Genomic DNA, 90,390 nt, shown 5'->3' with positions numbered 1-90,390 from the left:
GGATGCGTTCTGAGGGTCAGCAGACACCAACGACCGATTACAAGACAAAGGAACGGCCGGCTCGCTGAGCGAGCCGGCCGTTCCTTTGTCTTACTACTGGGTCGGGGTGACAGGATTTGAACCTGCGGCCTCTTCGTCCCGAACGAAGCGCGCTACCAAGCTGCGCCACACCCCGGTGGCCCGAAGGCCTCATCTAGGATACACGAGCGCGAGGGGTGCAAATGACCATCCGCCGCGCTGTCGGAGTGGTGGACTACTCCGACGCCGTCAACGTCACCAGCGTCGCCTCCGGCCGGCAGGCGAACCGCACCGGCGCGTAGATCGACGTGCCGAGACCGGCCGAGACGTTGAGGTAGGCCGCGCGGAACGCGTGCCTCCAGATGCTCAGCCCCTTGACCTGCTTACGCGGGATGTCGCAGTTGGTGACCAGCGCTCCGAAGCCGGGGACGCACACCTGGCCGCCGTGCGTGTGGCCCGCGAAGATCATCGAGGCGCCGTAGGTGACGAATGCGTCGAGCACACGCCGGTACGGCGCGTGGACGACGCCCAGCGTCACCGTCGGGCGCTCGCTGCGCGGCTCGTCGTCCGGCCACATCGCGTCGTCGGAGTAAGGGTCGTTCTCGCGCAGTTCGTCCAGCGCTCCCGGGATGGCCTCCAGCCGGTCGGCCTGGATGTGCGGGTCGTTGACGCCGAACAGCTCGAGGTGCGTTCCCTTGATGTCGAGAGCACCGGCGGCGTTGTTGAGGTTCAGCCAGCCGAGGCTGTCGAAGTAGTCGGTGAGCGCCTTGTCATCGAGTCGCGGCGCGGTCGTCGTGTGGCGCTTCGACGGGCCCCGGAAGTACTTCAGCGGGTTCTTCAGCTGCGGGCCGAAGTAGTCGTTCGAGCCGTGGACGAACACCCCAGGCACACCGCGGAAGGCGTCGAACGCGGCGCGGATGCCCTCCAGGCCGTTCTCGTGGCTGAGGTTGTCGCCGGTGTCGACGATCAGGTCCGGTTGAAACCGCGCGAGCTCCCGCACCCACTGCTGCTTGTCGCGCTGCCACGGCGCCATGTGCAGGTCGGACAGGTGCAGCACCCGGATCGGCTGCGCGCCGGCCGGGAGCACCGGAACGCTCAGCTCCCGCAGGGTGAACGCGCGACGCTCGACGAGCGACCCGAACGCGAACGCGGCCGCGCCGGCACCGGCGAGCACCGCGAGCGCGGTGCCCACCGGATGGAAGCCCGACGGGCGCGGCACTAGCCGCCCGCTCCCGGACCGGGAGCGGCAGTGCTCTTCTGGAGCGTGAGGGTGACCTGGGTGCCGGCCTTCGCGGCCGTTCCCGCGCCCGGGTCCATCGCCTGGACGATGTCGTCAGGGGAGGCACCTCCGCCGTTGACCTTGGCGCTGAACCCGGCGGCAGCCAAGGCCTGCTGGGCCTCGGAGAGCTTTTGGCCGACCACGTTGGGGATGGCGACGAGCGAGCCGTTGCTGGTGTAGAGCGTGACGACGGTGCCCTTGCCCACGGACGCGCCCGCGGCGGGGTTGCTCGATGCGACCGTACCGGCCGGGGCTGCCGAGTCCTGGGGGCCGCCGTCGGCGCTGTCGAGGCCGAGCCCGGTCAGGATCGACTTCGCCTCGTCCGTGGACTTGCCGGTGAGATCGGGGACGGTCACCTGGACGCCCTGCACGAGCTTGCTGCTCGGCGCGGGGAATGGGTCGCCGCCGTACTTGCCGACGGCGGCGCCCATCATGGCGCGCTGGACAGCCGTTCGGGCGCTCGCCGGGGAGATTCCGTGGGTCGGGTACGTCTTCCGCATGTCCTGGTGGCCGCTCACGTTGCCGACCCAGTACGCGCCGGCGACCTTCGTCGTGGCGGCCACGAGCCAGAGCTGCTCGTTGCCGTCCGTCGTGCCGGTCTTGGCGAGCATGTCCTTGCCGGTGTTGTTCACGGTCGCCGCGGTTCCACCGCTCTGCGTGACCTTCTGCATCGCGAAGGCCATGCCGGCCGCGATGGCGGGGTCGACGGACTGCTGGCACTTCGTCGCCGGAGGCTTGACCTCTTTGCCGCCGCCGTCGACGATCTTGTCGATCGCGATGGGGGAGCAGGTGACACCGCCGTTCGCGATGCCGGCGAACGCGGTGGCCATGGTCAGGGGCGCGATCTCGTTGGTGCCGAGGACGCTGGCGGGGTTGGTGCCGAGCTCCTCGCCCTTGGCGGTGTGCACGTCGAACGCCTGCGCGGTGTCGCGGATCTTGCACATATCGAGCTGGGACGCCATCGAGACGAAAGCGGTATTGATGGACATCGCAGTGGCCTGGATGGCGCTACGGGTGCCCTCCTCGCCCGAGCTGTCGTTCGTGGGCCAGCGGACGCCCGTCGGGCCGTAGGAGCCTCCGGGGTAGCAATAGCCCTTGAACGTCCCGCTGGGGTACGTGCGGACGTTCGCGTTCACCGTCTCGTAGAGCGAGTGGCCTTCCTTGAGCCACTCCGCCAGAGTGAACGTCTTGTACGTCGATCCCACCTGGAAGCCGCCCGAGCCGCCGTACTGGTAGTCGGTCGCGTAGTTGATGCTCGTGTAGTTCGGGCCGGTGTTCTCCGGGTCCTGGCTGTAATCCTTGTTCTGGGCCATGTAGAGCACGCGGCCGGTCCCCGGCTGCACTCCGACGAGCACGCCGCCGATGTCGAACTTGTACGCCTTGGGCACGTAGGAGTCGAGTGTGTCTTCCGCGACCTTCTGCAGGTCGAGGTCGAGGGACGTGTAGATCTTGTAGCCGCCACGGTTGAAGTTGGCGGCGCGGGTGTCCTCGTCTTTGCCGAACGACTCGTCGTTGAGGATGATCCGCTGCACATAGTCGCAGAAGTAGGCCGCACCGCCCGCTGTCTGGCAGCCTCGCGTCGACGGGGTGATCACCGGAGTGATCGGGGTCTTGATCGCCTCGTCGTACTGCGTCTTCGTCAGTTTCTTGTATTCGTACATCTTGGCGAGGATGTAGTCGCGCCGATCCTTGTTCGCGGCGTAGCCATTGGCAGCGCCGTTGGTCGTCGAGTCGGGGTTGTCGAGCTTGAGGCGCGTCGGGTTGTTGACGATCGCGACCAGGCTCGCGGCCTGTGCGGGAGTCAGCGCCGCGGCGGTCGTGTTGAAGTAGTACCGGGCTGCGGCCTCGATGCCGTAGACCGAGCCGCCGAAGCCGACGATGTTGAGGTAGCCCTCGAGGATCTGGTCCTTCGTGTACTTCTTCTCCAGACCGATGGCGTACTTCATCTCCTTGACCTTGCGGTCGGGGGTGACGCCCGTCGAGTCGTCGACGCAGGTGTTGTACTTGCTCTTCTGCTCCTTGGTCTTGACCGGCATGGCCTCGCACTTCTGCAGCAGGACGTTCTTCACGTACTGCTGGGTGATCGAGGACCCGCCCTGCACGCCGCCGCCGGAGACCGTGGACAGCACACCGCGTACGGTGCCCTGGATGTCGACGCCGCCGTGGCTGTAGAAGCGAGGGTCCTCACCGGCGACCAGTGCGTCCCTCGCCGCCTGCGACATCTGCTCGAAGCCGACGGGCAGGCGGTTCTGGGAGTAGAAGGTGGCGAGGGCGACGTCCGAGCCGTCGGACGCCTTCGCGTAGATGGTGGTCGGCTGGGCGAGCTGGCCGATCTGGAGGTACTCGGGAAGACCCTCGAATACGCCGATACCGTTGTTGGCGGCCATGCCTGTCACGGCGATGGCGGGAGTGACGGCAGCGGTGACCAGAAGACCGGCCACGGCACTCATGCCGACGAAAGCGCCGACAGCTCCGAGCACACCTCTAGCCTGTGGTTTTTGCGCAGACATAGGATCAGGGTAGGCGATGAACCTGTTAAACCCCCCGAATGAAAAGAGCACCATGCTGCGCTGGGAATACCTTACGACTCCTCTCATGATCCATAACACGGCCGCCATCCTCAACAACTGGGGCTCGGAGGGGTGGGAACTGGTGCAGGTCGTGACCGGCCCGGAGGGCGGCCTGGTGGCCTACCTCAAGCGCCCTGTGCAGAGCGAGGAGGCCGCCTGATGGCCGCGGTCGAAGCGCGTCTCGCCGAGCTCGGCATCGAGCTCCCGGCCGTCGTCCCGCCGGTCGCCGCCTACACTCCGGCGGTCGTCGACGCCGGGCACGTGTACACCTCCGGCCAGCTCCCGATGGTGTCCGGGGCGCTTCCCGCGACCGGTAAGGTCGGCGACGGTCACGGGCTCGTGCCGGCCGACGACGCCAAGGAGTATGCCCGGATCTGCGCGCTCAACGCCCTCGCCGCGGTCAAGAGCGTCATCGGATCGCTCGACCGGGTGACGCGCGTGGTGAAGGTCGTCGGCTTCGTCTCCTCCGACCCGTCGTTCACCGGACAGCCCGGCGTGATCAACGGCGCCTCCGAGGTCCTCGGCGAGATATTCGGCGACGCCGGCGTCCACGCCCGCTCGGCCGTGGGCGTCGCGGTCCTCCCGCTCGACGCGCCCGTCGAGGTCGAACTCATCGTCGCCTACGAGTAGGCCGCGAGCAGAGCCACCGAACGCAGGAAAACCGTCGCGAACCCACTGGATTCGCGACGGTTTTCCTGTGTTGGGCGGCTGGCGCCCTGACGGCCCCGGCGGGCGTCAGGTGAGCTTGGCCTGGATGGAGCTCATCACGGCGGTGTCGGCGAGCGTGGTCGTGTCGCCGACCTCGCGGCCCTCGGCGACGTCCTTGAGCAGGCGCCGCATGATCTTGCCGGATCGCGTCTTCGGCAGCTCGGTGACGATGAAGATGTCACGAGGCCGCGCGATGGCGCCGATCTGCTGGGAGACATGCTTGCGCAGCTCGGCGGCGACGTCGATCGACTCCGCGGTCTCGAGCTGGTTCTGCTTGATGATGACGAACGCGACCACGGCCTGTCCGGTCGTCTCGTCTGCGGCTCCCACGACCGCGGCCTCCGCCGTCAGAGGATGCGCGACGAGCGCCGACTCGATCTCTGCGGTCGAGAGGCGGTGGCCCGAGACGTTCATGACGTCGTCGACACGGCCCATCAGCCAGATCTCGCCGTCCATGTCGTAGCGGGCGCCATCGCCGGCGAAGTACTTGTCGCCGAACTTCGACCAGTACGTCTCCACGAACCGGTCGGGGTCGCCCCAGATGCCGCGCAACATGCTCGGCCACGGCTCGGTGACCACGAGCAGCCCGCCCTGGTCCTTGCCGACGGGAACGCCGGCCTCGTCGAGGATGTCGATGGAGATGCCGGGCAGCGGCACCTGGGCGCTGCCGGGCTTCAGCGTCGTCACGCCGGGCAGGGCGGAGATCATGATGGCGCCGGTCTCGGTCTGCCACCAGGTGTCCACGATCGGGGTGTCGCCCCCTCCGATGACGTCGCGGTACCACATCCACGCCTCGGGGTTGATGGGCTCGCCGACCGAGCCGAGCACACGAAGGCTCGACAGGTCGAACTTCTGGGGGTGCTGACGTCCGATCTTCATGAACGAGCGGATGGCCGTCGGCGCCGTGTAGAAGATCGAGACCTTGTACTTCTCGATGATCTCCCACCAACGGCCGGGGTGCGGAGTCTCTGGCGTGCCCTCGTACAGCACCTGGGTGGCGCCGTTGGCGAGCGGCCCGTAGACGACATAGGTGTGGCCGGTGATCCAGCCCACGTCCGCGCTGCACCAGTAGACGTCCGACTCGGGGTGGAGGTCGAAGACGTTCTTGTGGGTGAACGCCGCCTGGGTCAGGTAGCCGCCGGAGGTGTGCAGGATGCCCTTCGGCTTGCCGGTGGTGCCCGACGTGTAGAGGATGAACAGCGGGTTCTCGGCGGGGAACGCCTTGGCGACGTGGTCGGCGTCGACGAGTGCGATCTCGTCCTGCCACCACAGGTCGCGGCCGGCCGTCCAGGCCACCTCGTTCTCGCCGCGCTTGACCACGAGCACATGCTCCACGGTGGATTCGCCGTTCGCGAGAGCGGCGTCCACCGCGTCCTTGAGCGGGAACACCCGGCCCTTGCGCCAGCCGCCGTCGGCGGTGATGACCAGCTTGGCCTCGGCGTCGTCGATGCGGGAGCGCAGGCTCTCGGCGCTGAACCCGCCGAAGACCACGGAGTGCACGGCGCCGATGCGGGCCACCGCGAGCATGGCGATGACGGCTTCGGGGATCATCGGCAGGTAGATGGCGACCCGGTCGCCGGCCTGGATGCCCAGGCTGGTGAGCAGATTGGCGGCCTTCTTGACCTCTGCGGTCAGCTCCGCGTACGTGATGGAGCGCGAGTCGCCCGGCTCGCCCTCCCAGTGGATCGCGACCCGGTCGCCGTTGCCGGCGAGCACGTGACGGTCGAGACAGTTGTATGCGACGTTGAGCTCGCCGTCGTCGAACCACTTCGCGAACGGCGGGTTCGACCAGTCGAGCGTTCGGGTGAAGGGCGTGTGCCAGTGCACCAGGTCGCGGGACTGGTCGGCCCAGAACCCCAGACGGTCTGCGGAGGCGCGTTCGTAGAGGTCGGCCGTCGCGATCGCGTTCGCGGCGAACTCCTCTGACGGCGCGAACCGCCGGGCTTCGTGGAGCAGGTTGTCGATTGTGTTGCTCATGGGGAGTCTTTTCGCTCCTTTGCGATGCTGATGTTCGAGTCGTGGCGCGACAATGCCTGACTCTACAGCGTGACGGTGACGTGCTCCGATCAGACTTGCGTTTGCATTGATTGTGCGTAAACTAGTCACCGGCCGAATGATAATTCTGGCGTGCGGCGCAATCGATTCCCCCCAATCCTGCGCCGCAGTGGCCGCACCTGTTCCCCCCAATAGGTGCGGCCCCCCTTTTTTAACCGGCAGTGGTGTTTCTTTTTAACCGGCAGTGGTGTTTCGACCGGGAGTGTTGCGTTCTGTGTCGGCCGGGCCGGGAACCGCTCTCCGCCGCCGAGTGTGGATGAGTCGGTCTTTCCACAGATTCGCGCGACGACGGCCGCGCTGCTTGCGCACTTCATAGCGTCGAGGGCATGACGATTCCTCGCGCCCTTCCGACCGCACTGCAACCCGACGCGACCGCTCGCGGCGAGCCCGGACCGTGGGAGACCTTCGGCCCGCTGACGCCGTACCTGATGCGCGAGGGGGTCACCGACCTCTTCCTCACGGGCGACGGAGAGCTGTGGTCCGATGGGGGCTCTCGCGGCCTCCACCGTGTCGACGGCTGGCGCTCGGATGCGCAGGGCGCCCGGCGTCTCGCCACGCGCCTGATCGCCAGCGGCGGTCGTCACCTCGATGAAGCGACCCCGTTCGCCGACGTGCGGCTCGCGGGCGGCGTGCGCGTACACGCCGTCCTCTCACCGATCTCGACGTCGGGAGCGGTGATCTCGATCCGCGTGCCGTCCGCCGTCGTGCCACGGCTCGATGATCTGGTGCGCGGCGGATCCGTGACGGAGGCCGACGCTGCGCGCCTGCGAGCGGCCGTGGCGGCGCGAACCAACCTCCTCGTCACCGGTGCGGGAGGGGCGGGCAAGACCACGCTCCTGGGAGCGATCCTGGCGCTGGCGCCGCCCGACGAGCGGATCGTCCTCATCGAGGACGTGGCGGAGCTCCGCGTCGCGCATCCGCACGTGGTGGGGCTGCAGACCCGGCAGCCGAACCTCGAAGGGGCCGGAGGAGTAGGTCTGCGTCGGCTGGTGCGCGAAGCGCTGCGCATGCGACCGGACCGCCTCGTCCTCGGCGAGTGCAGGGGGGAAGAGGTCGTCGACCTGCTCTCCGCACTGAACACGGGGCACGACGGTGGTGCGGGCACGCTGCACGCGAACTCGATAGCGGACGTGCCGGCGCGACTGGAGGCTCTCGGCGCGCTGGCGGGGATGAGCGAGATCGCGGTTGCGCGCCAGACGACCTCGGCGATCGGCCTGATCGTCCACGTCGAGCGCTCGGCTGAGGGCCGCCGGATCCGCGGATTCGGTCGCTTCGCGACGACTCCTCACGGCCGGCTCGCGGTGGTGGGCGGTGACTGAGGCGGCGGGTCGTGGAGATTCCGAGGACGACCTCCTGGCGCGATCGGTGGAGGCGCTTGCGGTGCTTCTCGACGCAGGGATCTCCCCGGCGTCGGTCTGGTCGTATGTCGCCGAGGACGCTCGGCACCCGGCGATGCGGAGCGCTGCGGCGCGGATCGCGGCAGGGGCGGCGCCGGCGGAGGCGCTCGCCGACGCGGCGCGGAGGCGGACGGTCGACGGGGTGGGGGAGCGGTCGGTGCGCGAGTGGGCGCTGATCGGGCGGACGTCGAGGTGGTGGTCGCGCGGGCCGCGGGCGCCCGCGTCGCCGATGGGGAGGAGACGAGCAGGACCGTGGACGCGGGGGATGCGCGCGCCGGGTCCCTGGGCGAGCGCACCGGTGGCCGGGACGCCGGGGGAAGGTCCGCGGGCGATGGCTCCTTGGGAGAGGGGTACGCGCGCGGCGCGGGATGTGGCCGCGCGGCCGGCGTGGGCACGGGTGGCGGCCCGGGCGGCGGCACGATCGGCGGCGCGTGTTCGGGCGTCGGTGAGGGAGCCGACGGGCGCTCGCGCCTCACCGCCCCGGGCGACTGACGGGATCGATCACGGTGCCGCGACCGTTGCGGCCGCGTGGACGGTCGCCGAGCACTCGGGCGCACCGTTGTCACCCGCACTGCGCGGCGCGGCGACCGCGCTGCGCGACCGTGCGGAGACCGCACGTGACGTACGCACGGCTCTCGCCGGACCGCGTGCGACGGCGCGGCTGATGGCGTGGCTGCCGCTGGTGGGCGTCGCGATGGCGTACCTGATCGGCGTGGATGTCGTCGGTGCGCTGGTGGGCGGCCCACTCGGGTGGGGAGTGGCAGTCGCCGGCGCGACGCTCACGGCCACCGGCCGCGCCTGGACGGCGCGCTTGGTCCGTGAAGCATCCCGGACCGGACCGGTCGCCGGTGCCGAGCACGAGCTGGTGGCGATCGCCCTGACCGGCGGCATGTCGCCGACACGTGCGCGGCAGCTCGTCGCGGAGGTCCGCTCGCGGATCGGATCCGCCGGGGCGGAGCACGACGACGACTCCATCCAGCGGGTGCTGCACATCGCGGAGCGGGCGGGCGCTCCGGCAGTCGAGTTGCTCTCGGCCGAAGCGCGGCAGCAACGCCGCCTTGCACGTGCGGAGGGGCGTACGAGGGTGGAACTCCTCGCCGTTCGGCTGCTCCTTCCGTTAGGGCTCTGTGTGCTGCCCGCCTTCGTGCTGCTCGGTGTGGTCCCAGTCATCCTCGCGATGATGTCCTCCACATTCACGGGGTTGACATGAGCTGTCCACAGATTCGGCCGCGAGAGCCCGGCCACGGCCGACGCCAGGCACGATCGGAACATGAGCCACGAACGTCGTGGCCGATAGCGAAGAAGGGGGAGATCGTGGGCGAAGACATTCAGGGACTGCGGCCGGTCCTGCAGCGGCTGCGCCGGGAGGACCGCGGTGCGAGCACAGCGGAGTACGCCGTCACGACCATGGCGGCAGTCGGGTTCGCCGGAGCGCTGCTGATGCTGTTGCGCGGCGACGAGGTCCGGTCGGTGCTCGCCGACCTGGTACGCCGGGCGTTGACGGTCGATGGCTGAGCGGAGACGCGGCGGGCGGGTGACGAGCACGCCGGCGGGGCTCCGAATCGGGGTGATCGACGTTCGGGGTCACGGCACGGGGCACCTGATGAACCGGGCGATGATCGAATCCGCGGTGCTGGACGGCGGGCGGCAGAGCGGCCGGCAGAGCGGGCGGGAGCGCGGCAGCGTGACGGCGGAGTTCGCCACGGCACTTCCGACCGTCCTGCTCTGTCTGGCGCTGTGCGTGAGCGCGGTGCAGGCAATCGCGCAGCAGGCTCGGCTGCTCGATCACGCGGCATCGGCAGCGCGGCTCATCGGGCGTGGCGATGCGGCTCCTGCGCCGCCGGCCGGAGCGACCAGGGCAGTGGGAGCCGACGGCGGGTTGGTGTGCGTCACCGTCTCGGCGCCCAGCGGCTCCGCCGGGCTGGGCGCGCTCGGCGTCACTGTCTCGGCGCGTTCGTGCGTGCTCGACGATGTGGGTCAAGGGTGAGCGGCCGTCCACACTCGCCGCGGGCGGTCGAGCGGGGTTCGGGAACCGTCCTGGCGCTCGCCACCGTTGCGGTCCTCGCAGCGGTGACGGCGGCGGTGGTGCTGGTCTGCGGAGCATGGGTGGCACGGCAGAGGGCGGGCATCGCCGCGGACGCGGCAGCGCTGGCGGGCGCGGACGTCGCCGTCGGCCGGGCCGCCGGGGACCCGTGTACACAGGCGCGACTCGTGGCTCGTGCCAACGGCGCCCCGCTCGCCGAGTGTGCTGTCGCCGGAGTGGTGGTGACTGTCACGGCCGTAGTGCCCTATGCGGGCTGGCGAGCAGAAGCCCCGGCCCGCGCGGGACCTCCGGGTACGCCGTGACCGGTGGGCCGTGGGCAGCACCGGGCGGCTGGCGGTGGCTGACGGCCGGTGGCTGGGACGCCATGGCCGGCGGGCGGCGACTGGCGCGCCACGGGCGGCAGCGGGCGGCGGCCGGTGGCCGGGACACCGTGGTCGGCGGCCGGCGGCCGGCGACCAGCGACCCGGCGCGCCATGGTCGGCGCCGAGCGGCTGGCGGGGCTGTGACGGACGCGTCACGACGGGCGGCCGGCGACTGACACCCCTGGCCGGCCCGCGCAGCGACCATTGCCGAGGTCCGCCCGGCCGGGCTCAGGCGGTGCCCGGCGTTCTCATCCGGTGAACCACCTCAGCACCCGCGAGACGTCGCGCTGCGTCGCCTGGTTCGTCCGGCCTGGCGTCGGCGGCGGTCGCCTCAGTCGAAGACGGTCTCCACGTAGCGGTAGGCCACCGCGCTGGGGAGCGATGCGCTCGGGTCGTCCGAGGCGTACTCGGTCTCGGAAGCCGAGCCGCGCACGTACAGGTAGTGCTTTCCGCCGGACGGCGCGGCCAGCTCCAGCCGCGGCTGGGGGTCGCCGGAGTCGAGGAAGGAGGTCGCGATGGTCTTGCCCTCCATGGGACCGTCGATGAGCTTGGCGGTGTACGTCGTCATTGATGTCGTTGCCATGACGCCATTGTCCTCCCGGGCACCGCACCGCAACAGGGCCGACGGCCGCGGAAGGTGCGCCCACGGCGAACGACCGGGGGCAAGCGGGGCAGCGATTAGGCACACAACCGGCCTAGGTGTGTATGGTTTGCCTGTTGGGCCGCTCGGCTCACGCTCGCCGCTCTCTGTGCGGCGCTCGGGGGAGCGATTTCGGGCCGGCGAGGTCCGTGTGAACACAGCAGCTATATAAGAGGAGTCAAGTGCCTGGCACGAAGAAGCTCGTCATCGTCGAGTCTCCGAACAAGGTGAAGTCCATCGCCCAGTACCTCGGCGACGGCTACCAGGTGATGGCATCCGTCGGACACATCCGCGACCTGATCGAGCCCAAGAACCTGCCTCCGGAGCTGAAGAAAGGGTCGCTCGGCAAGTTCTCCGTCGACGTCGAGAACCAGTTCGCGCCCTACTACGTGGTGTCCGACCAGAAGAAGAAGACGGTCGCCGACCTGAAGCGCGCGCTCAAGGACGCCGACGAGCTCCTGCTCGCGACGGATGAAGACCGCGAAGGCGAGGCCATCGCCTGGCACCTGGTCGAGGTCCTCAAGCCCAAGGTCCCGGTCAAGCGCATGGTGTTCCACGAGATCACCAAGGAGGCGATCGAGAAGGCACGCGACAACACGCGTGAGATCGACATCGCCCTGGTCGACGCGCAGGAGACCCGCCGCATCCTCGACCGTCTCTACGGCTACGAGGTCTCGCCCGTGCTGTGGCGCAAGGTCGGCCCCGGGCTCTCAGCAGGCCGCGTCCAGTCCGCGGCGACGCGCCTCGTGGTAGACCGCGAGCGCGAGCGCCTCGCGTTCGTCGCCGCCTCGTACTGGGGACTCACCGCTCAGCTCGCCCCGGAGGAGGCCACCGCGTTCGAGGCCCGCCTCGCCCGCCTGAACGGCGAGCGGGTGGCCACCGGGCGCGACTTCGACGACCACGGAAAGCTGACCTCCGGTGCGACCACCCTCGACGAGGAGTCCGCTCAGGCGCTCGCCGACGCCGTCCGGCTGCAGAGCACGGTGGTCACGGTCGCCAAGGTCGACTCGAAGCCCTACTCCCGTCGCCCCGCGGCGCCGTTCACCACCTCCACGATGCAGCAGGAGGCGGCGCGCAAGCTGCGTTTCTCCGCCCGCCAGACGATGAGCGTCGCCCAGACCCTCTACGAGAACGGGTACATCACCTATATGCGCACCGACTCCGCGTCGCTGTCGCAGCAGGCGACCAACGCGGCGCGCACCCAGGCCGCCAAGCTCTACGGTGCCGACACCGTGCCGGAGAAGCCACGCGTCTACGCGTCCAAGAGCAAGAACGCGCAGGAGGCCCACGAGGCGATCCGGCCCGCAGGTGAGGTCTTCCGCACGCCCGCGGAGCTGGAGAAGTCGCTGCGCGGACCGGAGCTGCGGCTGTACGACCTGATCTGGAAGCGCACCGTCGCCTCGCAGATGGCCGACGCCAAGGGCCAGACAGCCTCCGTGACGGTCGAGGCGAAGATCGCGGAGGGGCCGCTCGACGGCACCGTCGCCGAGTTCACCGCGAGCGGAACCGTCATCACTTTCCGCGGCTTCCTCAACGCCTACGAAGAGGGCCGCGACGAGGAGCGGAACGCCGACGCGAGCGGAGACGCCAAGCTGCCCCCGCTGACGCAGGGCCAGCCGCTCAGCGTCGAGGATGTCGCCGCGGACGGCCACGAGACCACTCCGCCGCCGCGCTACACGGAGGCCAGTCTCGTGAAGACCCTGGAGGAGCTCGGCATCGGGCGTCCCTCGACCTTCGCGAGCATCATCTCCACGATCATCGACCGCGGGTACGTCACGCAGCGCGGCCAGGCGCTGGTCCCGAGCTGGGTCGCGTTCTCGGTGGTCCGTCTGCTGGAGGACTACTTCGCCGACCTGGTGGAGTACGACTTCACCGCCGAGATGGAGGACGACCTCGACCGCATCGCCGACGGCGAAGCCGAGCGCGTCGACTGGCTGAACAGCTTCTACTTCGGCAGCGACAAGCACAAGGGACTCCGCCGGGTGATCGACAACCTCGGCGAGATCGACGCACGCAGCATCAACTCGATCGCGATCGACGAGGGCGTGACACTGCGCATCGGAAAGTACGGTCCTTACCTGGAGGTCCAGGAGGAGGGAGCGGCGGAGGACGCCCCGCCCCGCCGCGTCAATCTGCCGCCGGAGCTCGCGCCGGACGAACTGACGCCCGCAAAGGCGAAGGAACTCATCGAAGCGCCGGTGCAGACCGACCGCGTGCTGGGGTCCGACCCGGCGACCGGCAAGCTCGTGCTGGCGAAGGACGGCCGGTTCGGCCCGTACGTCACCGAGGCCGACCCCGAGGAGGAGCCGGCGGTCGACGCGAAGACCGGCGAGGTCGTCGAGGTCAAGAAGACGGCGAAGAAGGCTGCGGCCAAGCCGCGCACCGCGTCCCTCTTCAAGTCGATGGACCTCTCGACGATCGATCTCGAGACCGCGCTGCGGCTGCTGGACCTCCCGCGCACGGTCGGAACGGACCCGGAGAGCGGAGCCGACATCCAGGCCGCGAACGGTCGCTACGGCCCCTACCTGAAGAAGGGTACGGACACGCGGTCGCTGCCGAGCGAGGACGACATCTTCGGGATCGACCTCGCCGGAGCGCTCGAGCTCTTCGCGCAGCCCAAGTACGGCAACCGCCGCGCCTCCAGCGCGCTCAAGGAGTTCGATGCCGATCCGGTCAGCGGCAAGCCGATCAAGATCAAGGACGGCCGGTTCGGCGCCTACGTCACCGACGGCGAGACCAACGCGACCATCCCGCGAGGCGAGACGGTGGACGAGGTCGACTTCGACCGGGCGGTGCAGCTGCTGGCCGACAAGCGGGCGAAGGGCCCCGCGAAGAAGCCGGCGGCCAAGCGCACATCCACACGATCGACGGCCGCCAAATCGACGGCCGCCAAATCGACGGCTGCCAAATCGACGGCTGCGAAGACGACCGCGGCCAAGACGGCGACGGCCAAGACGACCGCGGCCAAGACGACGAAGACTGCGGCCAAGCCGAAGACGACCTCGACGCGCGCCGCCGCGAAGAAGACCGCCGAGTGACGGCCGACGGCGTCGGGGCGCGCCAGCGTGGAGAAGAGCGTGGAGAAGAACGGCGGGTGACGGGCGGCGACGTCGAGGCGCGCCAGCGCGAAGACGACCGCCGCCCGGCCGGTGACGCGCGTCCCGGCCTGTTCATCACGCTCGAGGGCGGGGACGGCGTCGGCAAGTCGACGCAGGCCGCCCTCCTCGAGCAGTGGTTGCGCGGGCGTGGGCGCACGGTCGTGCGCACTCGGGAGCCCGGTGGCACCGACGCCGGTGTGGAAATCCGGGAGATCGTGCTGCATCACCGCGGCGACATCGCACCGCGCGCTGAAGCGCTCCTCTACGCGGCCGACCGCGCTCACCACGTCGCGACCGTCGTGCGTCCCGCACTCGAGCGCGGCGACGTCGTCCTGCAGGACCGCTACATCGACTCGTCCGTCGCCTATCAGGGCGCGGGCAGGGTCCTCGACGCCGACCAGGTGCGCGAGCTGTCGTTGTGGGCCGCAGAGGGGCTTCTTCCCGACCTGACCATCCTCCTCGACCTCGACGAGTCGTCGGCGCGCGCCCGCCTCGACTCGTCCCGCACCCGCTACGACCGGCTGGAGGCGGAACGCTCCGACTTCCACGCCCGCGTGCGCGCCGCCTACCTGGCGCTCGCCGAAGCGGAGCCCGAGCGGTTCCTGGTCGTCGACGCGTCGCAACCCGTCGACGACATCGCAGCGGACATCCGCCACCGCCTCGAGGCCAGGGTCTGACTCCCGTGGCCCCGGCCTCACCCGCGACACCCCCGGCCCCGCCCGCACCCGCAACACCCCCGCCCGCTGCCGAGCCGCCTGCCGCGGCCCGCGCCGTGTCCGCCGTCCCCGCTAGCCTGGAGCACATGGCGGTGTGGGACGAGCTGACGGGTCAGGACGACGCCATCGCCGTCGTGCGCTCCGCGGCCGAGTCGGCCACCGCGTCCGGCCCGGCAGCCGTCGCCGCGCGCGGTATGACCCACTCCTGGCTCATCACCGGGCCTCCCGGTTCGGGCAGGTCCAACCTCGCGTACGCGTTCGCGACCGCGCTGCTCAGCCCGGGAACGCCCGACGGCGACCGCGCCACGCAGCGCCAGGTGGAGGCACGCACCCACCCCGACCTCGCCGTGCTCAGCACCGAGCGTGTCATCATCTCGATCGACGAAGTGCGGTCGCTTGTCTCCAGCTCGCAGTTCGCGCCGTCCGTCGGCCGGTACCGGGTCATGGTCATCGAGGACGCCGACCGCATGACGGAGCGCACCTCCAACGTCCTCCTGAAGGCCCTCGAGGAGCCGCCGGAGCGCACGGTGTGGATCCTCTGCGCGCCCAGCGACGCCGACCTGCTTCCCACCATCCGCTCCCGCGTCCGCACCGTGCGGCTCAAGGTTCCCGACGTCTCCGACGTCGCGCAGCTCATCGAGCGCCGCGACGGTGTCGACCGCGCGACCGCCGAACGCGCGGCCCGCCACGCCCAGAGCCACATCGGGATGGCGCACCGGCTGGCGACGAACGAGGAGGCCCGGCGTCGGCGCGACCAGACGCTCGAGCTCGCGCTTGGCATCCGTTCGGTCTCGGACGCGGTGCTGGCGGCCGCGACGCTCTTGGAGGTCGCCGGCGCCGACGCGAAGGCGATCACGGAGGAGCGCGACGCGGAGGAGCGCGAGCACGCTCTGCGTTCGCTCGGCATCGAACCGGGCGGAGCGATCCCGCCCGCTCTGCGCGGCCAGCTGCGGCAGCTCGAAGAAGACCAGAAGCGCCGCGCGACCCGGAGCCTCCGTGACGGGATCGACCGGATCCTCACCGACCTGCTGTCCCTGTACCGCGACGTGATGATGCTCCAGCTCGGCAGCGGCAGCGAACTGGTGAACGCCGAGCTGCAGGAACGCCTGTCGGCTCTCAGCGCGCACACGACTCCCGCCGCTACGCTCGCCGCGATGGATGCGATCGCGACCGCCCGTGAGCGGATCGACGGCAACGTCGCACCCGCCCTGGCCCTGGAGGCCATGCTCATCACCATCCTTCGCGGCACCGCCGCGCGAAAGGGGACCGACCTGTGACCACCCGACTGAGCCGTCCGGCTCGCCGGCGGGCCGCTCGCACCGCCTTCGCCGCGATCGTGGCCGTCACCGCCCTCACGCTGACCGGCTGCGTCACGTGGTTCCTGCCGGCGAAGACGTCCAGCACCTCCACCCCGGCGCCCGAGAAGGTCGCCGCGGCACTCACGCCGTTCTACACGCAGAAGCTCGTCTGGACCGACTGCGCGCAGGGCAAGCAGTGTGCGACGGCCTCGGCCCCGCTCGACTGGAACACCCCGTCGGCCGGCGAGGTCAAGCTGGCCCTCATCCGTCAGCAGGCCACGGGTACGAAGCAGGGCTCGCTGCTGGTGAACCCCGGCGGCCCGGGAGGCTCCGGCTACGACTTCGTCAAAGACTCGGTCAACTACGCCACCGACAAGACGCTTCAGAGCCACTTCGACGTCGTCGGGTTCGACCCGCGGGGCGTCGGGCGCTCGACGGCCGTGAAGTGCTACGACGCCGCGCAGATGGACGACTACCTCTACGGCATCACGCCCGGTCAGCGCGGCTCCGACGCCTGGATCGCGAACAGCGTCACGCAGTCGAAGGACTTCGGCTCGGCCTGCGCGAAGAACACCGGAGCCCTGCTCGATCACGTCGACACCGTGAGCGCTGCGCGCGACCTCGACCTCCTGCGCGCCGTGCTCGGTGACACGAAGCTCAACTACCTCGGCTACTCCTACGGCACGTACCTGGGCGCCGTGTACGCGGGTCTCTACCCGGGCAAGACCGGCCGGCTGGTGCTCGACGGCGCCCTCGATCCCGCGGCCTCCAACTTCGACGTCACCAAGGTGCAGGCGGGGGGATTCGAGAGCGCACTGCGCGCCTACCTCAAGAAGTGCCTGACCGAGAAGGACTGCCCGTTCAGCGGGACGGTCGACGACGGGATGGCGACCATCTCGCAGCTGCTCGCCGCTGTCGAGGCCAGCCCCATCCGCAACTCCGACGGCCGGGAGCTCGGCGCCAACACCCTGGTCACCGCGATCATCTACCCGCTGTACGACGCGACGGCATGGTCGTACCTGAGCAGCATGTTCGCCGATGTGATGAAGGGCAGCGCGCGGATCGCGTTCACGCTCGCCGACGGCTACAACAGCCGCAACAGCGACGGCACGTACAGCGACAACTCCACCGAGGCGTTCATGGCGATCAACTGCCTCGACTACAGCTACGACGACAGCCCGGCGACCATGCGCGCCCAGGCTCAGCAGCTGGCCGCGGCAGCTCCGGTGATCGGGCCATACATGGCCTACGGTGACATCGGCTGCGCCAACTGGCCGTACAAGACGACGGTCGAGCGGGGGCCGATCGCCGCAGCAGGGTCGGCGCCCATCCTCGTCGTCGGCACTACCAACGATCCGGCGACGCCCTACGTGTGGGCCAAGAACATGGCGTCCGAGCTCGAGAACGGGCACCTCCTCACCTACAAGGGCGAGGGGCACACCGCATACAACAAGTCGAACTCGTGCGTGAACGACACGGTCGACTCGTTCCTGGTCGACGGGACGATCCCGCCGAAGGGCAAGACCTGCTGACCGATCGCCCGTGCGACGTGACGTCTCATTCCGTGTGGTGAGTGGTGCAATTTTGCAGACGGTGAAATAATACGAGTCGTGACTGTGGTGACCGGGATGGCGGACGGCGAGCTGGGCCTCCGCGAGCGCAAGCGCATCGCGACCAGGCGTGCCATCCAGTTGGCGGCGCTGGAGCTGGCGAGCGAGCGCGGTTTCGACAGGGTGACGGTCGATGAGATCAGTCACGCCGCGAACGTGTCGCCGCGCACGTTCTTCAACTACTTCCCGTCGAAGGAGTCCGCCATCATCGGCGAGCTGCCGGAACTGCCGGACGAGGAGAGCATCGAGCGCTTCATCCAGGCCGGCCCGGCCGAGCCCATCCTCGACGGGATGGGACGCTTGCTCATCGCAGCGATCGAGACGGGAGACCTCGACGGCGACCTGGGAGGAGGCCTCCCCGACGAACGCACGGCCAGCGCGCAAGAGCTGCACGTGCTCCGCCGCTCCCTGCTGAAGGACAATCCGGAGCTGTTCGCGCAGAGGATGGCCAGCATGCACAAGTTCGAGGACGCGCTGAGCGCCGTCGTGCAGCGCCGCCTCGCCCATGACGATCCGGAACTCGCGGCCGACGAGGAGGCCCTGCATCAGCGCGCGCGTCTCGTCACCTACGTCGCGTTCGCGGGGATGCGGCACGCCTGGTCGTGCTGGGCCGACCACGGCGGAGTCGAGCCCCTCGCCGACCGTCTCCGGAGCTCGTTCGCCCAGCTGCAGGAACTCGGCGCGCAGCAGAGCTGACCGGGGACCGATCGTGCGAAGCCACGAGCTGGGCTGTCGAAGTCGACGCGAGGGAAGGATCAGGTGGAGCCGCCCAAGGGAATCGAACCCTTGACCTTCTCATTACGAGTGAGATGCTCTGCCGACTGAGCTAGGGCGGCGTGGCCGGACTCGCGCCCGGGCACAGTCAGATAGCTTACCCGATTCAGGAGGGTGCTCACGACCACGCTGATCGAGGCCGCTGCCGTCTTCGGCGAGACGTTTCCGTGCATCCGCCTCCCATCCGGCGTAGACTCGTCCTCGATTTGAGGATTGTTCAGTATGGCCGGGGGTCGGGGGAGGGTTGAGCCTCGGTGGAGCCGCGTCCGCCGACACCATGCCCGTCGATCCCACGAATCCGGCGACGCCTCCGACCTCGACGGCAGTGTTCTGCCCACCACGCAGATGGACGGCGTGGCCTGGGCGCAGGCGGTCGTCGGCAACACCGTGTACGTGGCGGGCACGTTCACGGCGGCGCGGCCGTCCGGGTCGCCCGCGGCGTCCAACACGACGCCGCGAAGCACCTTCCTCGCCTACGACATCACCACCGGCGTCCTGAACTCCAGCCTCGACGTCCCGCTGAACGGCCAGGCGCTGGCCGTCGCCGCCTCCCCGACGGGTCGCGGGTCCATCTCGGCGGCGACTTCACCACGGCGGGCGGCGGCAACTACTACCGGATCGCCAACTGGCAGGTGAGCACGACCGACTCCACGGCGGCGCTGCAAGCCGCGGGGAACGTGGGACTGAAGGCGTACCTGTCGGGGACGGCCAGCCCGTCGCCGGTGACCGTGAAGTTCGCGAACTACGGGGTGGTCGCCGTTCCGTGATCCGGGACGTCCGGAGTGGCGCTCTCAGGGAACGTGGGTAATATACCCGGATGCGCGAATCGGACCAGCGCGACTCCGGCCTGCCCGACGGGCCCGAGTCTGAATCGACGAACACTTTCCCCCTCGTTCCCCCGACCGGTGACTCCTCTGCGACGAGCGAGCCCGGTGCAGCGCCGACCCGTTCCGGCCGCAGGGCGGCTGCGAACCCGGCATCGGCCCACGGCGGAGCAGCCGGCGCCGTCTCAGGTGCGGCCGCGGGAATCCTCTCCGCGATCCGGACCCACCCCAAGGCCTGGATCGCCGCGGGAGCCGCCGTCGCCTTCGTGATCCTCGGCACCGGCACCGTCGCGCTCGGCGCGACCTTGGGCGCGGCGCCCGCGGGTGCGGCGGGGGCTCCCTCGCCGACGCGCTCGGCCACGAGCACGCCCACCCCGACCCCCACGCCGACTGTCGACCCGGCCCGGCCGGTCCCGGCCACCCAGCCGGCCGCCAGTCGCATCCGCACCTGTTCGGTCGCCTCGCTCGCGCAGGACGGCCGCCTCGGCAACCTCGAAGCCCAGGTGGTCAACGCCAAGACCGGCGAAGTGCTGTTCGACCGCAACGGCGGAAAACCCGGCCCGACGGCCTCCGTGCTCAAGACCCTCACCTCGGCCGCCGCGCTCGCCACGCTCGGCCCCGACTATCGCGTGCAGACGACGGTCGTCGCCGGCAGCGTCCCCGGTCAGGTCGTGATCGTCGGCGGCGGCGACGTCACGCTGTCGCGGCTCCCGGGCGGCCAGGGCGCGTTCTACACGGGCGCGCCGTCCATCCAGGATCTCGCGACGCAGACCAAGCAGGCGCTCGGCGGCCAGCCGGTGACCTCCATCGTGGTCGACACATCGCTGTTCGGCGGTCCGCTGTGGCAGCCCAGCTGGGATGAGCACGAGGAGCGCGTGGTCGAGGGCTCAACGCCGTACATGTCCGCGCTGATGGTGGACGGCGATCGCAACGATCCGGGAGCGGTGGAGTCGCCGCGCAGCACCGACCCCGTCGGCCGGGCCGTGCAGTACTTCCAGCAGTACCTCGGCACGAACGTCGCGGTGACCTCGGGAAGCGCCCCCGCCGGCGCACGCCAGCTCGCCGCCGTGCAGTCGCAGCCGGTGACCACGCTGATCGACCAGGCGATGACGTACTCCGACAATACGATCATGGAGGAGCTCGCGCGCCTGGTTGCGATCAAGGCGGGCGCCGGCAACACCTTCGACGCCGAGAACGCGGGCGTGCTGGCCGGGCTGAAGGCCTACGGGATCGACACGACCGGCATCCACATCGCCGACGGCTCGGGACTCAGCGCCGACAATGCGGTGCCCCCCGCGTACCTGACGCAGCTGTTCATCAAGGTGCTCAACCGCCAGAACGGCCTGGGCGTCGTCTACGACGGCCTCCCGGTCTCGGGCCAGTCCGGCACGCTCGGCCCCGGCTACAACCGCTTCACCGGCGCGAACTCGGTCGCTCGCGGTGCCGTCCACGCCAAGACCGGATGGATCAACAACGGCTACACGCTGTCGGGGATCGTCACGGGAGCAGACGGCACCCCGCTCACCTTCGCTGTGTTCGCACTCGGGCCGGTGAGCGACAATGCCAAACAGGCGATCGACACGCTCGTCACCGGCTTCTACAAGTGCGGCGACAACCTCATGAACGGCTGAGCGGAGGAAGCGGCCATGGGCAAGGCCCTGTTCATCATCGACGTGCAGAACGACTTCACCGAGGGCGGAGCTCTCGGGGTCGACGGCGGAGCGGCGGTCGCAGCGGGGATCACCGAGTACCTGCGTGCACACGGCGACGAGTACACGATCGTGCTCGCGAGCCGCGACTGGCACGACGCCGACAACGACAACGGCGGCCACTTCGCCACCGATGCCGAACCCGACTTCGTCACCACCTGGCCTGTGCACTGCGTCGCGGGCACGACCGGTGCCGAGTACCACCCGGCGCTCGACACCTCCCGCGTCGGCTACCACATCCGCAAGGGCCAGGGCGTGCCGGCATACTCGATCTTCGAGGGGCGGACGGATGCCGGTTCCTCCGTCCACAACCTCCTGGACGAGCACGGGATCGACACGGTCGATGTGGCAGGGATCGCGACCGACTACTGCGTGCGGGCGTCCGCACTCGACGCTCTGGAGCATGGGCAGCGCGTGCGGGTGCTCACCTCGCTCGTCGCGGGCGTGGCGCCGGGATCGTCGGACGCCGCCCTTGCCGAACTGGCCCACGCCGGTGCGGAGCTCATCGCCACGGAGTAGAGCGCCGTGCAGCTAGACAGTATGCTGATTGCTAACTTGGCTAGCTAATTGGAGGCGTGATGTCGGGCAAACCGTCGCTGTGGCTGCGGATCGTGGTGCCGACGGCACTCATCCTGATCTGGCTGGTGCTGGCCGGCCTCGGCGGGCCGACGTTCGGCAAGCTCTCCGGGGTGTCCAGCAACGACCAGGCCGCCTTCCTGCCCGCGAGCGCGGAGTCGACGGAGGTGCAGGCGTGGCAGAAGCGTTTCACCGACTCGGAGGCGGTGCCCGCCATCGTCGTCGTGCAGTCCGACACCGCGATCCCGAGGAGCGGACTGGCCGCCTATTCCGAGCTGGCGACCGCACTCGGTGCCGTGGAGGGCGTCCAGCCTCCGGAGTCCGGCGCGACCACCAGCGTGGCCGGTCCCATCCCGTCGACGGACGGCCGCGCCGTGCAGTTCATCGTGCCGGTCGCCGACACCAACCACGTCAAGACTGTCGTCGCCGACCTGCGCAGCGTCGTGAAGAGCGAGCTGCCCGCCGGAACACGGGGCTGGGTCACCGGGCCGGCGGGCCTCACGGCCGACCTCGTCAACGCGTTCGGCGGAATCGACGGGATCCTCCTTCTCGTCGCGGTGGGCGCGGTGTTCGTCATCCTGCTGCTCGTCTACCGGGCGCTGCTGCTGCCGTTCCTGGTGCTGCTGACTTCGGTCTTCGCGCTGTGCGCCGCCATCCTGGTGGTCTACCTCTTCGCGCTGTGGGGCTGGATCAAACTCAGCGGGCAGAGCCAGGGCATCCTCTCGATCCTCGTGATCGGGGCGGCCACCGACTACTCCCTGCTGCTCGTCGCCCGCTACCGGGAGGCCCTGGAGCACGAGGAGTCGCGGTGGACGGCGATCCTGACGGCGTGGAAGGCCGCCTTCGAGCCGATCCTCGCCTCCGGGGCGACGGTCATCCTGGCGCTGCTGTGCCTGCTGTTCTCCGATCTCAACTCCAACAAGAGCCTCGGCCCGATCGCCGCCATCGGCATCGTGTTCTCGCTGCTGTCGGCGCTCACGCTGCTGCCGACGCTCCTCGCGGTCTGCGGGCGCGCGGCGTTCTGGCCGTTCCGCCCGGTCTACGCCGGCGATCACCCGCACGAGCACAAGCACAGTGACGAGGAGCGGGTCGCCGGACTCGACGGCATCCGTGGCGTGTGGCGGCGCGTCGGGGCGCTCATCGCCCACCGGCCTCGGATCACCTGGATCGTGTCGTTCGTGCTGCTCGCCGCGTGCGCACTCGGGCTCACCCAGCTCAAGGCGAACGGCGTCGAGCAGACCGACCTGGTGCTGTCGCAGTCGGATGCCGTCGACGGTCAGAAGATCCTCGCGAAGCACTTCGACGCCGGGTCGGGTGCGCCGGTGCTCATCGTGGCGAAGGAGGCCGACGGGGAGGCCGTGCGCGCGGCGGCCGAGAAGAACGACGGCATCGCGACCGCGACGATCTACTCGGGAGGAGGCCGACCCGCGTCGGCGGGCGGCGCCGCGGCTCCCGCGGTGGTGAAGGACGGCCGGGTGCTCATCCAGGCGACCCTGAAGGCGCAGCCCGACTCGGCCGCGGCCGAGCAGGTGGTCCGCGAGCTGCGCAGCGACCTCCCGGCAACGAGCTCCGGCGTGCTCGTCGGCGGGGTGACGGCCATCGCACTGGACACCAACGACACCGCCCAGAGCGACCTGATGAAGATCATCCCGATCGTGCTGCTCGTCATCCTGGTGGTCCTGATGCTGCTGCTGCGCTCGATCCTCGCTCCCGTGCTCCTGATCGCCAGCGTCGTGCTGTCGTACGCCGCCGCTCTCGGCGTGTCGGCCCTCGTCTTCGACCACCTGTTCCACTTCCCGGGGGCGGACGCGAGCGTGCCCCTCTTCGGATTCGTGTTCCTGGTGGCGCTGGGCGTGGACTACAACATCTTCCTGATGACGCGCGTGCGCGAGGAGTCGCTGCGGATCGGGACCCGGCCGGGCATCCTGCGCGGCCTCGGGATGACGGGCAGCGTCATCACCTCGGCGGGCGTCGTGCTGGCGGCGACCTTCGCCGCCCTCGCCGTCATCCCGATCCTGTTCCTGGTGCAGATCGCCTTCATCGTCGCGTTCGGCGTGCTGCTCGACACCGTGCTGGTCCGTTCGCTGCTCGTTCCGGCGCTGTCGTACGACATCGGGCGCGCGATCTGGTGGCCGTCGAAGCTCGGCCGTCGGCTCCCGTCGTCCTGACCGGCCGGAGGCTGCGCACTGTGTAGTCCCGATCGTCGTCGGCACCACCGGTCGCTGCACAGGATGCGCGCCGGTCGCCGCGCTCGTTGCCGCCGGGCACGCGGGTTGGAGAGAGTGGAATCCATGACCTCCACGATCCTCGAGCCGGTCATCGGAGCGCACGCCGACGTCGCCGCGCTGCTCCGCCGGCTCTACCGGACGATGGCCACCGTTCGCAGACTCGACCGTGAAGCGGTCGTCCTGCGCGGGCGCGGCGTCCTCCCCGCACACGTCGACTCCCGCGGCCGCGAGGCCGTGCAGGTCGGTGCCGCCTCTGCTCTCGACCCGGCACGCGACCGCGCATTCCCTGCGGCCCATGAGCCGGGTGTCGCGATCGCGCTCGGCGCGGACCCGGCCGCCGTGCTCAGCGCGCGAAGCGGCCCGCTCGGCGCCGCACTCGACGGATCGGTGACTCACGCCGTCGGCTGGGCGCTCGGCGCCAAGCTGGACCGCACCGGCGCGTGCGCCCTCGTTCCCGTCGGCACAGGGGGCGGGGCCCCCGCCGAGCTGCGCAGCGCCGTCGGCACCGCGCGCGCGGCTGCGCTTCCCGTGGTATTCCTCTCGAGCTCCGGACGCTCCGGCAGCGCTTCGATGCCCGTGCTGCTGGTCGACGGTTCCGATGCGCTCGCCGTGCACGACGCCACCCAGGAGGCCTTGGCACACGCGCGTTCCGGGTCCGGGCCCATCCTCATCGACGCCGTGCTGCCCGAACCGTCGGCGTGGCCCGCCCGCGACCCGCTCGTCGTCTGCGAGCAGCGCCTCCGTGCGACGGGAACCGTCGACGACGACTACTTCGCTGAGATCGCCGACACCGCTGACGCCCTCGCCGACCGGTTGCGCGCCCGCCTGGCCGGCAGGCTCTGAGGCGGCCTCGACCGAGCCTCGCCACGCAGACATCGGGCAGGATGGAGCCATGCGCCTGCACGTCGAACGACATCCCGGGGCCGACCCCGTGCTGCTGGTGCACGGCTTCGCCACGACCGGCGAGCTGACCTGGGAGGCGACGGGCTGGGTGGCGGCGCTCGCCGAGGCCGGGCGCGGGGCGGTCGTCCCCGACCTGCGCGGCCACGGTGCGAGCGATGCGCCGCACGATCCCGCGGGGTACTCGCCGGACCTCCTCGCGGCCGATCTCCTCGCCGTCCTGGACGAGCAGCGCCTCGGCCGCGTCGACGTCATCGGATACTCGATGGGCAGCTGGGTGGCGCTCGCCCTCGCCGCACGGGCGCCGGAACGCGTTCGGCGGCTCGTCGTCGGCGGGGTCGGCACGGTCGAGCAGTTCGGGCGGTGGGGTGTGGAGGCCGTGCGGCGCGCGATCCTGGACGGCGCCGACACTCTTCCTGCCGACAATCCGCTCGCGCCGCTGCTCTCGTCGCTGCGCGAGGCGCCCGGCGTCGACCGCGAGGCGCTCGCCGCGTGCGCGGAGGGGATGGCACAGCACCCGCTCCCGCTGCCGCCGTCGACGCCGGCGCCGTCCGGGCCGACGCTCGTCGTGGTCGGTGAGGCGGACCCCGTCGCCGACGGCGCCGACGAGGTCGCCCGCCGGCTCGCCGCCGAGCTGGTCGTGGTCCCGCGCCGCAACCACATCACGACGTTGAGTGCTCGCGCGTTCAAGCAGGCTGCCCTCCCGTTCCTGGGAGCTTCGGTCAGGCTGTAGGAGCGGTGCCGGCGCGGTCGTACGATGTGCGAGGAGCGAAGGAGTGTGCATGATCGACAGGCTGGACGCCGACCTCATCGCGCTGCTCACGGAGGAGCCGAGGCTCGGGGTGTTCGAGGCCTCCCGGCGCCTGGGGGTGGCGCGTGGCACCGTGCAGGCTCGGCTCGACCGCTTGCAGCGCACCGGCGTGGTGAAGGACTTCGCGCCGACGATCGACAACCATCGGCTCGGGTTTCCGGTGACGGCTTTCGTGACCGCGGAGATCACTCAGAGCGACCTCTCGGTCGTGGAGCACCTGCGCGGCATCCCCGAGGTGCTGGAGGTGCACACGGTGACCGGGTCGGGTGACCTCCTGATCCGGGTCGTCGCCCGCTCCAACGCCGACCTGCAGCGCGTGATCAGCGGCATCCTCGGCGACCCGGCGATCAGCCGCACCTCCACGGTCATCGCGCTCGAGACCAAGATCGAGAGCCGCAGCGTGCCGCTGGTGCAGGCGGCCGTCGAAGACTGAGCCACCATCCATCCGGAGCAGTACGAGCCAGAGCAGAACCGAGCCAGTTAGGAGTCATCATGGACGAGAGGGCCTTGCTCGAGCGCGTGCCCGACCGCCTCTTCATCGGCGGCGAGTGGGTGGCGGGAGCCAACGGGACGCTGAAGGTCTACGACCCGGCGACCGGAGACCCGATCCGCGAGATCGCGAACGCCTCGGTGGAGGACGGTGCCCGCGCGCTGGACGCCGCGGTCGGAGCGGCCGACGCCTGGGCGGCGACCCCGCCGCGCACGCGGGGCGAGATTCTGCGCCGGGCGTTCGACCTGCTGCAGGAGCGCCGTGACGAGTTCGCGCTGCTGATGACACTGGAGATGGGCAAGCCGCTGGCGGAGGCCAACGGCGAAGTGACTTACGGCGGCGAGTTCCTGCGCTGGTTCTCCGAGGAGGCCGTGCGCATCGCCGGCCGCTACGGGACGAATCCCGAGGGCACCGGACGGATGATCGTGTCGCAGCACCCCGTCGGCCCGTGCTTCCTCATCACGCCGTGGAACTTCCCGCTGGCGATGGCGACGCGCAAGATCGCGCCGGCCCTGGCCGCGGGCTGCACGGTCGTCGTCAAGCCGGCCGAGCTGACCCCGCTGACGACCCTGTACTTCGCCCGGCTGCTCGAAGACGCCGGGCTGCCGGCCGGCGTGCTCAACGTGATCACGACCTCCACCTCCGGAAAGGTGTCCGCCCCGATCATCGCCGACCCGCGGCTGCGGAAGCTCTCGTTCACCGGCTCGACCGAAGTGGGCAGGAAGCTGCTGCAGCAGGCGTCGGAGAACGTGCTCCGCACCTCCATGGAGCTGGGTGGCAACGCGCCCTTCGTCGTGTTCGACGACGCGGACCTCGACCGTGCGGTCGATGGCGCGATGCTGGCGAAGTTCCGCAACATCGGCGAGGCCTGCACCGCGGCCAACCGGTTCATCGTGCACGAGGACGTCGCTGACGAGTTCGCCCGCCGGGTGACCGCCAAGGTCTCCGCGATGAAGATCGGTCGCGGAACAGACGAGGGCGTCACGATCGGACCGCTGATCAACGAGGACGCTGTCGACAAGGCCGCCGAACTGGTGGAGGACGCGGTCGCCAGGGGAGCGTCGGTGCTGACCGGAGGCTCTCGCGTCGCCGGGCCGGGTACCTTCTACGAGCCGACCGTCGTCACCGACGTTCGGGCGGGCAGCGAGATCCTCCGCCAGGAGATCTTCGGGCCCGTGCTGTCGATCGTGCGCTTCCGCGACGAGGACGAAGCCGTGCGCATCGCCAACGACACCGAGTTCGGCCTGGTCTCGTACGTGTTCACGAAAGACCTCGCGCGCGGCCAGCGGATGATCGAGCGACTGCAGACCGGGATGATGGGCCTGAACGTCGGCGTCATCTCGAACGCCGCCGCCCCCTTCGGCGGAGTGAAGCAGTCGGGTCTGGGACGCGAGGGCGGACTCGAGGGCATCCACGAGTACCTGAGCACGAAGTACACCCTGACACCCGACCCGTTCGCGGTCTGAGCCGGCGCCACCGCCCGAACCGAGGAGCACCATCATGCCGACCGAAGCCGTCATCGTCGACGTCGTCCGCACCGCGTCCGGCCGCGGCAAACCGGGAGGGGAGCTGTCGGACATCCACCCGGCCGACCTGCTCGCCGGCGTGCTCGCCGAGCTGGTCCACCGCAACGGGCTCGACCCGGCACTCGTCGACGACGTGATCGGCGGCTGCGTCACGCAGACCGGCGAGCAGGCGGGCAACATCACGCGGACCGCGGTGCTCAGCGCGGGCTTCCCGGAGAGCGTCCCCGCCGTCACGATCGACCGCCAGTGCGGATCCAGCCAGCAGGCGGCGGCCTTCGCCGCACAGGGCGTGATCGCCGGAGCCTACGACATCGTCATCGCCTGCGGTGTGGAGTCGATGAGCCGTGAGCCCCTGGGCTCGAACGAGGCGGGAGCCTCCCTCGGCGGCGAGCTGCTGCACTCGCGCTACCCCGACGGCCTCGTGAACCAGGGTGTGGCCGCTGAGCTGATCGCCGAGCGTTGGGGGATCCCGCGCGACGAGCTGGATGCCTTCGCGGCGGAATCGCACCGGCGTGCGGCGGAGGCCGCCGCCTCCGGAGCCTTCGGGGGCGAGCTCGTGCCGGTGCCGACGCCGGACAGCGGAAGCGTGGATGCGGACGAGACCATCCGGCCGGGCACGACCGTGGAGAAGCTGGCGGCGCTGGCGCCGTCGTTCCGTACGGACGCGCTGGCTGCGCGCTTCCCGCAGCTGGACTGGCGGATCACCCCGGGCAACTCCTCGCCGCTCACCGACGGCGCCTCCGCGGCCCTGATCATGAGTGCGGAGGCGGCGAAGCGGCTCGGACTGAAGCCGCGCGCACGGTTCCACTCGTTCGCGGTCGCCGGCAGCGACCCGCTCTTCATGCTCACGGGGATCCTCCCGGCGACACGTAAGCTGCTCGACCGCAGCGGTGTGAAGCTCGACGACATCCAGGCCTACGAGGTGAACGAGGCCTTCGCTCCCGTGCCGCTCCTCTGGCAGCGCGAGTTCGGCGCGGACCCGGCCCGGCTGAACCCGCGCGGCGGCGCCATCGCGCTGGGCCACGCGCTCGGCTCATCGGGGACGCGACTGCTCGCGACCCTCCTGAACGAACTCGAGGCGGTCGGCGGCCGCTACGGCCTGCAGACCATGTGCGAGGGTGGGGGCACCGCCAACGCCACCCTCATCGAGCTCCTCTGACCCCCACACGGAACCTTCGGACGAAAGGACACTCATGCAGATCGACGGATGTTCGGCCCTCGTGACCGGCGGCGCGAGCGGCCTCGGCAACGCCACAGCCCGGGCACTGACGGAGGCGGGCGCGCGCGTCGTGATCGTCGACCTCCCCAGCTCGGAGGGCGAGAAGGCCGCGGTCGCCCTCGGTCCGCACGCACGGTTCGTCGCGGCCGACGTCACCGACGTCGAGCAGGTGCAGGAGGCCGTCCAGACCGCGAGCGCGCTCGCTCCGCTGCGGATCGTGGTCAACTGCGCGGGCATCGCGACGGCTCAGAAAGTGCTGGGCCGAGACGGCGTCCTCCCGCTGGAGAGCTTCGAACGGGTGATCAAGGTCAACCTGATCGGAACCTTCAACGTGGTGAGACTGGCCGCTGCGGCCATGGTCGAGACCGAGCCGGTGGGGGAGGACGTGCCGGGAGGCCGAGAGCGCGGCGTCATCGTGAACACCGCCTCCGTCGCCGCGTTCGACGGCCAGATCGGCCAGCCGGCGTACTCGGCGTCGAAGGGCGGCGTCGCGGCGATGACGCTTCCGCTGGCCCGGGAGTTCGCGCGCAGCCTGATCCGGGTGGTCACCATCGCGCCCGGCATCTTCGAGACGCCGATGATGGCGGGGCTGCCGCAGGCGGCGCAGGACTCGCTCGCCGCGCAGGTGCCGCACCCGTCGCGGCTCGGCCGGCCGGCCGAGTACGCGCAGCTCGTGCGTGCGATCGTCGAGAACCCGATGCTCAACGGCGAGACGATCCGCCTCGACGGCGCCATCCGCATGCAGCCCAAGTAACCCCAGCCCGCCGCCCCCCGCCCCCCGACATTCGTCACGAATGTCGACATTCGTGCCACGATTCTCGACATTCGTGACGAATCGCCCCGGCTCCCGCGGCGCCGGGGAAGGCGACATTCGTGACGAATGTGCACATTCGTGCCACGAATGTCGAGATTCGTGACGAATCTCAGACGCCGGAGTGGGCCTCCAGGAACGTGTATACGTCGGAGTCGTCGACGCCGGGGAACGATCCCGACGGCAGGGGCGAGAGGATGTGCGCGTGCAGGCGCGCGCTGGGCCACGCCTTGCCCGCCCAGTGCCCGGTCAGCGCGGCAGGGGCGCGCTTGCAGCACGACTCGTCCGGGCAGCGCGACTCCGCCCGCTCCGTCGTCTCCCGGCCGCGGAACCACTTGGCCTGGTCGAACGGCACGCCGACGCTGATCGAGAACCCGCCGTCCGCGGTGCTGCCCGTCTGCGTCGAGCACCAGAACGTGCCGGCGGGAGTGTCGGTGTACTGGTAGAACTCCGTCGTGCGGTTGGTGCGCGCGAAGGCGTTGCGGGCGCCCCACTTGCGGCACACCACCTGTCCCTCGATCGAGCCGGTCACATCGGTCGGCAACGGCAGGCTGTCGTTCTCGTAGCCCTTGTAGAGCGTGCCGTCGTCGCCGACGCGCAGGAAGTGCAGGGGCATGTCCAGATGCCGCGTCGCCAGGTTGGTCAGGCGCAGCGCCGCGGCCTCGTGCGTCACCCCGAAGGCGTCGCGGAAATCCTCCACGGCGAGGTCCTTCTCCTTCTTCGCCTGCTGCAGGAAGGCGACGGCCGCCTCCTCGGGCATCAGGCAGCAGGCCGCGAAGTAGTTGATCTCCAGCCGCTGCCGGAGGAAGTCCGCGTAGCTGGCCGGCCGCTCGTGCCCCAGCAGCCGGTGCGCCATCGCCTGCAGCGCCATCGACCGGAGGCCGTGGCCGCCGGGGATCGAGGCAGGAGGCAGGTAGATCCGCCCGTTCTCGAGGTCGGTGATCGAGCGCGTCGACCGTGGCAGATCGTCCACGTAGATGAGCTCGAAGCCCAGCTGCTCCGCCATCACGCTCACCTCGCGGTGGGTGAGGGCCCCGCGGACGTGTCCGGAGGCGCGCACGCGCTCCTCGGCGAGCCGCTCGATGTCCGGGATGTAGTTGTCCTGTCCGCGCATCCGCTCCCGCAGCTCCGTGTTCGCCCTGCGTGCCTCCTCGGGCGTCGCGATCGCCTCGGTGGCCCGGCGGGCGAGCTCGCGGTGGAGGCCGACGAGGGCCTCCAGCGTCTCGGTCGGCGTGCCCTTCGTCGGTTTGACCGTCGGGAGGCCGAGGGAGCCGTAGAGCGTGCCGCGCTGGGCGCGCGAGAGCTCGATCTCCAGGGCGGCACGCTCGTCCGGCGGCTCGGCGGAGAGCAGGTCGGCCAGCTGCACCCCCAGCGCGGACGCCAGGGTGCCGAGGAGGGAGATGCGCGGCTCGCGCTTGCCGTTCTCGATCAACGAGAGCTGGCTGGCGGCCACCCCTGCGGCGGTGCCGAGCTCGTCGAGCGTCAGACCGCGCTGCGTGCGGAAATACCGGATGCGGTGGCCGAGGGTGGCGACGTCGGCGGTCACCGGCTCGGAGGCGAGGGAGTCCATGCCTTCACGATAGCGAAAGAATCCTGATTCTTTAGCTGTGGTTTTCGGTTCGAAGCGGTGAATCCTGCTCGATGCTGGATTCAGACCCCGATCTTTCCGAACGAGAGGACCTCCGGAATGAGCATCGCCGAGCTTCCCCGGACCGCGCACACCCCGTCCGACGACGACCGGTCCGACGACGACCGCGCCCACCGCGAGCAGACCGCCTACCCGGAAGGCATCGCCGGTCTGACCGGCCTCGACGGCCTCCGGGCCTGGGTCGCCGGCATCGCCGACCTGACCCAGCCCGAGTCGATCGTCTGGTGCGACGGAACCCCCGGCGAGGAGGACCGCCTCACCAAGCTGCTCGTCGCCGAGGGCAAGCTCATCCGGTTGAACCCGGAATGGCGTCCGAACAGCTTCCTCGCCCGCACCGACCCCGGTGATGTCGCCCGCGTGGAGGATCGCACCTTCATCTGCTCCCTCGACGAGCAGGATGCCGGCCCGACGAACAACTGGCGTGAGCCGGAGGCCATGCGCGCCGAGCTGCGCGACGTCTTCGCCGGCAGCATGCGCGGCCGCACGATGTACGTCGTCCCGTTCTCGATGGGTCCGGTCGGCGGCCCGATCTCGCAGGTGGGCGTCGAGCTGACCGACTCCGCCTACGTCGCCGTGAGCATGGCGAAGATGACGCGCGTGACGAGCGCCGTGCTCGACCTGATCGACGCCGGGCAGCCGTGGGTGCCGACCGTGCACAGCGTGGGCGCTCCGCTGATCGACGACGCCGGCGTGCGGCACGACGACGTGGCCTGGCCGTGCAACGAGACCAAGTACATCGTCCAGTTCCCCGAGACGCGGGAGGTCTGGTCGTACGGCTCGGGCTACGGCGGCAACGCCATCCTCGCCAAGAAGGCCTTCGCGCTGCGGATCGCCTCGGCCATGGCGCGCGACGAGGGCTGGCTCGCCGAGCACATGCTGCTCATCAAGGTCACCTCGCCGGAGGGCCGCGCCTTCCACTTCGCGGCGGCGTTCCCGTCGGCGTGCGGCAAGACGAACCTCGCGATGCTGCGCCCGACCATCCCGGGCTGGACCGTCGAGACCATCGGCGACGACATCGCCTGGCTGCGTCAGGGGCCAGACGGCCGCCTGCGCGCCATCAACCCGGAGGCCGGCTTCTTCGGCGTCGCCCCTGGAACCGGCGAGCTGACCAACAAGACGGCGGTCGAGACGCTCTGGGGCAACACGATCTTCACCAACGTGGCGCTGCGCGACGACGGCGACGTGTGGTGGGAGGGCCTGACCGAGGAGCCTCCCGCGCACCTCATCGACTGGGAGGGCAACGACTGGACGCCGGCGAGTGGACGCCCGGCCGCGCACCCGAACTCCCGGTTCACCGTGTCCGCCGCGCAGTGCCCGTCCATCGCAGACGACTGGGACGCGTTCGACGGCGTGCCGATCGACGCGATCCTGTTCGGTGGCCGTCGCGCGACCAACGTGCCCCTGGTGGCGCAGGCGCGCGACTGGAAGCACGGCGTCTTCATCGGTGCGACGGTCTCGTCCGAGAAGACCGCCGCCGCCGAGGGCACCGTGGGCGAGCTGCGGCGTGACCCGTTCGCGATGCTCCCGTTCTGCGGGTACAACATGGCCGACTACTGGGGCCACTGGCTGGAGGTCGGCGAGCAGCTCGGCGAGAACGCCCCCGCGGTGTTCCAGGTCAACTGGTTCCGCAAGGGTGACGACGGGCGCTTCCTGTGGCCGGGCTTCGGCGAGAACTCGCGCGTGATCGAGTGGATCGCCCGTCGGGTGGAGGGTTCGGCCGATGCCGTCTCGACGCCCATCGGCCGGCTCCCGCGGCTCGAGCAGCTCGATCTCGACGGCCTCGACCTCCCGGAGGCCGACGTCGCCGAGCTGTTCGAGGTCGACCGCGACAGCTGGCTCGCCGAGTGCGACCTCACCGAGGAGTACTTCGAGCAGTTCGGCACCCGCGTCCCCGCCGCACTGCGGGCCGAGCTCGCGTCCCTCCGCTACCAGCTCCGCGCCTGACCGCGGACACCGGCTATCGCTTCCTCACTTCCTCCCGCCCACGCACGGCGTGTTGCGGGAAGAAGTGAGGAAGCGATGGCTGCTCAGACGAGGAGTTGGTGCTTGGCGAGGTCGCGGTAGAGGGGAGTGCTCGCGACGAGCTCGGAGTGGGTTCCCACACCGACGACGCGGCCGTGGTCGAGCACGACGATCTGATCGCTGTCGACGACGGTGGACAGCCGGTGAGCGATCACCAGCATGGTGCGGTCCTCCGCCACCGCGTCGATCGCCTCCCGCATCAGCTGCTCGTTGCGCCCGTCGAGGCTCGACGTCGACTCGTCGAGCAGCAGCACGGGCGGTGCCGCGAGCAATGCGCGAGCGATCGCGAGCCGCTGGCGCTCGCCGCCGGAGAGCATGATGCCGTCTTCGCCGACCGGGGCGTCGAGCCCGAGGTCGCTGCGCTCCAACACCTCGGTGAGGTTGACCGCGTGGAGGACGTCGATGCACTCCTGGTCCGTCGCGTCCGGCGTGGCGAGGCGCAGGTTGTCGCGCAGCGAGCCCGCGAGCACCGGGGCGTCCTGCTCCACGTAGCCGATGTTCGAGCGGAGGGCGACGCGGTCGAGCGTGCGGACGTCCATCCCGCCGAAGCGCACCTGGCCCGCCTCGGGGTCGTAGAAGCGCTCGATCAAGGCCAGGATGGTCGACTTGCCCGCGCCGGACGGCCCGACCAGCGCGGTCCGCTTGCCGCGGGGGACGCTGAAGCTGACACCGTGCAGGACGCCGCCGGGGGAAGCCTCGGGAGCGTCTGATCCAAGCCCTGCTGCGGCCTCCGCCTCGGCCACGACATCGACGCCGCCGAGGGCCTCGAACGCGATGGCCTCGGTGTCCGTCGGCGCCGGACGGTCTTGCGGAGCCGGCTCCCCGGCCGTCGACGGATACGCGAACTCCACATCGACGAACTCGATCGCGGGCGCGCCGGGCGCGAGTCCCTCGTTCGCCACGCCGACGGTCAGCGCCAGCGGGGCGATCTCGCGGTCGTGCTGGTCCTCGGTGGGCAGGTCGAGGATCTCCTGGATGCGGCCGAGCGCTCCGAGGGCCGAGTTGACGGCGGTGATGGCTCCGAACGCCTGGCCGAGCGGCAGGATCATCATGAACAGGAAGAGGATGAACGCCACCAGGTTGGCGACGGTGATCGCCCCGCTGGCTACGCGGAAGCCGCCGACGCCGAGAACCACCAGGAACGACACCTGCATCGCGATGCCGGCGACCGGAACGACGAGCGCCGAGATCTTCGCGACCCGGATGCCCATCCGCCACGCGCCGGTCGCATCGTCGTCCACCGCCGCGATCTCACGCTCGGTGGCGTTGGCCGCGCGGATGGTGCGTACCGAGCTGATCGCCCGCTCCACCGCGGCGGCCAGATCGCCGACCTTCGTCTGCGCCTTCTGGCTGGCGACGCGGATGCGGCCGGAGAGCAGCGTGACGACGACGATCGAGACGGCCACCACCAGCACGGTGAGGCCCAGGAGCACCGGGTCGATGATGAGCATCGCGATGAGCGCCCCGATGAACGTGAGAGCGCCGCCGATGGCTTCCACGAGCCCCTGCGTGAGCACCGCGCGCAGCAGTGTGGTGTCGGAGCCGACGCGCGACACGAGGTCGCCGGTGCGGCGCGTGTCGAACTCGCTGATCGGCAGCCGCAGCAGGCGGGCGACCAGCTTGCGCCGCGACGACAGCACGACGCCCTCTCCGGTGCGCTGCAGGAGGTAGTGCTGGTAACCCGAGATGAGCGCGGAGACGACGACAAGGGCCACGAGCCCCCAGACGATGCCGTTCAGCGGCTCGCCCTTGCCGACCAGGGTGATCACCTGACTGACCAGCAGCGGTTGCGCGAGGCTCGCCGCCGCACCCAGCACGCTCAGCACCACGACGACCGAGAGCACCGCGCGGTGCTCGAGGAGGTAGGGGAGGAGCTGGCTGAACCGTGCGCGTGGACCGCTGTCCGCCTCCCGCCGGGCGAAGGGCGAACGTCGACGCGGGGGAGCGCTGGGCGCGGAGCGAGCGCTGGTCTCGGAGCTCATGGGGGTTCCTTCGAAGAGGGATCGGGATGCTGCTTCGACCGTACTTGCTGTGGACTGCCTGTTTGCTGAAACTCCGGGGATGTCGGACGACCGGGATACAGTGCTGAACTATGCCGACGTCTGTCATCACCGCCACCGATCTGGTCAAGAAGTACAAGGACTTCGCGGCCGTGGACGGCATCAGCTTCGAGGTCGAGGCGGGGGAGTCGTTCGGCCTGCTCGGACCGAACGGCGCAGGCAAGTCGACGACGATGCGCATGATCGGTGCCGTCTCCACGCGCACGGCCGGCGAGCTGAGCATCCTCGGGCTCGACCCCGACCGGTACGGGCCGGAGATCCGGTCGCAGCTCGGCGTGGTGCCGCAGTCCGACAACCTCGACACCGAGCTGCGCGTGCGCGACAACCTCATCGTCTACGGGCGCTACTTCGGCCTCCCATCGGCACACGTGCGCAGGCGCGCCGACGAGCTGCTGGCGTTCGCCCAGCTCGAAGACAAGGCCAAGGCGAAGGTCGACGACCTCTCCGGCGGCATGAAGCGCCGGCTGACCATCGCGCGGGCGCTCATCAACGACCCGCGCATCCTGCTGCTCGACGAACCGACGACCGGGCTCGATCCCCAGGCCAGGCACATCCTCTGGGACCGGCTGTTCCGGCTCAAAGAATCCGGCACCACCCTTCTCCTCACCACGCACTACATGGACGAGGCCGAGCAGCTCTGCGATCGCCTGGTCGTCGTCGACAAGGGCACGATCATGGCGGAGGGCACTCCGGCCTCGCTCATCCGCGAGTACTCGACCCGCGAGGTGCTGGAAGTGCGGTTCGGCTCCGACCGCAACGCGGAGGTCGCCCCACGTCTCGAGGGCATCGGCGAGCGGATCGAGGTGCTTCCCGACCGCATCCTGGTCTACAGCGACGACGGGGAGGCCGAGCTCGCGCGGCTGACCGAGCGCGGGCTGCACCCGATCACCAGCCTCGTGCGCCGCTCGAGCCTCGAAGACGTGTTCCTGCGGCTCACCGGTCGGAGCCTGATCGAATGAGCGCGACCGCATCGGTGGACGAAGGCGCACGCGCGGCTCTCGCCGGCGCGGGCAGACCGCGCCGGTTCGGCGCCTGGTACGTGGCGGAGCACCGCTTCCGGGTGATGCGCGCCTACCTGCAGACACTGCTAGTCACGGGCTTCGGCAACCCGTTCCTCTACCTGTTCGCGATGGGCGTCGGCCTGGGGAGCCTGGTCAGCGCCAACCTGGGCCCGACCGCGGTGAACGGCGTGAGCTACCTGGCCTTCGTCGCGCCCGCGCTGCTGTGCACGGCGGCCGTCACGGTCGCGAGCGAGGAGTTCACCTACCCGGTGATGCTGGGCTTCAAATGGAACCCGACGTTCCTCGGGATCAGCGCCTCCCCGATCTCTGCGGGCCAGATCATCGACGGCGTGGTCATCTCCGTGGTGGCGCGGCTGCTGGGCACGAGCATCGTCTACTACGCGTTCATGCTGCTGTTCGGGGCCGTGCCTAGCCCGTGGGGCTGGCTCGCGATCCTGGTCGCGACCCTGGGCGGCCTCGCGTTCGGCGCACCGGTCATGGCGTACGTCGCCACACTGGAGCAGGACACCGGCCAGATCGCGATGCTCATGCGCTTCGTGCTGCTGCCGATGACGCTGTTCTCCGGCACGTTCTTCCCCCTGTCGACGATGCCGCCGTACCTCCAGTGGATCGGGTGGATCTCCCCGCTCTGGCACTCCACCGAGCTGTCGCGCGTGTTCGCGTACGGGTATGCGGAGCCGCTGTGGCTGACCCTCGTCCACGTCGTCTATCTGGTCGGTCTCTTCGTCGTCTTCTGGCTGTGGGCCAGGCGCATCGCCGCGAGGAGGCTGAACAAGTGACCACCACGCGCGATCCTTTCGTCGCCGCCGTGACGCGGGCGCGCCCACTGCGCGCGCTCTACGCCGGCAACGCCCGCTCCGTGATGCAGCGTGGCTGGTCGGCCACCCGCAGCACGAACTGGCTGGTGATCGTCTCCGGCTTCTTCGAGCCGATCTTCTACCTGCTGTCGCTCGGCGTCGGCTTCGGTGCGCTGGTCGGCACGGTCACGACGGCGGGAGGTGAGCACGTGCCCTACGCCGCGTTCATCGCTCCGGCCCTGCTGGCCACCGCCGCCATGAACGGCGCGGTCTACGACTCCACCTGGAACGTCTTCTTCAAGATGCACTTCGCCAAGCTGTACGAGGGGATGCTGTCCACCTCCCTCGGCCCGCTCGATGTCGCGCTGGGGGAGATCCTGCTCGCCCTGCTGCGCGGCGCCCTGTACGCGGCCGGGTTCATGGTCGTGATGCAGGTGCTCGGGCTGAACCTGTCGTGGTGGGCGCTGCTCGCCCTCCCGGCCGTGCTGCTGATCGCGTTCGGCTTCGCCAGCTTCGGGATGGGTGTCACCAGCTACATGAAGACGTTCCAGCAGATGGACTGGATCAACTTCATCCTGCTGCCGATGTTCCTGCTGTCGGCGACGTTCTACCCGATCACGGTCTACCCGGACTGGATCCAGAAGATCATCATGGCGCTGCCGCTCTGGCACGGTGTCGAGCTGGTCCGCGGTCTCACGACGGGCGCCGTCGATCCCGGGATGCTCTGGCACGTGCTGTACTTCACGGTGATGATCGCGCTCGGACTGGTGCTCACCACGCGCCGACTGCGTGCGCTCTTCCTCGACTGAGGGGGCCGAGGTCGTCGACTGAGGAGTCGGGGTCGTCGGCTCAGTTCATGCCGATCGGTAGGCTGACGGTATGGAAACCCTTTTCGCCGTGCTGCATGTCGTGTCCGCCGTCTTCATCGTCGGACCGATGGCCATCCTCCCGATGACGGCCATGCGCGCTGTCCGAGCGGGCAACGCCGATCAGGTGCAGGTCCTCGCCAAGTCGACCAACCTGATCTCGCTGCTGTCGCTGCTGGTGGTCTTCTTCGGCTTCGGGGTCATGGGACTGGCCGACAAGAAGTACGACCTGAGCATCGGCACGCCGTGGATCCTGTGGTCGATCATCCTCTACGTGGTCGCCCTCGGGCTGACGCTCTTCCTCGTGGTGCCGACCATGCGCCGGGCGGCGGATGCGATTCGCGGCGGAGAGACGTCGAAATACCCGGCCATCGCCGCGGGCTCCGGCGTCGCCAGCCTGCTCCTGGTCGCGGTCGTGGTGCTGATGGTCTGGAAGCCGTAGCCTCCAGACCACCCGACACCACGCTTAGCGGCGCAGCTCCCGCAGAGCGACCGCGGTGGCGAGCGCCGCGTGCGCGGCCTCCTCGCCCTTGTCTTCCCGCGAGCCCGGGAGGCCGGCGCGATCGATGCCCTGGGCCTCGTCGTCGAGCGTGAGCACCCCGAAGCCGACCGGCTTGCCGGTGTCGAGCGCGACCCGGGTCAGACCGTCGGTCGCGGCGGACGACACGTACTCGAAGTGCGGGGTTCCGCCGCGGATGATCACGCCGAGGGCGACGACCGCGTCGGCGCCCGCGTCGAGCGCAGCCTTGCTGACGACGGGGAGCTCGAAGCTGCCGGGGACGCGCACGAGGGAGTAGTCCGCGCCTGCGGCCTGCAGCGTCCTGGTCGCCCCGGCAATGAGGCCGTCGGTGATCAGCTCGTGCCAGGTGCCCGCGACGATCACGACCTCCAGCCCGCTGCCGTCGACGGCCTCCGTCGTCTTCGGGGCTCCGGCTCCGCTCATCGTGCTGTCCTCTCCGCCGCCACCGCGGCCGTTCCGTCGGACCCGTCCTCCGGGTCGATCTCGTCGATCACGTGACCCATGCGGTCGCGCTTGGTCTCCAGGTACCCCTCGTTGAAGACGCCGACGCCCACGACGAGCGGGACGCGCTCCTCGACGGCGATGCCGTGCTCCTCCAGCTGGCGCACTTTCTCGGGGTTGTTGGTCAGCAGTCGCACCGACTCGATCCCGAGGTCGTTCAGGATCGCCGTCGCCGCGCCGTAGTCGCGCGCGTCGATCGGCAGGCCCAGCGCCAGGTTGGCGTCGAGCGTGTCGAGGCCGTCCTCCTGCAGCTTGTAGGCGCGCAGCTTGTTGATCAGGCCGATGCCGCGCCCTTCGTGGCCGCGCAGGTAGACGACGACCCCGCCCTCCCGCTGGATGGTGGCGAGCGCCGCGTCGAGCTGCGGCCCGCACTCGCACTTCAGCGAGCCGAACGCCTCGCCGGTCAGGCACTCCGAGTGCACGCGCACCAGGGTCCCCTCCGCGCTCGGGTGGCCGGAGACGATCGCGACGTGGTCGGCGCCGGTCATCCGGTCGCGGTAGGCGCGCATCCGGAACGACCCGTTCACGGTCGGCACCGTCGTCTCCACCTCGAAGATGACGCGCGACGACTCGGGGATCGGCGTGGGGGAGGCCAGCTGCTGGTCGCAGTGGAACTCCTGCAGGTACGCGATGAGCGCCTCGATCGTGATCACCAGCACGCCCTCGCGCTCGCCGAGCTCGAGGAGGCCGGGGAGTCGCATCATCTCGCCGTCGTCTGCGACGATCTCGGCGATCGCGGCGACCGGGGTGAGACCGGCGAGCTTCAGGAGGTCGACCGACGCCTCGGTGTGGCCGTCGCGCTCGCGCACGCCGCCGTCCACCGCGCGCAGCGGAAGGATGTGGCCGGGGCGGTGCAGGCTGGCGGGGGTCGAGTCGGCGTCCGCGAGCACCCGCAGGGTGTGCGAGCGGTCGGCCGCGCTGATGCCTGTCGACAGCCGGTCGGCGGCGTCGACGCTCACCGTGTAGTTGGTGCCGCGGGCGTCCTCGTTGTTCGCGACCATCACGGGGAGCTCGAGCCGGTCGGCGATCTCGTTCGTCATCGGGGCGCAGATGAAGCCGGACGAGTTCTTGACCGTCCAGGCGATCCACTCCTGGCTGGCGAGCTCGGCGGCGATCACCACGTCGCCCTCGTTCTCGCGGCTCTCGTTGTCGACCACGATCACGGGTCGCCCCGCTCGCAGCTCCGTGAGGGCCTCTGGGATGGTGGCGAGGGTCATGACGCACTCCGTTCTGTCAGCGTCTGCCGTTCGGTCAGCGACGGCTCCAGGGCGAGCATCCGCTCGACGTGCCGTGCCAGGATGTCGGTTTCGATGTTCACGCGGTCGCCGGGCACGCGGTCGCCCAGCGTCGTGGCGGTCAGGGTCTCCGGGATCAGGGACACCTCGAACCAGCCGTCCTCGCGCCCGCCGCCGACGTCGCTCACGGTGAGCGAGACGCCGTCGATCGCGATGGAGCCCTTGCGAGCGACCAGTGGAGCGTGCTCCGGGTCGAGGCTCAACCGGACGACGCGCCACGCGCTGCCGTCCTCGACGGACTGCACCGTGGCGGTGCCGTCGATGTGGCCCTGGACGATGTGGCCGCCGAGGCGGTCGCCGACCTGGGCGGCGCGTTCGAGGTTGACCCTGCGTCCCGGCTGCACGTCGTCGAGCGTGCTCATCGCGAGTGTCTCCGCCATCACGTCGGCGGTGAAGGACTCGGCGTCCTGGCCGATCACCGTGAGGCAGACGCCGCTGACCGAGATGGAGTCGCCGTGGGCGGCGTCGCTGACCGCGAGCGGCCCGCGGACCGTGATCCTGGCCGCGTCGGCGACTCGCTCGACAGCGGTGATCTCGCCCAGCTCTTCGATGATTCCGGTGAACACGCTCAGCCCTCCTGGTGGGTGATGCCGCCCTGGTCGGCGGTCGTGGGTGTGGCGACGGGCACGGCCCGCAGGTAGAGGTCGCCGCCGAGACGCTCGACGTCGAGGATGCGCAGCCGTCGCTGGTCGGCGATGGTGGCGACGCCGATGTCGCCCAGTGCGAACCGCGGTCCGCCGAGGAGCGAGGGCGCCAGGTAGATCGCGAACTCGTCGACCAGGCCGGCCTCCACGAACGCGCTGGCCAGCGTCGGGCCGCCCTCGACGTACACGCGGCGGAAACCGCGCTGGCGGAGGTCGGCGACCACCTGGTGGAGGTCGTGGGTGCCCTCGAAGATCACGGGGTTCGGGTGGCGGAAGACCGCCGCGTCGTTGGGCACGGCGCGTGTGCCGACCACGACGGGGGTCGGCTGCTTGGCGAGCAGTTCGCCGGCGTCGCCGCGGGCGGTGAGGCTCGGGTCGTCGGCGAGAACGGTGCCCGTCCCGACCACGATCGCGTCGGAGGCCTCGCGCTGCTCGTGCACGCGCTGGCGGGCGGCGGCACCCGTGATCCACTTGCTGGTGCCGTCGCTCGCTGCGGCGCGGCCGTCGAGCGTGCTGGCCCACTTCACGGTGATGTACGGGCGGCCCAGTCGCGCGGCGGTCAGCCAATCGTCGAGGAAGGCCTCCGCCTCGTCGGCGAGCACGCCCCCCACCACATCGACGCCGGCCTCCCTGAGCCGCTGGGCGCCTCCGCTCGATTGGCGGCCGGGGTCTGCGACCGCATAGACGACGCGGGACACCCCCGCAGCGATGAGCGCTTCGGAGCAGGGACCGGTGAGTCCCCAGTGGTTGCACGGTTCGAGCGTCACGACGGCGGTCGCGCCGCGGGCGCCGCCTTCGGGCAGCGAGCCGAGCGCGTCGACCTCGGCGTGCGCCGTGCCGGCCCCGCGGTGGAAGCCCTCCGCGATGGTGCGCCCCTCGGCGTCGAGGATGACGCACCCGACGCGCGGGTTCACGCCGGTGGCGGGGCCGCCTTCGGCGAGCCGCAGCGCGGTGCGCATCGCCGCATCCCATTCTCCACTCGGGGTCATCCGGGCGTCGTCCTGTCTCTCGTACCGTCGAGACGTGATGCCGGGGTCGCTGGAGCGGAATGCTCGCGTTCGCCCACGGTCGTCGACCGCGGGACGTGCGCCTCCCATCCGGACTGAGCGCCCAGGCTCTCGCCTGCACGCATTACCGTCGGTGCCGGAATTCCACCGGCTCAGCAGGAGGCTGCACCTCCCGCTCGCGGACTGTCACCGCCGGTTCGGACTCTCACCGACCCCGGAGCACGTTTTTCTGTTGTCGAGTCTAGATCAACGCGCGCGCCGGCGGTCTATTCCCGACGCTCTGTGACGTCGAGGGGCACGTCGTTGTCCCTTTCGGCGCCCGAGGGGGACAACGACGTGCCCCTCGGGCGTCACGCGGCGTCGGCGACAGGCTCGCGCGGCTCCGCCAGGTCGACCAGCGCGCGGGCCGTGCCCTCGTCGACGATCAGGTCGGTGATGAGGCCGGCGGCCAGCGCGCCGCGGAGGCTGTGCACCTTCGACGGGCCGGACACGATGCAGACGCGGCGCGGCACCCGCTTGATCAGGTCGATGTCGGGGCCGCTGGCCCGCTCGTTCAGCGGGATGCCGTGGTGGCTGCCGTCCTCCCGGAAGAACACGGTCGCGACGTCGCCGACCACCCCAGACTCGTCGAGGGAGGCGTAGTCGGCGGCGTCGAGGTAGCCGCCGGCGTAGACGTGCGACCGCACCTCGGAGAACGGCGAGCCGAGGCCGAAGATGGCGACGTCCATCCGCTCCTGGATGTCGAGGATGCGGCGCGTGCTGCGCTCGCGCCACATCGCCACCTTGGTCTGCGGGTCGTCGAAGAGCGCGGGAACGGGGAACTCCTGGATGGTGCCCGAGTAGGTGTCGCCGAACCGGCGCAGGATCTCGGAGGCGTAGAGCACGCCGGTCGTGTACGTGTTGCCCGCCCCGTTGAGCTGCACGAACTCGACGTTGTGGAGGTCCTTGGGGATGAGGTGCCGGCTCAGCGCGCTCATGGTCGAGCCCCACGCGATGCCGACGGTGGTGTTGGAGTCGACGAAGCGGTCGAGAATCCGTGCAGCCGAGATGGCGACGCGCTCCAGGCGGTCGACGTCGCTGATCGCGCTGGGCATGGGCACGATGTGCGCTCCGATGCCGTAGCGGGAGTGCAGCTCCTGCTGCACACGGGTCGCCGCTTCGTGCGGCTGCGCGATCTGGATCGTGACCAGTCCCGAGGCGCGCGCATAGGAGAGGAGCCGGGAGACGCTGGAGCGCGAGGTGTGCATCTCGTGGGCGATGGCCTCCATCGTCAGGTCCTGCATGTAATACAGGTGCCCGGCCTTGAGCGCGTCGCGGACCTTCTCTGGGAGGTTCTGGGTTTCTGGTTCGGCCATCTCGGGTGCTCGCCTTCACGGGTGAGGAGCGTTGCACGTATGTGCATCCGGCTTGATCGAAGTTGTGCCGGCATCGAAGACTATAGCTGCACCCACTGCCGTACAGAAGAAAGCCAGGAGTCCGAAGTGACGACGAAGTCGAATACCCGCGCCGAGATCCAGCTGCTGCGCGAGCGCCCCAACGCCCAGGTCGTCATCGTCGGTGGCGGCATCAACGGGCTCGGAACCTTCCGCGACCTCGCCCTGCAGGGCGTCGACGTCGTGCTCGTCGAGCGCAACGACTTCGTCTCCGGTGCGTCGGCCGCCTCCAGCCACATGATCCACGGCGGCATCCGCTACCTCGAGAACGGCGAGTTCCGCCTGGTGAAGGAGTCGGTGACCGAGCGCAACGGGCTGCTGAAGATCGCGCCGCACTACGTCAAGCCGCTGCAGACCACCATCCCGATCTACTCGACCTTCTCCGGCATCCTCGCCGCTCCGCTCCGCTTCCTCACGCACAAGCAGGGAAAGCCGAAGGAGCGCGGCGCGTTCCTCATCAAGACCGGCCTCACCATCTACGACGCGTTCTCGCGCGACGGGGGCACGGTCCCGCGGCACAGCTTCCACGGCCGCACGCGCTCCCTCCAGGAGCTGCCGAAGCTCAACCCCGGCCTCAAGTACACCGCCACCTACTTCGACGCCTCGGTGCACGACCCCGAGCGGCTCGCGCTCGACGTGCTCGCCGACGGCCTGGCGGCGGGCCCGCACGCCCGTGCGGCCAACTATCTGGAGGCCGTCGGCGCCCACGATGGCGGCGTGCTGGTGCGCGACCGCGAGACCGGCGAGGAGTTCACCATCACCGCCGACGTCGTGGTCAACGCCTCCGGTCCGTGGACGGACCTCACCAACGCCGCCCTCGGCGAGACCACCCGCTTCATGGGCGGCACCAAGGGCTCGCACATCGTGGTCGACAACCCCGAACTGCTGGAGGCCTGCCGAGGCCGCGAGATGTTCTTCGAGAACAACGACGGCCGCATCGTGCTCATCTACCCGCTCAAGGGTCGCGTCATGATCGGCACGACGGACCTCGAGGCCGACATGTCGGTGCCCGCGGTCATCACCGAGGACGAGATCGACTACTTCATCGAACTGGCCTCGCACGTTTTCCCAACGATCCCGGTGACCCGCGAGCAGATCGTCTACAGCTTCTCGGGAGTGCGTCCGCTGCCGCACCACGACGACACCGCTCCCGGATTCGTGTCGCGCGACTACCGCATCGTGCCCGGCACGGTTCCCGGCCTCGGCAGCACGACCGTGCTCAGCCTGGTCGGCGGCAAGTGGACGACGTTCCGCGCACTGAGCGAGCACCTCGCCAACGAGACCCTGGCGGCGCTCGGGATGCCCCGCACGGTGCAGACGCTGGGCCTCCCGATCGGCGGCGGCGCCGGCTTCCCGACCACGCCGCAGGCCGAGCGCGACTGGGTCGCCCGCTACGGCGCAGACGTCGGCGCCGAGCGCGCGGCGGTGCTGCTGGGCCGCTACGGCACCAAGGCGACGTTCGTGATCGACGCCATCGCCGGCTGGGACGGCGACGACGTTCCGCTGGCCGCCGCGCCCTCCTACTCCCGCGCCGAGATCGACCACCTCGTGCGCACCGAGCACGTGGCCCACCTGTCCGACGTCTTCCTGCGCCGCACCAGCCTCGCGTTCACCGGTTCGATCTCCGTCGCCCTGATCCGCGAGGTCGGCGAAATCGTCGCAAACGCCCTCGGATGGTCGCCAAACCGCCGGTCGGAGGAGGAAGATGCGTTCCAAGCGGAACTGGCGACCGCCCACCGGGTGAACCTGGAGTCGGGGGACGGGAGCGAAGCCGCGGCGCTCCGATAATGCACGAACGTGCATAAGACGGTCCTTGCCCGGGTCGACCTGACGGCAATAGCGTTCAAAGGCCCACCCTGCGAGGACACTCAACGCACAACAGGGTGCGGGTCAACTGAACAACTGGAAGGTCAACGTGGACAATATCGGTATTGATTTCCTGTCTGAGCTGGTGGGAACCGCCATGCTGGTACTCCTCGGTACCGGTGTGGTCGCGAACGTCGCTCTCGCCAAGAACAAAGGCTTCAACGGCGGGTTCCTGATGGTGAACATCGGCTGGGGCATCGCGGTGTTCTCGGGTGTCGTCGTCGCCTACAACTCGGGCGCGCACCTGAACCCGGCTGTGACGCTCGGTCTGGTCGCGAACGGCGCGCCGACGTTCGGCAACGCGGCCGCCCACACCCTGGTGCCGGTCAACTTCATCACGGTGCTCCTGTACATCCTGGCTCAGCTGATCGGTGCCATCATCGGCGCCGTGCTGACGTTCCTGGCGTACAAGAAGCACTTCGACGAGGAGCCGGACCCGGGCAGCAAGCTCGGCGTCTTCTCGACCGGTCCTGCCATCCGCAGCTACGCCTGGAACCTGGTCACGGAGATCATCGGCACCTTCGTGCTGGTCTTCGTGGTGATCGCCTTCGGCCACCAGCCGGGAACGGCCGCCGGACTCGCCGCCCTCGGCGCTCTGCCCGTCGCCCTCCTGGTGATCGGCATCGGCGCCAGCCTCGGTGGTCCGACCGGCTACGCGATCAACCCGGCCCGTGACCTCGGCCCGCGCATCGCGCACGCCTTCCTGCCGATCAAGGGCAAAGGCACCAGCGACTGGTCCTACTCCTGGGTCCCCGTCGTCGGGCCGATCATCGGCGGTGTGGTGGCCGGCTGGCTCGCGCACCTGCTGCTCCCGATCCTCACCAAGTAACACCCGGGGGCCGGCCGGGGGAGACCCCGACCGGCCCTCTTCAGTCCCACCCCCAAAGAACAAAGGAGTCACCTTATGGCCGACTACGTCGTCGCTATCGACCAGGGCACAACGAGCACCAGGGCGATCATCTTCGACAAGTCCGGGTCGATCGTCTCGACTGGACAGCTGGAGCACGAGCAGATCTTCCCGAAGGCCGGGTGGGTCGAGCACGACCCGAAGGAGATCTGGAACAACACCCGCGAGGTGATCGGCCAGGCGCTGTCGAAGGCGGACCTGACCCGTCACGACATCGCGGCGGTCGGTATCACCAACCAGCGCGAGACCGCGGTGGTCTGGGACAAGAACACCGGCGAGCCGGTGTACAACGCCATCGTCTGGCAGGACACCCGCACGCAGCCGATCGTCGACCGCCTCGCCGCCGACGGCGGCGTCGAGCGCTTCAAGCAGATCGTCGGCCTCCCGCTGGCGACCTACTTCTCGGGCACCAAGATCGCGTGGATCCTCGAGAACGTGGAGGGCGCACGCGAGCGCGCCGAGCGCGGTGAGCTGCTCTTCGGCAACACCGACGCATGGGTGCTCTGGAACCTGACCGGCGGCCCCGACGGCGGCGTGCACGCCACCGACGTGACCAACGCGTCGCGCACCATGTTCATGGATCTGGAGACGCTCACCTGGCGCGACGACATCCTCGAGGCGTTCGGCGTCCCGAAGTCGATGCTCCCGGAGATCAAGAGCTCCTCCGAGGTCTACGGCACGGTCGAGTCGTCCAGCCTGCTGCGCGAGGTGCCCGTCGCCGGCATCCTCGGCGACCAGCAGGCCGCCACGTTCGGCCAGGCCGCGTTCGACCCGGGCGAGTCCAAGAACACCTACGGCACCGGCAACTTCCTCATCTTCAACACGGGTGAGGAGATCGTCCACTCCAAGAACGGCCTCCTGACGACGCTCGGCTACAAGCTGGGCGACGAGAAGTCGCACTACGCCCTGGAGGGCTCGATCGCCGTCACCGGTTCGCTGGTGCAGTGGCTGCGCGACAACCTCGGTATCATCTCCAGCGCCCCCGAGATCGAGGACCTGGCGAAGACCGTCGAGGACAACGGAGGCGCGTACTTCGTGCCCGCGTTCTCCGGACTGTTCGCGCCGTACTGGCGGGCGGACGCGCGCGGTGCCCTCGTCGGCCTCACGCGCTACGTCAACAAGGGTCACATCGCCCGCGCGGTGCTGGAGGCCACCGCCTTCCAGACCCGCGAGGTGCTGGACGCGGTCAACGCCGACTCCGGTGTCGAGCTGCAGGAGCTCAAGGTGGACGGCGGCATGATCGCCAACAACACGCTCATGCAGTTCCAGGCGGACATCCTCGGCGTGCCGGTCGTGCGACCGGTCGTCGCGGAGACGACGGCGCTGGGCGCCGCCTACGCCGCGGGTCTCGCTGTCGGCTTCTGGAGCGACCTGGACGACCTGCGCAAGAACTGGCAGGAGGACCGTCGCTGGACGCCGGACATGGAGCCAGCCGAGCGCGACCGCCAGCTGCGCCTGTGGAAGAAGGCCGTCACGAAGACGTTCGACTGGGTCGACGACGACGTGAAGTAACCTCCACGCTGTTCCACCGAACGCCGCCCGGCTCCCGTCGGGCGGCGTTCGCGCGTGCGGTCGTCGACCCGCCGTCTGTCGGTTTCCTCATCCGTGCGAGAGGTTTCCCGCAGACTGGTCGCCTACTGTGCTCGCATGAGGCATTCTTCCGTCGTGCGCCCGCTCCCTGTGCGCCACGGCCGGCTCCCCGTGCGCCGCGCGCGCGGGCCGCTGGCGCGGTTGCTCGCCTCCGGCGTCGCCGTCGTGCTGCTCGCCGTCGGCGGCATCGCCGCGTATGCGGTGCAGGACACCGTGCGCTCGCTCAAACCGTCCATCCACCTCGTGTCCGCGTCCGGCAAGTCGGTCACCCCGCCCAGCGTCGGCGCCGAGTCGGGGGCGGTCAACATCCTGCTCGCCGGCACGGACACACGCACGGGCCAGGGCGGCCAGTTCTCGTCCGCGGACGAGCTCGCCGGCAGTTCGGGCGCAGGCAACAACGACGTCACGATGGTGCTGCACCTCTCCGCCGACCACAAGCACGCGACGGTCATCAGCATCCCCCGCGACCTGATGGCGCCCATCCCGTCGTGCCCGACCTCGGGTGGCGGCTCGACGTCGCCGCAGGAAAGCGCGCAGTTCAACACCACGCTGTCGACGGGCGGGCTCTCCTGCGTCGTGCTGACGGCGGAGGCGCTCACCGGTCTCACCATCCCGTACGCCGCCGAGATCAGCTTCGACGGCGTCATCGCGATGTCCAACGCCGTGGGAGGCGTTCCCGTGTGCTTGGCGACGCCGCTCACCGACCCGTACGTGGGTTTGAAACTCCCCGCGGGGCAGCAGACCCTCGTCGGACAGGAGGCGCTCGCCTTCGTGCGCAGCCGGCACGGCGTCGGCGACGGCAGCGACCTCGGCAGGATCAGCAACCAGCAGCTCTTCCTGTCCTCCCTGCTGCGCACGATGACCAGCGCAGGAGTGCTGACGAACCCGCTGACGCTCTACACGCTGGCGAAGGCGGCGACGTCCAACCTGACCCTCTCGGACACGCTCGACTCGCCGACCACGATCGTCTCGATCGGCCTGGCGCTCAAGAGCGTTCCACTGAGCGACTTCGTGTTCCTGCAGTACCCGTCGATGACCGACCCCGACAACACCAACCGGGTCGTGCCGGAACCCTCCGGCGTTCGCGCGCTCAAGCAGGCGCTGACCACGGACACCCCCGTCGTGCTCACGGGGACGACCGGCTCCGGCACCGAGTCGGCGACGCCGGCACCGTCGGCGACGCCCAGCGCGACCCCCTCGCCCGCGCCCAGCGCCACCGCGGCGGCAGGCTCCGCTCCCACCCCGAGCCCCACCTCCGTCAGCCTCCCCTCGAACGTGACGGGCCAGACGGCGGCCCAGCAGACCTGCACCAAGGGCAACTGAGCGCGGGGCGGCGCATCGACCGTGCTCAGGCGGAGGTCGGCGCCTCCAGGCCGAGCGCGTCGGGCAGCGCGTCGAGTGAGGTGAGCTCGATCACGCCGACGGCGGCCGCCTCGGCAGCGTCCTCGGCCGGCGGAACGTCGCCGCGGCGGTTCAGCCAGACCCCGGTCAGGCCGGCGCGTGCTGCGCCGATCGCGTCCGTGCGCAGCCGGTCTCCGACGTAGACCGCCTGCTCGGGCCGCACGCCGAACTCCGAGCAGGCTTCCTCGAAGATGCGGGCGTCGGGCTTGGCGACACCCACCTCGCCGGACGCGATGAGGTGATCCATCCGGACGTCGAGGCCCACCGCCTCGACCTTGCGGCGCTGGAACGCGAGGTCGCCGTTGGTGATGAGTCCGAACCGGACACCGGGGATCGTCGCCTCGAGTGCGTCGAGACAGCGGAGGGCGTCGTGGTGGAGCGACCAGGCGGCGACGTAGTGCTCGAAGTAGTCGGCGAACCACGCGCTGGCCTCTGCGGCCCCGAGCTCGATGCCGTGCCGGGCCGCGAAGTCGCGCGCCCGCGCCTGGCGCTGGCCCTCGAAGTCGAGACGGCCGGCGAGGTAGGAGTGGTAGTGCTGCTCCTCCAGGTCGTGCCAGAGCGCCACCAGGTCGACAGCGTCCATCGTGCCGTACGGTTCGCCCAGTGTCGCGGCGTAGCGCTGGATGCCGCTCGAGACGGCCGCGCGGTGCGCGAACAGCGTGTCGTCGAGGTCGAAGAGTACGACGCGGATGCGGCTCACGCGGGCGCCTGGATGTAGGTGTACTCCGGCCAGCCGCTCGACGACTCACGCGGGTCGGTCGCCAACAGGCCGGCCTGCCAGTCGTCGCGTCGCACCCCGCGGTGGGCGACGCCGAGCCGGGCGACGCCCTCCCACTGGAAGCCGGCCCGACGCGCGACCGCCGCGCTCGCCGCGTTGCCGGCGTAGGCGTGCCACACGACGCGCTGGAGCCCCAGGCCGTCGGGCGCCTCGGCGAACGCGAAGTCGAGCACGACCTGAACGGCGCGCGCCATCCAGCCGCGTCCTCGCGCCTCTTCGGCGAGCCAGTAGCCGATCTCGCCCTCGCCCTCGTCGATGTGGTGCAGCCCGATCATCCCGTGCAGCACGTGCGTCGTCGCCTCGCGGATCGCCCACGTGCACTCGCGGCCGCTGGTCCACCCGTCGGGGACGACGCGCGTGACGAAGCCCTCGGCGTGCGTCCGCTCGTACGGCGTGGGCACGGTGGTCCACGCGGCGATGCGCGGGTCGCGGCAGAGGTCCGCGATCCTGTCGATGTCGTCGGAGCCGGGCGCCGACAGGATCAGCGGCCCGCCGGCCAACTCCCTCGGCGCCCGCACCATCAGCGTGCCCGCCGGAGCAGCCCGACCGCGTTGTACGCCTTGGCCAGCGTGCGCTCGGCGACCTCGCTCGCGCGCTCGGCGTTGCCGGCGAGGATGCGGTCGAGCTCGGCCGGGTCGCCGAGCAGGTCGAGCGCGCGCTCGCGCACCGGGCCGAACGTCTCGACCACGACCTCCACGAGCCCCTTCTTGAAGTCGCCGTAGCCTTTGCCGTCGTAGTCGAGCTCGATGTCGGCCACCGCGCGGCCGCTGAGCGCCGAATAGATGTTCAGCAGATTCGAGATGCCCGGCTTGCCCGCGCGGTCGAACGACACGACGCCGTCGGTGTCGGTGACGGCCCGCATGATCTTCTTGCGGGTCACGTCGGGCTCGTCGAGCAGCCAGATGATCCCGGCGCCCGAGTCGGCCGACTTGGACATCTTCGACTCCGGGTTCTGGAGGTCGTAGATGCGCGCACCGTCCTTCAGGATCATCGCCTGCGGCACCACGAAGGTCTCGCCGAAGCGCTTGTTGAACCGCTCGGCCAGGTCGCGCGTCAACTCGACGTGCTGGCGCTGGTCGTCGCCGACCGGGACGACCTCGGTGTCGTAGAGCAGGATGTCCGCGGCCATCAGCACCGGGTAGGCGAAGAGGCCGACGGAGGTGGCGTCGGCACCCTGCTTGGCCGACTTGTCTTTGAACTGCGTCATCCGCGACGCCTCGCCGAACCCGGTGATCGTGTTGAGCACCCAGGCCAGCTGCGCGTGCGCCGGCACGTGCGACTGCACGTACAGCGTGGAGGCGGAGGGGTCGATGCCCGCTGCGATGTACTGCGCCGCCGTGCGGCGGGTCTTCTCGCGCAGCTCCGCGGGGTCCTGCGCCACGGTGATCGCGTGCAGGTCGACGACGGAGAAGAACGCGTCGTGGGTGCTCTGCAGGTCTTTCCACTGCAGGAGCGCGCCGATGTAGTTGCCGAGGTGGAGGGAGTCCGCCGACGGCTGCATGCCGGAGTAGAGGCGGGGGAGTGTGCTCATGTCTGTGCCTTCGAAGTCGATGCCCGCTGTCGGGCTCGGGTCTGGATGGGAGTGCGGGTGCGTCTGCGGCCCTGCTGCGCTCAGATGGCGTAGTCGACGACCACGGGGGTGTGGTCGGACCATCGCTCGTCGTAGGCCGCTGCCCGGTCGACCGCGTAGTTCTTCACCGTCGCCGCGAGGGCGGGGGAGGCCAGCTGGTAGTCGATGCGCCACCCGGTGTCGTTGTCGAACGCCTGACCGCGCCACGACCACCAGGTGTACGGGCCGTCGACTTCTCCTGCGGCCTTGCGCCCGACGTCGACCCAGCCGAGCCCGGCGCCGTCGTTGTACCGCGGGTCGCCCTCCGCACCGAGGATCCGGTCGAAGTAGGCACGCTCCTCCGGGAGGAAGCCGGCCCGCTTGACGTTGCCCTTCCAGTTGCGGATGTCGAGCGTGCGGTGGCCGACATTGAGGTCGCCCATGACGACGGCGAGCGGGTTGTGCTTCTGCAGCTCGGGAAGCCGTGCCTCCATCGCGTCGAGGAAGGTGTACTTGGCGTCCTGCTTCTCGGTTCCGGCCTCGCCGGAGTGCACGTACGCGCTCACCACCGTGACGACCTTCGAGCCGATCTCGTAGTCGGCCTCGAGCCAGCGGCCCGCGCTGTCGAACTCGGCCGCGCCGAGCTCGACCCGGTGGATGTGCGCGCGGTGCCTGCTGGCGATCGCGACGCCGGCACGTCCCTTGGCCGTGGCGGGGTCGTGCACGATGTCCCACGCGTCGCCGAGGAGACCCTGGAGGTCTTCGGTGGACGCGCGCACCTCCTGCAGTGCGAGGATGTCGACGTCGCGCGCGTCGAGCCACGAGCCCATGCCCTTGCGGAAGGCGGCACGGATGCCGTTGACGTTGACCGTCGCGATGCGCAGGGGTTTCGAGGGCATGCTCCCAGCCTAGCGGCGTGCGCTGACGCTGCTCTCGTCGAGCAGATCGTTGAGCCGGTGCTCGGCCTTCTCCACCCTGCGTTGCGCGCCGAGGCGCGCGAGGAACCGTGCCGTGCCGAGGTCGTCCTTCGCGTTCTGGAGCTCCGCTCTGGCCACGAGCACGCGCGCCTCGTACTCGGCCGCTGCGCGCTCGGCGGCCGCCTGCTCCGGGGTGACCATCCGCGGCGAGAGCCCGGAGTCGAACATGCCGACGGCGATCCAGGACGCCGACAGCAGGATGACCCGCGAGACGAGGTTGAACCAGAGCAGGAGTCCGACGAAGACGGCGAAGGACGCCAGCAGCGGGTTCTTCGTCGCGGCGCCGAGGAAGTAGCCGCCGAGCGCGCTCAGTGCGGCGAGGATCACGGCGCCGAGCAGCACCCCGAAGAAGAGGTTCTTCCAGGGGATCGAGACGCGCGCCATGACGCGGAACATCGCGCCGAGCGTGAAGATGTTGAGGATGACGGACACCAGAAGACCGGAGAACTGGGCGGCGGCCGTCGCCCAGAACGAATCCGAGCCGATCCCGATCAGGTCGAGGATGAACGCGAGCGCCTGCGTGCTGAGGATGGTGAGCAGCGCAGAGACGATCAGCACCAGACCGAACCCGAGCGCCAGGAACAGATCCCGGATCTTCTGCAGCACGTAGTTCGTCGTGTCGCGGCTGAGCCCGAAGACCGCCCGGACGGCCTGGCGGGTGTAGTAGAGCCAGCCGATGGCCGTCCAGAGGAGGCCGATGGCCGCGATGGCGCCGTACCAGCCGAACCCGGTTGCCGATTGCAGCTGCTCGACATTGATGGCGCCCTCCGACGTCGGCGTCGAGATCAGCCCGGGGACGGCGCGGTTGATGATCGCGACGAGAGCGTTGAAGACCTGCTCGTTGCCGCTGAGCCAGATACCGGCGACGGAGAACCCCAGCCAGACGGCGGCGAAGATCGCGAACAGCGACTGGAAGCCCATCCCGGCTGCTCGGAGGTTGCCGTCCGAGTGCGAGTAGTTGATGTAGACGCGGTAGGGGCGCAGGCTCTGCACCCACTTGGCCCAACGGGAGACGCGGGCCACCGGCTTCTCCAAACGCTCCTTGAGCGGCTCGGCTGCGTCGAGGATGCGCTCCTTGAGCGACTCTTCGGGTTCCACCGTCCCTTCGGCGCGCTGGACCGACGGGTCCGGCTGCACCGACGCGCCAGGCTGGGCGCGCTCGGCTACGGGTGATCGGGACTTCTTGGCCACGCCGCAAGGATATCGAGCGATCCCCCCGGCGGGGCGCCACCGCCGAGCGGTCGGAGTCGCGCGGGCTTCGAATTGAAGCTAGAGTAGCTGAAGTCTAAAATAACAAGGCAGCATGTAGCATTTTTCAATTGAGGAGAATTCTTGTGACCCCCGAACCACATGTCCCCCCGTCTCTGGTCTCTCGTCGTACTGTGGCGCGTACGGCCGCGTGGGCAGCGCCCGCGATCGTGATGTCGGCAGGGTCCCCTGCCTTCGCAGCGTCCCCCGTACTGGCGGCGACGATCGTGTTGGACCATGAAAGCTACGACGTCCTGGCGGGGCAGTCGTTGACGATCACGGGGGTGGTCGTGCCGCCCGACGGTAAGACGTTGCCCGCCGATTTCCAACTGTCGGCGACGGTGACCGCGGGCTTCACGGTGGTGGCGCAGCCGAAGCTGAACGGGCTCGCCTTCTCGCTCACCGTCAAGGCGCCGATCGCTACGACCGACGGGGTGCTGACGGTGTCCAGCCCGACCCAGCCGCTCTACACGCCGGGGTCGGCGTCGCTGTCCTCGCTGCCGGTCGGTACGGTCGAGCGCGGCTACCGTCTGCTTCCACTGGCCAATACGTGGCGTGAGATGTCGGTCTCCGGGTCCGACACCCGGTGGTTCACGCACGCGGCTGGAATCGTCGCGCTCACGGCAGTGGGACCGACCAGGCCTCTGCTCGATCTGCGGTTCTCCACCGACAACGGGGTGAAACTCCCCGACAACTTCGGCAATGTGCCGTACGGCACGATCACGAAAACAGGAGGGTTCAGAAGCAGTTGGGGAACCCTCGCGTTGATGGTCGACTCGATGGTCGTCAGCATCACCAGCAGCGGAAGGCCAGGTAACCCGGACCAGGGGGTCGGGCTCAATATCGGCACACGGGTCATCACCGGGCCGACCACAATGGGCCTTACCCACAACTTCGCCGGCGCGACTGCGACCACCATGCCGAACATCGACCCGAACCGAACCCCGATCACCGCGAACAACAAGACCTACGCGTTCATGCCTGGCGACTTCCCCAAGGGCAGCTCAGCACAGTTCGAGGTCGTCTTCACCGTCTACATGCCGGGCGACCAAAAGGCGAAGATCGGCTTCGTGTCCCCGACATACCGGTACTAGCTCCCGCCGACATCCCCCGACGTGGTGCGACATCCAGTTACCACGTCGATCCCGCTCCATGACCAGGGCGCCCCCGAGACCGGGGGCGCCTTTGTCGTTCCCATTCAGCTGCCGCCGCAGCCCGTGGGTGGTGGATTCCTTCTTCTCTGTATAGAATGAAAAACATAAATCCAATATCTGAGTAACCCGTAGGAGAATTCTCGTGACCCCCGAACCGCATGTCCCCCCGTCTCTGGTCTCTCGTCGTACTGTCGCGCGTACGGCTGCGTGGGCGGCGCCCGCGATCGTGATGTCGGTGGGGTCACCGGCTTTTGCGGTGTCCCCGGGCGTATCCGCAATGATCGTGTTGGATCGTGAGAGCTATGACCTCCTGGCGGGGCAGTCGTTGACGATCACGGGGGTGGTCGTGCCGCCCGACGGTAAGACGTTGCCCGCCGATTTCCAACTGTCGGCGACGGTGACCGCGGGCTTCACGGTGGTGGCGCAGCCGAAGCTGAACGGGCTCGCCTTCTCGCTCACCGTCAAGGCGCCGATCGCTACGACCGACGGGGTGCTGACGGTGTCCAGCCCGACCCAGCCGCTCTACACCCCGGGGTCGGCGTCGCTGTCCTCGCTCCCGGTCGGTTCCGTCGAGCGTGGCTACCGTCTGCTTCCGCTGGCCAATACGTGGCGTGAGATATCGGTTTCCGGATCCGACACCCGATGGTTCACGCACACGGCCGGAATCGTCGCGCTCACGGCAGTGGGACCGACCAGGCCTCTGCTCGATCTGCGATTCTCCACCGACGACGGGGTGAAGCTCACCAACAACTTCGGCAACGTGCCGTACGGCGCGATCATGAAGTCAGGAGGGTTCAAGAGCGGCTGGGGGACCGTCCGGATCGGGATGGACGTATCGGTTGTCAGCATCGTCACCAATGGCGCACCGGGTAACCCGTACCAGGGAGTCGGGCTCAATATCGGCACACGGATCCTCACCGGGCCGACCAACTCGATCTACGCCCAGCACAGCTTCGCGGGCGCGACAGCGGGAATCATCCCGAACATCGACCCCGGTGAAAACCCGATCATCGCGAACAACAAGACCTACGCTTTCATGCCCAGCAATTTCCCCAAAGGCAGCGTGGTCCAGTTCGAGGTCGTCTTCGCCGTCCACATGCCAAGCGGTCAAGCGGCGAGAATCGGCTTCGTATCCCCGACGTACCGGTACTGACTCGTGCAACGACGATGGCGCCCTCGGCTTCCGAGGGCGCCATCACTGCATATTCAGCGGTTGCCGCGCATTCAGCGGTTGCCGCGCATTCAGCGGTTGCCGCGCATTCAGCGCTTGCCGCGCATGATGGCCTGCTTGACCTCCGCGATCGCCTGCGTCACCTGGATGCCGCGCGGGCACGCGTCGGTGCAGTTGAAGGTCGTCCGGCAGCGCCAGACGCCCTCCTTGTCGTTGAGGATGTCGAGGCGCACCTGCGAGTTGTCGTCGCGGGAGTCGAAGATGAAGCGGTGCGCGTTGACGATGGCCGCCGGTCCGAAGTACTGGCCGTCGGTCCAGAACACCGGGCAGGACGACGTGCACGCGGCGCAGAGGATGCACTTGGTGGTGTCGTCGAAGCGGGCGCGATCGGCGACCGACTGGATGCGCTCCTTGTCCTTCGGCGGCGTGCTGTTCGCCACCAGGAACGGCTGCACCTCGCGGTAGGAGGCGAAGAACGGCTCCATGTCGACGATCAGGTCCTTCTCGAGCGGCAGACCCTTGATCGCCTCGACGTAGATCGGCTTGGAGATGTCCAGGTCTTTGATCAGCGTCTTGCAGGCGAGGCGGTTGCGGCCGTTGATGCGCATGGCGTCGGAGCCGCAGATGCCGTGGGCGCACGAGCGGCGGAAGGTCAGCGAGCCGTCCTGCTCCCACTTGATCTTGTGCAACGCATCGAGGATGCGGTCGGTCGGGAACATCTCGACGTCGAAGTCCTGCCAGCGCGGCTCGGTGTCGACGTCCGGGTCGAACCGGCGGATGATGAGCGTCACGGTGAACGACTGGACCGGGGCCTCGGGGGCCGGGGGAGTCTCGAGCACGGCGGTCGACATCAGTACTTCCTCTCCATCGGCTGGTAGCGGGTCACGACGACCGGCTTCCAATCCAGCGTGATGTGGTCTGCCGCGTCGGCGGAGTGCGGGTCGCCGGTGAGGTAGGCCATCGTGTGCTTCATGTAGTTCTCGTCGTCGCGCTTCGGGAAGTCGTCGCGCATGTGGCCGCCGCGCGACTCCTTGCGGTTGCGGGCCGAGTAGACGACGACCTCGGCGAGGTCGAGCAGGAAGCCCAGCTCGACGGCCTCGAGCAGGTCGGTGTTGAAGCGCTTGCCCTTGTCTTGCACGACGATGTTCTTGTAGCGCTCGCGCAGGGCGTGGATCGTGCCCGTCACCTTCTCGAGCGACTCGTCGGTGCGGAACACCTGGGCGTTCTTGTCCATCTCGTCCTGCAATTCCTTGCGGATCGCGGCGATCCGCTCGGTGCCGGTGCCGCTGCGGAGGCCCTCGATCAGGCCGCGGACGAACGCCGCCGGGTCGTCGGGGAGCGGGACTGCCGTGGCCGTCTTGACGTACTCGACCGCGTTGTTGCCCGCCCGCTTGCCGAACACGTTGATGTCGAGCAGCGAGTTGGTGCCGAGGCGGTTGGAGCCGTGCACGGACACGCACGCGCACTCGCCGGCGGCGTACAGGCCGGGGACGACGGTCGTGTTGTCGCGCAGCACCTCTGCGTTGTTGTTGGTGGGGATGCCGCCCATCGCGTAGTGTGCGGTCGGCATGACCGGCACGGGCTCTACGACCGGGTCGACGCCCAGGTAGGTGCGGGCGAACTCGGTGATGTCGGGGAGCTTGGTCTCCAGGACCTCCGCACCCAGGTGGGTGCAGTCGAGGAGCACGTAGTCCTTGTGCGGGCCGGCTCCGCGGCCCTCCGCGACCTCCTGGACCATGCAGCGGGCGACGATGTCGCGCGGCGCGAGGTCTTTGATCGTGGGGGCGTAGCGCTCCATGAACCGCTCGCCCGAGGCGTTGCGGAGGATGGCGCCCTCGCCTCGCGCGCCCTCGGTGAGGAGGATGCCGAGGCCGGCGAGGCCGGTCGGGTGGAACTGGAAGAACTCCATGTCCTCCAGCGGCAGGCGCTTGCGCCAGATGATGCCGACGCCGTCGCCGGTGAGGGTGTGCGCGTTGGAGGTCGTCTTGAAGATCTTGCCGAAGCCGCCGGTGGCGAAGATGATCGCCTTCGAGTGGAAGACGTGCAGTTCGCCGGTCGCGAGCTCGTAGGCCACGACTCCCGCGGGCTGCTCGACGCCGTCGACCTCGTTCATGATCACGTCGAGGACGTAGAACTCGTTGAAGAAGTTGATGCCGAGCTTGACGCAGTTCTGGAACAGCGTCTGCAGGATCATGTGGCCGGTGCGGTCTGCCGCGTAGCAGGCGCGGCGCACGGGCGCCTTGCCGTGGTCGCGGGTGTGACCGCCGAAGCGGCGCTGGTCGATCTTGCCCTCGGGCGTGCGGTTGAACGGCAGACCCATGTTCTCGAGGTCGATGACCGCGTCGATGGCCTCCTTGGCGAGGATCTCTGCGGCGTCCTGGTCGACGAGGTAGTCGCCGCCCTTGACGGTGTCGAAGGTGTGCCACTCCCAGCTGTCCTCCTCGACGTTCGCGAGCGCCGCGGCCATGCCGCCCTGCGCCGCGCCCGTGTGCGAGCGGGTGGGGTAGAGCTTCGAGATCACCGCGGTCTTCGCGTGCGGGCCGGCCTCGATGGCGGCACGCATGCCGGCGCCGCCGGCGCCGACGATGACGATGTCGAACTCGTGGTAGTGGACGCCGTCGATGACGGTGGATTCAGTGGTTTCAGTTGTCACAGCTTCTGTTTTCCGTCAGTCAGTCACTTGGCCGGGCAGAACGACGGCAGGTCCGCCGCGTGGGCTCCCACCGGGCACGGGTCGAAGGTGAAGATCACGAGCGTGCCGAGCACGACCAGGACCACGACCGCCGCGGCGATCGCCCACTTGAGGATGCGGTTCACGGTGCGGTTGTGCGCGTAGTCGTTGACCAGCGTGCGCATGCCGTTGCCGCCGTGGATGAGCGCGAGCCAGAGCATCAGCAGGTCCCAGACCTGCCAGAACGGCGTCGCGTACTTGCCGGCGACGAAGGCGAAGTCGATCTGCTTGACGCCGTCGCCGAGGACGAGGTTGATCAGCAGGTGGCCGAAGATGAGGATGACCAGCACGAGGCCGGATGCCCTCATGTAGATCCAGCCCCACTTCTCCCAGTTGACGCCCTTGCGGGCCGGGCGGGCCGGCGTGCGCGGAGCCTCGATGGTCGTCACGTCAGTTCACCTCCGAGAAGATGTGGATCAGCTGCGTCGGCACGAAGCCGGCCATGAGGATCACCCAGAGCACGATGACGATCCAGAACATGACCTTCTGGTACTTGACGCCCTTGCTCCAGAAGTCGATGAGGATGATCCGGATGCCGTTGAAGGCGTGGAAGATGATCGCCGCGACGAGCGCCATCTCGCCGAATCCCATGATCGGGTTCTTGTAGGTGCCGATCACCGCGTTGTACGCCTCCGGGCTGACCCGGATGAGCGAGGTGTCGAGGATGTGGACGAGGAGGAAGAAGAAGATGGCGACGCCGGTGATGCGGTGAAGCACCCACGACCACATGCCCTCCCTGCCGCGGTACAGCGTGCCGCCCGGCCTCGATGTCGTCGGTTGCAGGGTCCCTGCCGCTTGCTCTGGCACGAACAACCCTCCCTGGTTGCGATCGCTGGAAGAAGGCGCACGAAGCGCGTGGCAAGTCTATGCCGCGCACCGGTTTCGCGCTGCTTAGGGTGCCCTTCGTTATCTCGACGTCGAGATAGTTCTGGTCGGGTACCCGGTTGACCCCGCCGGCCTCCGGCGTACCGTCCGCTCCATGACGCAGGACGAACCCATCATGGACGGCAGCATGGAGGCTGGACGTGGCGAGAAGATCGCCGGCATCGTCGAGCAGCTGCGCGCCGACATGCAGCTGCTGCCTCTGGAGGACAGCGAGCGTGCGCTCCGCCAGCGGCTCGACGACGCCGGCATCGTGGTCAGCGACGCGGAGATCTCGCGGATCGCCGCAGACGTGCAGAGCGGCCCGTCGGCGGTCGACTGAGCCGGCGGCAGGACGCTCGGCTCAGGGCGCGTCCGTCGGCTTAGGGCACGTCCGTCGGCTCAGGGCACGTCCGTCGACTCAGGGCACTTCCGTCGGCTCAGAGCACGTCCGTCGAGCCGGAGACCTTGAGCGCGTCGACGACAGACTTGACGCGCTGGGCGTTGTCCGTCGTCGTCACCAGCAGCGCGTCGGGGGTGTCGACGATCACGATGTCCTTCACGCCGATGAGGCTGATGACCCGCTTCGTCTGGCTCACCACGATGCCGCTGGACGCGTCGGCGAGCACTCGGGCGTCGGCGCCCAGTATCGCCAGGTCGGTCGCACGGCCTCCCGAGTTGAGCTTGGACAGGGAGGCGAAGTCGCCGACGTCGTCCCAGTCGAAGTATCCGGGGATCACGGCGAGCCGGCCGGCCGCCGCGGCGGGCTCCGCGACCGAGTAGTCGATCGCGATCTTCTCGAGGCCGGGCCAGATGCGGTCCACCGCAGGCCCGCGCGTCGCGGGGTCGTCCCACGCAGCCGCCAGCTCGAGGAGACCGGCCAGCAGTTCCGGCTTCGAGCGGCCGATCTCCTCGAGGAGGCGGTCGGCCCTGGCGATGAACATCCCGGCGTTCCACAGGTACGACCCGCTGTCCAGGTAGCGCTCCGCCGTCGCCAGGTCCGGCTTCTCGACGAAGGAGTCGACGGCCAGGGCGCTCGGGGCGCCCGCCACGGAGAGCGCACCGCCGCAGTGGACGTAGCCGAAGCCGACCGCCGGTTCGGTGGGCTTGATGCCGATGGTGGTGATGTATCCCTCGTCTGCGGCGGCGACCGCCTCCGTGACCGCCGCTGCGAAGAGGCGCTGGTTGCGGATGACGTGATCGGCGGCGAACGACCCGACGATCACGCCGGGCTCCCGGCGCTCGAGGATGGCGGCCGCGAGCCCGATGGCGGCCGTGGAGTCGCGCGGCTCGGATTCGAGGACGACGTTGGCGTCCGCCAGCGAGGGGAGCTGGGCCTCCACGGCGGCGCGATGGGCGCGTCCGGTGACGACCATGATCCGCTGCTCGCCCGAGATCGGCGCCAAGCGGTCCCAGGTGTCGCGGAGCAGGGTGTGGCCGGAGCCGGTGAGGTCGTGCAAGAACTTCGGGGCGTCGGCGCGGGACAGCGGCCACAGCCGCGAGCCGATCCCGCCGGCCGGGATGACGCTGTAGAACCGGTCGAGGGCGCCTGGAGTCTTCATGGCGAAAGGATACCGAGCGGTTCTGGTCACCTGCTGTTCACAGCGGGGTCATCCCGTGCGCCGACACTGGAGCCATGCGGGTCGCGGTCGTGAGCGAGAGCTTCCTCCCCACAGTCAACGGGGTGACGACCAGCGTCCTCCGGGTGCTGGATCATCTCGCCGAACACGGGCACGAGGCCATCGTGATCTGCCCGGAGGCCGGCGCACCCGACGAGTACGCGGGGTTCCGCATCCACCAGGTGCCGTCGATCGCCTACCGGCAGTTCCCCGTCGGGCTGCCGAGCCCGCAGGTCCAGCGCATCCTGGCGCGATTCGGGCCGGATGTGCTGCACGCTGCCTCCCCGTTCTTCCTCGGTGCGCAGGCGATCGCCGCCGCCAACCGCGTCGGCGTGCCCTCCGTCGCGATCTACCAGACCGACGTCGCCGGATTCGCCCGCCGCAACGGCCTCGGGATGACGGCGGCCATCGCCTGGAAGTATGTGCGCTGGGTGCACGAGGGCGCCGACCTCACGCTGGTGCCGTCGTCGGCGAGCGAGTACGACCTGCGCCAGGCCGGGGTGCGCAGGCTGGCGCGCTGGGGCCGCGGCGTCGACCTCGAGCGATACCACCCCAACAACCGCCGCCGGCCCGACGCCGTCGCGCTGCGCGAGCGCCTCTCTCCCGACGGCGAGGTCGTCATCGGGTACGTCGGCCGGATCGCTCCGGAGAAGCAGGTGGAACGCCTGCGCGTCCTCAAAGGTCTGCCCGGCGTCTCCGTCGCCATCGTCGGCGACGGGCCGGCGCGCGAGGCCGTCGAGCGGCAGCTGCACGGCGTGCCGACGACCTGGCTGGGCCGGCTCGGAGGAGCGGAGCTGGGCGCGGCGTATGCGGCGTTCGACGCGTTCGTGCACACCGGCTCGGAGGAGACGTTCGGCCAGACCGTCCAGGAGGCGCACGCCTCCGGCATCCCCGTGATCGCACCGCGGGCCGGTGGGCCGATCGACCTCGTCGAGCACGGAGTCGACGGGCTGCTCTTCCCGCCGTCGGACGACAGGGCGCTGCGTGCGGCGGTCGCGATGCTCGCCACCGATGCCCCGCTGCGCCTGCGGATGGGGGAGGCCGGCCGCCGGCGGGTGCTGGGCAGGGGCTGGGACGTGCTCTGCTCCGAGCTGATCGGGCACTACGAGCGCGTCATCCTCGACGCGTGCAGCGACGCAGCGCGACGCGACGTCCAGCCGTCCGGCGGGCAGCGCGCGTACAGTTAGGTGGCCCATCGCTCCCGGCGTCCATCGCGCGGGACGCCGCAGGGCCGCCTGACGTATCCGCACGCACCAGGAGGTGAATCATGGCGAACCTGAACCGTCGCGGCATCCCGATGCCCTTCGTGTCCCGAGCCCGGAGGGTCGATCCCCCCAGTTCGCCTGAGCCGGTGCTGACGGAGCCGCGTCCTGCCGCGCGGAACAGCATGGTGGACAGCGCGATCTACGCGAACGGTGTGCGCGTGGCATCGCCGCACACGCTGGCCGAGACCTACAGCGCCCTCGACGGGACGCCGGGCGGTGTCGCCTGGATCGGCCTGTACCGGCCGAGCGAGCAGGAGCTGATGTCGCTGGCCGAGGAGTTCAGCCTGCACCCCCTGGCCATCGAGGACGCGATCGTCGCGCACCAGCGACCCAAGCTGGAGCGGTACGACTCCGTGCTGTTCGTCGTGCTCAAGGCGGCGAACTACCTCGACGTGCCGGAGGAGGTCGACTTCGGCGAGCTCCACCTCTTCGTCGGCCCCAACTTCGTGATCACGGTCCGGCACAGCGAGTCCCCCGACCTGTCGACGGTGCGGCACAGGATGGAGCGCGAGCGCGACCTGCTGGCACTCGGGCCGCAGGCCATCCTCTACGCGATCATCGACGCGGTCGTCGACGCGTACAGCCCTGTCGTCGCCGGTCTCGCCAACGACATCGACGAGATCGAGACGCAGGTGTTCGGCGGGGACGCACTGGTCTCCCGACGCATCTACGAGCTGTCGCGCGAGGTCATCGACTTCCAGCGCGCCACGCATCCGCTCTCGTCGGTCATGGTGGCCCTGGAGCGCGGCTCGGCCAAGTACGGTGTCACCGAGGAGCTCGAACGCCGGCTCCGCGACGTCGCCGACCACCTCACCGTGGTGAACGTGGGTCGACGGGTTCCGCTACCTGCTCCGCGACATCCTCACCGTGAACTCCACGCTGGTGTCGGAGCGCCAGAACGAGGAGATGACGAGGCTGGCCCACTCGACGCACCGGCAGGGCGAGGAGGTCAAGAAGATCTCCTCCTGGGCGGCGATCCTGTTCGCTCCGTCGTTGATCGCGGGCATCTACGGGATGAACTTCCACAACATGCCGGAGCTCGCCTGGCCGCTCGGCTACCCGCTCGCGGTGCTGGCGATGCTGGGGTTGAGCACCCTGCTGTACGGGATCTTCAAGCGGCGCGGGTGGCTGTAGGGAGCGTCGTCCGGCCATCCTGGTCGCACGACCCTTCGTCCGGCCGATTCCGCTCAAATGAGCAGTCGCCAAACACCCGCGCATTTGTAACGCTTGCATGAAGAAGCCGAATGTGTGGACGGTGCCGTTCGTCATATTCGGTAACCTGCACTGCGTATCCTTGCCCGCTCGCACCCGAGCGGGCACTGCATCTTGGAGGACGAAACCTTGACAATCACAGCCCGTAAGGCCGCCGTCACCGGCCTTGTCGCAGCCGGAGTCGTGGCGCTGCTCGCAGCCTGCGGATCGGCCCCCACCTCGTCGAACACCGCAGGCGCGAACTCGAAGTACCTGCCGTGCATCGTGTCCGACCAGGGCGGCTTCAACGACCGTTCGTTCAACCAGCTCGGTCTGGAGGGCGTCCAGGAGGCCGCCAAGGCGATCGGCAGCAGCTACAAGCAGGTCCAGTCGAAGAGCGCCAACGACTACCTGCCCAACATCAAGAGCCTGATCCAGCAGGGCTGCAACATCATCGTCGCCTCCGGCTTCAACCTCGTGGCGCCCGTCAAGCAGGCCGCGGCGGACAACCCGAAGGTCAACTTCGTGATGGTCGACGACAACAGCATCAAGGCCGACAACGTCAAGCCGGTCGTCTTCAACACCGACGAGGCCGGCTTCCTGGCAGGCTACGCGTCGGCGAGCTACTCGAAGACCGGCGTGATCGGCACCTACGGCGGCCAGAAGCTGCCCTCGGTCACCATCTTCATGGACGGCCTCTCGGACGGCGTCAAGTACTACAACGACCAGAAGGGCGCCTCGAAGAAGGTCATCGGCTGGGATGTCGCGTCGCAGGACGGCCAGTTCGTGAACAGCTTCGTCGACCTGAACACGTCCAAGACGATCGCACAGACCATGCTCGGCCAGAACGCCGACGTGCTCGCCCCGATCGGCGGCCCGATCTACCAGGGCGCCGCCTCGGCGATCAAGGACGGCGGCAAGGACGTCGCACTGATCGGCAACGACGCGGACGTCTTCCTGACCGACCAGAACGGCTACAACAGCCTGTTCCTCACCTCGATCATGAAGAACATCAAGCCGACCGTCTCGACGATCGTGCAGCAGGCCGCCACTGGCAACAAGTTCGACAACACGCAGTACGTCGGCACGCTGAAGAACAACGGCGTCGGCATCGCGCCGTTCCACGACTTCGAGTCGAAGGTCGACAAGGGTCTCCAGGGCGAGCTCGACAAGATCAAGGCCGGCATCATCGACGGCTCGATCAAGGTCCAGTCGCCGTCGGCGTTCAGCGAGTAAGTCGCACGCGACACCAGGGAGACCGGCCGTGCGCGGCCGGTCTCCCCACCTCGTCCCCGCCCCGGGCGATGCTTCACCCGACACCCACAAGGCCCCCACATGAAACTCGAGCTCCGCGGAATCACCAAACGCTTCGGCGCCCTGGTCGCGAACGACCACATCGATCTCACCGTCGAACCCGGTGAGATCCACTGCCTCCTCGGCGAGAACGGCGCAGGCAAGTCCACCCTCATGAACGTCCTCTACGGGCTCTATCAGGCCGACGAGGGCGAGATCCTCCTGGACGACGTCGTCCAGCACTTCTCCGGGCCCGGTGACGCCATGAAGGCCGGTATCGGCATGGTCCACCAGCACTTCATGCTGGTCCCCGTCTTCACCGTCGCCGAGAACGTCATGCTCGGTCACGAACAGACCAGGTTCGGCGGTCGTCTCGACCTCGCCGCCGCTCGCGCGAAGGTGCGCGAGATCTCCGCCCGCTTCGGCTTCGACCTCGACCCGGACGCGATCGTCGAAGACCTCCCGGTCGGTGTGCAGCAGCGCGTCGAGATCATCAAGGCGCTCTCGCGCGACGCCAAGGTGCTCGTCTTCGACGAGCCGACCGCCGTGCTGACCCCGCAGGAGACCGACGAGCTGATGACGATCATGCGACAGCTCGCCGAGAGCGGCACCGGCATCGTCTTCATCACCCACAAGCTGCGCGAGGTGCGCGAGGTGGCGTCACGGATCACCGTGATGCGTCTCGGCAAGGTGGTCGGTGAGGCCGACCCGAAGGCGTCGAACGCCGAGCTCGCGTCGCTGATGGTCGGCCGCAGCGTCGAGCTCAGCGTCCACAAGGAAGCGCCGAAACTCAGAGACAACGCCCTTCGTGTGCGCGACCTGACGGTCTCCGACCCGAGCGGTGTCGTGCTGGTCGACGGCATCAGCTTCGATGTCTTCGGCGGAGAAGTCCTCGCCATCGCCGGCGTGCAGGGCAACGGCCAGACCGAACTCACGGAGGCGCTGCTCGGCCTCCAGAAGCGCGTCAGCGGCTCGATCGAGCTCGACGGCCGTGAGATCCTCGGCCTGTCCGTGCGCAAGGTCCTCGACTCCGGCGTCGGTTTCGTGCCGGAGGACCGCAACGTCGATGGGCTGGTCGCCGAGTTCTCGATCGCGGAGAACCTGATGCTCGACCGCTCGGGCCGCGGCCCGTTCGTGAAGGCGTCCAACCTGCAGCTCAAATACCGCGACGCGTTCGCCGAGGAGAAGTCCCGCGAGTTCGACGTCCGCGCCCAGGGGATCACGACGCACGTCGGCCGCCTCTCCGGAGGCAACCAGCAGAAGGTCGTGCTCGCGCGTGAGCTCAGCCGCGAGTTGCGCCTCTTCGTCGCCGCACAGCCCACCCGCGGCCTGGACGTGGGATCGATCGAATTCGTGCACGACCAGATCATCGCCGCCAGGGACTCCGGCGTTCCCGTCATCGTCGTCTCGACCGAGCTCGACGAGATCGTCGCGCTCGGCGACCGCATCGCCGTCATGTACCGCGGCGGAATTGTCGGGATCGTCCCGTCGACGACCCCTCGCGAGATCCTCGGCCTGATGATGACGGGCGAGGCCCCTCCCGCCGAGTACCTCATCGATGCCCAAGGAGCCTCCGCATGAGCGAACAGATGCCAGCGGCCGACGTCGACGCGGTCACCGGGGAGGCCCCCGCCGACGCGCCCGCCCTCGACCAGATCCCCCGGGAGCAGCGCGCCACGGAGCCGCCGGCGCCCGAGCTGTCGCGCACCCACCGCATGCTGCGAGAGATCGCCTCAGGCAGCGTGGTGCTGTCGATCTGCGCGGTCATTGTCGCGCTCGTCGTCGGCGGCGTGTTCATCGCCCTCACGAACCAGCAGGTCCAGCAGGCGATGGGCTACTTCTTCGCGCGGCCCGGCGACACCTTCGCCGCGATCGCCAACGCGGTCGGTGGGGCGTACGCAGCGCTCTTCCAGGGAGCGATCTACAACACGAACGCCCCGGATTTCGCTACCGGAATCCAGTCGCTGTCGACGACGCTCACCTTCGCCACCCCGCTGATCGCAGCCGGTCTCGGCGTCGCCCTCAGCTTCCGGGTCGGCCTCTTCAACATCGGCGGTCAAGGGCAGATGCTCATCGCCGCTCTGTTCGCGGGCCTGGTCGGCTTCAAGCTGCCGATGGCCCCCGGCGTCCACCTGCTCGTCGCGGTCATCGCCGGCCTCATCGGCGGCGCGATCTGGGCGGCCATCGCCGGTGTGCTGAAGGCTTACACGGGCGCGCACGAGGTGATCGTCACGATCATGCTCAACTACATCGCGCTCAACCTGCTCAACTATCTGCTGACGACCTCGTTCTTGCGGGCACCGGGCGCCAACGACCCCCGAACGCCACCGACACTGCCGACCGCGGTGTTCCCGAAACTATTCGGGAACAACTACTCGTTGGACATCGGGATCATCCTGGTGATCATCGCGACCGTCGCCGTGTGGTGGCTGCTGGAACGCTCGAGCCTCGGCTTCCGCTTCCGAGCGGTTGGAGAGAACCCGAACGCCGCGCGCGTCGCGGGCATGTCCGTCAAGTCGATCTATGTGTGGGCGATGGTGATCTCCGGAGCTCTCGTCGGCCTCGCCGGCGCGACCCAGGTCCTCGGCCAGATCACCACCGGCTTCGGCAGCGACATCGACGCCGGCATCGGATTCTCGGCGATCACGGTCGCCCTCCTCGGCCGCTCCCGTCCGTTCGGCGTGCTGGTCGCAGGCATCCTCATCGGCGCGTTCCAGGCCGGCGGCTTCGCGATGCAGGCGGCCGACAACGTGCCCGTCGAAGTCATCGCCATCATCCAGTCGGTCACGGTCCTGTTCATCGCCGCTCCTCCTCTGGTGCGCGCGATCTTCCGGCTGCCCGCCCCGGGCACCGCACCGCACCGCCGCAAAGCGTCTCGCACGAAGGGAGCGGTCGCCCGATGACCGTCGTGACCCAGCCCTCGGCCCCGGCACTGTCCGATGGCGACACCGCCCGCGTGGTGGTGCGCCACTGGCGTCTGCCGATCGTCTTCGCAGTCTTCAGCGTGATCGCGATCCTGCTGTTCCTCGTGTTCCCTCGCTCGGGGACCACGGTCTACACGTTCAGCACGAAGAACGACTTCTTCACCATCCCGAACGTGTCGATCCCCTCGATCGCGACGGGCATCGTCGTCACCATCATCGCGGTGGCGATCACGGTCGTCGCCTTCGTCCTGGTCTCCCGAGGGCGGAGCGTGCCGCTCTGGCTGAGCGCGATCTTCGCCGTGGCCCTTCTGGTCGGGTTCATCACGTGGTCGGTCGGTAACGGCACCGTCCCCGTCGCGGGTCTTCTGGCGGCCGCGCTCGGCCTCAGCGTCCCGATCATCTACGGCGCGATGGGAGGCGTGCTCTCCGAGCGCGTCGGCGTGGTGAACGTGGCCATCGAAGGCCAGCTGCTCGGCGGCGCGTTCACGTCCGCGATCCTCGCGACGATCACGCACTCCGTCGTGGTCGGGTTGATCGGCGCGGCCGTCGCCGGCGTGATCGTGTCGCTCATCCTCGCCGCATTCTCGATCAAGTACCTGGTCGACCAGGTGATCGTCGGCATCGTGCTGAACGTTCTCGTATCGGGCGTGACCGGCTTCTTTTACACGGCCGTGATGGCTAACAACACCGCCGCGTTCAACCTGCCGCCCACGCTGCCCAACCTGCCGATCCCGCTGCTGAGTCAGATCCCGGTCATCGGCCCGGTGCTCTTCAACCAGACGCTCATCGTCTACGTGATGTACGTCGCCGTCGCCGGTGTGTACTACTTCCTCTTCCACACCCGCTGGGGCCTTCGGGTCCGCGCCGTCGGCGAGCACCCGAAAGCTGCCGACACGGTCGGCGTGAAGGTGAACCCAACGCGGTTCTGGACGGTGCTCATCGCCGGCGCGATCGCCGGGTTCGGCGGTGCGTACTTCACGATCGGCGGGGTCGGCGGCTTCGTGAAGGACATGACCAGCGGCCTCGGCTACATCGCTCTGGCCGCGGTCATCTTCGGCCGCTGGGACCCGATCCGCGCCACGCTCGCGGCTCTGCTGTTCGGCTTCGCCGGCGCGCTGCAGAGCCTGCTCGGCCTGCTGCACGCCCCCATCCCGAGCGAGTTCCTCCGGATGCTTCCCTACCTCGTGACGATCTTCGCGGTCGCCGGCCTGGTCGGGATGTCCCGCGGACCGGCCGCGTCGGGCAAGCCGTACATCAAGTCATGACCGACGCGATCGACTGGGAGGCACTCCGCGCCGCCGCGACGGGGGCGATGACGCACGCGTACGTGCCGTACTCGAAGTTCCCGGTCGGGGCCGCGGCGCTGGTCGACGACGGCCGGATCGTGAGCGGCTGCAACGTGGAGAACGCCAGCTACGGCATCACGCTGTGCGCCGAGTGCGGTCTGGTGTCGTCGCTCGCCATGACCGGAGGAGGCCACCTGGTCGCCTTCACCTGCGTCAACGGCGACGGGGACACCCTGATGCCGTGCGGCCGCTGCCGGCAGCTGCTCTACGAGCACTCGGCCGAGGGGATGCTGCTCGAGACGGTTTCCGGTATCCGCACGATCGACGAGGTGCTGCCGGACGCCTTCGGACCGCGCCAGCTCGACGCATACACCGCAGAACATCACACCGACGACACTGTCTGACCAAGTAGGGGTTACATCTTCGTGAGCACCGCAGGAGCGGTCGAGGCGTTCGACGCCGTCGACCTGATCAGGACCAAGCGCGACAAGGGCGAGCTGACCACGGCGGAGATCGACTGGCTGGTGGACGCGTACACGCGCGGCTACGTCGGCGACGAGCAGATGTCGGCGATGACGATGGCGATCTTCCTCAACGGGATGACGCGCCGCGAGATCAAGGACCTGACCCTGGCGATGATCGCGTCGGGCGAGCGCATGGACTTCTCCGGCCTCGGCAAGCCGACGGCGGACAAGCACTCCACCGGCGGAGTCGGCGACAAGATCACCCTGCCGCTGATGCCGCTCGTCGCCGCGTTCGGCGTCGCCGTCCCGCAGCTCTCGGGCCGGGGGCTGGGACACACCGGAGGAACGCTCGACAAGCTGGAGAGCATCCCGGGCTGGCGCGCCAACCTCAGCAACGAGGAGATGTTCGCGCAGCTGCGCGACGAAGGCGGCGTGATCTGCGCGGCCGGTTCCGGCCTCGCCCCCGCCGACGGCAAGCTCTACGCGTTGCGCGACATCACCGGGACCGTCGAGGCCATCCCGCTGATCGCGTCCTCCATCATGTCCAAGAAGATCGCCGAGGGCACCGGTGCGCTGGTGCTCGACGTCAAGTTCGGCTCCGGCGCCTTCCTCAAGGACATCGAGAAGTCGCGCGAGCTCGCGCGCACGATGGTCGAGCTCGGCAGGGACGCCGGTGTGGCGACCTCCGCGCTGCTCACGGACATGAACGTGCCGCTGGGCCTCGCGATCGGAAACGCCAACGAGGTGCGCGAGTCGGTCGAGGTGCTCGCCGGCGGCGGCCCTGCCGACATCGTCGAGCTGACGGTCGCGCTCGCGCGCGAGATGCTGACGCTCGCCGGTCGGCCGGACGCCGACGTGGAGGCCGCGCTGAAGGACGGCCGCGCGATGGACAAGTGGCGCGCCACCGTCCGGGCGCAGGGCGGGGATCCGGACGCGCCGCTGCCCGTCGCGCACGAGACCCACACGGTGGTCGCGGAGTCGGACGGCGTCCTGGTCGAGCAGCAGGCCCTGCCGTTCGGCATCGCGGCCTGGCGCCTGGGCGCCGGACGCGCCCGCAAGCAGGACCCGGTGCAGCACGCCGCGGGGATCGACCTGCACGCCAAGCCGGGTGACGAGGTGCGCGCGGGGCAGCCGCTGTTCACGCTGTCGGCCGACGAGCCGGCCCGCTTCGAGCGCGCCATGGAGGCCCTCGACGGCGCCTACCGCATCGCGCCTCCCGGGACGCCCTTCGAGCGCACCCCGCTCGTCGCCGAGCGCATCGGCTGACCGCCGCCTCGACGGGTGCCGCCGGGTGGTCGGGCTTCAGTAGATTGGGAGACATGAGCATGAGTGAGAACGTCGGCGAGTACACACTGAGCGACGGCACCGACATCCGGGAGCTTCCCAAGGTGTCGCTGCACGACCACCTGGACGGAGGCCTGCGCGCCGCGACCGTGCTGGAGCTCGCCGACGGGATCGGCCTCGAGCTGCCGGCGAGCGACCCGACGGCCCTCGCCGCCTGGTTCGCGGAGAAGTCCAACTCGGGCTCGCTCGTCGAGTACCTCAAGACCTTCGATCTGACGACCGCCGTGATGCAGACGCGCGAGGGCCTGACCCGCGTCGCGCGCGAGTTCGTGCAGGACCTCGGGGCCGACGGCGTGGTGTACGGCGAGATCCGCTGGGCGCCCGAACAGCACCTCACCCGCGGACTCAGCCTCGACGAGACCGTGGAGGCCGTGCAGGAGGGCCTCGAGCAGGGCATCGACGACGTGCGGGCGACCGGTCGCCGCATCCGCGTGGGCCAGCTGGTCAGCGCCATGCGCCACACCGACCGCAGTCTCGAGATCGCCGAGCTCGCTGTGCGCCACCGCGACCGCGGCGCCGTCGGCTTCGACATCGCCGGCACTGAGGCGGGCTTCCCCGCCTCGAACCACCGCGCCGCCTTCGACTACCTGGCCGCCAACTTCTTCCCGTCGACCGTGCATGCAGGGGAGGCGGACGGCCTCGAGAGCATCCGCAGCGCCCTCCTCGACGGCCGCGCCCTCCGCCTCGGCCACGGCGTTCGCCTCGCCGAGGACATCACGATCGAGCGCCAGGACGACGAGAACACGTACGTGACGCTCGGCACGCTGTCGCAGTGGGTCAAGGATCGCGAGATCGCGCTGGAGACCAGCCCGACCTCCAACCTGCAGACCGGCGCGATCGCGGCGTGGGGCGACGACATCCTCGACCACCCGTTCGATCTGCTGTACCAGCTCGGCTTCCGGGTGACGGTCAACACCGACAACCGCCTCATGAGCGGCACCACGCTCACGCGTGAGCTGAGCATCCTCGCGGACGCCTTCTCGTACGACAGCACGGACCTCGAGATTTTCCAGCTGAACGCTGCGGCGGGAGCCTTCCTCCCTGTCGAGCAGCGTGAAGAACTGGCCGAGATCATCACAGCAGGTTTCGAGGGTTCCTGACGCGCTAACGCGTACGCTGGACACATGCCGCTGCCACCGTTGCCCGACTCCGCTGTGACCGTCGGAGCCCACGCCTCGGACTGGCGCGACGCCGTCGAGCTGGCGGGAGAGGCGTTGACGCGCTCCGGTGCGACGGAGCAGGGCTACGGCGCACGGATGATCCAGGTGATCGAGGAGTTCGGCGCCTACATCGTGATCGCCCCCGGCCTCGCGCTGGCCCACGCGCGACCCGGTCCCGATGTGCACCACGACGGGCTCTCCGTCGTGACCCTCGACGAGCCCGTCGTGTTCGGCCACCCGCACAACGACCCGGTCTCGGTGGTGATCGGCCTCGCCGTCTCCACGCCGGAGGGCCACGTGCGCAGTGTGGCCGAGCTCGCCAACGTGTTCAACGATCCCGACGCGATCCCGGCGCTGGCGTCGGCGGCCGACGTCGCCGAGGTGCAGCGCATCCTCACGCTGACCGAGGACGCTGCGCGGTGAAGATCGTCGCGATCTGCGGTGCCGGCATCGGCACCTCCGGCATCCTGAAGGTGAACGCGGAGCGGGTTCTGGAGCGGCTGGGCCTCGACGCCGACGTCGCCGCTGCCGACATCGCGAGCGTGACGTCCGCGGCGAGCGATGCTCAGATCATCCTCACGTCGCCGGAGCTGGTCGACCGGATCGGCCCGACCAACGCTGACGTGATCGTCGTGCAGAACTACTTCGACCTCGACGAGCTCGAGCAGAAGCTCGACGAAGCGCTGGGCTGACGGCGCCGGTCTCGCCGGGTCGCCGGCTCAGTCCGTGGCGGTGAGGAGCGCCTCGATCAGACCGGGGAAGCGCTCGTCGAGTTCGGCGCGGCGCAGCTGGATGTCGTGCGTGCGGCCGCTCACGATCGTGTGGGTGAGGCCCGCTTCGCGCAGCGTCTTGAAGTGGTGCGCCATCGTCGACTTCTGCACGTCGACGCCCCAGTCGGTGACGCCTTTGGGATGGGCTTCCCCGTCGGCGATCGCGCGCACCATCTGCAGTCGCACGGGGTCGGCCAGCGCGCGGAGCACATCCACCAGCTCGACCTGATCCATCGGCGGCGAAGGGTATTCGGTCATGCGGTGCCCAATTGTTTGACAATCATCGAACTATCGCCCTACGCTAACCGTATGACGATCATCGAACAATCGTACCGCAGAACCACTCCGGCGTTCGTGGTCCTCGCCCTCGGGCTCTTCGTCGTCGGTACCAACGCGTTCGTCATCGCCGGGCTGCTGCCAGAGATCGCGGCGACGCTGCACACGTCGGCCGGGGCGGTCAGCGTGTCGATCACCACCTACTCGCTCGTCGTCGCCGTCGCGGCACCCGCGGTCTCGATCCTCCTGCCGCGCGTGCCCCGCTCCGCCCTGATGGCGGTCGGGCTAGCCGTCTTCGCCGTGGGCACGGCCGTCGCCGCCGTCGCTCCCGACCTCGGCTGGTTCATCGCCGGCCGCACCTTCTCCGGAATCGGCGGCGCAGCACTCGTCCCGACGGCCACCGCCGCGGCGGCCTCCCTCGCCGCGCCGGAGAAGCGCGGCCGGGCCCTCGCCCTCGTCGGCGCGGGCTTCACGCTCGCGACCGCTGTCGGCTCGCCCCTCGGCACCGCGCTCGGCGGTGTCGCGGGTTGGCGGTTCGCGCTGTGGTGCGTCGTCGGCCTCGGGGTGGTGCTCGCCGCCCTCATCCCGGTGTTCGTGCGGAACGTGCCGTTGGCGCCTCCGGCGAGCCTGAAGCAGCGCCTGGCGGTGTTGGCGAACCTACGTGTGCTCGCCCTGCTGGCGACCACGGTGTTCATGATCGCCGGCTTCAACATCGTCTACATCTTCTCCGCCGCGGTCACCAGGGCGTCGACAGGAGGCACGGGTCCGCTGCTGGCGGCGCTGCTCCTGGCCTACGGTATCGCCGGGGTGGTCGGCAACGTCGTCGCCGGGCCGCTGACCGATCGCTTCGGCAGCCGCCGGATCGCGACCTACGCTCTGCTCGGGCAGGTGGTCGCGCTCGCGGTGCTGCCGTTCGTGGAAGCATCGTTCGCAGCGTCCGCCGTGGTGTTCGCGCTCTGGGGCGTCACCGCCTTCGCCATGGCGATTCCGGTGCAGCACCGGCTCGTGCACCTCGACCCGGAATCGTCGGCGCTCGCGCTCTCGTGGTACTCCACCGCGATGTACGTCGGAATCGCGATCGCCCCGCCGATCGGCGCGCTCGCTCTCGGCACGGGCGGTGCCCAGGTGGTGCCGTTCGCGGGCGCGGCGGTGACGGTAGCCGCACTGGCGACGTTCTTGCTCAGCTTCGCCGCGCGCGCCGCGCGGCGCTCCGCGCCGACGCGCTGAGCGCGCCGGGCACGCTGACCGCGAGGCGGCGGAGAATCCGCCGCCTCGGAGGTTTCCGGCGCACTGTGCGCCGTCTCGCGGCCCACGGGGTCGCGCTGGGCGTCTCGCGGCTCAGCCGAGTGCGCCGAGGCCGCGCAGGGCGGCCCGGGCGGCGGCGGCCACGAGGGCGTCGTCGTTGTCGGCGTCCGCCGCCGGGTGGTCGGTGAGCACGGCCAGCACGATCGGCTTGCCCGTGTCGCGCCAGATCACGGCGATGTCGTTGCGGGTGCCGTGGTCGGCGCTGCCCGTCTTGTCGCCGACCGTCCAGCCCGTCGGCGCGACAGAGCGGATCAGGGCGTCTCCGGTGGTGTTGCCGACCAGCCAGGTCTTCAGCTGGGCGCGGCCGGCCGCCGAGAGGGCGGAGCCCAGCGCGTAGGCCCGGAGGTCGGTCGCCAGGGCGCGCGGACTGCTGGTGTCGGCACTGCCTCCCGGCGTGAGCTGGTTCAGCGTCGGCTCGACCCGCTCCGCACGCGTGACCGTGTCGCCGAGCTCGCGCAGGGCCGCTTGGAATCCGGCCGGGCCGCCGAGCGCCTCGAACAGCAGGTTGCCTGCGGTGTTGTCGCTGTACCGCACCGCGGCGTCCGCGAGCTCGCGGAGCGTCATCCCGGTCTCCACGTGCTGTTCCGTGATCGGCGAGTGGGCGACCAGCTGGCCGGACGTGTAACCGATCGGGGCGTCGAGACCGCCGGCCGGCGGGGCGGCGAGCACGGCACCGGCGGCCAGGGCCTTGTAGGTGGAGGCGTAACCGAAGCGTTCGTCGGCGCGGTACGCGATCTGCTTCCCTGTCCCGGTGTCGATCGCGTACACGCCGACGCGCGCACCGTGCTCCGACTCGAGCGCTTCGAGCGCCTTCAGTGCGGTGGCGCTGCGCGCGTCCGGCGAGGCCGAAGGGGCGGCGGACGGAGGGGCCGACGTGGTGCTCGGAGCTCCGCCCGCTGTCGGCGCACACCCCGCGAGGAGGGCGACGATCGTGAGCGGGACGACGAGCCGGAATTTCACACGCATCATCCCAGCCTCCGCCATGCGCGGCCGAAGGTCAAACCGAGAGCCAGCCTGCCACGCGTCAGGCGGTGAGCTCCCGCATCGCGTCGGCCAGGGCGGCGACGCGTCCCGTCGCCTCGGCGCGCCGCTCCGCGACCGTACCCTGGTCACTCGACGCGTCGATGTAGATCTTCAGCTTCGGCTCGGTGCCGCTCGGGCGGACCATCACGCGCGAGCCGTCGGCGAGCACGATGCGCAGCACGTCGCTCGGCGGGAGTCCGCCGAACCCGTCGCGCAGGTCGTCGATGTGGTCCACGGCGACGCCGCCCAGCCGGCTCGGGGGTGTCGACCGCAGCGCGGCCATGATCTCGCCGATGCGGGACAGCTCGGTCACCCGGATCGAGATCTGGTCGGAGGCGAAGTAGCCGAAGCGCTCGGCGAACGCGTCGAGGTGGTCGGCGATCGTGCGGCCGGAGGCGGCCAGCTCGTTCGCGAGGTCGAGGAACGCCGTCGCCGCCGAGATCCCGTCCTTGTCGCGGATGGTCTGCGGGTTCACCAGGTAGCCGAGAGCCTCCTCGAAGCCGTAGATCAGACCAGGTGCCCTGGACACCCACTTGAAGCCGGTCAGGGTGTCGGCGAAGTCGAGGCGGTAGGCCGCGGCGACGGCGGCAAGGGCCGGCGACGAGACGATCGAGCACGCGAGCGCACCGAACGCCGCACCCTCGGTCGCCGCGCGCTCGGCGAGCTCGGCCGCACGCCAGCCCAGGATCGCTCCCACCTCGTTGCCGCTCAACCGCCGGAAGCCATCGGCCGACGTCGCGTCGGGGATGGCGACCGCGAGCCGGTCGGCGTCGGGGTCGTTGGCGATGATCAGGTCGACGCCGGCCTCCCGGCCGGTCGCGTACGACAGATCCATCGCGCCGGGCTCCTCGGGGTTGGGGAAGGAGACCGTCGGGAACGCCGGGTCGGGATCGCGCTGCGCGGTGACGACGACCGGACGCGAGAAGCCGACGCGCTCGAACACGGCCTCCGCCGTGCGCCAACCGACCCCGTGCATCGCGGTGTAGGCGAACGAGACGGCGTCCCGCGGTGCGGAGGTCGTGGCGACGGCCGCTGTCGCCTCTACGTAGGCCAGCTCGACGTCGGGCGACGCGATCTCGAACTGCTCGGAGCGGGGGAGGTCGCCGACGTCGCCCTTCGCCACCTCCAGGATGTGCGCCGCGATCTCGGCATCGGTGGGCGAGACGATCTGGGAGCCGTGGTTCTCGCCGCCGAGGTAGACCTTGTAGCCGTTGTCGTTCGGCGGGTTGTGGCTCGCGGTCACCATGACGCCGGCACTCACGTCGAGGTGGCGCACGGCGAACGCCAGCACGGGGGTCGGCAGCAGGCGCGGCAGCAGCACGGCGCGCACACCGGCGCCCGCCATCAGCTCGGCGGTGTCGCGGGCGAAGACGTCGGAGTTCTTGCGGCCGTCGTAACCGATCACGACCGACGGCTGGGCGCCCTCGGCGTGCTCCAGGAGCCAGCGGGCGAATCCGGCCGCCGCCTGCGCGACCAGCACCCGGTTCATCCGGTTCGGGCCGGCGGCGATCTCGCCGCGGAGCCCCGCGGTGCCGAACTCCAGCCGGGTGTCGAACCGCGAGTGCAGGTCGTCGACCGCCTCGGCCGAGCCGGCCTCCGCCGCGACGATCAGCGACTCGAGCTCGGCGCGGGTCTCCGGGTCGGGGTCCTGTGCCAGCCAGGCGCGCGCGTCGGTGAGCAGCTGAGGAGTGTCGGCCGGCGTGCCTTGCGTGCTCACAAGGCCTCCACGATCTGGGCCAGGAGTGCGCTGATCACCGGCTCGGCCTCGCGGCCGGCGTCGATGACCTCTTGGTGGCTGAGCGGGGTCTTCTGGATGCCGGCGGCGAGGTTGGTGACCAGCGACATCCCGAGGATCTCCATGCCGGCCTGGCGCGCGGCGATGGCCTCCAGCGCCGTCGACATGCCGACGATGTGGCCGCCGATCGTCTTCGCCATCTGCACCTCGGCCGGAGTCTCGTAGTGCGGGCCGCGGAACTGCGTGTACACGCCCTCGTCGAGGGTCGGGTCGATCGAGCGGGCGACCTCACGCAGGCGCTTCGAGTAGAGATCGGTGAGGTCGATGAACGTCGCGCCCTCGAGCGGGGAGTCGGCCGTCAGGTTGATGTGGTCGCTGATGAGCACGGGCGTACCGGGCTTCCAGTGCTCCTTGATGCCGCCCGCGCCGTTGGTGAGCACCATGGTGGTCGCCCCTGCGGCCGCCGCGGTGCGGACGCTGTGGACCACCCGGCGCACGCCGTGGCCCTCGTAGTAGTGCGTGCGGGCGCCGATCACCAGGGCGTGCTTGCCGTTCTGGAGGCGGATCGAGCGCAGCGTGCCGACGTGGCCCTCCAGCGCCGGCTTGCTGAATCCGACGATCTCGTGCGCGGGGATGGTGGCGACGGTCTCGCCGATGAGGTCGGCCGCCTTGCCCCACCCGCTGCCGAGCGTGAGGGCGATGTCGTGCTTCTCGACTCCGGTCTTCGCGGCGATCTGCACCGCCGCCTGCCTCGCGACCTCGAACGGGTCGGTGGCGCGGTCGTCGAGCGGGTTCAGGGTGGTTTCGAGCATGAGCCAACTCTACTGAGCGCTTCCGCCGAGTACAGCGCGCGTGGGTGCGCATCGGTGCATCCCGATACGGAAGAATGAGGGCATGGCCTATGAATTCGAGCGGAAGCAGCGGATCGCCGTTCTCGGCGGCGGTCCCGGCGGTTACGAGGCGGCGCTGGCCGGTGCGCAGCTCGGCGCGGACGTCACCCTCGTGGAGCGCTCCGGTGTCGGCGGGTCCGCCGTCATCACCGACGTCGTGCCCTCGAAGAGCCTCATCGCCACGGCGGAGGCCACCAACGCCATCGGCGAGGCGACCGACCTCGGCGTGCAGTTCTTCACGCGCGGAGCGGGCGGCAAGCCGGTGCGCCCTGAGATCGCTGTCAACCTCGCGGCCGTGAACAAGCGCCTCATGGGTCTCGCGCGCCAGCAGTCGGAGGACATGCGGGCCGAGCTCGTGCGTGCCGGCGTGCGCATCGTCACGGGCGAGGGCCGGCTCGACGGCGACGACGCCATCATCGTCTCGACGGGAACCGGGGCTTCCGGCACAGACTTCGACCGGGTGGAGGCCGACACGATCGTGATCGCGGTCGGTGCGAGCCCGCGCATCCTGTCGTCCGCCGTCCCCGACGGGGAGCGCATCCTCACCTGGACCCAGCTCTACGACCTGGCCACCGTGCCGGAGCACCTGATCGTGGTCGGTTCCGGCGTCACGGGCGCCGAGTTCGCCTCCGCGTACACCGCGCTCGGCTCCAAGGTCACACTGATCTCGTCGCGCGACCAGGTGCTGCCCGGCGAGGACGCCGACGCCGCTCGCGTCATCGAGAACGTCTTCAAGCGCAACGGCATGCAGGTGCTGTCGAAGTCGCGTGCGGAGTCGGTCGTGCGCACAGAGACGGGCGTGGTCGCGACCCTCACCGACGGCCGCACCGTGGAGGGCAGCCACTGTCTGATGGCCGTCGGCTCCATCCCCAACACCGCAGGGATCGGGCTCGAGGAGGCCGGGGTGCAGCTCACACCGTCCGGGCACATCCGCGTGAACCGGGTCGCCCGCACCTCCATCCCGAACATCTACGCGGCCGGCGACTGCTCGGATCTGCTGCCGCTCGCCTCCGTCGCCTCGATGCAGGGCCGCACGGCCGTGTTCCACGCGATGGGCGATGCCGTGAACCCGATCGAACTGCGCAACGTGACGAGCAACATCTTCACGCAGCCCGAGATCGCGACGGTCGGCTGGAACCAGAAGCAGATCGAGGAGGGCATCGCCCAGGGCGACATCTACAAGCTCGCCCTCAAGTCCAACCCGCGCGCGAAGATGCTGGGCATCCGCGACGGGTTCGTGAAGCTGTTCGCCCGCACCGGCTCCGGAACGGTGATCGGCGGCGTCATCGTCGCCCCGCGTGCCTCCGAGCTGATCTTCCCGCTGGCCCTCGCCGTGGAGCACCGGCTCACGGTCGACCAGGTGGCCAGGGCGTTCACCGTCTACCCGTCGCTGTCCGGCTCGATCTCGGACGCCGCGCGCGCGATGCACATCGTTCTCTAGGCGGAGGCCGGGCGGATGGAGGAGATCCTGGTCATCGGCGTCCTCGCCGTCCTGACCATCGCCGCCGCCACGAGCTTCGGGCAGCGTTTCGGCGTCGCGTCGCCGCTGATCCTCGTGGTCATCGGCATCCTCGTCTCGTTCCTGCCGTTCGTCCCCCCGCTGACCCTTCAGCCGGAGTGGATCATCGCGGGCGTCCTTCCGCCGTTGCTGTACTCGGCCTCCGTCTCGATGCCGTCGATGAACTTCCGCCGCGAGTTCGGGGCGATCGGCGGCCTGTCGGTGGTGCTGGTCATCGTGAGCTCCCTGCTGCTCGGGGTCTTCTTCGCGTGGGCGATCCCCGGGCTCGGCCTGGGCTGGGGCGTCGCCCTCGGCGCGATCGTGAGCCCGACCGACGCGGTCGCGACCGGCATCGTGAAGCGCGCGGGCGTCTCCCCGCGCGTCGTGGCCATCCTGGAGGGCGAGAGCCTGCTCAACGACGCGACGGCGCTCGTGCTGCTGCGCGCCGCGATCGCGGCAGCGGCGGTCGCCGGGTTCACCGTCGGGGCGGTGACGCTCTCGTTCCTCTACTCCGTGGTGGTCGCCGTCGTCTTCGGCTGGGTCGTCGGCCGGCTGAACCTGATCGTGCGGGCGCGGGTGAAGGACGCCACGGTCAACACCGTCATCTCGTTCACAGTGCCGTTCCTGGCGTCGATCCCCGCGGAGGCGCTCGGCGCCTCCGGACTCGTCGCCGCGGTGGTCGCCGGTCTGATCACCGGCAGCAGGGCGCCGCGCGTGCTCTCGCCGGAGCACCGGCTGTCGGACTCCCAGAACTGGCGGACGGTCGAGCTGGTGCTGGAAGGCATCATCTTCCTCACGATGGGCCTCGAACTGTTCGGCATCGTGCAGAAGGTGCAGAACGATCACTCGGGCGTGCTGCCCGCCCTCGGCATCGCTGCCGCGGCCCTGCTGCTGACCCTCCTGGTGCGGGCGGCGTTCGTCGCGCCGCTCCTCGCCCTGCTGGCGCGGCGCGGCCGGCGCAGGGAGCGGATGCGGCCGACGCTGACCAAGCTGCAGGAGCGGCTGCAGGACCCGGACGCCGCCCGGCGGCTGCTCGAGCAGGGGCCGCAGCCTCCCGAAGCGCTGCCGGAACTGCCGGGGGACCCCGTCGAGGACCCCGACGCGCACGCGGAGGTGCTCGCGGCCGACCCCGCCGTGGCCCACGCCGAGGTGGCCAAGGTGGCGGGCGTACCCGCGGCCGCGGCCGCGGCGCGCGAGAGTCTCGGAGCGACGCCGTCGGGCTGGCGGGGGCGGCTGGTGCGGCGGCAGCGGGCGCGGCAGCGGGCGTGGACGGTCGAGAACATCACCCGATTCGGCACGCGCCTGCGCCGGGTGCTCGCCGACATCGACTACTTCACGGGAGCTCCGCTCGGCTGGCGGGAGGGGTCCATCGTCGTCTGGGCGGGGATGCGCGGGGCCGTCACCGTTGCGGCGGCGCAGAGCCTCCCGCAGGACACGCCCGGTCGCTCTGTGCTGGTGTTGATCGCCTTCCTGGTCGCGGCAGGGTCGTTGCTGTTGCAGGGCGGGACGCTCGGGCTGGCGCTGCGGATCGTCAAGCCGACGCCCGCCGACCCCGCTGCGGAGCGCGACGAGCGCGCGCGCCTCCTGGAGCTGCTGCACGAGGCGGGGGAGACCGTCCCACTGCCGGACACGCGGGAGCGGACTCCGGAGGCGTTCAACCAGCACAAGACCGCGCGGCTGCAGCGCATCCGTGCCCAGCGGGACGCCCTGCTCGACGCCCGCGACGACGGGACGTTCAGCGCCGACGTCCTGGCCGGCGCCCTGAGCAACCTCGACGCCGACGAGATCAGCATCGACCTCAAGGGCGACCCCACCGAGGCCACCGGCTAGCGCCGGCCGGCGCCAACGGAGGACTTCCGCCCGTCTCCCACCCCGATCTCCTCCGTTAGCTGCGGATCCCGGGCGTGTCGAGTGCGATCTCCTCCGCTCCCGACATGGCGAGTTGTCCACAGATCCGAGACGATGGCCACCTCGGGCCGCCGCGGTCCGGCAACGTGGCCACATGGATTGGCAGACTCGACTCCGCGCGCACGGTGGGGCAGCGACTCGACGGGAGCTCCGGGCCGTGCCCGATCGCGTGCTGACCGCCGCCGTCGAGAGCGGCTGGCTCGTCCGGCCGCGGCGTGGTGTCTACGCGCTCCCCGGTCTCCCACGAGAGGCGATCGCAGCGCTGAGCGCCGGCGGCCGCCTCTCCTGTGTCTCGGCGGCTCGGAGTTACGGGCTCTGGGGCGGGCAGGACGGAAGGTTGCATCTGAGAGTCGGCGCGCACGCCGGCCGAACCGACGCGGACACCGTGCGGCACTGGACGCCGAACGACGCGCATCCGGAACTCTGGCGCGTGTCGTTCGCGGAGTGCCTGCGGTCGGTCGTGAGCTGCGCAGATGAGGAGACCGCGGTCGCCGTACTGGACACGGCGCTGTCGGCCCGATCGGTCACGCTCGCCGGGCTCCGCAGAATCTTCGAGGGAACCACCAGGCAGTCGATGGCGGTGGCTGCGGCAGCGCGACCCGGGTCGGACTCCGGTGTCGAGTCCATCCTGCGCCAGCGCTTGAGCGTACGCGGCCATCACGTGGAGCAACAGATCGCGGTACCCGGTGTCGGTCGGGTCGACATCCGCGTAGACGGCGTTCTGTATGTCGAGATCGACGGTTTCGCCTACCACGCGGACAAGGCGTCCTTCGAGCGCGACCGCACGCGCGACACCGGACTCGCGCTGCTTGGCGCCCGCCGCGTTCGATTCCCCGCTCGGGACGTTCTCCTCGACGCCGATGCCGTGGTCGCGACGATCGAGGCCGTGTTGGCAACGGAGGAGATGAGAGCGTGAGACGGGCCTGGAAGCAGCTAACGGAGGAGTTCGGGGCCGGAACCCGGCCGAACTCCTCCGTTAGCGACGGCTCAGACGATGTTGAGGAGGAGGTGGCCGGAAGAGACGGTCTCACCGACCGAGGCGTTGATGCCGGTGATAGTGCCGTCCTTGTGGGCGGTCAGCGGCTGCTCCATCTTCATGGCCTCCAGCACCAGCACGAGGTCGCCTTTGACGACCGCGTCGCCGTCGGTCACCGCGACCTTGACGACGGTGGCCTGCATCGGGGCGGTCACCGAGTCGCCGGTGGCCGTGTCGACCGCGTGGGCGCCGGTGCGGCGGCGCGGAGCGGCCGCGGCGGCGGGCGTTGCTGCACCTCCGGCGAGGATGCGGGCGGGCAGCGACACTTCGATGCGCTTGCCCTCGACCTCGACCACGACATTGCTGCGGCGCTCGGCCGTGCCCTGGTCTCCGAGCTCTCCCGACCACGGCTCGACGCCGCCGGCCCACTCGGTCTCGATCCAGCGCGTGTAGATCGAGAACGGCTCGCCGTCCTGCGGGGCGAACGCGGGGTCGCGCACGATGGCGCGGTGGAACGGCAGCACGGTGGGCAGCCCGGCGACCTCGAACTCGTCGAGTGCGCGACGGGAGCGCTCCAGGGCCTCCTCGCGGCTGGCGCCGGTAACGATCAGCTTGGCGAGCATCGAGTCGAACGCTCCGCTGATGACGTCGCCGGCCTGGATGCCGCTGTCGACGCGCACGCCGGGGCCGCCCGGCGCCTTGAACACGTGAACCGGTCCGGGGGAGGGGATGAAGTTGCGCCCGGCGTCCTCGCCGTTGATGCGGAACTCGAAGGAGTGGCCGCGCGGTGTCGGGTCGTCGTAGTCGAGCTCGCCGCCCTCGGCGATCCGGAACTGCTCGCGGACGAGGTCGATGCCGGTGACCTCCTCGGACACCGGGTGCTCGACCTGGAGGCGCGTGTTGACCTCCAGGAACGACACCGTGCCGTCCTTGCCGATCAGGAACTCGCAGGTGCCGGCACCCTGGTAGCCGACCTCCTTGAGGATGGCCTTGGACGCGCTGTACAGCTTCTCCACCTGCTCGGGGGAGAGGAACGGCGCAGGAGCCTCCTCGACGAGCTTCTGGTGGCGGCGCTGCAACGAGCAGTCACGGGTGGAGACCACGACCACGTTGCCGTACGCGTCGGCGAGACACTGCGTCTCGACGTGGCGCGGCTGGTCGAGGTACTTCTCGACGAAGCACTCGCCGCGGCCGAAGGCGGCGATCGCCTCGCGCGTCGCCGACTCGAAGAGCTCGGCGACCTCGTCGCGGGTGCGCGCGACCTTGAGGCCGCGACCGCCGCCGCCGAACGCCGCCTTGATGGCGACGGGGAGGCCGTGCTGGTCGACGAACTCGAGGACCTCGGCCGCGTCGGCGACCGGGTTGAGGGTGCCGGGGGCGAGCGGCGCTCCGACCTTCTCGGCCACGTGGCGCGCCGAGACCTTGTCGCCGAGGCGCTCGATGGCCTCGGGAGAGGGGCCGATCCAGGTCAGGCCCGCCGCGATGACCGCGCGGGCGAAGTCGGCGTTCTCTGCGAGGAACCCGTAGCCGGGGTGCACGGCGTCGGCACCGGAGCGGCGGGCGATCGAGAGGAGCTTGTCGATGACGAGGTAGGTGTCTGCGCTCGTCGAGCCGTCGAGGGCGTACGCCTCGTCGGCGAGTCGCACGTGCATCGCGTCACGATCCTGGTCTGCGTAGACGGCGACGGAGGCGATTCCGCTGTCTTTCGCGGCACGGATGACGCGGACGGCGATCTCGCCGCGGTTAGCGATGAGGACCTTGGAGATACGTGGCACAGTTCCCTAGCCTATTGCCGGAGCCGGAGCAGCTTTTGGACGATTCCCACAAAAAAGCATTCGGGAGCCTTCAGGGAGTCAACAAGAGACCGAATCGTCTTCTCGTGCTGCGCCGGCGGGCGGTCACCCCCGGTTCCACAACTCCGTCCACTCGACGCCGAGCCGGCGCACCAGGTCGCGCAGCGTCGACAGCGACAGGCCGACGACGGTGCTCGGGTCGCCCTCCACGCGGGTGATGAACGGGCCGCCGAGGCTGTCGATCGTGAACGCGCCCGCGACCTCCAACGGTTCGCCGCTGGCCACATAGGCGTCGATCTCGGTCTCGGTGACATCGGCGAACGTGACCGACGCGACAGCCGTCGCGCCGACGGCCCCGTTCTCGCGCCCGTCGCGGTGGTCGATGAGCCAGTGGCCGGAGTGCAGGTCGCCCGTCCGCCCCCGCTGCGCGAGCCAGCGCTCGCGCGCGACCTCCGGCAGGTGCGGCTTGCCGTGGATGTGGTCGTCGATGGCGAACGCCGAGTCGCCGCCCAGGATCAGGCCGTCGATCGGAGTGCCGTCGAGGGTGCCGCGCACGGCCTCCGCTTTGAGTCGGGCGAGCAGCTGCACCATCGCCCCGGGCGACAGCGGGCCGTGCTCGGCCTCCGCTGCCGCGACCGCCGCCGGCTCGTCCACGTGCGACGGAACGACGACCGGTTCGATGCCGGCTGCGCGCAGCAGCGCGAGGCGGGCGGGGGAGGTGGAGGCGAGGTAGAGGCGCATGGTCACCTGTGGGATGCTCGGAGGATGCCCCAGAAGGACGAGGTCGAACTCGACATTATCAATGTCGCGCACGGCGGCGTGTTCGTCGCCAGGCACGAGGGCCGGGTCGTCTTCGTTCCGGACACCATGCCGGGCGAGCGTGTGCGCGCCCGCGTGGCCGACACCGCGCACGACCGGTTCTGGCGCGCAGAGCTGCTGGAGGTCCTCGAGCCCGCGGCCGAGCGCCGTGAGCACGTCTGGGACGCAGCCTCCGTACGCCGCGCCCCCGGGCAGCGCGCCGGCGGCGCCGAGTTCGGCCACATCCGGCTCGACCACCAGCGTGAGCTCAAGCGGCGCGTGATCGAGGACGCCCTGCAGCGCACCGCGCGACTCGACGCCGACACCATCGCCGCGGTCGGCCCCGACGGCGGCCGCCTGACGGTGGAAGCCGTGCCCGGCGAGACGGAGGACGGCACCGGCTGGCGCACGCGCGTGCGCCTCCAGGTCGGCAGGGACGGCACGATCGGCCCGTTCGCGGCGCGCACCCACACCGTGGTGCCCGTGACCGGCCTCCCGCTGGCGACGGCCGCGGTAGAGGAGTCGACGCCGTTCGGCCAGCGCTTCCCCGGAGCCGAGTCGGTCGACATCGTCGCCACCGGGCTGGGGGCGACGCACGTACTCGTCAACGACCTCCCGGAGGCGAACGGGAAGCGCGGCACGCGCGGCAGGCGCCCGGCGCGCCCACGCCGTCGACCCGTCCCGATCCGGGAGCGGGTGGGCGAGCGCGAGTTCCGGCTCGACGCGCGCGGCTTCTGGCAGGTGCACCGCGAGGCGGCGGCGACGCTCACCTCGGCCGTGCGCTCAGCCGTCGACGAGGCCGTCTTCGACCCGCGCGCCGCGAACCTCGACCTCTACGGCGGCGTCGGCCTGCTGGCGGCGGCGCTCGGCGACCGCTTCGGCCCGACGACACGCATCACGTCGGTCGAGTCCGACGAAGCCGCGACCGACGATGCGGCAGAGAACCTCGCGGAGTGGGTGGGTGCGTCGGCGGTGACCGCGCGCGTCGAGCACTTCGTGACCGCGCTGGCCGCGGACGCCTCCGCAGCCGAGCGCGCCCGGCTGCGCGCAGCGACCGTGGTCCTCGATCCGCCCCGCTCCGGAGCGGGACGCGACGTCGTGCAGGCCATCGCGTCGATGCGGCCCGCCCAGATCGTCTATGTCGCGTGCGACCCGGTCGCCCTCGCGCGCGACCTGGCGTATTTCGCCGAGCGCGGCTATCCACTGCGCTCGCTGCGGGCCTTCGACCTCTTCCCGAACACCCACCACGTGGAGGCCGTCGCCACGCTGACCCCGTGATCGCCCGGGATCCGAGCATGCTGCACACTACGATGGTCAGCATGGTGCGAGTCTCAATCGTCGACGATCATGAGTCGGTGCGCCTCGGACTCAAGGCGGCCTGTCAGGACGCCGGGTACGAGGTCGTCGTGGCGGCGGCGACGGTGAACGAGTTCGTCGAGCAGCTCGGCTCCCAGGAGTGCGATGTGGTCGTGCTCGACCTGTCGCTCGGCGACGGGTCCAAAGTCACCGACAACGTCAAGCGCGCGCAGGCGACCGGTGCCGCCGTGCTGGTGCACAGCATCGCCGACCGGGTGGCCAGCGTCCGGGAGGCGCTCGCCGCGGGTGCGGCCGGCGTCATCCCCAAGTCGTCCCCGACGACCACGGTCATGAACGCGATCGAGACGGTCGCGCGCGGCGACGTGCTCAACAACCTGGAGTGGGCGACCGCGATCGACGCCGACAGCGACTTCGCGAAGGCGCAGCTCGGCCGCCGCGAGCGTGACGTGCTGCACCTGTACGCCTCCGGTCTGCCGCTCAAGGCGGTCGCGGCACAGCTGGGGATCGCGAACTCGACCGCGCGCGAGTATCTCGACCGCATCCGCGTGAAATACGTCGAGGTCGGCCGGCCCGCACCGACCAAGGTGGATCTCCTCCGCCGGGCCGTGGAGGACGGCATCCTGCCCGGGCTCGATCCCGACACGGGCAATGAGCGCCCCTAGCCTCCCGCGCTCCACGCCGGGAGCGCCTATCGAGGCGGCCAAGCCGCGCAACCCGCTGAGCCGCGCACGCATCGAGCGCATCTCCGACCGCACGGTGTCGGCCTTCGGTCTGGTGTTCGGCCTGCAGACCTTCCCGACGGCGCTGGGCCAGCTGGGCGCGCTGCGCAGCCCGTGGGCGGCGGTCGTGCTGGTGCTGGTCTTCGGCGGTCTCGCGTTCACGGTGCTGCTGGCGATCTTCGCGCAGCGGTTCGTCAAGATCACCATGGGCATCCTCTCGATCGTCTACTTCGCCGCGATCGTGACGTGGCCGCTGCTGGTGTCGCAGCCGGCAGCTTTCGCGTCCGACAAGCCGTGGGTGTGGTTCCTCTGCTCGGTGTTCACGGCCTTCGCCGCCGTGGCGTACCCGCTCTGGCTGGCGATCGCGTACACCTTCATCACTCCGATCGCGTACGGCGTGGTGCGGGCGCTGCCGGCCGGCGGCGGGGTCGGTGCAGAGCTCGCCGGGCTCGACACGGTGTACGCGATCATCCTGGGCGGCGTCATCCTGGCGATCATCGCGATGATGCGGCAGGCCGCCACCGCCGTCGACATCGCCCAGAGCCAGGCGCTCGCGAAGTACGGCAACGCGGTCCGCCAGCACGCCACCGAGGTGGAGCGCGTGCAGGTCGACGCGATCGTGCACGACAGCGTGCTGACGACGCTGCTCTCGGCCGCGAGCGCCCGCACGCCGGAGCAGAAGGACTTGGCTGCGCGCATGGCGGCCGACGCGATCGGGCATCTTCACGCGGCGGAGGCCTCCGGGCCCGAGGACCAGACCCAGGTCGGCGTCGAGCAGCTGTCCGACCGCCTCGTCACGGCGGCGCGCGCGTTCTCCTCGCCGTTCGCGGTGGACGCGCAGGACGACGACCTCCACAGCCTCCCCGTGAACGTCGCGGAGGCGGTCTATTCCGCGGCGGTGCAGGCGATGGTGAACAGCATGCAGCACGCCGGAGGCGAGGACGTGCACCGCAGCGTCACGGTGCACGGCGGCGAGAACGGTGCGGCGGTCCGCGTGGTCGTGGCGGACGACGGCCGCGGTTTCGATGCGGACGCCGTGCCGGCCGAGCGGCTCGGCCTGCGGGTGAGCATCCGCGAGCGCCTCGCGAAGGTCGGCGGCAAGGCCACCGTCGTGTCGGCTCCGGGTGAGGGCACGACGGTGACGATCGTCTGGCCGGCGGCCGAGCACGGGTCGGTCGCCGATCGCGAGCAGGAGGCGGCGGGATGATCACGCTCAACAGGCTGCTCTTCCTCGGTCTCGGGGCGCTGTTCTCCGCCTACCACCTGTTCCTCGGCCTGTCGTCGCTGTCGATCCCGAGCGCCCCGGGCCCGGCGATCGTGGCGATGGCGCTCTACGCTGTCGCGACCGTCATCAGCCTGTGGCCGACCAGCCCCACCAAGATGCCGCTCTGGCTGGCCGCGTTCGACCTCGCCGTGTGCGTGGTCATCCCGATCCTGGTCACGAGTGAGCTCAACCCCGCGAAGGACAACGGGTACGCGACCTGGTACGTCGCCGCCGTCGGCACCTTGATGACGATCGCAGCGGTACGCCGCCAGCAGTTCGTCGCCTGGGTGGGCGTCGGCTTCCTGGCGGTGCAGACGGTGGTCTGGGCCGGACCGGGCGCCCTCGCCGGTCTGGGCGTGATCGGCTCCGTGGTGTGGGTCGGCGTCGCGGTGGTGATCTCCGGTTCGCTGGCGAAGGCGGGCCGTGACGCCCTCCAGTTCGCCCGGGCCGAGCGGGAGGCCACCGAGTGGCAGGCCGCGCAGGAGGCGCACGTGATGGAGCGCCAGCTGCGGCTGCGGCAGACCTACCGGGTGGCTGCTCCGATGCTCGCCGAGATCGTCCGCCGCGGCGGAGACCTCACCGAGGCGGAACGCCGCGAGTGCCGCTACCTGGAGGGCGCGATCCGCGACGAGATCCGTGGCAGGCGCCTGCTCAACGACGACGTGCGCCGCGAGGTCATGGACGCCCGCCGGCGTGGTGTGGTCGTGAGCCTGCTCGACGAGGGCGGCATCGACGACCTCGACCAGAGCGGGCTGGAGACCGTCCTGCGCCGCCTCGCCGACGCGATCCGCGGCACGACGACCGACAAGCTGATCGTCCGCACGGTGCCGCGCTCGTCGAAGACCGCTGTCACCGTCGTCGGCCTGCGGATGTCGGACGACGGCGCCGCCAATGCGCTGGGCGTCGAGTCGGACGACGACGAGGTCGACCTGTGGCTGGAGATCCCGCGCCCCCTCGTCGACGCCGCCCGCTGACGCGCAGTCCCACGCCCGCGGTTCCACGCGCGAGAGGCACGTTGTTGTCCCTTTCAGCGCTCGAAAGGGACAACAACGCGCCCCTCGGCGGAGTGAGTGGCGCGCGCGAAGAGTTGCGCGAGGCGCCGTTAAAGAGATGAAAGGGGCCGACACCCGAATTGTCGGCCCCTTTTCAAACCCCGAGTCAGGGCGACAACCCGAATATCGCCCTGACTCGCCCCCAAAGCACTCGCCCGCTTACCCTAGTCGGCGAGTGATTGGCGGTGTGACTCACGAGGAGAGACACCTAGCAACAACAATATTGTCGCGTCGTTCGAGAAATACATAGTCGTCATTTTGGGGGACCCCAGGGGGACAGCTCCGAGGTTGCCATGAGGTCACTCTGGCGCAATGTCGCGTGACCCGCGAGTGGGGGCCTCCCCGATCGGGGTACAGCGGGGCTCGACCGGGGTCGAAGCCAGCTCAGCCGGAGAACGAACGCCAGGCGCCCGGCCCGCGGTCGAGCGGTGTGCGGAGACTGCGCTGCGTGCGCTCCCAGCCGTCCGGTCCGTGCTGCGGCCGCGCGTCGCGAGCGGCCGCTGCGGCCTCCGCCGCTGCCGTCGCCAGCACGGCCGTGACGGCGGCGACCTCCTCGGGCGTGACGCCCTTCGTGAGGAACCGGAGCTGGGACGGGTCGAGCGGGGAGGCCTCCGACGCTGCGTGGGCGCCGCTCACAGCGGGATGTTCCCGTGCTTCTTCGGCGGCATCGCCGCACGCTTCGTGCGCAGCGCACGCAACGCCTTGATGACCGAGATGCGCGTCGCGGCCGGCTCGATGACGCCGTCGAGCTCACCGCGCTCCGCGGCGAGGAACGGGCTCGCCACGTTGTACGTGTACTCGCTCGCGAG

General features: G+C 69.8%; 83 protein-coding genes, 2 tRNA genes, 1 pseudogene and 1 riboswitch (1 of these 87 only partly in view). Of the genes and pseudogenes, 55 read left to right on the top strand and 31 right to left on the bottom strand.

Annotated elements, in window-relative coordinates; all coding sequences use genetic code 11:
- Positions 1-101: 101 nt before the first annotated feature.
- From JNB50_RS02085 to JNB50_RS02075, 3 genes are all read right to left on the bottom strand, one after another.
- Positions 102-175, bottom strand: a tRNA-Pro gene (locus JNB50_RS02085).
- A gap of 78 nt (positions 176-253) precedes the next feature.
- Positions 254-1,237, bottom strand: coding sequence for a metallophosphoesterase (locus JNB50_RS02080; protein ID WP_307794573.1), 984 nt, complete (start codon positions 1,235-1,237; stop codon positions 254-256).
- Positions 1,237-3,777, bottom strand: a complete 2,541-nt coding sequence (locus JNB50_RS02075) for a transglycosylase domain-containing protein (RefSeq protein WP_208038459.1) — start codon at positions 3,775-3,777, stop codon at positions 1,237-1,239. The genes JNB50_RS02080 and JNB50_RS02075 overlap by 1 nt, the downstream gene beginning before the upstream one ends.
- 115 nt (positions 3,778-3,892) lie before the next feature.
- On the opposite strand from JNB50_RS02075, the gene JNB50_RS24880 reads away from it, so the two are divergent.
- Together JNB50_RS24880 and JNB50_RS02070 are read left to right on the top strand one after the other, a co-directional pair.
- Complete coding sequence (locus JNB50_RS24880; RefSeq protein ID WP_243767910.1) at positions 3,893-4,027, top strand: DUF4177 domain-containing protein; 135 nt, start codon at positions 3,893-3,895, stop codon at positions 4,025-4,027.
- A complete protein-coding gene (locus tag JNB50_RS02070; RefSeq protein ID WP_208038458.1) occupies positions 4,027-4,497 on the top strand; it encodes a RidA family protein in 471 nt (156 codons plus the stop codon). Before JNB50_RS24880 ends, JNB50_RS02070 begins: the two co-directional genes overlap by 1 nt.
- 105 nt (positions 4,498-4,602) lie before the next feature.
- Here JNB50_RS02070 and acs read toward each other — a convergent pair whose 3' ends face one another.
- A complete protein-coding gene (gene acs, locus JNB50_RS02065) occupies positions 4,603-6,552 on the bottom strand; it encodes an acetate--CoA ligase (RefSeq protein ID WP_208038457.1) in 1,950 nt (649 codons plus the stop codon).
- Between the two features lie 404 nt (positions 6,553-6,956).
- Between acs and JNB50_RS02060 the strand changes: the two genes are divergently transcribed.
- From JNB50_RS02060 to JNB50_RS02035, 6 genes are all read left to right on the top strand, one after another.
- Entirely contained in the window at positions 6,957-7,949 is a 993-nt protein-coding gene (locus tag JNB50_RS02060; protein ID WP_208038456.1) for a TadA family conjugal transfer-associated ATPase, read from the top strand.
- Between the two features lie 61 nt (positions 7,950-8,010).
- Positions 8,011-9,237: a type II secretion system F family protein gene (locus tag JNB50_RS02055; protein WP_243767909.1), complete on the top strand. Its 1,227-nt coding sequence runs from the start codon at positions 8,011-8,013 to the stop codon at positions 9,235-9,237.
- Between the two features lie 104 nt (positions 9,238-9,341).
- On the top strand, positions 9,342-9,542 hold the full coding sequence (locus tag JNB50_RS24875) for a DUF4244 domain-containing protein (protein ID WP_307794572.1): 201 nt from the start codon (positions 9,342-9,344) through the stop codon (positions 9,540-9,542).
- A gap of 100 nt (positions 9,543-9,642) precedes the next feature.
- A complete protein-coding gene (locus tag JNB50_RS02045; protein ID WP_208038454.1) occupies positions 9,643-10,014 on the top strand; it encodes a TadE family type IV pilus minor pilin in 372 nt (123 codons plus the stop codon).
- Positions 10,011-10,373 (top strand): Rv3654c family TadE-like protein, encoded by a 363-nt coding sequence (locus JNB50_RS02040; protein WP_208038453.1) that lies wholly within the window; start codon positions 10,011-10,013, stop codon positions 10,371-10,373. The genes JNB50_RS02045 and JNB50_RS02040 overlap by 4 nt, the downstream gene beginning before the upstream one ends.
- A 48-nt stretch (positions 10,374-10,421) precedes the next feature.
- Positions 10,422-10,577: a hypothetical protein gene (locus JNB50_RS02035; protein ID WP_208038452.1), complete on the top strand. Its 156-nt coding sequence runs from the start codon at positions 10,422-10,424 to the stop codon at positions 10,575-10,577.
- A 187-nt stretch (positions 10,578-10,764) separates the two neighbouring features.
- On the opposite strand, the gene JNB50_RS02030 is transcribed toward JNB50_RS02035, so the two are convergent.
- Positions 10,765-11,016 carry a hypothetical protein gene (locus JNB50_RS02030; RefSeq protein WP_208038451.1) on the bottom strand — a complete coding sequence of 84 codons (252 nt, stop codon included), beginning with the start codon at positions 11,014-11,016 and terminating at the stop codon, positions 10,765-10,767.
- A 239-nt stretch (positions 11,017-11,255) separates the two neighbouring features.
- Here JNB50_RS02030 and topA point away from each other — a divergent pair, with 239 nt between their 5' ends.
- From topA to JNB50_RS02005, 5 genes are all read left to right on the top strand, one after another.
- Complete coding sequence (gene topA, locus JNB50_RS02025; RefSeq protein WP_208038450.1) at positions 11,256-14,111, top strand: type I DNA topoisomerase; 2,856 nt, start codon at positions 11,256-11,258, stop codon at positions 14,109-14,111.
- Between the two features lie 128 nt (positions 14,112-14,239).
- Positions 14,240-14,848, top strand: coding sequence for a dTMP kinase (gene tmk, locus JNB50_RS02020; protein WP_243767929.1), 609 nt, complete (start codon positions 14,240-14,242; stop codon positions 14,846-14,848).
- 125 nt (positions 14,849-14,973) lie between these two features.
- Complete coding sequence (locus JNB50_RS02015) at positions 14,974-16,164, top strand: DNA polymerase III subunit delta' (protein WP_208038448.1); 1,191 nt, start codon at positions 14,974-14,976, stop codon at positions 16,162-16,164.
- Positions 16,161-17,717 carry an alpha/beta hydrolase gene (locus JNB50_RS02010; RefSeq protein WP_208038447.1) on the top strand — a complete coding sequence of 519 codons (1,557 nt, stop codon included), beginning with the start codon at positions 16,161-16,163 and terminating at the stop codon, positions 17,715-17,717. Before JNB50_RS02015 ends, JNB50_RS02010 begins: the two co-directional genes overlap by 4 nt.
- A gap of 78 nt (positions 17,718-17,795) precedes the next feature.
- The gene (locus JNB50_RS02005) at positions 17,796-18,491 is read left to right on the top strand and encodes a TetR family transcriptional regulator (protein ID WP_307794571.1); all 696 of its coding nucleotides are present in this window, start codon (positions 17,796-17,798) and stop codon (positions 18,489-18,491) included.
- 64 nt (positions 18,492-18,555) lie between these two features.
- On the opposite strand, the gene JNB50_RS02000 is transcribed toward JNB50_RS02005, so the two are convergent.
- A tRNA-Thr gene (locus JNB50_RS02000) sits at positions 18,556-18,631 on the bottom strand.
- A 160-nt stretch (positions 18,632-18,791) separates the two neighbouring features.
- On the opposite strand from JNB50_RS02000, the gene JNB50_RS01995 reads away from it, so the two are divergent.
- The 11 genes from JNB50_RS01995 to JNB50_RS01950 all read left to right on the top strand — a co-directional run bounded on the left by JNB50_RS01995 (position 18,792) and on the right by JNB50_RS01950 (position 29,606).
- Complete coding sequence (locus JNB50_RS01995) at positions 18,792-19,205, top strand: hypothetical protein (RefSeq protein ID WP_243767908.1); 414 nt, start codon at positions 18,792-18,794, stop codon at positions 19,203-19,205.
- Positions 19,202-19,336: a hypothetical protein gene (locus JNB50_RS25405; protein ID WP_279553399.1), complete on the top strand. Its 135-nt coding sequence runs from the start codon at positions 19,202-19,204 to the stop codon at positions 19,334-19,336. The genes JNB50_RS01995 and JNB50_RS25405 overlap by 4 nt, the downstream gene beginning before the upstream one ends.
- A 50-nt stretch (positions 19,337-19,386) precedes the next feature.
- Positions 19,387-21,024, top strand: a complete 1,638-nt coding sequence (locus JNB50_RS01990; protein WP_208038446.1) for a D-alanyl-D-alanine carboxypeptidase/D-alanyl-D-alanine-endopeptidase — start codon at positions 19,387-19,389, stop codon at positions 21,022-21,024.
- A 15-nt stretch (positions 21,025-21,039) separates the two neighbouring features.
- Complete coding sequence (locus JNB50_RS01985) at positions 21,040-21,621, top strand: isochorismatase family protein (protein WP_208038445.1); 582 nt, start codon at positions 21,040-21,042, stop codon at positions 21,619-21,621.
- 59 nt (positions 21,622-21,680) lie between these two features.
- The gene (locus tag JNB50_RS01980) at positions 21,681-23,846 is read left to right on the top strand and encodes an efflux RND transporter permease subunit (RefSeq protein WP_208038444.1); all 2,166 of its coding nucleotides are present in this window, start codon (positions 21,681-21,683) and stop codon (positions 23,844-23,846) included.
- A 123-nt stretch (positions 23,847-23,969) separates the two neighbouring features.
- Positions 23,970-24,749, top strand: coding sequence for a thiamine pyrophosphate-dependent enzyme (locus JNB50_RS01975; RefSeq protein ID WP_208038443.1), 780 nt, complete (start codon positions 23,970-23,972; stop codon positions 24,747-24,749).
- Between the two features lie 49 nt (positions 24,750-24,798).
- Positions 24,799-25,539 (top strand): alpha/beta fold hydrolase, encoded by a 741-nt coding sequence (locus tag JNB50_RS01970; RefSeq protein WP_208038442.1) that lies wholly within the window; start codon positions 24,799-24,801, stop codon positions 25,537-25,539.
- A 49-nt stretch (positions 25,540-25,588) separates the two neighbouring features.
- Positions 25,589-26,050 (top strand): Lrp/AsnC family transcriptional regulator, encoded by a 462-nt coding sequence (locus tag JNB50_RS01965; protein WP_208038441.1) that lies wholly within the window; start codon positions 25,589-25,591, stop codon positions 26,048-26,050.
- Between the two features lie 59 nt (positions 26,051-26,109).
- Positions 26,110-27,573: an NAD-dependent succinate-semialdehyde dehydrogenase gene (locus JNB50_RS01960; protein WP_208038440.1), complete on the top strand. Its 1,464-nt coding sequence runs from the start codon at positions 26,110-26,112 to the stop codon at positions 27,571-27,573.
- A gap of 34 nt (positions 27,574-27,607) precedes the next feature.
- A complete protein-coding gene (locus tag JNB50_RS01955) occupies positions 27,608-28,792 on the top strand; it encodes a thiolase family protein (protein ID WP_208038439.1) in 1,185 nt (394 codons plus the stop codon).
- A 34-nt stretch (positions 28,793-28,826) separates the two neighbouring features.
- Positions 28,827-29,606, top strand: a complete 780-nt coding sequence (locus tag JNB50_RS01950) for a 3-hydroxyacyl-CoA dehydrogenase (RefSeq protein WP_208038438.1) — start codon at positions 28,827-28,829, stop codon at positions 29,604-29,606.
- 169 nt (positions 29,607-29,775) lie between these two features.
- Here JNB50_RS01950 and JNB50_RS01945 read toward each other — a convergent pair whose 3' ends face one another.
- Positions 29,776-31,233 (bottom strand): helix-turn-helix transcriptional regulator, encoded by a 1,458-nt coding sequence (locus tag JNB50_RS01945; RefSeq protein ID WP_208038437.1) that lies wholly within the window; start codon positions 31,231-31,233, stop codon positions 29,776-29,778.
- A 117-nt stretch (positions 31,234-31,350) separates the two neighbouring features.
- Between JNB50_RS01945 and JNB50_RS01940 the strand changes: the two genes are divergently transcribed.
- Entirely contained in the window at positions 31,351-33,255 is a 1,905-nt protein-coding gene (locus tag JNB50_RS01940) for a phosphoenolpyruvate carboxykinase (GTP) (protein ID WP_208038436.1), read from the top strand.
- A gap of 83 nt (positions 33,256-33,338) precedes the next feature.
- Here JNB50_RS01940 and JNB50_RS01935 read toward each other — a convergent pair whose 3' ends face one another.
- A complete protein-coding gene (locus JNB50_RS01935) occupies positions 33,339-35,315 on the bottom strand; it encodes an ABC transporter ATP-binding protein (protein ID WP_208038435.1) in 1,977 nt (658 codons plus the stop codon).
- A 110-nt stretch (positions 35,316-35,425) separates the two neighbouring features.
- On the opposite strand from JNB50_RS01935, the gene JNB50_RS01930 reads away from it, so the two are divergent.
- The 4 genes from JNB50_RS01930 (at position 35,426) to JNB50_RS01915 (ending at position 38,520) form a co-directional block, all read left to right on the top strand.
- Complete coding sequence (locus JNB50_RS01930; RefSeq protein WP_208038434.1) at positions 35,426-36,352, top strand: ABC transporter ATP-binding protein; 927 nt, start codon at positions 35,426-35,428, stop codon at positions 36,350-36,352.
- Positions 36,349-37,194 carry an ABC transporter permease gene (locus JNB50_RS01925; RefSeq protein WP_208038433.1) on the top strand — a complete coding sequence of 282 codons (846 nt, stop codon included), beginning with the start codon at positions 36,349-36,351 and terminating at the stop codon, positions 37,192-37,194. The genes JNB50_RS01930 and JNB50_RS01925 overlap by 4 nt, the downstream gene beginning before the upstream one ends.
- Positions 37,191-38,021 (top strand): ABC transporter permease, encoded by an 831-nt coding sequence (locus tag JNB50_RS01920; protein ID WP_208038432.1) that lies wholly within the window; start codon positions 37,191-37,193, stop codon positions 38,019-38,021. Before JNB50_RS01925 ends, JNB50_RS01920 begins: the two co-directional genes overlap by 4 nt.
- Positions 38,022-38,091: 70 nt before the next feature.
- Positions 38,092-38,520: a DUF2269 family protein gene (locus JNB50_RS01915; protein WP_208038431.1), complete on the top strand. Its 429-nt coding sequence runs from the start codon at positions 38,092-38,094 to the stop codon at positions 38,518-38,520.
- A gap of 24 nt (positions 38,521-38,544) precedes the next feature.
- Here JNB50_RS01915 and ribH read toward each other — a convergent pair whose 3' ends face one another.
- The 5 genes from ribH to JNB50_RS01890 form a co-directional block, all read right to left on the bottom strand.
- Complete coding sequence (ribH, locus tag JNB50_RS01910) at positions 38,545-39,021, bottom strand: 6,7-dimethyl-8-ribityllumazine synthase (RefSeq protein ID WP_208038430.1); 477 nt, start codon at positions 39,019-39,021, stop codon at positions 38,545-38,547.
- Positions 39,018-40,316, bottom strand: a complete 1,299-nt coding sequence (gene ribA, locus JNB50_RS01905; protein WP_208038429.1) for a GTP cyclohydrolase II — start codon at positions 40,314-40,316, stop codon at positions 39,018-39,020. Before ribA ends, ribH begins: the two co-directional genes overlap by 4 nt.
- A complete protein-coding gene (locus JNB50_RS01900; protein ID WP_208038428.1) occupies positions 40,313-40,960 on the bottom strand; it encodes a riboflavin synthase in 648 nt (215 codons plus the stop codon). The genes ribA and JNB50_RS01900 overlap by 4 nt, the downstream gene beginning before the upstream one ends.
- A 2-nt stretch (positions 40,961-40,962) precedes the next feature.
- On the bottom strand, positions 40,963-42,027 hold the full coding sequence (ribD, locus tag JNB50_RS01895) for a bifunctional diaminohydroxyphosphoribosylaminopyrimidine deaminase/5-amino-6-(5-phosphoribosylamino)uracil reductase RibD (protein WP_208038427.1): 1,065 nt from the start codon (positions 42,025-42,027) through the stop codon (positions 40,963-40,965).
- Between the two features lie 92 nt (positions 42,028-42,119).
- Positions 42,120-42,271, bottom strand: a riboswitch (FMN riboswitch).
- Between the two features lie 124 nt (positions 42,272-42,395).
- Entirely contained in the window at positions 42,396-43,400 is a 1,005-nt protein-coding gene (locus tag JNB50_RS01890) for a sugar-binding transcriptional regulator (RefSeq protein ID WP_208038426.1), read from the bottom strand.
- Between the two features lie 126 nt (positions 43,401-43,526).
- On the opposite strand from JNB50_RS01890, the gene JNB50_RS01885 reads away from it, so the two are divergent.
- The 4 genes from JNB50_RS01885 to JNB50_RS01870 all read left to right on the top strand — a co-directional run bounded on the left by JNB50_RS01885 (position 43,527) and on the right by JNB50_RS01870 (position 49,164).
- Positions 43,527-45,266, top strand: coding sequence for a glycerol-3-phosphate dehydrogenase/oxidase (locus JNB50_RS01885; RefSeq protein WP_307794570.1), 1,740 nt, complete (start codon positions 43,527-43,529; stop codon positions 45,264-45,266).
- Between the two features lie 175 nt (positions 45,267-45,441).
- Positions 45,442-46,173: an MIP/aquaporin family protein gene (locus tag JNB50_RS01880; protein WP_243767907.1), complete on the top strand. Its 732-nt coding sequence runs from the start codon at positions 45,442-45,444 to the stop codon at positions 46,171-46,173.
- Between the two features lie 75 nt (positions 46,174-46,248).
- On the top strand, positions 46,249-47,763 hold the full coding sequence (glpK, locus tag JNB50_RS01875; RefSeq protein ID WP_208038423.1) for a glycerol kinase GlpK: 1,515 nt from the start codon (positions 46,249-46,251) through the stop codon (positions 47,761-47,763).
- Positions 47,764-47,898: 135 nt separating this feature from the next.
- Positions 47,899-49,164, top strand: a complete 1,266-nt coding sequence (locus JNB50_RS01870) for an LCP family protein (RefSeq protein ID WP_208038422.1) — start codon at positions 47,899-47,901, stop codon at positions 49,162-49,164.
- A gap of 25 nt (positions 49,165-49,189) precedes the next feature.
- On the opposite strand, the gene JNB50_RS01865 is transcribed toward JNB50_RS01870, so the two are convergent.
- From JNB50_RS01865 to JNB50_RS01845, 5 genes are all read right to left on the bottom strand, one after another.
- Entirely contained in the window at positions 49,190-49,942 is a 753-nt protein-coding gene (locus tag JNB50_RS01865) for an HAD family hydrolase (protein ID WP_208038421.1), read from the bottom strand.
- Positions 49,939-50,541 carry a GNAT family N-acetyltransferase gene (locus tag JNB50_RS01860; RefSeq protein WP_208038420.1) on the bottom strand — a complete coding sequence of 201 codons (603 nt, stop codon included), beginning with the start codon at positions 50,539-50,541 and terminating at the stop codon, positions 49,939-49,941. The genes JNB50_RS01865 and JNB50_RS01860 overlap by 4 nt, the downstream gene beginning before the upstream one ends.
- Positions 50,541-51,551, bottom strand: a complete 1,011-nt coding sequence (gene trpS, locus JNB50_RS01855; protein WP_208038419.1) for a tryptophan--tRNA ligase — start codon at positions 51,549-51,551, stop codon at positions 50,541-50,543. The genes JNB50_RS01860 and trpS overlap by 1 nt, the downstream gene beginning before the upstream one ends.
- Before the next feature lie 80 nt (positions 51,552-51,631).
- On the bottom strand, positions 51,632-52,468 hold the full coding sequence (locus tag JNB50_RS01850) for an exodeoxyribonuclease III (RefSeq protein ID WP_208038418.1): 837 nt from the start codon (positions 52,466-52,468) through the stop codon (positions 51,632-51,634).
- Between the two features lie 9 nt (positions 52,469-52,477).
- Complete coding sequence (locus JNB50_RS01845; RefSeq protein ID WP_307794569.1) at positions 52,478-53,737, bottom strand: YihY/virulence factor BrkB family protein; 1,260 nt, start codon at positions 53,735-53,737, stop codon at positions 52,478-52,480.
- A gap of 191 nt (positions 53,738-53,928) precedes the next feature.
- Between JNB50_RS01845 and JNB50_RS01840 the strand changes: the two genes are divergently transcribed.
- Positions 53,929-54,888 carry a hypothetical protein gene (locus tag JNB50_RS01840; RefSeq protein ID WP_208038417.1) on the top strand — a complete coding sequence of 320 codons (960 nt, stop codon included), beginning with the start codon at positions 53,929-53,931 and terminating at the stop codon, positions 54,886-54,888.
- Positions 54,889-55,090: 202 nt separating this feature from the next.
- The gene (locus JNB50_RS01835; RefSeq protein WP_208038416.1) at positions 55,091-56,101 is read left to right on the top strand and encodes a hypothetical protein; all 1,011 of its coding nucleotides are present in this window, start codon (positions 55,091-55,093) and stop codon (positions 56,099-56,101) included.
- A gap of 107 nt (positions 56,102-56,208) precedes the next feature.
- On the opposite strand, the gene JNB50_RS01830 is transcribed toward JNB50_RS01835, so the two are convergent.
- Genes JNB50_RS01830 through sdhC form a run of 4 tightly spaced genes read right to left on the bottom strand, consistent with a single transcriptional unit; the run spans position 56,209 to position 59,579 of the window.
- Positions 56,209-56,970, bottom strand: a complete 762-nt coding sequence (locus tag JNB50_RS01830; protein ID WP_208038415.1) for a succinate dehydrogenase iron-sulfur subunit — start codon at positions 56,968-56,970, stop codon at positions 56,209-56,211.
- Positions 56,970-58,772: a succinate dehydrogenase flavoprotein subunit gene (sdhA, locus tag JNB50_RS01825; RefSeq protein WP_208038414.1), complete on the bottom strand. Its 1,803-nt coding sequence runs from the start codon at positions 58,770-58,772 to the stop codon at positions 56,970-56,972. The genes JNB50_RS01830 and sdhA overlap by 1 nt, the downstream gene beginning before the upstream one ends.
- A gap of 23 nt (positions 58,773-58,795) precedes the next feature.
- Positions 58,796-59,239: a succinate dehydrogenase hydrophobic membrane anchor subunit gene (locus JNB50_RS01820; RefSeq protein ID WP_208038413.1), complete on the bottom strand. Its 444-nt coding sequence runs from the start codon at positions 59,237-59,239 to the stop codon at positions 58,796-58,798.
- Between the two features lies 1 nt (position 59,240).
- Positions 59,241-59,579, bottom strand: coding sequence for a succinate dehydrogenase, cytochrome b556 subunit (sdhC, locus tag JNB50_RS01815; protein WP_243767922.1), 339 nt, complete (start codon positions 59,577-59,579; stop codon positions 59,241-59,243).
- 250 nt (positions 59,580-59,829) lie between these two features.
- Between sdhC and JNB50_RS01810 the strand changes: the two genes are divergently transcribed.
- Complete coding sequence (locus tag JNB50_RS01810) at positions 59,830-60,054, top strand: hypothetical protein (RefSeq protein ID WP_208038411.1); 225 nt, start codon at positions 59,830-59,832, stop codon at positions 60,052-60,054.
- A 97-nt stretch (positions 60,055-60,151) separates the two neighbouring features.
- On the opposite strand, the gene JNB50_RS01805 is transcribed toward JNB50_RS01810, so the two are convergent.
- Complete coding sequence (locus tag JNB50_RS01805) at positions 60,152-61,273, bottom strand: mannose-1-phosphate guanylyltransferase (protein ID WP_208038410.1); 1,122 nt, start codon at positions 61,271-61,273, stop codon at positions 60,152-60,154.
- Between the two features lie 74 nt (positions 61,274-61,347).
- On the opposite strand from JNB50_RS01805, the gene JNB50_RS01800 reads away from it, so the two are divergent.
- From JNB50_RS01800 to JNB50_RS01750, 11 genes and pseudogenes are all read left to right on the top strand, one after another.
- Positions 61,348-62,517 (top strand): glycosyltransferase family 1 protein, encoded by a 1,170-nt coding sequence (locus JNB50_RS01800; RefSeq protein WP_208038409.1) that lies wholly within the window; start codon positions 61,348-61,350, stop codon positions 62,515-62,517.
- Between the two features lie 80 nt (positions 62,518-62,597).
- Positions 62,598-63,729: pseudogene (locus tag JNB50_RS01795) on the top strand (magnesium and cobalt transport protein CorA).
- Positions 63,730-63,936: 207 nt separating this feature from the next.
- Positions 63,937-65,022, top strand: a complete 1,086-nt coding sequence (locus JNB50_RS01790; protein ID WP_208038408.1) for a BMP family protein — start codon at positions 63,937-63,939, stop codon at positions 65,020-65,022.
- Between the two features lie 99 nt (positions 65,023-65,121).
- Positions 65,122-66,660, top strand: coding sequence for an ABC transporter ATP-binding protein (locus tag JNB50_RS01785; RefSeq protein WP_208038407.1), 1,539 nt, complete (start codon positions 65,122-65,124; stop codon positions 66,658-66,660).
- A complete protein-coding gene (locus tag JNB50_RS01780; protein WP_243767906.1) occupies positions 66,657-67,982 on the top strand; it encodes an ABC transporter permease in 1,326 nt (441 codons plus the stop codon). The genes JNB50_RS01785 and JNB50_RS01780 overlap by 4 nt, the downstream gene beginning before the upstream one ends.
- Positions 67,979-69,268: an ABC transporter permease gene (locus JNB50_RS01775; RefSeq protein WP_208038406.1), complete on the top strand. Its 1,290-nt coding sequence runs from the start codon at positions 67,979-67,981 to the stop codon at positions 69,266-69,268. Before JNB50_RS01780 ends, JNB50_RS01775 begins: the two co-directional genes overlap by 4 nt.
- Entirely contained in the window at positions 69,265-69,693 is a 429-nt protein-coding gene (locus tag JNB50_RS01770) for a cytidine deaminase (RefSeq protein WP_208038405.1), read from the top strand. The genes JNB50_RS01775 and JNB50_RS01770 overlap by 4 nt, the downstream gene beginning before the upstream one ends.
- A gap of 21 nt (positions 69,694-69,714) precedes the next feature.
- Positions 69,715-71,019, top strand: coding sequence for a thymidine phosphorylase (locus JNB50_RS01765; RefSeq protein WP_208038404.1), 1,305 nt, complete (start codon positions 69,715-69,717; stop codon positions 71,017-71,019).
- 59 nt (positions 71,020-71,078) lie between these two features.
- Positions 71,079-72,197, top strand: a complete 1,119-nt coding sequence (locus JNB50_RS01760) for an adenosine deaminase (RefSeq protein ID WP_208038468.1) — start codon at positions 71,079-71,081, stop codon at positions 72,195-72,197.
- Positions 72,198-72,221: 24 nt separating this feature from the next.
- Positions 72,222-72,680, top strand: coding sequence for a PTS sugar transporter subunit IIA (locus JNB50_RS01755; RefSeq protein WP_208038403.1), 459 nt, complete (start codon positions 72,222-72,224; stop codon positions 72,678-72,680).
- Complete coding sequence (locus tag JNB50_RS01750; protein ID WP_208038402.1) at positions 72,677-72,949, top strand: PTS sugar transporter subunit IIB; 273 nt, start codon at positions 72,677-72,679, stop codon at positions 72,947-72,949. Before JNB50_RS01755 ends, JNB50_RS01750 begins: the two co-directional genes overlap by 4 nt.
- Before the next feature lie 27 nt (positions 72,950-72,976).
- Here the strand turns inward: JNB50_RS01750 and JNB50_RS01745 are convergent, their stop codons facing one another.
- Positions 72,977-73,285 carry a helix-turn-helix transcriptional regulator gene (locus tag JNB50_RS01745; RefSeq protein WP_173399521.1) on the bottom strand — a complete coding sequence of 103 codons (309 nt, stop codon included), beginning with the start codon at positions 73,283-73,285 and terminating at the stop codon, positions 72,977-72,979.
- 51 nt (positions 73,286-73,336) lie between these two features.
- Between JNB50_RS01745 and JNB50_RS01740 the strand changes: the two genes are divergently transcribed.
- The gene (locus tag JNB50_RS01740; protein WP_208038401.1) at positions 73,337-74,530 is read left to right on the top strand and encodes an MFS transporter; all 1,194 of its coding nucleotides are present in this window, start codon (positions 73,337-73,339) and stop codon (positions 74,528-74,530) included.
- A 111-nt stretch (positions 74,531-74,641) separates the two neighbouring features.
- On the opposite strand, the gene bla is transcribed toward JNB50_RS01740, so the two are convergent.
- From bla to JNB50_RS01725, 3 genes are read right to left on the bottom strand one after another with little or no spacing between them, the layout of a single operon-like run.
- A complete protein-coding gene (gene bla, locus JNB50_RS01735; RefSeq protein ID WP_208038400.1) occupies positions 74,642-75,577 on the bottom strand; it encodes a class A beta-lactamase in 936 nt (311 codons plus the stop codon).
- Between the two features lie 55 nt (positions 75,578-75,632).
- Positions 75,633-77,348 carry a phospho-sugar mutase gene (locus JNB50_RS01730; protein WP_208038399.1) on the bottom strand — a complete coding sequence of 572 codons (1,716 nt, stop codon included), beginning with the start codon at positions 77,346-77,348 and terminating at the stop codon, positions 75,633-75,635.
- The gene (locus tag JNB50_RS01725) at positions 77,345-78,178 is read right to left on the bottom strand and encodes a purine-nucleoside phosphorylase (protein ID WP_208038398.1); all 834 of its coding nucleotides are present in this window, start codon (positions 78,176-78,178) and stop codon (positions 77,345-77,347) included. The genes JNB50_RS01730 and JNB50_RS01725 overlap by 4 nt, the downstream gene beginning before the upstream one ends.
- An 82-nt stretch (positions 78,179-78,260) precedes the next feature.
- Here JNB50_RS01725 and JNB50_RS01720 point away from each other — a divergent pair, with 82 nt between their 5' ends.
- The 3 genes from JNB50_RS01720 (at position 78,261) to JNB50_RS01710 (ending at position 82,578) form a co-directional block, all read left to right on the top strand.
- Complete coding sequence (locus JNB50_RS01720; RefSeq protein WP_208038397.1) at positions 78,261-79,697, top strand: NAD(P)H-quinone dehydrogenase; 1,437 nt, start codon at positions 78,261-78,263, stop codon at positions 79,695-79,697.
- A gap of 15 nt (positions 79,698-79,712) precedes the next feature.
- Complete coding sequence (locus JNB50_RS01715; protein WP_208038396.1) at positions 79,713-81,584, top strand: cation:proton antiporter; 1,872 nt, start codon at positions 79,713-79,715, stop codon at positions 81,582-81,584.
- A gap of 172 nt (positions 81,585-81,756) precedes the next feature.
- Positions 81,757-82,578: a type IV toxin-antitoxin system AbiEi family antitoxin domain-containing protein gene (locus JNB50_RS01710; protein ID WP_208038395.1), complete on the top strand. Its 822-nt coding sequence runs from the start codon at positions 81,757-81,759 to the stop codon at positions 82,576-82,578.
- Between the two features lie 71 nt (positions 82,579-82,649).
- On the opposite strand, the gene JNB50_RS01705 is transcribed toward JNB50_RS01710, so the two are convergent.
- Positions 82,650-84,413 (bottom strand): biotin carboxylase N-terminal domain-containing protein, encoded by a 1,764-nt coding sequence (locus JNB50_RS01705; protein ID WP_208038394.1) that lies wholly within the window; start codon positions 84,411-84,413, stop codon positions 82,650-82,652.
- Between the two features lie 123 nt (positions 84,414-84,536).
- A complete protein-coding gene (locus JNB50_RS01700; RefSeq protein WP_208038467.1) occupies positions 84,537-85,172 on the bottom strand; it encodes a nucleoside triphosphate pyrophosphatase in 636 nt (211 codons plus the stop codon).
- A 24-nt stretch (positions 85,173-85,196) separates the two neighbouring features.
- On the opposite strand from JNB50_RS01700, the gene JNB50_RS01695 reads away from it, so the two are divergent.
- Genes JNB50_RS01695 through JNB50_RS01680 form a run of 4 tightly spaced genes read left to right on the top strand, consistent with a single transcriptional unit; the run spans position 85,197 to position 89,503 of the window.
- Positions 85,197-86,507, top strand: a complete 1,311-nt coding sequence (locus JNB50_RS01695; RefSeq protein WP_208038393.1) for a class I SAM-dependent RNA methyltransferase — start codon at positions 85,197-85,199, stop codon at positions 86,505-86,507.
- A 41-nt stretch (positions 86,508-86,548) separates the two neighbouring features.
- Positions 86,549-87,208, top strand: coding sequence for a response regulator transcription factor (locus JNB50_RS01690; RefSeq protein WP_208038392.1), 660 nt, complete (start codon positions 86,549-86,551; stop codon positions 87,206-87,208).
- Entirely contained in the window at positions 87,195-88,472 is a 1,278-nt protein-coding gene (locus tag JNB50_RS01685; RefSeq protein WP_208038391.1) for a sensor histidine kinase, read from the top strand. Before JNB50_RS01690 ends, JNB50_RS01685 begins: the two co-directional genes overlap by 14 nt.
- A complete protein-coding gene (locus JNB50_RS01680; RefSeq protein WP_208038390.1) occupies positions 88,469-89,503 on the top strand; it encodes a hypothetical protein in 1,035 nt (344 codons plus the stop codon). The genes JNB50_RS01685 and JNB50_RS01680 overlap by 4 nt, the downstream gene beginning before the upstream one ends.
- 462 nt (positions 89,504-89,965) lie before the next feature.
- Here JNB50_RS01680 and JNB50_RS24870 read toward each other — a convergent pair whose 3' ends face one another.
- Together JNB50_RS24870 and JNB50_RS01670 are read right to left on the bottom strand one after the other, a co-directional pair.
- Entirely contained in the window at positions 89,966-90,217 is a 252-nt protein-coding gene (locus JNB50_RS24870) for an acyl-CoA carboxylase epsilon subunit (protein ID WP_208038389.1), read from the bottom strand.
- A protein-coding gene (locus JNB50_RS01670; RefSeq protein ID WP_208038388.1) for an acyl-CoA carboxylase subunit beta crosses the window boundary here: on the bottom strand, positions 90,214-90,390 show its 3' portion. It continues 1,437 nt past the right edge of the window; only the last 177 of its 1,614 coding nucleotides appear in the window; its start codon lies off the right edge, out of view; the stop codon is at positions 90,214-90,216. The genes JNB50_RS24870 and JNB50_RS01670 overlap by 4 nt, the downstream gene beginning before the upstream one ends.

The organism is Leifsonia sp. TF02-11, from assembly GCF_017565305.1.
Classification (GTDB): Bacteria; Actinomycetota; Actinomycetes; order Actinomycetales; family Microbacteriaceae; genus Leifsonia.
This window is presented reverse-complemented; position numbering and strand designations above follow the sequence as displayed.

Excerpts from the sequence above, each read along its gene's own strand:
- JNB50_RS01980 (WP_208038444.1), top strand. The coding sequence starts at position 21,681 with ATGTCGGGCAAACCGTCGCTGTGGCTGCGGATCGTGGTGCCGACGGCA.
- JNB50_RS01780 (WP_243767906.1), top strand. The coding sequence starts at position 66,657 with ATGAGCGAACAGATGCCAGCGGCCGACGTCGACGCGGTCACCGGGGAG.
- glpK (WP_208038423.1), top strand. The coding sequence starts at position 46,249 with ATGGCCGACTACGTCGTCGCTATCGACCAGGGCACAACGAGCACCAGG.
- JNB50_RS01720 (WP_208038397.1), top strand. The coding sequence starts at position 78,261 with ATGGCCTATGAATTCGAGCGGAAGCAGCGGATCGCCGTTCTCGGCGGC.
- trpS (WP_208038419.1), bottom strand. The coding sequence starts at position 51,551 with ATGAGCACACTCCCCCGCCTCTACTCCGGCATGCAGCCGTCGGCGGAC.
- JNB50_RS02045 (WP_208038454.1), top strand. The coding sequence starts at position 9,643 with ATGATCGAATCCGCGGTGCTGGACGGCGGGCGGCAGAGCGGCCGGCAG.
- JNB50_RS01930 (WP_208038434.1), top strand. The coding sequence starts at position 35,426 with ATGCCGACGTCTGTCATCACCGCCACCGATCTGGTCAAGAAGTACAAG.
- JNB50_RS01950 (WP_208038438.1), top strand. The coding sequence starts at position 28,827 with ATGCAGATCGACGGATGTTCGGCCCTCGTGACCGGCGGCGCGAGCGGC.
- JNB50_RS01725 (WP_208038398.1), bottom strand. The coding sequence starts at position 78,178 with ATGCTCGAAACCACCCTGAACCCGCTCGACGACCGCGCCACCGACCCG.
- ribD (WP_208038427.1), bottom strand. The coding sequence starts at position 42,027 with ATGACCCCGAGTGGAGAATGGGATGCGGCGATGCGCACCGCGCTGCGG.
- JNB50_RS01800 (WP_208038409.1), top strand. The coding sequence starts at position 61,348 with ATGCGGGTCGCGGTCGTGAGCGAGAGCTTCCTCCCCACAGTCAACGGG.
- JNB50_RS01685 (WP_208038391.1), top strand. The coding sequence starts at position 87,195 with ATGAGCGCCCCTAGCCTCCCGCGCTCCACGCCGGGAGCGCCTATCGAG.
- JNB50_RS01745 (WP_173399521.1), bottom strand. The coding sequence starts at position 73,285 with ATGACCGAATACCCTTCGCCGCCGATGGATCAGGTCGAGCTGGTGGAT.
- JNB50_RS01935 (WP_208038435.1), bottom strand. The coding sequence starts at position 35,315 with ATGAGCTCCGAGACCAGCGCTCGCTCCGCGCCCAGCGCTCCCCCGCGT.
- sdhC (WP_243767922.1), bottom strand. The coding sequence starts at position 59,579 with ATGTGGTCGTGGGTGCTTCACCGCATCACCGGCGTCGCCATCTTCTTC.
- JNB50_RS01850 (WP_208038418.1), bottom strand. The coding sequence starts at position 52,468 with ATGCCCTCGAAACCCCTGCGCATCGCGACGGTCAACGTCAACGGCATC.
- JNB50_RS01975 (WP_208038443.1), top strand. The coding sequence starts at position 23,970 with ATGACCTCCACGATCCTCGAGCCGGTCATCGGAGCGCACGCCGACGTC.
- ribH (WP_208038430.1), bottom strand. The coding sequence starts at position 39,021 with ATGAGCGGAGCCGGAGCCCCGAAGACGACGGAGGCCGTCGACGGCAGC.
- JNB50_RS01915 (WP_208038431.1), top strand. The coding sequence starts at position 38,092 with ATGGAAACCCTTTTCGCCGTGCTGCATGTCGTGTCCGCCGTCTTCATC.
- bla (WP_208038400.1), bottom strand. The coding sequence starts at position 75,577 with ATGATGCGTGTGAAATTCCGGCTCGTCGTCCCGCTCACGATCGTCGCC.
- JNB50_RS01755 (WP_208038403.1), top strand. The coding sequence starts at position 72,222 with ATGCCGCTGCCACCGTTGCCCGACTCCGCTGTGACCGTCGGAGCCCAC.
- JNB50_RS01945 (WP_208038437.1), bottom strand. The coding sequence starts at position 31,233 with ATGGACTCCCTCGCCTCCGAGCCGGTGACCGCCGACGTCGCCACCCTC.
- JNB50_RS02060 (WP_208038456.1), top strand. The coding sequence starts at position 6,957 with ATGACGATTCCTCGCGCCCTTCCGACCGCACTGCAACCCGACGCGACC.
- JNB50_RS01715 (WP_208038396.1), top strand. The coding sequence starts at position 79,713 with ATGGAGGAGATCCTGGTCATCGGCGTCCTCGCCGTCCTGACCATCGCC.
- JNB50_RS01890 (WP_208038426.1), bottom strand. The coding sequence starts at position 43,400 with ATGGCCGAACCAGAAACCCAGAACCTCCCAGAGAAGGTCCGCGACGCG.
- JNB50_RS01760 (WP_208038468.1), top strand. The coding sequence starts at position 71,079 with ATGAGTGAGAACGTCGGCGAGTACACACTGAGCGACGGCACCGACATC.
- JNB50_RS01960 (WP_208038440.1), top strand. The coding sequence starts at position 26,110 with ATGGACGAGAGGGCCTTGCTCGAGCGCGTGCCCGACCGCCTCTTCATC.
- JNB50_RS01700 (WP_208038467.1), bottom strand. The coding sequence starts at position 85,172 with ATGCGCCTCTACCTCGCCTCCACCTCCCCCGCCCGCCTCGCGCTGCTG.
- JNB50_RS01785 (WP_208038407.1), top strand. The coding sequence starts at position 65,122 with ATGAAACTCGAGCTCCGCGGAATCACCAAACGCTTCGGCGCCCTGGTC.
- JNB50_RS01925 (WP_208038433.1), top strand. The coding sequence starts at position 36,349 with ATGAGCGCGACCGCATCGGTGGACGAAGGCGCACGCGCGGCTCTCGCC.
- JNB50_RS01740 (WP_208038401.1), top strand. The coding sequence starts at position 73,337 with ATGACGATCATCGAACAATCGTACCGCAGAACCACTCCGGCGTTCGTG.
- JNB50_RS01990 (WP_208038446.1), top strand. The coding sequence starts at position 19,387 with ATGCGCGAATCGGACCAGCGCGACTCCGGCCTGCCCGACGGGCCCGAG.
- JNB50_RS01830 (WP_208038415.1), bottom strand. The coding sequence starts at position 56,970 with ATGTCGACCGCCGTGCTCGAGACTCCCCCGGCCCCCGAGGCCCCGGTC.
- JNB50_RS01805 (WP_208038410.1), bottom strand. The coding sequence starts at position 61,273 with ATGAAGACTCCAGGCGCCCTCGACCGGTTCTACAGCGTCATCCCGGCC.
- JNB50_RS01995 (WP_243767908.1), top strand. The coding sequence starts at position 18,792 with ATGGCCGGGGGTCGGGGGAGGGTTGAGCCTCGGTGGAGCCGCGTCCGC.
- JNB50_RS01775 (WP_208038406.1), top strand. The coding sequence starts at position 67,979 with ATGACCGTCGTGACCCAGCCCTCGGCCCCGGCACTGTCCGATGGCGAC.
- JNB50_RS01940 (WP_208038436.1), top strand. The coding sequence starts at position 31,351 with ATGAGCATCGCCGAGCTTCCCCGGACCGCGCACACCCCGTCCGACGAC.
- JNB50_RS01880 (WP_243767907.1), top strand. The coding sequence starts at position 45,442 with ATGCTGGTACTCCTCGGTACCGGTGTGGTCGCGAACGTCGCTCTCGCC.
- JNB50_RS02015 (WP_208038448.1), top strand. The coding sequence starts at position 14,974 with ATGGCGGTGTGGGACGAGCTGACGGGTCAGGACGACGCCATCGCCGTC.
- JNB50_RS01680 (WP_208038390.1), top strand. The coding sequence starts at position 88,469 with ATGATCACGCTCAACAGGCTGCTCTTCCTCGGTCTCGGGGCGCTGTTC.
- JNB50_RS01965 (WP_208038441.1), top strand. The coding sequence starts at position 25,589 with ATGATCGACAGGCTGGACGCCGACCTCATCGCGCTGCTCACGGAGGAG.
- JNB50_RS01970 (WP_208038442.1), top strand. The coding sequence starts at position 24,799 with ATGCGCCTGCACGTCGAACGACATCCCGGGGCCGACCCCGTGCTGCTG.
- JNB50_RS01690 (WP_208038392.1), top strand. The coding sequence starts at position 86,549 with ATGGTGCGAGTCTCAATCGTCGACGATCATGAGTCGGTGCGCCTCGGA.
- JNB50_RS01985 (WP_208038445.1), top strand. The coding sequence starts at position 21,040 with ATGGGCAAGGCCCTGTTCATCATCGACGTGCAGAACGACTTCACCGAG.
- JNB50_RS24880 (WP_243767910.1), top strand. The coding sequence starts at position 3,893 with ATGATCCATAACACGGCCGCCATCCTCAACAACTGGGGCTCGGAGGGG.
- ribA (WP_208038429.1), bottom strand. The coding sequence starts at position 40,316 with ATGACCCTCGCCACCATCCCAGAGGCCCTCACGGAGCTGCGAGCGGGG.
- acs (WP_208038457.1), bottom strand. The coding sequence starts at position 6,552 with ATGAGCAACACAATCGACAACCTGCTCCACGAAGCCCGGCGGTTCGCG.
- JNB50_RS02030 (WP_208038451.1), bottom strand. The coding sequence starts at position 11,016 with ATGGCAACGACATCAATGACGACGTACACCGCCAAGCTCATCGACGGT.
- JNB50_RS01955 (WP_208038439.1), top strand. The coding sequence starts at position 27,608 with ATGCCGACCGAAGCCGTCATCGTCGACGTCGTCCGCACCGCGTCCGGC.
- JNB50_RS01695 (WP_208038393.1), top strand. The coding sequence starts at position 85,197 with ATGCCCCAGAAGGACGAGGTCGAACTCGACATTATCAATGTCGCGCAC.
- JNB50_RS02070 (WP_208038458.1), top strand. The coding sequence starts at position 4,027 with ATGGCCGCGGTCGAAGCGCGTCTCGCCGAGCTCGGCATCGAGCTCCCG.
- JNB50_RS01870 (WP_208038422.1), top strand. The coding sequence starts at position 47,899 with ATGAGGCATTCTTCCGTCGTGCGCCCGCTCCCTGTGCGCCACGGCCGG.
- JNB50_RS01810 (WP_208038411.1), top strand. The coding sequence starts at position 59,830 with ATGACGCAGGACGAACCCATCATGGACGGCAGCATGGAGGCTGGACGT.
- JNB50_RS01770 (WP_208038405.1), top strand. The coding sequence starts at position 69,265 with ATGACCGACGCGATCGACTGGGAGGCACTCCGCGCCGCCGCGACGGGG.
- JNB50_RS01860 (WP_208038420.1), bottom strand. The coding sequence starts at position 50,541 with ATGGTGCGGGCGCCGAGGGAGTTGGCCGGCGGGCCGCTGATCCTGTCG.
- JNB50_RS01710 (WP_208038395.1), top strand. The coding sequence starts at position 81,757 with ATGGATTGGCAGACTCGACTCCGCGCGCACGGTGGGGCAGCGACTCGA.